Source organism: Pseudomonas asgharzadehiana, assembly GCF_019139815.1.
Classification (GTDB): domain Bacteria; phylum Pseudomonadota; class Gammaproteobacteria; order Pseudomonadales; family Pseudomonadaceae; genus Aquipseudomonas; species Aquipseudomonas asgharzadehiana.
In genome coordinates this window covers 5,668,091-5,783,433 of record NZ_CP077079.1, presented here as the reverse complement: position 1 = coordinate 5,783,433, position 115,343 = coordinate 5,668,091, and the positions used below count along the sequence as shown (strand labels likewise).

96 protein-coding genes, 7 tRNA genes and 3 rRNA genes (2 of these 106 running past the window's edge) are annotated in these 115,343 nt (G+C 59.5%); 62 read left to right on the top strand and 44 right to left on the bottom strand.

Going from position 1 to position 115,343, the window contains the following annotated elements; genetic code table 11:
• A protein-coding gene (locus tag KSS96_RS26320; RefSeq protein ID WP_017530765.1) for a response regulator crosses the window boundary here: on the top strand, nucleotides 1–172 show its final stretch. The gene continues 275 nt to the left of window position 1, outside the view; only the last 172 of its 447 coding nucleotides appear in the window; its start codon lies off the left edge, out of view; it ends in the stop codon at nucleotides 170–172.
• Between the two features lie 111 nt (nucleotides 173–283).
• Here the strand turns inward: KSS96_RS26320 and KSS96_RS26315 are convergent, their stop codons facing one another.
• Nucleotides 284–2,461 (bottom strand): malate synthase G, encoded by a 2,178-nt coding sequence (locus KSS96_RS26315; RefSeq protein WP_017530766.1) that lies wholly within the window; start codon nucleotides 2,459–2,461, stop codon nucleotides 284–286.
• Between the two features lie 267 nt (nucleotides 2,462–2,728).
• On the opposite strand from KSS96_RS26315, the gene KSS96_RS26310 reads away from it, so the two are divergent.
• Entirely contained in the window at nucleotides 2,729–3,241 is a 513-nt protein-coding gene (locus tag KSS96_RS26310) for a glycine cleavage system transcriptional repressor (RefSeq protein WP_068935657.1), read from the top strand.
• A 111-nt stretch (nucleotides 3,242–3,352) separates the two neighbouring features.
• Here the strand turns inward: KSS96_RS26310 and rarD are convergent, their stop codons facing one another.
• The 5 genes from rarD to KSS96_RS26285 all read right to left on the bottom strand — a co-directional run bounded on the left by rarD (nucleotide 3,353) and on the right by KSS96_RS26285 (nucleotide 9,034).
• The gene (gene rarD / locus KSS96_RS26305; RefSeq protein WP_017530768.1) at nucleotides 3,353–4,237 is read right to left on the bottom strand and encodes an EamA family transporter RarD; all 885 of its coding nucleotides are present in this window, start codon (nucleotides 4,235–4,237) and stop codon (nucleotides 3,353–3,355) included.
• A 117-nt stretch (nucleotides 4,238–4,354) separates the two neighbouring features.
• The gene (locus tag KSS96_RS26300) at nucleotides 4,355–5,329 is read right to left on the bottom strand and encodes a serine/threonine protein kinase (protein WP_017530769.1); all 975 of its coding nucleotides are present in this window, start codon (nucleotides 5,327–5,329) and stop codon (nucleotides 4,355–4,357) included.
• Between the two features lie 169 nt (nucleotides 5,330–5,498).
• Nucleotides 5,499–7,397 (bottom strand): PhoX family protein, encoded by a 1,899-nt coding sequence (locus KSS96_RS26295; protein ID WP_065879366.1) that lies wholly within the window; start codon nucleotides 7,395–7,397, stop codon nucleotides 5,499–5,501.
• 82 nt (nucleotides 7,398–7,479) lie between these two features.
• Complete coding sequence (locus KSS96_RS26290; RefSeq protein WP_065879367.1) at nucleotides 7,480–8,244, bottom strand: TOBE domain-containing protein; 765 nt, start codon at nucleotides 8,242–8,244, stop codon at nucleotides 7,480–7,482.
• A 52-nt stretch (nucleotides 8,245–8,296) separates the two neighbouring features.
• The gene (locus KSS96_RS26285; RefSeq protein ID WP_065879368.1) at nucleotides 8,297–9,034 is read right to left on the bottom strand and encodes a ComFC family protein; all 738 of its coding nucleotides are present in this window, start codon (nucleotides 9,032–9,034) and stop codon (nucleotides 8,297–8,299) included.
• Between the two features lie 92 nt (nucleotides 9,035–9,126).
• Between KSS96_RS26285 and bioB the strand changes: the two genes are divergently transcribed.
• From bioB to KSS96_RS26250, 7 genes are all read left to right on the top strand, one after another.
• Complete coding sequence (gene bioB / locus KSS96_RS26280; protein WP_065879369.1) at nucleotides 9,127–10,182, top strand: biotin synthase BioB; 1,056 nt, start codon at nucleotides 9,127–9,129, stop codon at nucleotides 10,180–10,182.
• A gap of 82 nt (nucleotides 10,183–10,264) precedes the next feature.
• On the top strand, nucleotides 10,265–11,434 hold the full coding sequence (gene bioF / locus KSS96_RS26275) for an 8-amino-7-oxononanoate synthase (protein WP_017530774.1): 1,170 nt from the start codon (nucleotides 10,265–10,267) through the stop codon (nucleotides 11,432–11,434).
• Nucleotides 11,427–12,158 carry an alpha/beta fold hydrolase gene (locus tag KSS96_RS26270; protein ID WP_065879370.1) on the top strand — a complete coding sequence of 244 codons (732 nt, stop codon included), beginning with the start codon at nucleotides 11,427–11,429 and terminating at the stop codon, nucleotides 12,156–12,158. Before bioF ends, KSS96_RS26270 begins: the two co-directional genes overlap by 8 nt.
• Nucleotides 12,151–12,963 carry a malonyl-ACP O-methyltransferase BioC gene (gene bioC / locus KSS96_RS26265; RefSeq protein WP_017530776.1) on the top strand — a complete coding sequence of 271 codons (813 nt, stop codon included), beginning with the start codon at nucleotides 12,151–12,153 and terminating at the stop codon, nucleotides 12,961–12,963. Before KSS96_RS26270 ends, bioC begins: the two co-directional genes overlap by 8 nt.
• Complete coding sequence (gene bioD, locus KSS96_RS26260; RefSeq protein WP_017530777.1) at nucleotides 12,960–13,640, top strand: dethiobiotin synthase; 681 nt, start codon at nucleotides 12,960–12,962, stop codon at nucleotides 13,638–13,640. Before bioC ends, bioD begins: the two co-directional genes overlap by 4 nt.
• Before the next feature lie 105 nt (nucleotides 13,641–13,745).
• Nucleotides 13,746–14,027, top strand: a complete 282-nt coding sequence (locus tag KSS96_RS26255; protein WP_017530778.1) for a hypothetical protein — start codon at nucleotides 13,746–13,748, stop codon at nucleotides 14,025–14,027.
• A 327-nt stretch (nucleotides 14,028–14,354) separates the two neighbouring features.
• Entirely contained in the window at nucleotides 14,355–16,160 is a 1,806-nt protein-coding gene (locus KSS96_RS26250; protein ID WP_017530780.1) for a phenylacyl-CoA dehydrogenase, read from the top strand.
• A gap of 82 nt (nucleotides 16,161–16,242) precedes the next feature.
• Here the strand turns inward: KSS96_RS26250 and KSS96_RS26245 are convergent, their stop codons facing one another.
• Nucleotides 16,243–17,832, bottom strand: a complete 1,590-nt coding sequence (locus KSS96_RS26245) for a hypothetical protein (protein ID WP_065879371.1) — start codon at nucleotides 17,830–17,832, stop codon at nucleotides 16,243–16,245.
• Nucleotides 17,833–18,126: 294 nt separating this feature from the next.
• On the opposite strand from KSS96_RS26245, the gene KSS96_RS26240 reads away from it, so the two are divergent.
• The 3 genes from KSS96_RS26240 to KSS96_RS26230 all read left to right on the top strand — a co-directional run bounded on the left by KSS96_RS26240 (nucleotide 18,127) and on the right by KSS96_RS26230 (nucleotide 23,177).
• A complete protein-coding gene (locus KSS96_RS26240) occupies nucleotides 18,127–19,416 on the top strand; it encodes a GGDEF domain-containing protein (RefSeq protein ID WP_217855486.1) in 1,290 nt (429 codons plus the stop codon).
• Between the two features lie 90 nt (nucleotides 19,417–19,506).
• On the top strand, nucleotides 19,507–21,279 hold the full coding sequence (locus KSS96_RS26235) for an acyl-CoA dehydrogenase C-terminal domain-containing protein (RefSeq protein ID WP_065879372.1): 1,773 nt from the start codon (nucleotides 19,507–19,509) through the stop codon (nucleotides 21,277–21,279).
• A gap of 119 nt (nucleotides 21,280–21,398) precedes the next feature.
• Nucleotides 21,399–23,177: an acyl-CoA dehydrogenase C-terminal domain-containing protein gene (locus KSS96_RS26230; protein WP_068935649.1), complete on the top strand. Its 1,779-nt coding sequence runs from the start codon at nucleotides 21,399–21,401 to the stop codon at nucleotides 23,175–23,177.
• Between the two features lie 226 nt (nucleotides 23,178–23,403).
• Here the strand turns inward: KSS96_RS26230 and KSS96_RS26225 are convergent, their stop codons facing one another.
• On the bottom strand, nucleotides 23,404–24,303 hold the full coding sequence (locus tag KSS96_RS26225) for a LysR family transcriptional regulator (RefSeq protein ID WP_217855484.1): 900 nt from the start codon (nucleotides 24,301–24,303) through the stop codon (nucleotides 23,404–23,406).
• Nucleotides 24,304–24,500: 197 nt separating this feature from the next.
• On the opposite strand from KSS96_RS26225, the gene KSS96_RS26220 reads away from it, so the two are divergent.
• Together KSS96_RS26220 and KSS96_RS26215 are read left to right on the top strand one after the other, a co-directional pair.
• Entirely contained in the window at nucleotides 24,501–25,763 is a 1,263-nt protein-coding gene (locus tag KSS96_RS26220) for an aspartate aminotransferase family protein (RefSeq protein ID WP_065879374.1), read from the top strand.
• 180 nt (nucleotides 25,764–25,943) lie between these two features.
• A complete protein-coding gene (locus KSS96_RS26215) occupies nucleotides 25,944–26,102 on the top strand; it encodes a YqaE/Pmp3 family membrane protein (RefSeq protein WP_003176503.1) in 159 nt (52 codons plus the stop codon).
• A gap of 5 nt (nucleotides 26,103–26,107) precedes the next feature.
• On the opposite strand, the gene pqqE is transcribed toward KSS96_RS26215, so the two are convergent.
• The 14 genes from pqqE to rpsU all read right to left on the bottom strand — a co-directional run bounded on the left by pqqE (nucleotide 26,108) and on the right by rpsU (nucleotide 43,781).
• The gene (gene pqqE / locus KSS96_RS26210) at nucleotides 26,108–27,238 is read right to left on the bottom strand and encodes a pyrroloquinoline quinone biosynthesis protein PqqE (protein ID WP_065879375.1); all 1,131 of its coding nucleotides are present in this window, start codon (nucleotides 27,236–27,238) and stop codon (nucleotides 26,108–26,110) included.
• Nucleotides 27,231–27,506 carry a pyrroloquinoline quinone biosynthesis peptide chaperone PqqD gene (pqqD, locus tag KSS96_RS26205; protein ID WP_068935647.1) on the bottom strand — a complete coding sequence of 92 codons (276 nt, stop codon included), beginning with the start codon at nucleotides 27,504–27,506 and terminating at the stop codon, nucleotides 27,231–27,233. Before pqqD ends, pqqE begins: the two co-directional genes overlap by 8 nt.
• Complete coding sequence (gene pqqC / locus KSS96_RS26200; RefSeq protein ID WP_017530789.1) at nucleotides 27,503–28,255, bottom strand: pyrroloquinoline-quinone synthase PqqC; 753 nt, start codon at nucleotides 28,253–28,255, stop codon at nucleotides 27,503–27,505. Before pqqC ends, pqqD begins: the two co-directional genes overlap by 4 nt.
• A gap of 11 nt (nucleotides 28,256–28,266) precedes the next feature.
• On the bottom strand, nucleotides 28,267–29,178 hold the full coding sequence (gene pqqB / locus KSS96_RS26195; RefSeq protein ID WP_135196585.1) for a pyrroloquinoline quinone biosynthesis protein PqqB: 912 nt from the start codon (nucleotides 29,176–29,178) through the stop codon (nucleotides 28,267–28,269).
• A gap of 71 nt (nucleotides 29,179–29,249) precedes the next feature.
• Nucleotides 29,250–29,324 carry a pyrroloquinoline quinone precursor peptide PqqA gene (pqqA, locus tag KSS96_RS26190; protein ID WP_003194766.1) on the bottom strand — a complete coding sequence of 25 codons (75 nt, stop codon included), beginning with the start codon at nucleotides 29,322–29,324 and terminating at the stop codon, nucleotides 29,250–29,252.
• Nucleotides 29,325–29,483: 159 nt separating this feature from the next.
• Nucleotides 29,484–31,850 (bottom strand): pyrroloquinoline quinone biosynthesis protein PqqF, encoded by a 2,367-nt coding sequence (pqqF, locus tag KSS96_RS26185; RefSeq protein ID WP_217855481.1) that lies wholly within the window; start codon nucleotides 31,848–31,850, stop codon nucleotides 29,484–29,486.
• 59 nt (nucleotides 31,851–31,909) lie between these two features.
• Complete coding sequence (locus tag KSS96_RS26180; RefSeq protein ID WP_217855479.1) at nucleotides 31,910–32,704, bottom strand: carbon-nitrogen hydrolase family protein; 795 nt, start codon at nucleotides 32,702–32,704, stop codon at nucleotides 31,910–31,912.
• Between the two features lie 11 nt (nucleotides 32,705–32,715).
• The gene (locus KSS96_RS26175) at nucleotides 32,716–34,419 is read right to left on the bottom strand and encodes a flavin monoamine oxidase family protein (protein ID WP_017530793.1); all 1,704 of its coding nucleotides are present in this window, start codon (nucleotides 34,417–34,419) and stop codon (nucleotides 32,716–32,718) included.
• A 146-nt stretch (nucleotides 34,420–34,565) separates the two neighbouring features.
• The gene (locus KSS96_RS26170) at nucleotides 34,566–35,012 is read right to left on the bottom strand and encodes an Lrp/AsnC family transcriptional regulator (RefSeq protein WP_017530794.1); all 447 of its coding nucleotides are present in this window, start codon (nucleotides 35,010–35,012) and stop codon (nucleotides 34,566–34,568) included.
• Between the two features lie 251 nt (nucleotides 35,013–35,263).
• A tRNA-Ile gene (locus KSS96_RS26165) sits at nucleotides 35,264–35,340 on the bottom strand.
• 15 nt (nucleotides 35,341–35,355) lie between these two features.
• Nucleotides 35,356–39,099 (bottom strand): EAL domain-containing protein, encoded by a 3,744-nt coding sequence (locus tag KSS96_RS26160; protein WP_065879379.1) that lies wholly within the window; start codon nucleotides 39,097–39,099, stop codon nucleotides 35,356–35,358.
• 136 nt (nucleotides 39,100–39,235) lie between these two features.
• Complete coding sequence (rpoD, locus tag KSS96_RS26155) at nucleotides 39,236–41,086, bottom strand: RNA polymerase sigma factor RpoD (protein ID WP_135196588.1); 1,851 nt, start codon at nucleotides 41,084–41,086, stop codon at nucleotides 39,236–39,238.
• 67 nt (nucleotides 41,087–41,153) lie between these two features.
• Nucleotides 41,154–43,121, bottom strand: coding sequence for a DNA primase (gene dnaG / locus KSS96_RS26150; protein WP_135196589.1), 1,968 nt, complete (start codon nucleotides 43,119–43,121; stop codon nucleotides 41,154–41,156).
• Nucleotides 43,122–43,565: 444 nt separating this feature from the next.
• Nucleotides 43,566–43,781, bottom strand: a complete 216-nt coding sequence (gene rpsU / locus KSS96_RS26145; RefSeq protein ID WP_002551877.1) for a 30S ribosomal protein S21 — start codon at nucleotides 43,779–43,781, stop codon at nucleotides 43,566–43,568.
• Between the two features lie 202 nt (nucleotides 43,782–43,983).
• On the opposite strand from rpsU, the gene tsaD reads away from it, so the two are divergent.
• A complete protein-coding gene (gene tsaD, locus KSS96_RS26140; RefSeq protein ID WP_017530798.1) occupies nucleotides 43,984–45,009 on the top strand; it encodes a tRNA (adenosine(37)-N6)-threonylcarbamoyltransferase complex transferase subunit TsaD in 1,026 nt (341 codons plus the stop codon).
• Between the two features lie 31 nt (nucleotides 45,010–45,040).
• On the opposite strand, the gene plsY is transcribed toward tsaD, so the two are convergent.
• The gene (gene plsY, locus KSS96_RS26135) at nucleotides 45,041–45,610 is read right to left on the bottom strand and encodes a glycerol-3-phosphate 1-O-acyltransferase PlsY (RefSeq protein WP_017530799.1); all 570 of its coding nucleotides are present in this window, start codon (nucleotides 45,608–45,610) and stop codon (nucleotides 45,041–45,043) included.
• A 72-nt stretch (nucleotides 45,611–45,682) separates the two neighbouring features.
• Between plsY and folB the strand changes: the two genes are divergently transcribed.
• Nucleotides 45,683–46,036: a dihydroneopterin aldolase gene (folB, locus tag KSS96_RS26130; RefSeq protein WP_017530800.1), complete on the top strand. Its 354-nt coding sequence runs from the start codon at nucleotides 45,683–45,685 to the stop codon at nucleotides 46,034–46,036.
• A complete protein-coding gene (gene folK, locus KSS96_RS26125; protein ID WP_017530801.1) occupies nucleotides 46,027–46,545 on the top strand; it encodes a 2-amino-4-hydroxy-6-hydroxymethyldihydropteridine diphosphokinase in 519 nt (172 codons plus the stop codon). The genes folB and folK overlap by 10 nt, the downstream gene beginning before the upstream one ends.
• 6 nt (nucleotides 46,546–46,551) lie before the next feature.
• Here the strand turns inward: folK and KSS96_RS26120 are convergent, their stop codons facing one another.
• From KSS96_RS26120 to KSS96_RS26070, 11 genes are all read right to left on the bottom strand, one after another.
• On the bottom strand, nucleotides 46,552–47,778 hold the full coding sequence (locus KSS96_RS26120) for a multifunctional CCA addition/repair protein (protein WP_017530802.1): 1,227 nt from the start codon (nucleotides 47,776–47,778) through the stop codon (nucleotides 46,552–46,554).
• A gap of 63 nt (nucleotides 47,779–47,841) precedes the next feature.
• Entirely contained in the window at nucleotides 47,842–49,407 is a 1,566-nt protein-coding gene (locus KSS96_RS26115) for a SpoVR family protein (protein WP_065879381.1), read from the bottom strand.
• Complete coding sequence (locus tag KSS96_RS26110) at nucleotides 49,404–50,675, bottom strand: YeaH/YhbH family protein (protein ID WP_003194735.1); 1,272 nt, start codon at nucleotides 50,673–50,675, stop codon at nucleotides 49,404–49,406. The genes KSS96_RS26115 and KSS96_RS26110 overlap by 4 nt, the downstream gene beginning before the upstream one ends.
• Nucleotides 50,676–50,788: 113 nt before the next feature.
• Nucleotides 50,789–52,711, bottom strand: a complete 1,923-nt coding sequence (locus KSS96_RS26105; protein WP_003176479.1) for a PrkA family serine protein kinase — start codon at nucleotides 52,709–52,711, stop codon at nucleotides 50,789–50,791.
• Nucleotides 52,712–52,995: 284 nt separating this feature from the next.
• Nucleotides 52,996–53,325 (bottom strand): thiosulfate sulfurtransferase GlpE, encoded by a 330-nt coding sequence (glpE, locus tag KSS96_RS26100; RefSeq protein WP_217855477.1) that lies wholly within the window; start codon nucleotides 53,323–53,325, stop codon nucleotides 52,996–52,998.
• 9 nt (nucleotides 53,326–53,334) lie between these two features.
• Complete coding sequence (locus KSS96_RS26095) at nucleotides 53,335–54,183, bottom strand: symmetrical bis(5'-nucleosyl)-tetraphosphatase (protein WP_017530805.1); 849 nt, start codon at nucleotides 54,181–54,183, stop codon at nucleotides 53,335–53,337.
• Entirely contained in the window at nucleotides 54,183–54,563 is a 381-nt protein-coding gene (gene apaG / locus KSS96_RS26090; protein WP_017530806.1) for a Co2+/Mg2+ efflux facilitator ApaG/CorD, read from the bottom strand. Before apaG ends, KSS96_RS26095 begins: the two co-directional genes overlap by 1 nt.
• A gap of 158 nt (nucleotides 54,564–54,721) precedes the next feature.
• A complete protein-coding gene (gene rsmA, locus KSS96_RS26085) occupies nucleotides 54,722–55,534 on the bottom strand; it encodes a 16S rRNA (adenine(1518)-N(6)/adenine(1519)-N(6))-dimethyltransferase RsmA (RefSeq protein WP_017530807.1) in 813 nt (270 codons plus the stop codon).
• Nucleotides 55,531–56,520, bottom strand: coding sequence for a 4-hydroxythreonine-4-phosphate dehydrogenase PdxA (pdxA, locus tag KSS96_RS26080; RefSeq protein ID WP_065879382.1), 990 nt, complete (start codon nucleotides 56,518–56,520; stop codon nucleotides 55,531–55,533). Before pdxA ends, rsmA begins: the two co-directional genes overlap by 4 nt.
• Nucleotides 56,517–57,857 carry a peptidylprolyl isomerase gene (locus KSS96_RS26075; protein ID WP_017530809.1) on the bottom strand — a complete coding sequence of 447 codons (1,341 nt, stop codon included), beginning with the start codon at nucleotides 57,855–57,857 and terminating at the stop codon, nucleotides 56,517–56,519. Before KSS96_RS26075 ends, pdxA begins: the two co-directional genes overlap by 4 nt.
• A complete protein-coding gene (locus tag KSS96_RS26070) occupies nucleotides 57,832–60,645 on the bottom strand; it encodes an LPS-assembly protein LptD (RefSeq protein WP_217855475.1) in 2,814 nt (937 codons plus the stop codon). Before KSS96_RS26070 ends, KSS96_RS26075 begins: the two co-directional genes overlap by 26 nt.
• Before the next feature lie 130 nt (nucleotides 60,646–60,775).
• On the opposite strand from KSS96_RS26070, the gene KSS96_RS26065 reads away from it, so the two are divergent.
• Genes KSS96_RS26065 through KSS96_RS26055 form a run of 3 tightly spaced genes read left to right on the top strand, consistent with a single transcriptional unit; the run spans nucleotide 60,776 to nucleotide 63,241 of the window.
• Nucleotides 60,776–61,801 carry an aminoglycoside phosphotransferase family protein gene (locus tag KSS96_RS26065; protein WP_068936427.1) on the top strand — a complete coding sequence of 342 codons (1,026 nt, stop codon included), beginning with the start codon at nucleotides 60,776–60,778 and terminating at the stop codon, nucleotides 61,799–61,801.
• On the top strand, nucleotides 61,798–62,472 hold the full coding sequence (gene murU, locus KSS96_RS26060; protein ID WP_017530812.1) for an N-acetylmuramate alpha-1-phosphate uridylyltransferase MurU: 675 nt from the start codon (nucleotides 61,798–61,800) through the stop codon (nucleotides 62,470–62,472). Before KSS96_RS26065 ends, murU begins: the two co-directional genes overlap by 4 nt.
• A gap of 1 nt (nucleotide 62,473) precedes the next feature.
• Entirely contained in the window at nucleotides 62,474–63,241 is a 768-nt protein-coding gene (locus KSS96_RS26055) for a TerB family tellurite resistance protein (RefSeq protein WP_017530813.1), read from the top strand.
• A gap of 63 nt (nucleotides 63,242–63,304) precedes the next feature.
• Here KSS96_RS26055 and KSS96_RS26050 read toward each other — a convergent pair whose 3' ends face one another.
• Nucleotides 63,305–64,276 carry an alpha/beta hydrolase family protein gene (locus KSS96_RS26050; RefSeq protein WP_116078247.1) on the bottom strand — a complete coding sequence of 324 codons (972 nt, stop codon included), beginning with the start codon at nucleotides 64,274–64,276 and terminating at the stop codon, nucleotides 63,305–63,307.
• A gap of 77 nt (nucleotides 64,277–64,353) precedes the next feature.
• Between KSS96_RS26050 and KSS96_RS26045 the strand changes: the two genes are divergently transcribed.
• The 14 genes from KSS96_RS26045 to KSS96_RS25980 all read left to right on the top strand — a co-directional run bounded on the left by KSS96_RS26045 (nucleotide 64,354) and on the right by KSS96_RS25980 (nucleotide 79,374).
• Nucleotides 64,354–66,354 (top strand): PAS domain-containing sensor histidine kinase, encoded by a 2,001-nt coding sequence (locus KSS96_RS26045; protein WP_017530815.1) that lies wholly within the window; start codon nucleotides 64,354–64,356, stop codon nucleotides 66,352–66,354.
• Nucleotides 66,355–66,366: 12 nt separating this feature from the next.
• Nucleotides 66,367–66,996: a response regulator gene (locus tag KSS96_RS26040; RefSeq protein WP_017530816.1), complete on the top strand. Its 630-nt coding sequence runs from the start codon at nucleotides 66,367–66,369 to the stop codon at nucleotides 66,994–66,996.
• A gap of 214 nt (nucleotides 66,997–67,210) precedes the next feature.
• Nucleotides 67,211–68,323 (top strand): ABC transporter ATP-binding protein, encoded by a 1,113-nt coding sequence (locus KSS96_RS26035; protein WP_017530817.1) that lies wholly within the window; start codon nucleotides 67,211–67,213, stop codon nucleotides 68,321–68,323.
• A 44-nt stretch (nucleotides 68,324–68,367) separates the two neighbouring features.
• A complete protein-coding gene (locus KSS96_RS26030; RefSeq protein ID WP_017530818.1) occupies nucleotides 68,368–69,411 on the top strand; it encodes an ABC transporter substrate-binding protein in 1,044 nt (347 codons plus the stop codon).
• Nucleotides 69,412–69,572: 161 nt separating this feature from the next.
• Nucleotides 69,573–70,820 carry an ABC transporter permease gene (locus KSS96_RS26025; protein ID WP_017530819.1) on the top strand — a complete coding sequence of 416 codons (1,248 nt, stop codon included), beginning with the start codon at nucleotides 69,573–69,575 and terminating at the stop codon, nucleotides 70,818–70,820.
• Between the two features lie 12 nt (nucleotides 70,821–70,832).
• Nucleotides 70,833–71,657, top strand: a complete 825-nt coding sequence (locus KSS96_RS26020; protein WP_003176462.1) for an ABC transporter permease — start codon at nucleotides 70,833–70,835, stop codon at nucleotides 71,655–71,657.
• A 169-nt stretch (nucleotides 71,658–71,826) separates the two neighbouring features.
• On the top strand, nucleotides 71,827–72,975 hold the full coding sequence (locus KSS96_RS26015; RefSeq protein ID WP_017530820.1) for an iron-containing alcohol dehydrogenase: 1,149 nt from the start codon (nucleotides 71,827–71,829) through the stop codon (nucleotides 72,973–72,975).
• An 85-nt stretch (nucleotides 72,976–73,060) separates the two neighbouring features.
• Nucleotides 73,061–73,735 (top strand): ribulose-phosphate 3-epimerase, encoded by a 675-nt coding sequence (rpe, locus tag KSS96_RS26010; RefSeq protein ID WP_017530821.1) that lies wholly within the window; start codon nucleotides 73,061–73,063, stop codon nucleotides 73,733–73,735.
• A complete protein-coding gene (locus KSS96_RS26005; RefSeq protein ID WP_017530822.1) occupies nucleotides 73,732–74,550 on the top strand; it encodes a phosphoglycolate phosphatase in 819 nt (272 codons plus the stop codon). The genes rpe and KSS96_RS26005 overlap by 4 nt, the downstream gene beginning before the upstream one ends.
• A gap of 70 nt (nucleotides 74,551–74,620) precedes the next feature.
• On the top strand, nucleotides 74,621–76,102 hold the full coding sequence (gene trpE, locus KSS96_RS26000; RefSeq protein ID WP_017530823.1) for an anthranilate synthase component I: 1,482 nt from the start codon (nucleotides 74,621–74,623) through the stop codon (nucleotides 76,100–76,102).
• A 10-nt stretch (nucleotides 76,103–76,112) separates the two neighbouring features.
• Nucleotides 76,113–76,706 (top strand): aminodeoxychorismate/anthranilate synthase component II, encoded by a 594-nt coding sequence (locus KSS96_RS25995; protein ID WP_065879387.1) that lies wholly within the window; start codon nucleotides 76,113–76,115, stop codon nucleotides 76,704–76,706.
• 9 nt (nucleotides 76,707–76,715) lie between these two features.
• Nucleotides 76,716–77,765 carry an anthranilate phosphoribosyltransferase gene (gene trpD / locus KSS96_RS25990; RefSeq protein WP_015886156.1) on the top strand — a complete coding sequence of 350 codons (1,050 nt, stop codon included), beginning with the start codon at nucleotides 76,716–76,718 and terminating at the stop codon, nucleotides 77,763–77,765.
• Entirely contained in the window at nucleotides 77,762–78,598 is an 837-nt protein-coding gene (trpC, locus tag KSS96_RS25985) for an indole-3-glycerol phosphate synthase TrpC (RefSeq protein ID WP_017530825.1), read from the top strand. Before trpD ends, trpC begins: the two co-directional genes overlap by 4 nt.
• Nucleotides 78,599–78,678: 80 nt before the next feature.
• Entirely contained in the window at nucleotides 78,679–79,374 is a 696-nt protein-coding gene (locus KSS96_RS25980) for a lipoate--protein ligase family protein (RefSeq protein WP_068936421.1), read from the top strand.
• On the opposite strand, the gene crp is transcribed toward KSS96_RS25980, so the two are convergent.
• The gene (gene crp, locus KSS96_RS25975; protein WP_017530827.1) at nucleotides 79,371–80,015 is read right to left on the bottom strand and encodes a cAMP-activated global transcriptional regulator CRP; all 645 of its coding nucleotides are present in this window, start codon (nucleotides 80,013–80,015) and stop codon (nucleotides 79,371–79,373) included. The genes KSS96_RS25980 and crp overlap by 4 nt on opposite strands.
• A gap of 246 nt (nucleotides 80,016–80,261) precedes the next feature.
• On the opposite strand from crp, the gene KSS96_RS25970 reads away from it, so the two are divergent.
• Complete coding sequence (locus tag KSS96_RS25970; RefSeq protein ID WP_003176451.1) at nucleotides 80,262–80,684, top strand: OsmC family protein; 423 nt, start codon at nucleotides 80,262–80,264, stop codon at nucleotides 80,682–80,684.
• A 61-nt stretch (nucleotides 80,685–80,745) separates the two neighbouring features.
• On the opposite strand, the gene coq7 is transcribed toward KSS96_RS25970, so the two are convergent.
• The 6 genes from coq7 to hemJ form a co-directional block, all read right to left on the bottom strand.
• The gene (gene coq7, locus KSS96_RS25965) at nucleotides 80,746–81,393 is read right to left on the bottom strand and encodes a 2-polyprenyl-3-methyl-6-methoxy-1,4-benzoquinone monooxygenase (RefSeq protein ID WP_017530828.1); all 648 of its coding nucleotides are present in this window, start codon (nucleotides 81,391–81,393) and stop codon (nucleotides 80,746–80,748) included.
• A gap of 116 nt (nucleotides 81,394–81,509) precedes the next feature.
• Nucleotides 81,510–81,848, bottom strand: a complete 339-nt coding sequence (locus tag KSS96_RS25960) for a histidine triad nucleotide-binding protein (protein ID WP_005792015.1) — start codon at nucleotides 81,846–81,848, stop codon at nucleotides 81,510–81,512.
• Between the two features lie 46 nt (nucleotides 81,849–81,894).
• Nucleotides 81,895–82,683 carry an SDR family NAD(P)-dependent oxidoreductase gene (locus KSS96_RS25955; protein ID WP_017530829.1) on the bottom strand — a complete coding sequence of 263 codons (789 nt, stop codon included), beginning with the start codon at nucleotides 82,681–82,683 and terminating at the stop codon, nucleotides 81,895–81,897.
• Nucleotides 82,684–82,744: 61 nt separating this feature from the next.
• Nucleotides 82,745–83,710: a DUF805 domain-containing protein gene (locus KSS96_RS25950; protein ID WP_017530830.1), complete on the bottom strand. Its 966-nt coding sequence runs from the start codon at nucleotides 83,708–83,710 to the stop codon at nucleotides 82,745–82,747.
• A 70-nt stretch (nucleotides 83,711–83,780) separates the two neighbouring features.
• On the bottom strand, nucleotides 83,781–84,743 hold the full coding sequence (locus tag KSS96_RS25945) for an NAD(P)H-dependent flavin oxidoreductase (RefSeq protein ID WP_017530831.1): 963 nt from the start codon (nucleotides 84,741–84,743) through the stop codon (nucleotides 83,781–83,783).
• A 25-nt stretch (nucleotides 84,744–84,768) separates the two neighbouring features.
• Nucleotides 84,769–85,197 carry a protoporphyrinogen oxidase HemJ gene (hemJ, locus tag KSS96_RS25940; protein ID WP_017530832.1) on the bottom strand — a complete coding sequence of 143 codons (429 nt, stop codon included), beginning with the start codon at nucleotides 85,195–85,197 and terminating at the stop codon, nucleotides 84,769–84,771.
• Nucleotides 85,198–85,332: 135 nt separating this feature from the next.
• Here hemJ and argC point away from each other — a divergent pair, with 135 nt between their 5' ends.
• Both argC and erpA read left to right on the top strand, forming a co-directional pair.
• Nucleotides 85,333–86,367: an N-acetyl-gamma-glutamyl-phosphate reductase gene (gene argC / locus KSS96_RS25935; RefSeq protein WP_065879389.1), complete on the top strand. Its 1,035-nt coding sequence runs from the start codon at nucleotides 85,333–85,335 to the stop codon at nucleotides 86,365–86,367.
• 165 nt (nucleotides 86,368–86,532) lie between these two features.
• The gene (erpA, locus tag KSS96_RS25930) at nucleotides 86,533–86,883 is read left to right on the top strand and encodes an iron-sulfur cluster insertion protein ErpA (protein ID WP_003176443.1); all 351 of its coding nucleotides are present in this window, start codon (nucleotides 86,533–86,535) and stop codon (nucleotides 86,881–86,883) included.
• 65 nt (nucleotides 86,884–86,948) lie between these two features.
• Here the strand turns inward: erpA and KSS96_RS25925 are convergent, their stop codons facing one another.
• A complete protein-coding gene (locus tag KSS96_RS25925) occupies nucleotides 86,949–88,040 on the bottom strand; it encodes an anhydro-N-acetylmuramic acid kinase (protein WP_017530834.1) in 1,092 nt (363 codons plus the stop codon).
• A 3-nt stretch (nucleotides 88,041–88,043) separates the two neighbouring features.
• Complete coding sequence (locus KSS96_RS25920; RefSeq protein ID WP_065879390.1) at nucleotides 88,044–89,462, bottom strand: peptidoglycan DD-metalloendopeptidase family protein; 1,419 nt, start codon at nucleotides 89,460–89,462, stop codon at nucleotides 88,044–88,046.
• Between the two features lie 208 nt (nucleotides 89,463–89,670).
• On the opposite strand from KSS96_RS25920, the gene tyrS reads away from it, so the two are divergent.
• The 25 genes from tyrS to tuf all read left to right on the top strand — a co-directional run.
• Nucleotides 89,671–90,870 carry a tyrosine--tRNA ligase gene (gene tyrS / locus KSS96_RS25915; RefSeq protein WP_217855473.1) on the top strand — a complete coding sequence of 400 codons (1,200 nt, stop codon included), beginning with the start codon at nucleotides 89,671–89,673 and terminating at the stop codon, nucleotides 90,868–90,870.
• A 496-nt stretch (nucleotides 90,871–91,366) separates the two neighbouring features.
• Nucleotides 91,367–92,902: ribosomal RNA gene (locus KSS96_RS25910) — 16S ribosomal RNA — on the top strand.
• Between the two features lie 82 nt (nucleotides 92,903–92,984).
• A tRNA-OTHER gene (locus KSS96_RS25905) sits at nucleotides 92,985–93,060 on the top strand.
• Nucleotides 93,061–93,089: 29 nt separating this feature from the next.
• Nucleotides 93,090–93,165, top strand: a tRNA-Ala gene (locus KSS96_RS25900).
• 234 nt (nucleotides 93,166–93,399) lie between these two features.
• Nucleotides 93,400–96,283 (top strand): 23S ribosomal RNA (locus tag KSS96_RS25895).
• Between the two features lie 157 nt (nucleotides 96,284–96,440).
• Nucleotides 96,441–96,556, top strand: a 5S ribosomal RNA gene (gene rrf / locus KSS96_RS25890).
• Together the 16S, 23S and 5S rRNA genes with 2 tRNA genes alongside form the textbook arrangement of a ribosomal RNA operon.
• Before the next feature lie 158 nt (nucleotides 96,557–96,714).
• Nucleotides 96,715–97,674: a bifunctional biotin--[acetyl-CoA-carboxylase] ligase/biotin operon repressor BirA gene (gene birA, locus KSS96_RS25885; protein ID WP_017525952.1), complete on the top strand. Its 960-nt coding sequence runs from the start codon at nucleotides 96,715–96,717 to the stop codon at nucleotides 97,672–97,674.
• On the top strand, nucleotides 97,664–98,413 hold the full coding sequence (locus KSS96_RS25880) for a pantothenate kinase (protein ID WP_017525953.1): 750 nt from the start codon (nucleotides 97,664–97,666) through the stop codon (nucleotides 98,411–98,413). Before birA ends, KSS96_RS25880 begins: the two co-directional genes overlap by 11 nt.
• A gap of 7 nt (nucleotides 98,414–98,420) precedes the next feature.
• Nucleotides 98,421–98,858 carry a hypothetical protein gene (locus tag KSS96_RS25875; RefSeq protein ID WP_217855471.1) on the top strand — a complete coding sequence of 146 codons (438 nt, stop codon included), beginning with the start codon at nucleotides 98,421–98,423 and terminating at the stop codon, nucleotides 98,856–98,858.
• Between the two features lie 142 nt (nucleotides 98,859–99,000).
• Nucleotides 99,001–99,085, top strand: a tRNA-Tyr gene (locus KSS96_RS25870).
• Between the two features lie 23 nt (nucleotides 99,086–99,108).
• Nucleotides 99,109–99,182: transfer RNA gene (locus tag KSS96_RS25865), tRNA-Gly, on the top strand.
• A 25-nt stretch (nucleotides 99,183–99,207) separates the two neighbouring features.
• Nucleotides 99,208–99,283, top strand: a tRNA-Thr gene (locus KSS96_RS25860).
• Between the two features lie 158 nt (nucleotides 99,284–99,441).
• Nucleotides 99,442–99,517 (top strand) — tRNA-Trp (locus KSS96_RS25855).
• Nucleotides 99,518–99,562: 45 nt separating this feature from the next.
• On the top strand, nucleotides 99,563–99,931 hold the full coding sequence (secE, locus tag KSS96_RS25850) for a preprotein translocase subunit SecE (RefSeq protein ID WP_016969478.1): 369 nt from the start codon (nucleotides 99,563–99,565) through the stop codon (nucleotides 99,929–99,931).
• Between the two features lie 9 nt (nucleotides 99,932–99,940).
• A complete protein-coding gene (gene nusG / locus KSS96_RS25845) occupies nucleotides 99,941–100,474 on the top strand; it encodes a transcription termination/antitermination protein NusG (RefSeq protein ID WP_003176436.1) in 534 nt (177 codons plus the stop codon).
• A 116-nt stretch (nucleotides 100,475–100,590) separates the two neighbouring features.
• Entirely contained in the window at nucleotides 100,591–101,022 is a 432-nt protein-coding gene (gene rplK / locus KSS96_RS25840; RefSeq protein ID WP_003176435.1) for a 50S ribosomal protein L11, read from the top strand.
• Entirely contained in the window at nucleotides 101,022–101,717 is a 696-nt protein-coding gene (gene rplA / locus KSS96_RS25835) for a 50S ribosomal protein L1 (RefSeq protein WP_003176434.1), read from the top strand. Before rplK ends, rplA begins: the two co-directional genes overlap by 1 nt.
• A 199-nt stretch (nucleotides 101,718–101,916) precedes the next feature.
• The gene (rplJ, locus tag KSS96_RS25830) at nucleotides 101,917–102,417 is read left to right on the top strand and encodes a 50S ribosomal protein L10 (RefSeq protein WP_010174464.1); all 501 of its coding nucleotides are present in this window, start codon (nucleotides 101,917–101,919) and stop codon (nucleotides 102,415–102,417) included.
• A gap of 78 nt (nucleotides 102,418–102,495) precedes the next feature.
• A complete protein-coding gene (gene rplL / locus KSS96_RS25825; protein WP_003176432.1) occupies nucleotides 102,496–102,861 on the top strand; it encodes a 50S ribosomal protein L7/L12 in 366 nt (121 codons plus the stop codon).
• 219 nt (nucleotides 102,862–103,080) lie between these two features.
• On the top strand, nucleotides 103,081–107,154 hold the full coding sequence (gene rpoB, locus KSS96_RS25820; protein ID WP_017525955.1) for a DNA-directed RNA polymerase subunit beta: 4,074 nt from the start codon (nucleotides 103,081–103,083) through the stop codon (nucleotides 107,152–107,154).
• Nucleotides 107,155–107,218: 64 nt separating this feature from the next.
• Entirely contained in the window at nucleotides 107,219–111,418 is a 4,200-nt protein-coding gene (gene rpoC / locus KSS96_RS25815) for a DNA-directed RNA polymerase subunit beta' (protein ID WP_017525956.1), read from the top strand.
• A gap of 216 nt (nucleotides 111,419–111,634) precedes the next feature.
• On the top strand, nucleotides 111,635–112,006 hold the full coding sequence (gene rpsL, locus KSS96_RS25810; protein ID WP_002555494.1) for a 30S ribosomal protein S12: 372 nt from the start codon (nucleotides 111,635–111,637) through the stop codon (nucleotides 112,004–112,006).
• Between the two features lie 118 nt (nucleotides 112,007–112,124).
• A complete protein-coding gene (rpsG, locus tag KSS96_RS25805; RefSeq protein ID WP_002555493.1) occupies nucleotides 112,125–112,595 on the top strand; it encodes a 30S ribosomal protein S7 in 471 nt (156 codons plus the stop codon).
• 30 nt (nucleotides 112,596–112,625) lie between these two features.
• Nucleotides 112,626–114,731: an elongation factor G gene (gene fusA, locus KSS96_RS25800; protein ID WP_017525957.1), complete on the top strand. Its 2,106-nt coding sequence runs from the start codon at nucleotides 112,626–112,628 to the stop codon at nucleotides 114,729–114,731.
• A 30-nt stretch (nucleotides 114,732–114,761) separates the two neighbouring features.
• Nucleotides 114,762–115,343, top strand: partial view of an elongation factor Tu gene (tuf, locus tag KSS96_RS25795; protein ID WP_003176426.1) — the 5' end (the start) only. It continues 612 nt past the right edge of the window; only the first 582 of its 1,194 coding nucleotides appear in the window; its start codon is at nucleotides 114,762–114,764; its stop codon lies off the right edge, out of view.

Here is a 115,343-nt window from a genome sequence, read left to right as displayed (position 1 = left end):
GGTGCGCGAATCCACCCGCGCGGCGTTGCCGATCATCATCATATCGGGGGATGCGGAAGCGCCAGACGTGATTGATGCGATGCATTTGAGTGTGGTGGACTTTTTGCTCAAGCCGATTGATAGCGTGAAGTTGGCGAAGCTGGTCAAGCGGGAGTTGGGGATGGTGTCCTGATTCTGTGGTGACTGTAAGGGCCTCATCGGGGGCTTGCTCCCGATAGGGCCAGACCAGCCACCACAGCCCCCCAAAGAAAAAGCCCTGATCTCACGATCAGGGCTTTTTCATTTACAGGCCGTTTTTAGCCTTGAACTCCCGACGCCGGCGGTGCAATACCGGCTCGGTATAGCCATTGGGCTGTTTGGTCCCTTCAATCACCAACTCCACCGCTGCCTGGAACGCGATGTTGCTGTCGAAATCCGGCGCCAGTGGGCGGTACAACGCATCCCCGGCGTTTTGACGGTCTACCACCGGTGCCATGCGCTTGAGGCTTTCCATCACCTGGGCCTCGGTGACGATGCCGTGACGCAGCCAGTTGGCGATGTGCTGGCTGGAAATTCGCAGGGTGGCGCGGTCTTCCATCAGCCCTACGTCGTTGATGTCCGGCACTTTCGAGCAGCCGACGCCCTGGTCGATCCAGCGCACCACATAGCCGAGGATGCCCTGGGCGTTGTTGTCCAGCTCGTTGCGGATTTCTTCTTCGGACCAATCGGTGTTGCTGGCCAGGGGGATGGTCAGGATGTCATCCACCGAGGCGCGCTCGCGTTTGGCCAGCTCGGCCTGGCGCGCGAACACGTCGACCTTGTGATAGTGCAACGCATGCAGCGCGGCGGCCGTCGGAGACGGTACCCACGCCGTGTTGGCGCCGGCCAATGGGTGGGCGATTTTCTGTTCGAGCATCGCCGCCATCAGGTCGGGCATCGCCCACATGCCTTTACCGATCTGTGCGCGACCTTGCAGGCCGGTGCTCAAGCCGATATCGACGTTCCAGTTTTCGTAGGCGCCGATCCATTTTTCCGCCTTCATCGCGGCCTTGCGCACCATCGCGCCGGCTTCCATGGAGGTGTGGATTTCATCGCCGGTGCGGTCGAGGAAGCCGGTGTTGATAAACACCACGCGCTCACTGGCGGCCTTGATGCAGGCCTTGAGGTTGACCGTGGTGCGGCGTTCCTCGTCCATGATGCCGACTTTGAGCGTGTTACGCGGCAGGTTCAGCACCTCTTCGATGCGGCCGAACAGCTCGTTGGTGAACGCGGCTTCTTCGGGGCCGTGCATCTTCGGCTTGACGATGTACACCGACCCGGTGCGGCTGTTCTTGCGGCTGCTGTTGCCGTTGAGGCTGTGGATCGCCGCCAGGCTGGTGAGCAGGCCGTCGAGGATACCTTCGGGCACTTCGTGGCCGTCTTTGTCGAGGATCGCGTCGATGGTCATCAGGTGGCCCACGTTGCGCACGAACAACAGCGAGCGGCCGTGCAGGGTCACGTCCTGGCCGTCCACGCCGGTGTAGACGCGGTCGGGGTTCATGGTACGGGTGAACGTCTTGCCGCCCTTGGCCACCTCTTCAGCCAGGTCGCCTTTCATCAGGCCGAGCCAGTTGCGGTAGATCACCACTTTGTCGTCGGCGTCCACGGCGGCCACGGAATCTTCGCAGTCCATGATGGTGGTCAGCGCGGCTTCCATCAGCACGTCTTTGACGCCGGCGGCGTCGGTCTGGCCGACCGGGGTGCTGGCGTCGATCTGCAGTTCGAAGTGCAGGCCATTGTGTTTGAACAGGATCGCGATCGGCTCGGCCGCGGGGCCCTGGAAGCCGATCAACTGGGCGTCATCACGCAGGCCGCTGTTGCTGCCGCCCTTGAGGCTGACGATCAACTTGCCGTCGACGATCTTGTAGCCGGTGGAGTCGACGTGGCTGCCGGCGCTGAGCGGGGCGGCTTCGTCGAGGAAGGCGCGGGCGAAGGCGATGACTTTGTCGCCGCGCACTTTGTTATAGCCCTTGCCCTTCTCGGCGCCGTCGGCTTCGCTGATGGCATCGGTGCCATACAGCGCGTCATACAGCGAGCCCCAACGCGCGTTGGAGGCGTTGAGGGCGAAGCGGGCATTCATCACCGGCACCACCAGTTGGGGGCCGGCCATGCGTGCGATTTCATCATCGACGTTTTGGGTCGAGGCGTGGAAATCCGCGGCTTCTGGCAGCAGGTATCCAATGTCTTGCAGGAAGGCTTTGTAGGCCACCGGGTCATGAGCCTGGCCGGCATGGGTCTGGTGCCAGGTATCGATCCGCGCCTGGAAATCGTCGCGTTTGGCGAGTAGGGCTTTGTTCTTCGGGGCCAGGTCGTGGATGACCTTGTCGGCACCGGCCCAGAACTGCTCGGCAGTGACGCCGGTACCGGGAATGGCTTCGTTGTTCACGAAGTCGAACAGGACTTTGGCGACCTGCAGGCCACCGACTTGAACGTGTTCAGTCATCTCTTGCCTCACTCTGCGGAGCTTATGCGCTGTTTCAGATTTTCATTATGTAGTGCTCGGTTGGGCATACTACATGATGACTTGCGGTTGTGAAAATTAGACTAAATACGTCGTTTAGCGACCCACTTTGGTCGTACGGTCACAGCGGAGAACCGGATGTTCTCAAAAAACTATTGGATTGTTCCAGATAAATATAAAAATGGTACACGATTTGTTTTCGAGGGCCGCCGGGTCCACCTTGTAGATTGAATTCCAGAGGGCTTCGCCATGGACCATCTTGTACTCACAATTATCGCCGCCGACAAACCCGGCCTGGTTGAACGCATCGCGCAGAACATCGCCGCCCACGGTGGCAATTGGCTGGAAAGCCGCATGGCCCATATGGCCGGGCAGTTTGCCGGGATCCTGCGGGTCAGCGTGCCTGCGCAGAACCGTCAGGCACTGGTGGGTGCGTTGGAAGACTTATCCACACACGGCATCCGTGTGCTGGTGGGTGAGGGCAGCACCGGGCAGGCCCTGGCGTCCAAACCGATTGTGATGACGCTGGTGGGCAATGACCGCGCGGGCATTGTGCGTGAGATCACCGCGCTATTGAGCAAGCAGGGCGTGAATCTGGAGCGCTTGAACACCGATGTGCGGCCGGCGCCGATGAGTGGTGACCCGCTGTTCAACGCCGAGGCGCTGCTGCAGGTGCCGTCGACGTTATCCCTGGATAAGTTGCAGGACTGCCTGGAAACCTTGGCCGATGACTTGATGGTAGAGCTGCGCAACGAGGAATAGTCCGCCCGCAAGGTTATGCATGGAAATCTTGCATGGGCCTGTGGATAACCTTGGGGTGGATGCCTGCAAGCCACGTTGGCTGTGGCTCGCAGAGGGTTGTGCATTATTTGATCAGCGCTTGCGTACCGTCAGCCAGGCATCCACGCTGTAGACCACCAGGCCGGCCCAGATAAAGGCAAAGGCGAGCAGCGTGCTTGGCGCCAGGTGCTCGCCGAACAGCAACACCGCTTCCAGCAACACCAGGGTGGGCGCCACGTACTGCAAAAAGCCCAGGGCCGTGTAGGGCAAATGCCGCGCGGCGGCGTTGAAGCACACCAGCGGGATCAGCGTCACGGGGCCGGCGGCCACCAGCCACCAGGCTTCGGAGGTGCTCCAAAATGCAAGCTGTGCGCTGTGGGCGCTTGGGTTGAACAGCAACCACGCAACGGCAATCGGCACCAGCATCCAGGTTTCCACGACCAGCCCCGGCAGCGCCTTGACCGGCGCCTGCTTGCGGATCAAACCGTAGAAACCAAAGGTCAGCGCCAATGCCAGCGACACCCACGGCAGGCTGCCGACCTGCCACACCTGTTGCGCCACGCCCACCGCGGCCAGCCCGACGGCTACCCATTGCAGGCGGCGCAGGCGTTCGCCGAGCAGCAACATGCCGAGCAGCACATTCACCAGCGGGTTGATGTAGTAACCCAGGCTCGCCTCCAGCATGCGCCCGGTATTGACCGACCACACATAGGTCAGCCAGTTGGCCGCAATCAGCGATCCGCTCAAGGCCAGGATTGCCAGGCGCCTGGGGTTGTCGCGCAGCTCGCGGAACCAGCCGGGGTGTTTCCATACCATCAGCAGCAAACCGCCGAACAACGCCGACCACAGCACGCGATGCACGATGATCTCGGCGGCGGGTACGCTGGCGATGGCTTTGAAGTAGAGCGGGAACAAGCCCCAGATAACGTAGGCGCTAAGGCCCAGGATGTAACCCTTGCGGGGGTTGGCGGCGTGCATTGCAGAGTCCTTGCTTAGGCAGCTAACAAGGCGCGATTGTAAGGATATTTGTCTATTGGTGGGATCTGCTTTGCTTTATGTGGGAGGGAGCAAGCCCCCTTCCACCTTAAAAAGCAGTCAGAAGAGCTTCAGCGGTTCTTCGTTAAGTGCCGAAAGCTGTTCGCGCAACGCCAGCACCTGATCCCCCCAATACCGCTCACTGCCGAACCACGGAAAGCTGTGCGGAAACGCCGGGTCGTCCCAACGCCGCGCCAGCCAGGCGCTGTAGTGCATCAGGCGCAACGCGCGCAGGGGTTCGATCAGCGCCAATTCACGCGGGTCGAAGTCATGGAATTCCTGGTAGCCGTCCATCAATTCCGACAACTGCCCCAGGCATTCCTGACGGTCGCCGGCGAGCATCATCCACAGGTCCTGGACCGCCGGGCCCATGCGGCAGTCATCCAGGTCGACGATATGGAACATCTCGTCACGGCACATCATGTTGCCGGGGTGGCAATCGCCGTGCATGCGGATGTTCTTGTGCGGCGTGGCCTTGTACACCTCTTCCACGCGCTTGAGCAGGTCACGGGCCACGGACTCGTAGGCTGGCAGCAGGCTTTTGGGAATGAAATTGCCTTCGAGCAGGGTGGTGAGGGAGTCGTGACCGAAGTTCTTCACCCCCAGCGCTTCGCGGTGTTCGAACGGGCGGGTGGAGCCCACGGCGTGCAGGCGACCGAGCAATTGCCCGAGGCGATACAACTGGTCGAGGTTGCCCGGTTCCGGCGCGCGGCCGCCACGGCGCGGGAACAGGGTAAAACGGAAACCCGCGTGTTCGAACAGGCTTGCGCCGTTGTGGATAAGGGGCGCCACCACCGGCACGTCGCATTCGGCCAGTTCAAAGGTAAAGCGGTGTTCTTCGAGGATCGCCTCGTTGGTCCAGCGCTGGGGGCGATAGAACTTGGCGATCAGCGGTTCTGAGCCTTCGATGCCCACCTGATACACGCGATTTTCGTAGCTATTAAGCGCCAGGATGCGGGCATCGCTGAGGAAACCGATGCTGTCGACAGCGTCGAGGACCAGGTCGGGAGTGAGTGTTTCAAACGGGTGGGCCATGCGAACTCCTGCGCGCAGCAGGGCGCCGCGTCCGGCCCGGTATGGTAACGCACCGGGCCAGAGATAGGTGGTGGCTGTGCGATTGCCATCGGGAGCAAGCCCCCTCCCACACTTTGATTTGTGAATACAGTTCAAATGTGGGAGGGGGCTTGCCCCCGATGAGGCCGTGTCAGGCGCCGACGACCCCGCCGTCATCCCGCCGAATCACCATCACCGACGAGCGCGGCTTGCCGTTCGGCAAATGTTCCGGCCAGGTCGAACCGCCGGTTTCACCGGGATGCTGGATCCCCACAAACAGGGTTTTCTGATCCGGCGAGAAGCTGATCCCCGTGACCTCACATGCCACCGGGCCCACCATGAAGCGGCGGATTTCGCCAGTGCCTGGGTCGGCGCAGAGCATCTGGTTATTGCCCATCCCCGCGAAGTCGCCGGCGTTGCTGTAGTCGCCATCGGTGAGGATCCACAAGCGCCCGGCCTTGTCGAAGCCCAGGCCATCGGGGCTGTTGAACATGTTTTGTGGGTTGATGTTGGACGAGCCGCCCTTGGGCTTGCCGGCATGTACCCCAGGGTTGCCAGCCACCACGAACAGGTCCCAACTGAAGTCAGCCGCGCCGTGGTCATCGGCATTGGCCTTCCAGCGCAGGATCTGGCCGTAGACGTTCTTTTCGCGTGGGTTGGGGCCGCCCACCGGCTGGCCGTCTTCGCCGCGCTTGGCGTTATTGGTCAGGGTGCAATAGACCTGGCCGTCGGTGGGGCTGACCACGATCCATTCCGGGCGGTCCATGCGCGTGGCTTTGACCACGCTGGCGGCCAGGCGCGCGTGGATCAACACTTCGGCCTGGCTGGCAAAGCCGCTGCTGGCGTCGATGCCGTTTTTGCCGTGGGTGAGTTCCACCCATTGGCCCTTGCCCTTGGGGTGGTCGACGTCGCCGTCGCCCGCGTCGAAGATCGCCACATACAAGGTGCCGTGGTCGAGCAGGTCCTTGTTGGCCTTGGGGTTCTTGTGGTTGATCTTGTCGCGGCTGACGAATTTGTAGATGAACTCACCGCGCTCATCGTCGCCCATGTACACCACGGCACGGCCGTCGCGGGTTTCGGCCAGCGCTGCGTTCTCATGTTTGAAGCGGCCCAGGGCGGTGCGTTTGGTCGGGGTGGATTGCGGGTCGAACGGGTCGATTTCCACCACCCAGCCGTGGCGGTTGAGTTCGTTGGGGTGCTTGGCCATGTCGAAGCGCGGGTCGTGCAGGTGCCAGTTGATCTCTTTGCTGGCGGCGACCACGCCGTAGCGTTTCTGCCCGGCATCGAATGCTTGCTGTGGGTTGCTGCTGCCGAAGCAGTCGGTGAAGTTCTCTTCACAGGTCAGGTACGTGCCCCATGGCGTTTTGCCGTTGGCGCAATTCTGGAAGGTGCCGAGGACTTTTTTGCCGGACTTGTCGGCGCTGGTTTTCAGCCATTCGTGGCCGGCGGCGGGACCGCTCAGGCGGATCGGCGAGTTGCCGTGGATGCGCCGGTTGTAGCGCGAGTCCTGGACGAACTGCCAGGTGTCGCCCTTGCGCCGTATTTCGATCACCGACACGCCTTCGCTGGCCTGGGCCTTGCGCACGTCTTCGGCCGACTGCGGCGCGCCACCGTGGGCATAGAGGTAGCGATAGTTGGTGTATTCGTTGTTGATCGCCATCAGCGCGCGGTTGTCGTCACCGGGGAAGGCGAACAGGCTCATGCCGTCGTTGTTGTCGCCGAACTGCTGTTCCTGGGCCTTGGCCGTGCCGTTGCCGGACGGGTCAAAGGCCGGGGCGCTCTTGTGCAGCGGCTGGCCCCAACTGATCAGCACCGAAGCGCTGTAGCCCGGCGGCAGGGTGATGGTGTCGCTGGTGGCGGCGGCGATGCTGGTGAAACCCAGCAGCGGGCTGGCGGAGGCCGCGTTTACGGCCAGGGCGCTGCGGCTGAGCAGGTTGCCGCCCAGGAACATCGCGGCACCGCAGAGTGCGCCGGCACCGATAAAACGACGGCGGGTGAGGCCGACCATCTGTTCGAGGTCGGTGGCTTGGTTCTCTTCTAACAGGCTCATCACGGGCTCCTTGAGTGCTTTTTGCAAACACCTTAAGCAGCCGTCGTGACGAAATTGTTGCAATTTGAAGGCAGTGTGCAACTTACACGGGGGTGCCGAGCAAGACCTGGCTGGGGGCGAATTGCACCTGGACCGTCTGACCTTCGGTGGTGCCCAGTGCGTTCAGCGCGTCCGGCGGCGCCAGGGCGCATAAAACCAGGCCGTTGGGCAGGGTGATGCGCACTTCGCTGGGGCCGTCCTCGGCGGTGAGAATGGCGGCGACGATGCCGCTCATACAATTGTGTCCAAGTGTTGCGGCTGCCTGCGGTGCCAGCAGTTCCAGCCAACCGGCCTTGATCAAGGCGACGACTTCCACGCCCAACTCCAGCTCCAGCCGCTGCGTGCTGTCGTGGGTGATCTGCGCCTCGAGGGTCAGCCCGCCCGTCAGTTGCAGGCGCACCAAATCGTTGCGGCCTTGGCGTTGAATCGCAACGACCTGGCCATGCAGCTGGTTACGCGCGCTGGTGCGCAGCATCAGGCGGCCGAGCAGGTTGAAGTCACTGGCCGCTTCGTCCGAACCCAGCACTTGGGCCTGCACCGCTTGCAGGCGCTGATAGAGGCGCAGTACCCGTTCACCTTCGACCGTGAGCCTGGCGCCGCCGCCGCCCTTGCCGCCGACGCTGCGTTCGACCAGCGGTTTTTGCGCCAGGTTGTTCAACTCGTCGATGGCGTCCCAGGCGGCCTTGTAACTCAAGCCAGCGCTTTTGGCGGCGCGGGTAATGGAGCCCTGCTCGGCGATATGCGCAAGCAAGGCAATGCGCTGCGGGCGGCGGACGATATGTTGGCTGAGCAGGGTGGGTAGAGACATGGGCATACGCTGTGTGGGGATGAGCGGACGTTGCGGGCGCGGGGCGGCAGAGTCAAGTGTCTGGCTTTGGCGTGCGCGCCAGGCAGTACACGTCGACCTGTCGCGCGCCGGCATGGATCAACAACCGCGCCAGGCTGTGGGCAGTGGCGCCGGTGGTGAGTACGTCGTCCACCACGGCAAAATGGCGGCCTTGCACCTGGGCGCCGGCGGCCAGGGCAAAGGCGCCGAGCAGGTTGCGTTTGCGGGTCTTGGCGTCGAGGGCTTGTTGCGCGAGGGTTTCATGGGGGCGCAGCAGCAGGTGTTCATCGCAGGGGATATTCAGGTCGGCGCTGAGCCAGCGCGCCAACATCAGCGCCTGGTTATAGCCACGTTCGCGCAGGCGTTTGCGCGCCATGGGTACCGGCAGCAGGGCGTCCGGGCGTGTGAGGGCAGTGTTGTCGAAGCGGTGTTGCACGTGTTGCCCCAATAAACGGCCGAGCATATGCCCGAGCGGCCAGCGCGCCTGGTGTTTGAAGCGGCTTATCAGACGGTCGACGGGAAAGCTGTAGGCCCAGGGGGCGATCACCTGTTTAAACGCCGGCGGTTGCTGTTGGCACTGGCCGCAGACCAGGCCGTCCATCGATAAGGGCAGGGCGCAGACTTCGCAGTGTTCCATCAGCCAGGGCAGTTCGGTCTCGCAGGCGTTGCAGACCGAGTCGGCGGTTTCAGTGGGCTCATCGCAGATCAAACAGTTCTGTTTGTTTTTTGACCAGATGTAAACCTGGTATTTGCGCTTCAGTTGACAGTGCATGGATCTTCCTTAAATATGCCGAGCATCCGTGTCGCGCCTGTGGGTATTGCCCTTCCCGCAGCGCCTGTCAAAGCATAATCAAGGAATCGCCCATGAGCGCCAGCACCACTGCCACCCTGCGTCACGATTGGTCCCTGGCCGAAGTCAAAGCACTGTTTGTGCAACCGTTCAATGACCTGTTGTTCCAGGCGCAGACCGTGCACCGCGCGCATTTCGACGCCAACCGGGTGCAGGTGTCGACGCTGCTGTCGATCAAGACCGGCGCCTGCCCGGAAGATTGCAAATATTGTCCGCAGTCGGGCCACTACAACACCGGCCTGGAAAAAGAAAAACTGATGGAAGTGCAGAAGGTCCTCGAAGAGGCTGCCCGCGCCAAAGCCATCGGTTCTACGCGCTTCTGCATGGGCGCCGCCTGGAAGCACCCGTCGGCCAAAGACATGCCCTACGTGTTGCAGATGGTCAAAGGCGTGAAGGCCATGGGCCTGGAAACCTGCATGACCCTCGGCCGTCTCGACCAGGACCAGACCGAAGCCCTGGCCCAGGCCGGCCTCGACTACTACAACCACAACCTCGATACCTCGCCGGAATTTTACGGCAGCATCATCACCACCCGTACCTACAGCGAGCGCCTGCAAACCCTGGCCTATGTGCGTAATTCGGGGATGAAGATCTGCTCGGGCGGCATCCTCGGCATGGGCGAGTCCCTCGACGACCGCGCCAACCTGCTGATCCAGTTGGCCAATCTGCCGGAGCATCCGGAGTCGGTGCCGATCAACATGCTGGTGAAGGTGGCCGGTACGCCGTTGGAAAACGCCGAGGACATCGACCCGTTCGACTTTATCCGCATGCTGGCGGTGGCGCGCATTCTGATGCCGCAATCCCATGTGCGCCTGTCGGCCGGCCGTGAAGCGATGAATGAACAGATGCAGGCGCTGGCGTTTTTCGCCGGGGCGAACTCGATCTTCTATGGCGACAAACTGCTGACCACCGCCAACCCGCAAGCCGACAAAGACATGCAACTGTTCGCGCGCCTGGGCATCCTGCCGGAAGCCCGTGAAGAGCATGCCGACGAAGTGCACCAGGCGGCGATCGAACAGGCGTTGGTGGAGCACAAGAGCAGCGAGCAGTTTTACAACGCCGCTGTTTGACCCAAATGCAATTCAAATGTGGGAGGGAGCAAGCCCCCTCCCACATGTTCTACCGCGAACATCCTGCTGAATCGAGGCCTGCATGTCTTTCGATCTCGCCGCGCGCCTCGCTGCCCGCCGTGCCGAACATCTTTACCGTCAACGTCCTCTGCTCCAGAGCCCCCAAGGCCCGCAAGTGGTGGTAGACGGGCAGCCGCTGTTGGCGTTCTGCAACAACGACTACCTGGGGCTGGCCAATCACCCGCAAGTGATCGAAGCCTGGCGCGCCGGTGCATCTCGTTGGGGCGTGGGCGGTGGCGCTTCGCACCTGGTGGTCGGGCACGCCATGCCGCACCACGAACTCGAAGAAGCCCTGGCCGACCTGACCGGTCGCCCGCGTGCCTTGCTGTTTACCACCGGTTACATGGCCAACCTGGGCGCGGTCACCGCATTGGTGGGGCAGGGCGATACGGTACTCGAAGACCGCCTTAACCATGCCTCGCTGCTGGATGCCGGCTTGCTGTCGGGTGCGCGGTTCAATCGCTACCTGCATAACGACGCGGCCAGCCTGGCCAAGCGCCTGGAAAAAGCCACCGGCAATACCCTGGTGGTCACCGACGGTGTGTTCAGCATGGATGGCGACCTGGCCGACCTGCCCGCGCTGGCGCGCGAAACCAAGGCCAAGGGCGCCTGGTTGATGGTGGATGACGCCCATGGCTTCGGCCCGCTGGGGGCCAACGGTGGTGGGATCGTCGAGCACTTTGGCTTGAGCCAGGACGATGTACCGGTATTGGTCGGCACGCTTGGCAAGGCATTCGGCACCGCCGGTGCGTTCGTGGCGGGCAGTGAAGAGCTGATCGAAAGCCTGATCCAGTTCGCCCGGCCGTACATCTACACCACCAGCCAACCGCCGGCGCTGGCCTGCGCCACACTCAAAAGCCTGGAGCTGCTGCGCACCGAGCATTGGCGGCGTGAACACCTCAACGGCCTGATTCGCCAGTTCCGCCAAGGGGCCGAGCAGCTTGGCCTGAACTTGATGGACAGCTTCACCCCGATCCAACCGATCCTGGTCGGCGACAGCGCCAGAGCCGTGCGTTTATCGCAGAGGCTGCGCGAGCGCGGCCTGATGGTCACCGCGATCCGCCCACCCACCGTGCCCGCCGGCGGTGCGCGGTTGCGCGTGACGTTGACGGCGGCCCACAGTGAAGCGCAGGTGCAGCTATTGTTGAGCGCATTGCAAGCGTGTTTGCGCCTGGAGCCTGCCCATGCGTAATCGACTGGTATTGCTGCCCGGCTGGGGCCTTGGCGTATCGCCGCTGGAACCATTGGCCGCCGCCTTGCAGGGCCTGGATGAACACCTGCACGTGCAGATCGAGCCGTTGCCTGCGCTGGGCTCCTGCGACCTGGAAGAATGGCTCGATGAACTTGACGCGACCTTGCCGGACAACACCTGGCTGGGCGGCTGGTCCCTCGGCGGCATGCTGGCCGCCGAGTTGGCGGCACGGCGCGGCGAGCGTTGCTGTGGCCTGGTGACCCTGGCGAGCAACCCGTGTTTTGTTGCCCACGAGGGCTGGCCGGATGCGATGCCCGCCGAGACGTTCGATGCGTTCCTCAGCGGTTGCCACGCTGACTCGCAAGTCACTCTCAAACGCTTTGGACTGCTGTGTGCCAAAGGCGCCGCCGACCCTCGCGGGCTCTCGCGTTTGCTGGTCAGCGGCGCCCCGCATACGGCCCCCCATGTATTGATGCCGGGTTTAGAGTTACTCGCTCAATTGGACACGCGTGAGGCCTTGCTCGCCTATCGCGGCCCGCAGTTGCACCTGTTTGCCGCTATGGACGCGTTGGTGCCCGCGCAGGCGGCCAGTGCGCTCTTGGCATTGTTGCCCGATGTAGAAATCGGCCTGATTGAACAAGCCGGTCACGCTTTTCTTCTGGAGGACCCTCACGGTGTGGCGGAGGCCATCCAGGCTTTTTTGCATGAGTGTGTTGATGACTGATCTCTCCCAACCTTCACTGCCGGGCGCCTTGCCGGACAAGCTCCGGGTGGCGGCCTCGTTCTCCCGTGCGGCAGCCAGTTACGACAGCGTCGCTCAATTGCAGCGAGCGGTGGGGCACGGCCTGCTGTCGCGTTTGCCGTCGGCGGGGGCGCCACAACGTTGGCTGGATATGGGCTGCGGCACAGGTTACTTCAGCCGTGTGTTAGCTGAACGCATGCCCGCGAGCCAAGGCGTGGCGCTGGATATTGCCGAGGGCATGCTTGCTCATGCGCGGCCTTCAGGTGGCGCGCAGCACTTCATTGCCGGTGATGCGGAACGCTTGCCGCTGAAAGCTGACAGCTTCGGGCTGCTGTTCTCCAGCCTGGCGGTGCAATGGTGTGCGAACTTCGACGCAGTGCTGAGCGAGGCCTATCGGGTGCTGCAGCCGGGCGGCGTATTGGCGTTTGCCAGTTTATGCGTGGGCACGCTGGATGAACTGCGCGAAAGCTGGCGCGCCGCCGATGGCCTGGTGCACGTCAACCGTTTCCGTACCTTCGAGGCTTACCAGCAATTGTGCGCGGCCAGCGGTTTGCGCGTGGTCAGCCTGGAGCGCCAGCCCCATGTGCTGCATTACCCCGATGTGCGCAGCCTGACCCACGAATTGAAGGCCCTGGGCGCACACAATCTGAACCCAGGCCGCCCCGGTGGGTTGACGGGCCGCGCGCGAATTGCCGCATTGGTTCAAGCGTATGAGCAGTTCCGCCAGGCCCAGGGCCTGCCGGCAACGTATCAAGTGGTGTATGCCGTACTGGAGAAACCTCTATGAGCCCCGCTTATTTCATCACCGGCACCGACACCGATGTGGGCAAGACCACCGTCGCCGCCGGCCTGTTGCACGCGGCGCGCCAAGCCGGCAGAAGCACGGCTGCGGGCAAACCGGTGGCGTCCGGCTGCGCGCTGACGCCCCACGGCCTGCGCAACGACGATGCCCTGGCGCTGCTGGCGCAGTGTTCATTGCCGCTCAGTTATGCCGAGGTCAACCCCGTGGCGTTCGAGCCTGCCATCGCACCGCATTTGGCGGCGCGCGAGGCAGGGGTTGCGCTGACGGTGCAGTCGTTGCTCAAACCCATGCAGCAGATTCTGGCGCGCCAGGCCGATTTCACCTTGATCGAAGGCGCCGGCGGCTGGCGCGTGCCGTTGGCTGATCAGGCCAACCTGTCAGACCTGGCCATGGCGCTCAAACTGCCGGTGATCCTGGTGGTGGGCGTGCGCCTGGGTTGTATCAGCCATGCCTTGCTCACCGCCGAGGCCATCGCGCGGGATGGTTTGCAGTTGGCGGGGTGGGTGGCCAATATCATTGATCCCAAGACCTCTCGTCTGGAAGAAAACCTCGCCACCCTGGCTGAGCGGTTGCCGGCGCCGTGCCTGGGGCGTGTGCCCAAGCTCAAGCACGCCGGGGCTGAAGCGGTGGCGCACCACCTGCACCTGGATCTGCTTGACTGATTTTGGCTATCGCTAAGGCACTGTGCCATTATTGTTTTTGACGGGCATTTGGCCACGATCTCTGCTTCAATCACCGCTCACGATTCTGTAAAGGCAGGCTTAGCCATGGAAATCTCTGGAAGCAGCGCGTTTTATTCGGGCCTGAATACCATTCAGTCCGGGCAGAACCGTGTGGACCAGGCCGCCGGCAAGATCGCCAGTGCCGCCACCAGTCAGCCTTCGGATGCCCAGAATGATCGCCTGCAGGCGGTCAATCGCGGCCAACCGACCAACTCCGCCAGCAATATGGTGGAACTGGCCGAAGGCAAGTTCCAGGTCGAGCTGGGCGTCAAGGTGGCCAAGGCTTCGGACGAAATGCTCGGTACATTGATCGACACTTACGCCTGATCTGCCGGCGTTTGAACCTGTGGGAGGGGGCTTGCTCCCGGTAGCGGTACATCAGTCAAAGAGATATCGACTGACACGACGCTATCGGGAGCAAGCCCCCTCCCACATTTGCCCTGTTTTATTCTGATCCCTTTCTATACATCTCTCTGATGTGGCATCCAGCCTCAGGCTTTGTTGCGCCTGGGTTGATGTGTGTCATGACAAACGGCATCTGAGCGACGCTTGACATCCCCAGGTCGTAAACGTATGTTTCAAACACCTGTTTGACCGCCACAATAAATTCCACGCGGTTGTTCATTCCAGCTACATCAGCAGAGGTTTATCGCTATGCCTGACTACAAGGCCCCCTTGCGTGATATTCGCTTCGTTCGTGACGAACTGCTCGGTTATGAAGCGCACTATCAGAGCCTGCCGGCTTGCCAGGACGCTACCCCGGACATGGTCGATGCCATCCTTGAGGAAGGCGCCAAGTTCTGTGAGCAAGTGCTGGCACCGTTGAACCGCGTGGGTGACATCGAAGGGTGCACCTGGAGTGAATCAGGCGTTAAGACCCCTACGGGCTTCAAAGAAGCCTACAAACAGTTCGTCGAAGGCGGCTGGCCGAGCCTGGCCCACGACGTGGAGCACGGTGGCCAAGGCCTGCCGGAATCCCTGGGCCTGGCCGTGAGCGAAATGGTCGGCGAAGCCAACTGGTCGTGGGGCATGTACCCAGGGCTGTCCCACGGTGCGATGAACACCATCTCCGAGCACGGCACTCCCGAGCAGCAAGAGGCTTACCTGACCAAACTGGTGTCGGGCGAATGGACCGGCACCATGTGCCTGACCGAGCCGCACTGCGGCACCGACCTGGGCATGTTGCGCACCAAGGCCGAACCTCAGGCCGATGGTTCCTACAAAGTCTCCGGTACCAAAATCTTCATTTCGGCCGGTGAACACGACATGGCCGACAACATCGTCCACATCGTACTGGCCCGCCTGCCGGATGCACCGGCCGGCACCAAAGGCATCTCGCTGTTTATCGTGCCCAAGTTCCTGCCTAACGCAGACGGTTCGATCGGCGCGCGTAACGCGGTGAGCTGCGGTTCCCTGGAGCACAAAATGGGGATCCACGGTAACGCCACCTGCGTGATGAACTTCGATGCGGCCACCGGTTACCTGATCGGCCCGGCGAACAAAGGCCTGAACTGCATGTTCACCTTTATGAACACCGCGCGCCTGGGCACTGCTTTGCAAGGCCTGGCTCACGCCGAGATCGGCTTCCAGGGCGGCCTGAAGTACGCTCGCGACCGCCTGCAAATGCGCTCCCTCACCGGCCCGAAAGCGCCGGAAAAAGCCGCTGACCCGATCATCGTTCACCCAGACGTGCGCCGCATGCTGCTGACCATGAAAGCCTTCGCCGAAGGCAACCGTGCGATGGTGTACTTCACCGCCAAGCAAGTGGACATCGTCAAGTACGGCACCGACGACGAAGCCAAGAAACAGGCCGATGGCTTGCTGGCATTCATGACCCCGATCGCCAAGGCGTTCATGACCGAAGTCGGTTTTGAATCGGCCAACCACGGCGTGCAGATCTACGGCGGCCACGGCTTTATCGCCGAGTGGGGCATGGAGCAGAACGTTCGCGACAGCCGCATCTCGATGCTGTACGAAGGCACCACCGGTATCCAGGCGCTGGACCTGCTCGGCCGTAAAGTGCTGATGACCCAGGGCGAAGCGCTCAAGGGCTTCACCAAAATCGTGCACAAGTTCTGCCAGGCCAACGAAGGCAACGAGGCTGTCAAAGAGTTCGTCGCACCGCTGGCGGCACTGAACAAAGAGTGGGGCGAGTTGACCATGAAGGTCGGCATGGCCGCGATGAAGGACCGTGAAGAAGTCGGTGCCGCTTCGGTGGATTACCTGATGTATTCCGGTTATGCCTGCCTGGCGTACTTCTGGGCCGACATGGCACGCCTGGCGGCCGAAAAACTGGCCGCCGGTACCAGCGAAGAGGCGTTCTACACCGCCAAGCTGCAGACCGCGCGGTTCTACTTCCAGCGTATCCTGCCGCGTACCCGTACCCACGTGGCCACCATGTTGTCGGGCGCCAACAACCTGATGGACATGAAAGAAGAAGACTTCGGCCTGGCTTACTAAGCGTCGGCAGGGTTTCTTCCACAGCGTAAAAGCCGCCGCTCTTTCGGGAGCGGCGGCTTTTTTATGGGCGTGCGCCCAACCCTCAAGGCGTCGGAATGAAAGGCGTCCCGTCGCAATAGACGTTTCCGGGTAAAACCCCCCTGACTCGAACGGGCACCGGCGTAGATCGAATCTGTTGATTGGCGCTATTTAGCGTTGAGTAGCTGACATACATCACACCTCTGCCGATTACCCCCATAGTCGTCGAGTAGGGCACGTCGACGATAAGGCCTCGTGTGGGCGCATCGGCGGAAAGCACCACAGAAACTGTGACTGCTGGAACGATGACGTTTGAACCATCATCCTGCCGGCTCAGCGCGCAGGTCACGGTCAACGATCTGCCGGCAATCAAGAGTGTCGAAGCGGGGATAGACACCTGAATGAAACGATTCGAATAGGTTGCGCCCAAGGGCAGCGCTGAGTTGCAGTTGAGGTTGCCGTCAGCGTTCAGGTTTTGCACCACCGGCGGCGCCAACGTCATCAGGGCTGACAGGTTGAAGGTCAGGGTTCGGACGGGGCCGTTGAAGGCAACCCCGCGGCTGGTAACTCGAAACCCAACCTGAGCCGAGGTATCCGTGTTGGCGGCGCCCGGCAGCGTGGCCAGTATTTGCCCCGTCGAGACAGTGAACGGTAGCGGCAAGGGTTGCCCTGCGTAAGTCAAGGACGCCGTTACGACGGTGCCCGCCAGGGTCACGGCCACCGTGTCGCCGATTTGCAGGCTGGCGTTGTCCAGCCATACGTCCACCCCTGGCTGGCCACTTTGGTTGATGTCCCATTGGGTCACGGTGTTGTCCGGCGCAATCGCCAGAGGTATCCGTGGCATGGCGATGTTGGAAGGCGTCACGCGTATGGCAACTGTTACCTCGAGACTCAGCGAGTCCCGGGCGCGGTTGCCGCCCTGGTCAATGAGGCGGTAGGTCAGTTGTTGTGTGCCGTTGCCTCGGGCACGAATGATCGCCGCCGGCACCGGGATCATGCGCTCAGCCGGCACGTCAGACAGGGTGACGGGTGGGGTGTAAGGCACCGCCAGATGGATGTTGGTGTTGCCGTAGTAGAACACTGCACGCACATTTTTCTTATCGTTGATCTGTTCATGCTCGGGAATCCGAAACCAGACCGGGTCATTGTTGGCCAGGTACTCATCGGTAATCAGTGGCGTCGCCAGGTTCGCCGGCAACAGTGGGCGCGGTGGTGTGATGGAGAGATAACCAAAAGGTGGCGTTTTATGGACCCGCAAGAGCGTGCTGGTGGTGGCACGCAACACATTGTCACCGTCGTCCACGGTATAGGTGAGCCAATACTCGCCCTCGTTGCCTACAAAACGACGTGGCACGACGACCTCAATATCCCCGACGGGATAGGCCGGCAATACCGTGTACGAGAACACCTGGTATTCCCCCGGTGGCGGTAACTGCGCGTACACCCTGATGCTGATTGGACGAGACACGGGAGGGCCGGGTTGCGGCAGCGCCGGAATGCGAATTCGCAAGTCTTTTGCGGCCACCGACAGGGGGACCAGGCCGTCGGCATTGGCAATTGCATCCACCACGATCAGCGGTGGCAGCCTGGAAATGGCGTGACGAATCAAGAACGCTGAGCTTGTGCGCACAAAATCGGCAATGGCGGTTTCCATGGGAACGCTCCCTTGATGTTTGAAGGACACTCCCTTGTCCCGACTGCTCGATGGGCGCTTAGTGGGTGTAGCCAGTAAACACTGCAAACCCCTCGGCGGATACTGTCAGAACTAACAGGGCGGATGGTCCGCTTATTGCCTATTTGGCGCGTGATAAAAAACCATAGCGTTGCGCTCAGGGATTGGGCAAACCGGCCGTTAAAGTAGTGGCAATTTGATACAGGGCAGACAGCTTGTGCTTAACTGTCGGCGTAACGGCATAGTGCCACTATTTTGTAGGTCGGAGTTTTACCCTTGTCACGCGTGTCGGCTGTGCGGTTCAGTCATTTTCTTCCCTCGTTGCTGCTCTTGCTGGCGGGGCTTTCGGCTGCATACGTCAAGGATCTCAACGTCTTCTTCACCTCGCTGTTCAACGTGTTGCCGACCCTGGTGTTGCTGCTCGGCGGTTCGTACTGCGCGGTATACCGGCGCCAGCGTGAGCTGTTCTTGATGATTACCGTGTACGTGGCCTACTTCCTGCTCGATACCCAGACCGATTTCTACCGTGACAACGGCCGCGTGCGCGAAGATGCGGCGGTGGTGTTTCACCTGTGTTGCCTGTTGTTGCCACTGCTGTTCAGCATTTATGCGTTGTGGCAGGAAAAAACCCACCTGTTCCGCGACTTCGTAGCGCGCGGCGCGGTGTTGCTGGCAATAGGCAGCGTAGCGTTGGCCCTTGAGCAAAGTTATCCCCAGGCGCTGTTGAACTGGCTGGCGCAGATCCGCTGGCCGGCGTTGCATGGCAACTGGATGAGCTTGATCCAGCTGTCGTACCCCATGTTCCTGATCGGCTTCCTGACGCTCGCGGCGCAATACTGGTACCAGCCGCGCCCGCTGCATGCGGCGCAATTGGTGGGGGGGCTGGGGCTGTTCTGGATGTTGCCCCAGACGTTCATCCTGCCGTTTACCCTCAATATCATGTGCAGCCAGGTGATGTTGATGATCGCTGCCGGCGTGGCCCATGAGGCCTATCAAATGGCGTTTCGCGATGAGCTGACCGGTTTGCCGGGGCGTCGTGCGCTCAACGAGCGCATGCAACGGCTGGGGCGTAACTATGTGCTGGCGATGACCGACGTCGACCACTTCAAGCGCTTCAACGACACCCATGGCCACGATGTCGGCGACCAAGTGCTGCGCCTGGTGGCGAGCAAATTGTCCCGGGTCAGCGGTGGCGGGCGTGCGTACCGCTATGGCGGTGAAGAGTTTGCCGTGGTGTTTGCCGGCAAGAGCCTGGATGAGTGCATGCCGCACTTGGAGGAAATTCGCGAGATCGTCGCCAATTACGACATCAAGCTGCGCAACTCGGATCGCCCTCAGGATGATAGCCAGGGCCGGCAACGCCGCGCGGGCAGCGGCGCGTCGAGCGTGTCGGTGACGGTCAGCATCGGCGTGGCCGAGCGCCAAGCCGAACAGCGCACCCCTGAAGAAGTGCTCAAGTCCGCCGACCAGGCGCTGTATGCCGCCAAAGGCGCGGGGCGCAACTGTGTGATCGCCGCCGGGCAAACACGGCGTGGCGCGGTGCGCATGGAGAGCGCTGCCGGTTGACTGATGGCGACGTATTCAGCGGTTCTACAGTGATTGTTCGGGGCGCTGGCCGGCAGTAGGTTGATGGCATCTGCTGCCGGAGACATGACCATGCCTGAGTACAAAGCTCCCCTGCGCGACATGCGCTTTTTGATCGACAACGTGTTTGATTTCCACGGCCACTACGCCGCGTTGGGCGCAACCGACGCCAGCCCGGACATGGTCAACGCGATCCTCGAAGAAGGCGCCAAATTTTGCGAGAACGTGCTCTCGCCGCTCAACCGCAGCGGCGATGAAGAAGGCTGCCATTTCGACAATGGCGTGGTCACTACGCCCAGGGGTTTCAAGGAAGCCTTCGCCCAGTATGTCGAGGGCGGCTGGCATGGCGTAGCGGCAGACCCGGCCTACGGCGGCCAGGGTTTGCCGCAGTCGCTGGGCCTGGTGCTCAGTGAGATGATCGGCTCCAGCAACACCTCCTGGGGCATGTACCCGGGGCTGACTCATGGCGCCATGTCGGCGATCCATGCCCACGGCACTGCCGAGCAGAAAGACATCTTCCTGGGCAAGCTCACCGCCGGCGAATGGACCGGCACCATGTGCCTGACCGAAGCCCATTGCGGCACCGACCTGGGCCTGATCAAGACCCGCGCCGTGCCCCAGGCCGATGGCAGCTATGCCGTTACCGGCAGCAAAATCTTCATCTCGGCCGGCGAGCACGACATGAGCGCCAATATCATCCATTTGGTGCTGGCCAAGCTGCCGGATGCGCCGGCCGGCACCAAGGGCATTTCGCTGTTTATCGTGCCCAAGTTCCACGCCGACTCCGGCGAGCGCAACGCGGTGAACTGTGGCGCCATCGAGCACAAGATGGGCATCAAGGCCTCAGCCACTTGCGTGCTGAACTTCGACGGGGCCAAGGGCTTTTTGATTGGCGAGGCCAACAAAGGCCTCAACTGCATGTTCACCATGATGAACCACGCGCGCCTGGGCACCGGCATGCAAGGCCTGTGCAATGGCGAAGCGAGCTTCCAGGGCGCGATAAAATACGCCAATGATCGCCTGCAAATGCGCTCGCTGACCGGCGCCAAGGCCCCGGACAAGGCTGCCGATCCGATCATCGTGCACCCCGACGTGCGACGCATGCTGCTGACCATGAAGGCCTTCAACGAGGGCAACCGCGCACTCACCTATTTCACCGCGCAGCTGCTTGATACCGCGCACCTGAGCAGCGACGCCGGCCAGCGCCAGGAAGCCGAAGACCTGTTGGCGTTCCTCACGCCGATCTGCAAAGCCTTTATGACCGACACCGGGCTGGAAGTGACCAACCATGGCATGCAGGTATTCGGCGGCCACGGCTACATCCGCGAGTGGGGCATGGAGCAACTGGCGCGCGATGCGCGTATCGCGCCGATTTATGAAGGTACCAATGGCATCCAGGCCCTCGACCTGCTGGGGCGCAAGGTGCTGGGCAGCCAGGGCAAGTTGCTGCGCGGGTTTACCAAAATCGTGCATAAGTTTTGCGCCGCGAATGCCGAGCATGCGCAGCTCAAGTCCTATGTGGCGCAGCTTAACCAACTGAACCAGCAATGGGGCGAGTTGACCAGCCAGGTCGGTATGGCCGCGATGAAGAATCCGGATGAAGTAGGCGCCGCCGCGGTGGATTACTTGATGTACAGCGGTTACATCATCCTCGCCTACCTGTGGCTGCGCATGGCGATTGCGGCGCAGGGCCACGGCGATGCCGAGTTCGCCAAGGCCAAGCTGGCCACCTGTGAGTTTTACTTCAAGCGCCTGTTGCCGCGTACCGCGACCCATCGCGCCGCGGTGGAAGCGGGCAGTGAATGCCTGATGAGTCTGTCTGCGGCGGCGTTTATGCTGGAGTGACTTAAAAATACCAGCTAGTCACAAGTGGACCCTATGTGTCTGAAAAGTTGTTCGGGTACACTCGGAGCCTGTAAAACAGATCCTATCGAATCACTTTTCACGTTCTCACGAGGTTTGCCATGGCTGATTACAAAGCGCCGCTGCGTGATATGCGCTTCGTCCTCAACGAAGTGTTTGAGGTTGCCGCTACCTGGGCCCAATTGCCGGCGTTGGCAGACACCGTTGACGCCGATACTGTCGAGGCGATTCTCGAAGAGGCCGGCAAAGTGACCGCCAAATCCATCGCGCCGCTCAGCCGCGGTGGCGATGAGCAGGGTTGCCGTTGGGACAACACCGCCGTGTTTACCCCGGACGGTTTCCCACAGGCCTACAAAACCTACGCCGAAGGCGGCTGGGTGGGCGTAGGCGGTGATCCTTCGTTTGGCGGCATGGGCATGCCCAAGGCGGTGTCGGCGCAAGTTGAAGAGATGATCAACTCGTCGAGCCTGGCGTTCGGGCTTTACCCGATGCTGACCTCCGGCGCCTGTGTGTCGATCGCTACCCACGCCAGCGAGGAACTCAAGGCGGCCTACCTGCCGAAGATGTATTCCGGCGAGTGGGCCGGCTCCATGTGCCTGACCGAGGCCCATGCCGGTACCGACCTGGGGATGATCCGCACAAAAGCCGAACCTCAGGCGGACGGTTCCTACACCGTCAGCGGGACCAAGATTTTTATCACCGGCGGCGAACACGATCTCACCGACAACATCATCCACCTGGTGCTGGCCAAGTTGCCGGACGCGCCGGCAGGTCCAAAGGGTATCTCGTTGTTCCTGGTACCGAAGTTCATGGTCAATGCCGACGGCAGCCTGGGCGCACGTAACCCGGTGAGCTGTGGCTCCATCGAGCACAAGATGGGTATCCAGGCCTCTGCGACCTGCGTGATGAACTTCGACGCAGCCGTGGGTTACCTGGTGGGCGAGCCGAACCGTGGGTTGGCGGCGATGTTCACCATGATGAACTACGAGCGTCTGGGTGTGGGTATCCAGGGCCTGGCTTCCGGCGAACGCTCTTACCAGAACGCCATTGACTATGCGCGTGACCGTCTGCAGAGCCGCTCCCCGCTGGGGGCTCAGGCGAAAGACAAAGCGGCCGACCCGATCATCGTGCACCCCGACGTGCGGCGCATGTTGCTGACCATGAAAGCTTCGAACGAAGGGGGCCGGGCGTTCTCCACCTACGTGGCGACGCAGTTGGACATCGCCAAGTTCAGCGACGACGCCGCTGCCCGCGAACGTGCGGATAACCTGGTGGCGTTGCTGACGCCGGTGGCCAAGGCGTTCCTGACCGACCTGGGCCTGGAAACCACTGTGCTCGGCCAACAAGTGTTCGGCGGTCACGGCTACATCCGTGAGTGGGGTCAGGAGCAATTGGTGCGTGATGTGCGCATCACCCAAATCTACGAAGGCACCAACGGCATCCAGGCCCTGGACTTGATGGGGCGCAAGATCGTCGGCAGCGGCGGCGCGTTCTACCGCGTGTTCGCCGATGAGATCCGTCAGTTCATCGCAGGCGCGGGCGCCGAATTGGCCGAGTTCACCCAGCCGCTGAGCGCGGCGGTCGACAACCTGGACGAACTGACGGCCTGGGTGCTGGATCGCGCCAAGGCCAATCCGAACGAAATCGGCGCGGCTTCGGTGGAGTATTTGCATGCGTTTGGCTACGTGGCATACGCCTACATGTGGGCGCGCATGGCCAAGGCTGCCGTGGGCAAAGAAGAGGAAGATGACTTCTACGCCAGCAAGCTGGGCACGGCACGGTTCTACTTTGCCCGCCTGTTGCCACGTATTCACTCGCTGATCGCGTCGGTAAAAGCCGGTAGTGAATCGCTGTTTTTGCTGGATGAAGCCCTGTTTTAAGGGCTCGGAGGGCGTGTAAGCATTCTCTTACATGACGTGCTGCTAATCGTCCTCTATCGCCACATTGGATCCACGGATAATCTACTTCACATGGACGTCGCGCAGGAAGCGCAAAGCAACAACACGGACACGTAGGATTCTGCCAGGAAGGCGGAGTGAAATGGATGTCAGGGAAACAGTCTGCAAAGCCCCGCTTCGGCGGGGTTTTCTTTTGCCCGCGAAAAAGTCAGGCGGGTGCCTGCGGCGCGTTCATCACGTCTTCCAGCAAGGTGCGCAGCAATGCCAGCGTCGCCTGTTGACGCTGCACATCGCGGCATACCAGGCCGACTTTCAACGGCACCCTCGGCTCACTCAACGGTTTCCACAGCAGCGACTGGCTGTTGTGTTCATCCTGTGAGCGCCCCGGCAGCACCGTGGCCAATCGGGTGTTGGGCAGGCTGTCGAGAATACCCACCATGGTATTGAGTTCTGCCTGCACCTGCGGCCGCCGCCCCAGGTTGGCGAGTTGCCCCTGCCAGATCTGCCTGATCTGAAACTCTTCCCCCAGCAGCAACATCGGCAACTCGGCGGCTTGTTTCAGCGAGACTTTCTTGAATTCGCGCAGGGGATGGTCGTCGGGGATGACCACCTTCAGCTCGTCTTCGTACAGCAGCACGCCGTGTAACCCCGGTTGACGTGGCGGCAGATAGCTGATGCCGATGTCCAGTGAACCGTTGAGCAACCGCCGCTCAATCTCAATACCGGTCAATTCGTAGATCTGCACCACCAGGTGCGGCTGGGCCTTGCGCACACGCTCAAGCATTTGCGGCACCAGGCTGGTGTGCACGGTTTGCAGCACGCCGATGGCCAAGGTGCTCAACGCCTGGCCCTTGAAGTTGCGCAACGCCTCGACGGCCTGCTGCATGCCGTCAATCAACGGCAACGCGTGGTTGTACAAGGTGTGGGCCGCAAGTGTCGGCAATAGCCGCTTGCTGCTGCGTTCGAACAGGCTCACATCCAGGTTCTGCTCCAACTGGCGGATCTGTTGCGACAAGGCCGGTTGGGAGATCGACAGACGTTCCGCGGCACGGCCCACATGGCCTTCTTCGTACACCGCGACGAAATAACGCAGTTGCTTGAAATCCATAAGTCTTTCTTATCGAAAAAGCAGGAAAATCGAAATGGCCGATGGCCCCCGAGATGGCTAGTCTAGCGCCTATTCGCAGGGCTTACAGGGCCGGATCGGGCAATGAACAGTGTTTGTGTTGATAGCGTTTACATAGGCAAGACAGAAAACCCACAGCGGGTGTTCGTACCAGGCTCGATTGCTATCGGGGTGGATCTGTGAATCTGTTCACTAGGCGTCGCCCCACGCCCAGCCTGGATGACTTGGTTATGGACGCAGCGGGTGACGTGACCAGTGAATCCTTGATGCCTACCGTGGCACGGCCGCCACACGTGTTTTTGCGTGGCCAGGGTTCCTGGTTGTGGGACAGCGACGACCGCGCTTACCTGGACTTCAGCCAGGGCAATGGCGCGAACAGCCTCGGCCATAGCCCGCAGGTATTGATCCGCGCCCTCGGTGAACAGACCCAAGCACTGATCAACCCCGGCATGGGCCTGCATAACCGCACCCAGCTCAATCTCGTCGAGCGTTTGTGCCACCGCACCGGCAGCGACCAGGCCTACCTGCTCAACAGCGGCGCCGAAGCCTGTGAAGCGGCGATCAAGTTGGCGCGCAAATGGGGCCAACTGCATCGCGGCGGCGCATACCGCATTATCAGCGCCAGCAACGGTTGCCATGGCCGCAGCTTCGCGACGCTGGCGGCCTCGGCGGGCGCCTTGGAAAACCGCTTCGAACCCCAATTACCCGGCTTTACCCACGTGCCATTCAACGATCTGCCGGCGCTGCATGCCGCCGTCGATGCGCAAACCGTGGCGATCATGCTTGAGCCGCTCCAGGGCGTCGGCGTCATTCCCGCCACCGAGCATTACTTGAAGGGCGTCGAGCGGCTGTGCCGTGAACTGGGGATCCTGCTGATTCTTGACGAAGTGCAAACCGGCCTTGGCCGTTGCGGGACGTTACTTGCCGAGCAGCAGTACGGCGTGCGCGCCGACATCATCACCCTCGGTAAAGGCCTGGGCGGCGGCGTGCCCTTGGCGGCACTGTTGGCACGCGGCAAGGCGTGCTGCTTTGAAGTGGGTGAGTTGGACGGCACCCATCATGGCAACGCGCTGATGGCATCGGCCGGCGCGGCGGTGCTCGACACGGTGCTGGAGCACGGCTTTCTCGAGCATGTGCGCGAGTCCGGCGTTTATCTGGGCGAAGGGCTGGCGCGCCTGGCTTACCGCTACGATCACGGCCAACTGCGCGGCCAAGGCCTGATATGGGGCTTGACGTTGTCGGAGGATTCAGCACATGCCGTGGTAAAAGCCGCGCTGCACGAAGGCCTGATCCTCACCGCGCCGCAACCCGACTGCCTGCGCTTGACCCCCGCGCTGACGGTGAGCAAAAGCAACATCGACGAAATGCTCCTGCGCCTGGCCCGCGCCTTCTCCCGCGTACGCACCGCGCAGCTGCAATGCCGCAAGGGCATCGCCGTTTAACCTGTTATTCCTGAACCGTCTCGCGGTATACGCGGCGCCTCCAGCCTGACTCTTTTGGCTGGGGGCGTTTTTTTATGCTTATTGCGGGATGGCGCAATGCCAGAACTCACTGAACCCTCACGAGCCCCCAAGGTCGATTAGCTACACGGCTCACACGAGCCGATTTTATGGAGCTGACCCATGGATTTCATTCGTATCATCATCGCTATTCTGCTGCCGCCACTGGGTGTGTTCCTGCAAGTAGGCTTCGGCGGCGCGTTCTGGCTGAATATTCTGCTGACCTTGTGCGGTTACTTCCCTGGCATCATCCATGCGGTGTACATCATCGCCAAGCGCTGAGGCCCTTAGCCTTTTGCGATGAGCCGTGAGTTGCGCTCATTGCGAAAGGCCAGTTGCTCGATGCTCAGGCTGGCGTGCTCGGCGTCTTCCCGCGCTTGCAGGATGATGCCGTGGTGTTCGGACTTGCTGCACACGGGGTCGGCATTGCTGGCGTCGCCCGTGAGCATGAAGGCCTGGCAACGGCAGCCGCCGAAGTCCTTTTCCTTTTCGTCGCATGAACGGCATGGCTCGGGCATCCAGTCGTAGCCGCGAAAGCGATTGAAGCCAAAGGAGTCGTACCAGATGTGCTGCATGCTGTGGTCGCGCACATTGGGAAACTGCACCGGCATTTGTCGGGCTCCGTGGCAGGGCAGGGCGGTGCCGTCCGGTGTGACCGTCAGAAAAATACTGCCCCAGCCGTTCATGCAGGCTTTGGGGCGCTCCTCGTAGTAATCCGGGGTCACAAAGATCAGTTTGCACGGGTGGCCTTGCGCTTCGAGCTTTGCGCGGTATTCGTTGGTGATGCGTTCGGCACGCACCAACTGTTCTTTGGTGGGCAATAAACCCACGCGATTGAGCTGCGCCCAGCCGTAGAACTGGCAGGTGGCAAGCTCGACGAAGTCCGCTTCCAGCGCGATGCACAGCTCGATGATGCGGTCGATCTTGTCGATATTGTGCCGATGGGTGACGAAGTTCAGCACCATCGGGTAGCCGTGGGCTTTCACCGCCCGGGCCATTTCCAGCTTTTGCGCGAAGGCTTTTTTCGAGCCGGCCAGCAGGTTGTTCACCTGCTCGTCGCTGGCCTGGAAGCTGATCTGGATATGGTCCAGGCCGGCCTTCTTGAAGTCGCTGATTTTCTGCTCGGTCAGGCCGATGCCGGAGGTGATCAGGTTGGTGTAGAAGCCCAGCTTGCGCGCCTCGGCGATCAACTCCGCGAGGTCCTGGCGCACCAGCGGTTCACCGCCGGAAAAACCCAACTGCGCGGCGCCCATTTCGCGGGCTTCACGAAACACCTTGATCCACTGCTCGGTGCTCAGCTCTTTGCCCTGCTCGGCGAAATCCAGCGGGTTGGAGCAGTAAGGGCACTGCAACGGGCAGCGGTAGGTCAGCTCGGCCAACAGCCACAAGGGCAGGCCGATGGCTGGCTTTTCAGGCAAGGGTAATCCAGTGCTCAGCACGGGCGACCTCCATGAATTGCTCGATGTCGTCACCGAGCTCAGACACACCAGGAAATTGTTGGTCCAGTTTGGCGATGATCGCCGCTACGTCGCGCTCGCCATCGATCAAGCCGCCGATCAACGCGGCACTGTCGTTGAGCTTGATCATGCCTTCGGGGTAGAGCAATACATGGCCTTTTTGCGCCGGCTCGTACTGGTAACGATAGCCCTGGCGCCAGGTCGGTATTTTGCTGCGATCAAAGCTCATAGGGCGATCCCTTTATGCCAGACCCGCTGCTCGGTCACGCTGTGATAGGGCGGGCGTTTGAGTTCATAGGCCATGCTCATGGCGTCGAGCATGCTCCACAGGATGTCCAGTTTGAACTGGAGAATTTCCAGCATGCGGTCCTGGCCTTCACGGGTGGTGTAGTGCTGCAGGGTGATCGCCAAGCCGTGTTCAACATCGCGACGGGCCTGGCCCAGGCGGGTGCGAAAGTACTCGTAGCCGGTCGGGTCGATCCACGGGTAATGCTGTGGCCAGCTGTCGAGGCGCGATTGGTGGATCTGCGGCGCGAACAGCTCGGTCAGCGAACTGCTGGCAGCTTCCTGCCAACTGGCGCGACGGGCAAAGTTGACGTAGGCATCCACCGCAAAACGCACGCCGGGCAGCACCAGTTCCTGGGAGCGCAGTTGGTCCGGGTCGAGACCGACGGCCTGGCCCAGGCGCAACCAGGCTTCGATGCCGCCGTCTTCTCCGGGCGCGCCGTCATGGTCGAGCAGGCGCTGGATCCATTCGCGACGGATCTCGCGGTCCGGGCAGTTGGCCAGGATCGCGGCGTCTTTCAGGGGAATGTTTACCTGATAGTAGAAGCGGTTGGCGACCCAGCCCTGGATCTGTTCGCGGCTGGCGCGGCCTTCATACATCGCCACGTGGTACGGGTGGTGAATATGGTAGAAGGCGCCCTTGGCCCGCAAGGCCGCTTCGAACTCGGCGGGCGTCAGCGGTGTGTCAGTCATTTGCGTTGCTCCTACAGTTCAATGCTCATGCCGTCGTAAGCCACTTCGACATTGCGCCGCGCCAGCTCTGCCCGCTCGGGGGAGTCTTCATCGAGGATCGGGTTGGTGTTGTTGATGTGGATAAGCACCTTGCGTTGCGCCGGTAGCTGCTCAAGCACTTCGAGCATGCCGCCGGGGCCGTTCTGCGCCAGGTGGCCCATCTCGCGCCCGGTGCGGGTGCCGACGCCCCGGCGCTGCATTTCATCGTCGTCCCACATCGTGCCGTCCACCAGCAGGCAGTCGCTGCCGGCCATGATCTCCAGCAATGGCGCGTCGACCTTGCCCAGCCCCGGGGCATAGAACAGTTTGCCGCCGGTGCGCAGGTCTTCGACGATCAGGCCGATATTGTCGCCCGGGTGCGGGTCGAAGCGGTGCGGCGAGTAGGGCGGTGCGGCGCTGCGCAGCGGTAGCGGGGTGAAACGCAGGTTCGGGCAGGCGGGGATGCTGAAGCTGGCGTCCAGCTCGATGCGGTTCCAGGCCAGGCCGCCGTTCCAGTGAGTGAGCATGGTGAACAGCGGGAAACCGGTGCTCAGGTCTTCATGGACCATGTCGGTGCACCACACCTGGTGCGGGCAGCCTTCGCGCAGGCTCAACAGGCCGGTGGTGTGGTCGATCTGGCTGTCCATCAGGATGATCGCGCCGATGCCGGTATCGCGCAGCGCACGGCCGGGTTGCATCGGCGCAAACGCTTGCAGTTGCGCGCGAATATCCGGGGAGGCGTTGCACAGCACCCAATTCACGCCGTCGTCGGAGATCGCGATGGACGACTGGGTACGCGCCTGCGCCCGCAGGCTGCCGTCACGAAAACCTGCGCAGTTCACGCAGTTGCAATTCCACTGTGGGAAACCACCGCCGGCGGCAGAACCTAGAATCTGGACAAACATGATTGCTCCATCACGCAAAGCTCAAAACAAAAACGCCCCGGGCGAACCGAGGCGTTGTATTACCCAGCGGATTAACGGCTGGCGAAGTACATGGTGACTTCGAAGCCGATGCGCAGATCAGTGTAAGCAGGTTTGGACCAAGTCATATTCTTACTCCTACGAAGGGATGGGACGTTTACTACCAAGTAATACATATAGTCCACCTCCAGCTGGAGATGTTCAGATGTTCGCCCGGGAATGTTACGCAATTCTAATCAAGTTAGCGCTGTCTTGGTGGAAAAAGCCTATTGCAGCGTAGGCAATGATCAGCCCGCTGGTTTCCACCCGTCACCGGTGTGCGAACCGTTGGCCACACAGCGCCAGCCGCCTTGGGCATCGTTCAGTTGCTGGGCGGCGAGTAAAAGCTCATCAACGCCGCAGCTTTGGATCAACGCCTGAAGGCGCGCCAGATAATCCGACGGGTGGCCCGCCAGATGCGCGTGCCATAGCCATTCAGCGGCTTGGGTCATCGACAGCACCTGAGGCGAGAACTGCTGCGCCAGTGCCAGGTTGCCCGCGTTTGCGCGGCTGCGGACCAGCGCCGGCAATTGCGTCAGAAATGTCTGAAGGTGCGCAACGATCCCCTCAAGGGGCACGCTCGGGGATTGCACGCCAAACAGCAGGCCGGTTTGCCCGTTGATCTGTCGGATACCGCTGAATACGGCGTAGCCCACTTGCAGTTCGACCCGCAGGCGTTGGTAGAACGGCCCCTGGAGAATATGACCGAGCAGGCGCCACGCGGCTTCGTCCGCCAGGGCTTGGCTGGGTGTTGGGCAAAACAGCAGTAAGGCGGCTTCGGTGGAGTCGGTTTTTACCTCATGCCACACGCGTTGGCCGCTGAGGTCTTGGTGTGTGTGCTCCAGGCTGGTGGGTTGGCCCGGCAGGCGAGCGGCGGCGGACTTGAGCGCCGCTTCGCACGCGGCGGGAAAACCCAGACCGAGGCCATGCCAGCGGGCGGTGCTCCATGCGGCGGGCTGTTCGCCGGGGGCGAAATGGCTTGCGGCGCAGCACGCCGGTAACGCCTTGAGCAGTTCGCGAATGGCCATCATGGGCGTCGGAACGAGAGGCGCCTCCTGGGGCTGATTCAGGCGCTGGGCCAAGGCTTCGAGGATGGCCGGCATCGGCTCGTGCAGCCCGATTATTTTCAGCAGCCATTCATTGCCGGCGGTTTCGAAAGACAGCTCGACGCCTGCTTGGTGAGCGCTCTCCCGCACGGCTTGCATAGTGCTTTCTAGTGCGGGCGCCGCGCATTCGAACTGCCAGCGCAGGTACAGCGCACCTTCACCGCTGCTATCCGCCAGCGCCTGGCTGAACGTCGGCGCCGCTACCTCTCGACGCCCTCGGGAACGATCCTGGGCAAAAGTACGTAAGCCTCGATGCGCGCTGGTTTGGCCGCGAATCAGGCCCGCGCGTTCTTCCTTGATCGGCGGCCGTAGGAACGGGTTGTTCGGGGGGAGTTGCCAAGGGTGCCTGGAGGGCGGCAGGTGCAGCGAATCGAGCATGGCCTTGAGCGCTGTGGCGCCCTGCTCCGAAAGGTCTTCGCTGTCGTTTCGGGCCAATGCCAGGGCGTCCTGGACCTGTGGTTGGCGAGCATTCAGCAGGGCGAACTCTTCGCGCAGTGGCGTCCAGTCGCTGTGTGCGAAAAAGCTCAGCCAATCATGTAGCAGCGCCTGAATCTGTGTCGCCGGTTCGCCTTGAGTGCTGCGCGTGATAACGATATCCAGCAGCGCTTGCCCGGCGAAGTGGTACGGCGCCGACGCCTGCACTGCGGTGGCCAGCCCGCGTGTTTTCAGCTCGGCGAGCAGGCCGCCGGGCGCCGGGGCATTGAGCCAGGTACACAAAAAATCCAGTGCTTCACGCGATGCCTCGCAGGCGATGACGTGGTGCCAATGCGGGCTGGCGCCAGGTTGGCAGCTATATGCCTGGCCCTGCATCAAGGCAGGCGGAACGGCTTGGGGATGCCAAGGCCCTGACGTCAGCTGCTCGCTGAACCGCTGTGCCAGGGCTTCGAGCTCTACCAGTGACTGCGGGCCGGCAAGGCTCAAGGTCATCTGCCCGCTCTGATAGAAATGTGCATGGAATTCGCGCAGCGCTTGCTGAAAGGTCTCCCGCTCCACCGGTAGCGTGTCGCGGTTGCCCGCGTGAAAGCCACGCAGCGGATGGTCCGCCGCCAAGCCTTCAAACACCGCCACCTGCTGTTGAGCCTTGGCATCCTGGGACCAGGCCACGAATTCCGCGTGCAGCACTTCGCGCTCGCGCAGTTGATCGTCCAACGCCAGGCGCGGATGAGTCAGCATGTCTGCCAACCGATCCAGCCCATCGGCGAAGGTCGGCACAGGCAGTTCGAAGAAAAAGTCCGTGGTGCGTTCGCGGGTGCTGGCGTTCACTTGCCCACCGTGACGTTGCACGAAGGCCATCAACCCTTCGCCCGTGGGAAAGCGCTGAGTACCGAGAAACAACAAGTGCTCAAGAAAATGCGCCAGGCCCGGCCAGGCTAACGGCACGTCATGGCTGCCGGCAGCGACCTTTAACGCTGCGGCGCAACGCTTCAAGCGCGGCGCATGTCGCAGGGAAACCCGCAGGCCATTGGCCAGGGTCAGGTGCTGGGGGTGAGGGTGGGCCGGCGCAGACATGGGCACTTCCGAAACGTAGGAGGTGGCTATGCTAACAAACCGTCGGCAAACCCGCAGGCTCAGGGCTTGGTCAGCGCGCCGTACAGGTCGGGGCGACGGTCTTGCAGGTAGTCGTTGGCGGCGCGGGCGTCGAGGATCGCTTGGTGCTCCAGCGTGCCGACAATCAAGGCTTCATCCAGGCTGGCCAGGGCGATTTGCTGGCCATTCGGCGCGGCAATGCTGCTTTGCCCGCAGTAGTGAATCTCATCTTCGTGCCCGCAATAATTGGCGTAGGCCACGTAGCATTGGTTTTCAAAGGCCCGCGCCCTCACGGTGACGTCAGCGACAAAGTCGAACGGCACCATGTTGGCGGTAGGCACCAGGATCAGCTCGGCTCCGGCCAGTGCCAGGCGCCGGGTGTTTTCCGGGAACTCCAGGTCATAGCAGATCAGCAATCCCAGGGTCCATCCGTTGAGGTTAACCAGTGGGAAGTCACCGTCGCCGGCGCTGAACATCGAGTGATCCAGGTCGCCAAACAGGTGGGTCTTGCGGTAGTTACACAGGCGCTGCCCGTGGGTGTCGATCAACTGCGCGGCGTTGTAGATCTGCCCATCCTCAGCCCGCTCCGGGTAGCCGTACAGAATGGCCAGCCCGGCGCTTTGCGCGATCTCGGCAATGGTTTGCGCAGCGTTCCCATCCTGCGCCTCGGCCAAGGCGCCGACTGCTTCAGCGCCGATGTTGTAACCGGTTAGAAACATCTCCGGCAGCACCAGCACATCGGCGCCGGTGGCCTCATGCGCCACCTTGTGCAGGCGCTCGAGGTTAGCGGCCACGTCCAGCGGTAGCGGCGGGCATTGGTACAGGGCGACACGCATGGCGTAACTCCTTAATCGGCCAGGGCGATCGGCCCGATCTCATCAAACACGTCGCCAGGCCCTGGGTTCTCGGCGTGGGTGCTGCCGCCGAAGTGAGTCATGATGCCCCACACGGCGTTCAGTGAGGTTTGTACGGCGCCCTCGACCCAGGCGGGTGTCCATGAGACGTCGTCACCGGCGATAAAAATCCCACGTTGTTCGGCGGGCATGTCTTTTTGCATAAAGTGCGCGTACATCCGCTGGTTGTAGCGATAGTGGCCGGGCAACGCGCCCTTGAAGGCCCCGAGGAAATGGGGGTCGGCCTCCCAGGATACGGTGATCGGGTCGCCGATGATGCGCGCCTTGATATCGACTTTCGGGTAGATCTTCTTCAATGCATCGAGGGCCAGCTTCACCCGTTTATCGATAGGTTGCGGCAGCATTTTCAGCGCGTCGCTCATCCACGAGTACGACAGGCAGATCACGCCCGGCTTGTCGTCCCCGTTGTCGAACAAATACGTGCCGCGGGTCAGGCGGTCGGTGAGGGTCATGCTCATCAGGTCGCGGCCGGTTTGCGGGTCTTTGTCTTTCCAGAACGGGCGATCGACCATCACGAAGGTTTTCGACGATTGCATGTAGCGCGTGCGGTCCAGGGCCATCCACATCTTTTGCGAAAACAGGGTTTCGTCGCACTCGATCTGGGTGGTCAGCAGCCAGCTCTGGCAGGTGGTGAGCACGGCGGCGTATTCGCGGGTGTCGCCATAGTTATCGGTCACCGCGAAGCGGCCACCCTCAGCGTGGGCAATCCGCTTGACCCCCGCGCGAGGCGCGCCGCTGTGCAGCGAACTGAGGCTGGTGCCGGCCGGCCAGTGGGCGCAGCGCTCCGGCACATGACGCCAGATGCCCATGGGCACTTGCGCCACGCCGCCGACCACCAGGTGCTGGTGGTCGTCGCAGTTGGTCATCACTACGCGAAAGATTTCCAGCATTGAGTTGGGGAAGTCCGAGTCCCAGCCGCCGGTGCCGAAACCCACCTGGCCGAACACTTCACGGTGATGGAACGACAGCTTGGCGAAGGCCTTGGAGGTGGCGACGAAATCATAGAAAGTGCGGTCGTCCCACAGCGGCACCAGTTTATTCCACAGTGCTTTGAGACGCGGTACGTCACGGTCGCGGATGGCTTGCTGGATATCGCCGAACTGCGAGCCGGCTTCCAGGGCATCGGCCCAGGCGTCGGCTACTTCCTGGAATAAGGTAGGCAAGTCGGCCAGTTTTTGTGCGTAGTGGGTCTGGCCTTCGAGGTCGATCACCGTGCTGCCGGAGGCCGGGGTCAACGGGTTGGGAAACGGTTTGGTGTGAAGGCCGAGCTTGTCGACATAGTGATAAAACGCTGTGGACGACACCGGGAACCGCATGCCGCCGAGCTCTGCGATGATGCCTTCGGCGCCTTCGAAGGCCTGGGAGCGCAGGCGGCCGCCCATTTTCGAGGCTTCGTATACCACGGGCTTGAGCCCCAGCTTCATCAGCTCATAGGCCGCCACCAGCCCGGCAATACCGGCGCCGACAATCGCCACCTCGGCACCATGGTGTTCGGTGGGAATGCTGCCCAGGCCGGCGGGGTGCTCGATCCAGTCATCGAACGCAAACGGGAAGTCCGGGCCGAAGATGGTGATGGGTTTTTTACCGTCTGCTGGGTGACGATTGGTCTTGCTGAGGGTACTGGACGGAATGCTCATGGCTGACCTTACTGACGACTCGGCGGGATTTGGCCCGTTGAGTATAGGAAAAGATGGCAGCCAGTTTAGGGAGCATAGCGCTCGTTAATAAGACGCAAAGTGTCGTCGGAATGGATTGTTTTCAGTCGTAGTGACGAATGAGTTGGTCAGAGTGGTTGGCCGCGATCCAATTTGTTACTGAGGATGATCGAGGTAGTGGTTTTCTCCACGCCATCGACGCCGCCGATCTGGTCGAGCAGTTGGTCCAGCTGGCCCGGCGAGTCGGTGCGCAGCCAGGCCACGTAATCAAACTCGCCGCTCACCGCGCATAACTGCTGCACCTGAGCCATGGCGCTCAGCCTGCGCAGCACTTCCTTGCCCGAACGCGGCTGCACGGTGATACCCACATAGGCCTGCAAACCGCCGTCCACCACACGTTGGCCAAGACGGACGCCGTAACCGGTGATCACCTGGGTTTTCTCCAGCCGCGCCAAGCGCGACGTCACCGTAGTGCGCGCGATGCCTAACTGCCGGGCAAGCATGGCCACGCTTTCGCGGGCGTTGATCTGCAAGGCGGCGATCAACTGGCGATCGATTTCATCCAAGACAGGCAAGGGAGGCTCCGTAACGGGGGGCAATGGGCATGCATGTTACAGGCTTGCATCGGACTTGAGGCGGGCGTTCCCGCCGCAAAGCTACGCGCATGGAGGTTTGACCTGATGGACCTCGCACCTTTGCACCTGGCCATTGCGCCACTTTTACGCTGATGTCTTCGGCATTGCGTGGTGCAAGGGCGCTCCAGTAGCGCCAGGTCGTTGCCAGCCACCCAGACACACAAAAGCCGCGCAATGCGCGGCTTTGGAGTTGGTGGGCCCACACGGACTTGAACCGTGGACCAAAGGATTATGAGTCCTCTGCTCTGACCAACTGAGCTATAGGCCCTTAACAGGTCGCGGATTATAACGATGGTTTCTCCAGTGTGCTATCCGAAAAATCCTCAAGGCTTATACGAAGGAAGGAAGCGGCGAAAAGCTCCGGTGGCAGGGGCAGGCTGACGATGTAGCCTTGCATCTGCTCACAGCCTTCGGCGGCCAGGAAGGCTTGTTGCGCGCAGTTCTCCACACCTTCGGCGATGATGGTGAATTGCATGCTGTGGCCCAGGGCGATGATGGCGCGCACGATGGCGGCGTCGTGGGGGTCGTCGGGCAGGCCGCGGACGAAGGACTGGTCGATTTTCAGGAAGTCCAGAGGCAGGCGCTTGAGGTAGCTGAGGGACGAGTAGCCGGTGCCGAAGTCATCGATCGCCAGTTGCACGCCCAGGTGTTTGAGTTGATGCAGGACCTCCAGCGCCTCCTCGGCCTGGCTCATGATGAAGTTTTCGGTGATTTCCAGTTGCAGGCAGCCGGGTTCCAGGTGGTAGTCGCGCAGTAGCTGTTCGATGCGGCCCAGCAGGCCGGGGTGGCGCAGTTGCGCGCCGGCGAGGTTGACCGACAGCGGGCCGAAATCATCGAAGCGGCCCTGCCAGGCGTGCAGTTGTCGGCAGGCATGTTCGAGTACCCAATCGCCAATTTGCAGGATCATGCCGTTCTCTTCGGCCAGGGCGATGAAGTGTTCGGGAGGAACCTCGCCAAAGGTCGGGTGATGCCAGCGGATCAAGGCTTCGGCGCCGATCAGTTCGTGGGTTTTCAGGCTCAGTTTTGGTTGGTAGTAGAGGCTCAGTTCCTCGCGCTCTATGGCTCGACGCAGTTCGTGCTCGAGTGCCACGCGCTCTTTTGCCTGGGCCGTGAGGTCGCGGGTATAGCATTCAACGCGGTTACGGCCCTTGGCCTTGGAGCGATACATGGCGGCGTCGGCGTTTTTGACCAGGGTGGCGACGTCGGTGCCGTCCTGTGGATACAGGCTGGTGCCGATGCTGGCACTGATGAAGAACTCGTGCTCGCCGGCCTGGAACGGTGGGATAAAACAGGCCAGCAGTTTATTCGCCAATTGCTCGGCATCGCTGGGGTGTTGCAGGCCGGGCAGCAGAATGATGAATTCATCGCCGCCCAGGCGAGCGACGGTGTCGATGTCGCGCAGTTGCTCCTTGAGGCGTACCGCGATGTCTTTGAGCAGCAGGTCGCCGATCGGATGGCCGAGGCTGTCGTTGATGTGTTTGAAGCGATCCAGGTCGAGAAACAGCACCGCGCCCTGTTTGCCGGTTTCTTGATGGCCGTTGAGGGCGGCCTGCAAGCGGCTTTCAAACAGTGTGCGGTTCGGCAGGCCGGTCAGCGGATCGTGATGTGCCTGGTAGTCCAGGCGCGCCTGAGCCAGCTTGAGGCTGGAGATATCGGCAAACACCGCAACGAAGTGGGTGGTCGATTGATCGTGGTTGCGCACGGCGCTGATGGTCAGCCAACTGGGGTATAGCTCGCCGTTCTTGCGACGGTTGGAAATTTCCCCCTGCCAATGGCCCTGGGCCGTCAATTGGTGCCACATCGCCGCGTAGAACGCGCTGTCATGCAGGCCCGAGGCAAGCAGCCGCGGCGTTTGGCCGAGGGCTTCGGCTTCGCTGTAACCGGTGATCTCGCTGAAGGCGCGGTTGACGGCGCTGATGTTCTGCTCGGTGTCGGTGATCAACACGCCCTCGGCGGTGCTTTCGAAAACGGTGGCGGCCTGCTGCAGTTTCTCCTGCATCAGTTGGCGTTCGGTGATGTCGCGGGCAATGGTCAGCATGCAGTCGTCATCGCCGATGGGCAGCGGCCGGCTGGACACTTCACACAGGCGGATCTGTCCATCGGCGCGACGGATATGACAGATGAAGTCGCGCACAAAACCGTCGCGATGCATCAGCTCCAGCATGTGTTTGCGCTCGTTGAGATCGACCCAGATACCCAGTTCCAAAGTGGACTGGTCCAGAGAGTTGGCTGCGGTGAAGCCGGTAATGCGGCTGAAGCCCTCGTTGACCTCGATCAGCAGCCCGTCGTGCTGGCGGCTCAGCAGCAGGCCATCGGGCGAGGCGTGGAAGGCTTTGGCAAACTTCTCTTCGGAGGTTTGCAACTGTTGCTGGGTTTCCTTGAGTTGGGTGATATCGCGAACCACTACCACGATGGCTTCGACCGTATCGAGTTGGAACGGCTCTGCGGAGATCAGCCCGGTAAAGGCCTGACCGTTGCTGCGCAGGAAAGGCATTTCCAGGTTGCGAATACTGGCGGTCTGGACCCGCTTCAGCAATTCAGGGCCGATGCCCGGAATGCCCCATATTTCCAGTTCCGTGCCGTTGCGACCGATTACCTGCGCTGCGCTGAGGCCAATTTGGTCTTCGAAGGCTTTATTGACCTCCAGCAAGCAGCCATCGGACAGCCGGGCAATGACCAGGATATCCGGGCATTGCTGGAATACTGAGGCGAACTTCTGTTCAGAAAGCCGCAGCGCTTCCTCGGTGCGCTTGGCCTCGCTGATATCGATCATCAGACCGCGCAGTACAGGTTCATGGCCGTGTTCGATCAGGCTGACGATGTCGCGCACCCACAAGCAGCGGCCATCGGCGGTGATTACCCGGTAATCGATGCTGTGGTCACGGTTGGCGCGGGTTTCACGGTAGCAATAGGCTTCGGCGCGGGTCAGGTCGGCGGGGTGAATGATGTTGCGCCAGAAGCCTGGAATCAGCCAATGGGCGCGTGGGTAGCCGAGCAGGTCCTCGGCATGGGGCGACACATAGCTGTAGGTGAAATCGGTGATGCTGGCTTCCCAGGCAATGGCCGACAAGCTCTCTACCAGGCCGCGATAGTGGTACTCGCTGCTGCGCAATTCCTGCTCGAGGGCGACGCGCCGGGAAATTTCCGAGCTGAGCCGGCGATTGATCCGAATCACGATGGCCAATACGGTGCTCAACAGCAGCACGGCGGGCAAGCCGTACATGAGCAAGTCGTTCCAGAAGGTGCGGTTATCGGTGACGCTGCCTACCCAGTGTTGCTGGATAGCGTCGGTTTCGGTCGGGCTGAGGTCGGCCAGGACTTTGTCCAGAATGCCCACCAGCATTTTGTCGTCCCTTGGCACGCCCATCGCCAATTGGTAGCGGTAGGGCGTTTCGCCACTGACGTACAAGCCGTCAAGCTTGAGTTCTCGCAGGCTCCAGACACTGGACGCCAGGTCGCTGACCACCGCGTCCACTTCGCCGGTCGCCAGGGCCTGCAGTGTGGAGCTGACATTCGGCAGCGCCACCAAGTTGAGGTCGGGGTGATGGGTGCGCAGCAACTCGTGGGGGGCGTAGTTTTCCACCACGGCAATTTTCAGCCCATACAGGTCCTTGAGATTGCGCGGCCGTGCGCCGCCTTCATGGGCAAGAATCACCATCGGGAAGTCGATATAAGGGCGAGTGAAGGCCAGGTAGTTCTGGCGTTCCGGCGTCGACATGATGCTGGGGATAAGGTCGAGACGATTGCTTCGAGCCATTTCCAGGACCGCCCCCCAATTTGGCGGCTCGACCAGCTTGATGCGCACGCCCAGGCGGTCCTGGATCAGGCGTACATAGTCCGCCGATAAGCCGTGGTAGCGGCCATCTTCATCGCGGTATTCGAACGGTGGCCATGAGGCATCTACCCCAAGGCTCAACTCCTGATGGTCCGCCAGCCAGCTACGCTCATCATCGGTAAGCGTCAACGCGCCAGCCGTTGCGGTCCAGGTCAGCAGCGACAGCAGTATCACGGTCGGCAATCTGGGCATAACGGTCTCGTTATGGCACGGGGGAATGTCACGAGTGTAGACGGGCATTTCAGGGGAGGGGTGTTGCGAGGGCGGTTAATCTATAGAAAGCAATTTATACATAGCAAAACCCCCGGCCTGGGCCGGGGGTCTGGGGTCACTCGTCGAGGAAGGAGCGCAGATGCTCGCTTCGCGTCGGGTGGCGCAACTTGCGCAACGCCTTGGCTTCGATCTGACGGATCCGCTCACGGGTCACGTCAAACTGCTTACCGACTTCCTCAAGGGTGTGGTCGGTATTCATGTCGATGCCGAAACGCATGCGCAGTACCTTGGCTTCACGGGCAGTGAGGCCGGACAGTACGTCGCGAGTCGCTTCCTTAAGGCTCTCAACAGTGGCGACATCGATTGGCGACTGCATCGTCGAGTCTTCGATGAAGTCACCCAGATGGGAGTCTTCGTCATCACCGATCGGGGTTTCCATGGAGATCGGCTCTTTAGCGATCTTCAATACCTTGCGGATTTTATCCTCAGGCATTTCCATGCGTTCGCCCAACTCTTCCGGGGTCGGTTCGCGACCCATTTCCTGCAACATCTGCCGGGAAATACGGTTGAGCTTGTTGATGGTCTCGATCATGTGCACCGGAATACGGATGGTGCGGGCCTGGTCGGCGATCGAGCGAGTGATCGCCTGACGGATCCACCAGGTGGCATAAGTCGAGAACTTGTAGCCGCGACGGTATTCGAATTTATCCACAGCCTTCATCAAGCCGATATTGCCTTCCTGGATCAGATCGAGGAATTGCAGGCCACGGTTGGTGTACTTCTTGGCAATGGAGATCACCAGACGCAAGTTCGCTTCAACCATCTCTTTCTTCGCGCGGCGGGCCTTGGCCTCACCGATCGACATGCGACGGTTGATGTCCTTGATCTCGGCAATCGTCAGACCGGTCTCGGTCTCAAGTGCAGTCAGCTTCTGCTGGCAACGGATGATGTCCGGCTGCAGGCGACCAATGGCTTCGGCGTACTTCGCCTTGCCTTTGGCCAGCGCGTCGCTCCAGCTTTCGTCAACTTCGTTGCCCGGGAACTGGCGCAGGAAGTCGGTACGCGGCATGCGCGCATCACGAACACAGAGCTGCATGATCGCGCGCTCTTGTGCACGCAGACGCTCAAGGGCGCTACGAACACGTTCAACCAGGCCTTCGAATTGCTTCGGTACCAGCTTGATCGGCATGAACAGCTCAGCCAGGGCCAACAGTTCGGCGATTGCCTGCTTGTTGGAGCGGCCGTGCTTTTTCAGCGCCTTGCGGGTGATTTCCATTTGGTCGGAAACCGCACCGAAACGCTGGGCAGCGACGATCGGGTCTGGACCGCTTTCGACTTCTTCTTCGTCGTCGCTGCTGGCTTCAGCATCGTCGTCATCGGAATCGTCGTCGGCTTTCACGGCTTTCGCATCGACAGGCGGCGGCACTTCGGCAGCCGGTGGCGCAATGCCGTCGTCCGGGTCGATATAACCGCTCAGGACGTCGGACAGGCGGCCACCTTCGGTGGTGACGCGAGTGTACTCGGAGAGAATGTGGTCAACCGTGCCAGGGAAGTGCGCGATTGCGCCCATCACTTCACGGATGCCCTCTTCGATACGCTTGGCGATTTCGATCTCGCCTTCGCGTGTCAGCAACTCGACGGTACCCATTTCACGCATATACATGCGCACAGGGTCAGTCGTGCGACCGATGTCGGTCTCCACCGCGGCCAACGCGGCAGCGGCTTCTTCAGCGGCTGCCTCGTCGGTATCGGCGTCGGCCAACATAAGGGCGTCCGCATCCGGAGCACTCTCGTGTACGGGGATCCCCATGTCATTAATCATGCGGATGATGTCTTCCACCTGCTCAGGATCTGAAATATCCTCAGGCAGGTGATCGTTGACCTCTGCGTAAGTCAGATACTTCTGCTCACGACCAAGGGTGATCAACTCTTTGATACGAGACTGCTGTTGCGCTTTTCCGGACATAACACCCTATCCACTGAAGGTCTTGGCGGGCAAAAAACAAGCCGAGGATTATACCCGAGCTATGACCTCACACGCCAGCTGAGGTCGGGTTTGATGCGGAAACATTCTGTTTTAAGAGGTCGCGCATCTGTTTTGCTATCTGAATTTGCTCTTCAGCCGATAATCCCGGCTGCCTTGCTCTCTTGATGAGGTCGTCGAGGGTCTGCGTGTGCTGACCCGCGGATAACCTAGTAATGGTGTCTAAAAACTGTTGTTCAAGGTTGTCGCCGTCAATTAGCCACTCCTTTTCCGCGAGCGCTTTCAACAAGCGGCCTTGCTCCGTGCCGTGCCAGCGAGCCATCAGCTGAATAGAGTTTAGCTTAGGATTTTTCTGCACGGCTTCGATCAGTGCGATCAGCACCTGCGCGTAGGTATTGCTCTCGTTGGCAAAATGCTCGGCACTTTCGACCTTTTCCGCCAATTGCGGGTGGTGAATGAGTGTGCGCAGGGCGATCAGCGTGGGGGCCTCTACGGCAACCGGCGTGCGCGGGGCGTAGGCCTCGTCGCGATCACCGCGCTTGCCGTTCTTGCTCCAGGGTTTCTTGTCCCATTTCTTGCCGCCGGCACCTGGCTTTTTTGGCGTCCATTCCTGCTGGGGTGCGTAGGCATCCTGCGGCTGGAAATCGGAATAGTCCGGCATGGCGTCGTAATCCATGCCTGGATCGTAGGCCGGTGGAGCATCCTGCGGCGCGCTGTGCACCAGCTGGCTGACGGCTTCGCCACTCAGGCCAGTGATTTCCAGCAAGCGCTGGCGCATCAGGGTGCGCAGGTTCGCGCCGGGCACCTTGTCGATCAGCGGCGCGGCGAGGGTGGCCATGTGTGCCTTGCCCTCGAGGGAGCGCGGGTCGGCTTCTTCGGTTAGTTGCTGGAAGAAGTAATCCGCCAGCGGCTGTGCATGTTGATTGATGCGCGCGCGGAATGCATCGGTGCCTTCGGAGCGCACCAGGGTGTCCGGGTCTTCGCCTTCGGGCAGGAACAGAAAGCGTGCGCGGCGCCCATCCTGCAGGCTCGTCAGCGTAGCTTCGAGGGCGCGCCAGGCAGCGTTGCGGCCGGCCTGGTCGCCGTCGAAACAGAACAAAACGCTCGGCACCACGCGGAACAGGCGCTTCATGTGTTCTTCGCTGGTGGCGGTGCCGAGGGTGGCTACCGCGTTGCGCAAGCCCTGTTGGGCGAGGGCGATCACATCCATATAGCCCTCAACCACAATGATTTCATCGAGGTTGCGGTTGTTCTTGCGCGCTTCGAACAGGCCGTAGAGTTCCTGGCCCTTGTGGAACACTGGGGTTTCCGGAGAGTTGAGGTACTTGGGCTTGTCGTCACCCAGCACTCGGCCACCGAACGCGATGATGCGGCCGCGGCTGTCGCGGATCGGGAACATCACACGGTCGCGGAAGCGGTCGTAGCGCTTGCCGGTCTCGGCGTTCTCCACCAGGAGGCCGGCGTCGATCATGGCTTTTTGCTGAAGCGTGTCGCTGCTCAGGTGTTTGTACAGGTTGTCCCAGCCGGGCGGGGCGAAACCGAGGCCGAAGTCGCGGGCGATTTCACCGGTAAGGCCGCGGCCCTTGAGGTAGTCGACGGCCGCCTTGCGCTGCGGATGGCTTTTGAGTGCCTGGCGATAAAAATCAGCCGCGGCGGTCAGCAGCGGGTACAACGGCGAGTCTGTGGGTTGCCGGGGTTTGTGCGGGCGTCCACTTTCTTCGCGGGGGATTTCCATGCCTGCGGCTTTTGCCAGTTCCTCGACGGCCTGGGGGAAGTCCAGGTTGTCGTGGTCCATGATGAAGCCGAGGGCATTGCCGCCCGCTCCGCAGCCGAAGCAGTAATAGAACTGCTTGTCGGGGCTTACGCTGAATGACGGGGTTTTTTCTTTATGAAACGGGCAGCAGGCGGTGTAGTTCTTGCCGGCTTTTTTCATTTGCAGGCGCGAGCTGACAACATCGACGATGTCGGTGCGGTTCAGAAGGTCGTCAATAAAGCTCTGGGGAATTAGCCCGGCCATGGCGTTCTCGTCATCACTGCGTGTAAATGAGGGCCCGTAAAAAGCTCAAGCGCACCTATCGAATGGCTCGACCATCAATCATCTGCTTGGGCTGTCTGGAAGTGTATCTGCCGAACATTTGCTGACGTTAGTTTCTATCAGTGTCCGGCGAAGAAAAGTTGCCCTGGAGTCCGGTCTCGGCCTATGGGCGGCCTCGGAAGCTCATCAATGGGCACAGCCGACACAGTTGATCGTCTGCTTGAAGAATAGGTGTGCTCGTCAGTAGCCTTGTTAGGCTCGTCAGAAGAGACGTGCACCGCTGGCAGAAAGCCAGTCCTGACGTGTGAAGCAGTTGTCTCGGTCGCGTGTGCGGCGTCGACGATGAAGCATCAAGCGATATCCGCAAATGCCAACAGCCCGGCTGAGGGCCGGGCTTGGCAGAAGCTTGCTACGAGCGTCTGTGTATTAGTACAGACGAACGGCGCGGCGCTGTTCGCGCTGAACTTTCTTAGCGTGACGCTTAACAGCGGCTGCTGCTTTACGCTTACGCTCAGAAGTTGGCTTCTCATAAAATTCGCGGCTACGAACTTCAGCCAGAACACCGGCTTTTTCGCAGGAGCGCTTGAAACGACGCAGAGCTACGTCGAAGGGTTCGTTCTCTTTTACTTTGACGGCTGGCATCCAGAGCTACCTTCTTTCATTACCGGGATCAACGTTCTCGTCGCAAAAAATTCGCGGCTGAGGTCGTCGGTTTTTAAGGGTTGCGGATGTTAACCCCTCATTGGCAGGAATGCAAAGCCTCTGATCGAAAACCGCTAGTCGGGAGGGGGAGTGGCGACTATTATGCGCGCCTTCGAATTTAGCCTCTACAAGGCGCAAACCCATGCTAGTACTGGGACTTGAAACCTCCTGCGACGAAACCGGTGTCGCACTTTACGACAGTGAACGCGGGCTTTTGGCCGATGCACTGTTCAGTCAGATCGACTTGCATCGCGCCTATGGTGGCGTGGTGCCGGAGCTGGCCAGTCGTGATCACGTCAAGCGCATGCTGCCGTTGATCCGCCAGGTGCTGGACGAGGCCGGTTGCGTGCCGACCGAGATCGATGCCATCGCCTACACCGCCGGCCCTGGATTGGTCGGAGCCCTGTTGGTTGGGGCTTCTTGCGCCCAGGCGCTGGCGTTTGCCTGGGGCATTCCAGCCTTGGGAGTACACCACATGGAGGGCCATTTACTGGCGCCCATGCTGGAAAAAACACCGCCGCAGTTCCCGTTCGTCGCTTTGTTGGTTTCGGGCGGCCATACGCAGTTGGTTCAGGTCGACGGGATCGGTCAATACACGTTGTTGGGCGAGTCTCTGGACGACGCTGCCGGCGAAGCCTTCGACAAAACCGCGAAGATGATGGGCCTCAATTATCCCGGTGGCCCGGAAATCGCGCGCCTCGCCGAAAAAGGCGTTGCCGGCCGCTTCACCTTCCCGCGCCCGATGTGCGATCGCCCTGGCCTGATGTTCAGCTTCAGCGGCCTGAAAACCTCCGCACTCAATACCTGGCAGCACAGCGTCAGCGCCGGGGACGACAGTGAGCAAGCCCGTTGCGACATCGCGCTGGCGTTCCAGCAGGCCGTGGTGGAGACTTTGACCATCAAGTGCAAGCGTGCCCTGAAACAAGCGGGTATGAAGCGCCTGGTGATCGCCGGCGGCGTCAGCGCCAATAAGGCCTTGCGTGCCTCGCTGGAAAAAATGCTCGGTGATATGAAGGGCGATGTGTTTTACGCGCGCCCGGAGTTCTGCACCGACAATGGCGCGATGATCGCCTATGCCGGATGCCAGCGCCTGCAGGCCGGGCAGCACGAAAGCCTGGCGATCAGCGTGCAGGCACGCTGGCCGATGGAGCAGTTGTCACCGTTATAGGTTCAACCTGAGCCGGGCTCATCAGGAGTATTTAAAAATGCCGTTCGCGCCCGGCAAACAGGTCGCGTAGATTGCCGCGGTGGCGCCAGACGATCAGCAGTGTCAGCACGCTCATCGGCAGCAGCGCCGCCGGTTCTTGCCAGGCCAGCAATGGCAGGGTGAGCGGTGTGGCGATCAGCGCCGCCAACGAGCTGGTGCGGGTCAGGTAGAACGTCAGCAGCCATGCGACAACGGCCAGTAACGCTGCCGGTGGGTAGATTCCCAGCAGCATGCCGGCTGCCGTGGCGACGCCTTTGCCACCGCGAAAGCGGAAGTACAGTGGAAACAGATGGCCCAGGACGGCGCACACGCCTACCCAGGCCTGCTGTTGCAGGGTAAGGCCGGCGAGGCTTGCGATCAGCACGGGCAAAAGGCCCTTGCACACGTCGCCCAGCAGCGTCAGCACAGCGAGTTTCTTGCCGGCCAGGCGCAACATGTTGGTGGCGCCGGCATTGCCGGAGCCACCCATTCGCGGGTCGGGGTTTCCCGTCAAGCGGCTGAGCACAATGGCGAAGGACAGCGAGCCGAGCAGGTAGGCGAGAATCGCCAGTGACCAAAACATGCTAACTATTCCGGGCGAGGACGCCCTGATTCTAACGGGGCATTGCGCCCTTGTCGTGCTGCGGAGAAGAGCGTGGACAGAGTGTTTATCGAAGGCCTGGAAGTCGACACCGTGATCGGGGCCTACGACTGGGAGCGTGGGATCCGTCAATGCCTGCGCCTGGACCTGAGCTTCGCCTGGGACAATCGCCCGGCCGCCGCCGGTGACGACCTGACCCTGGCGCTGGATTACGCCAGCGTATCCGCACGTATCCAGGCCTTTGCCGAGCAAACCCAATACCAATTGGTGGAAACTTTTGCCGAGCGCCTGGCCGAAGTGCTCATGAGTGAGTTCCAGATTCCCTGGCTGCACCTCAAACTGACCAAGCCCGGCGCCGTACCGGCTGCCAAGGGCGTGGGCGTGGAGATCGAGCGCGGATGTCGCTGACTCAGGTTTACCTTGGCCTCGGTAGCAATATCGAGCGCGAGGCCCATTTGTGCGCCGGCCTTGATGCGCTGGCGAACGTGCTGACCGATATGCGCTGCTCCGCGGTGTTCGAAAGCCAGCCGGTGGGCATCAAAAGTGGGCCGTTCTTCAATTTGGTGGTGTCGGCGTATACCGACCTGCCGTTGATGGAGTTGGACCGTCGTCTCAAGCTCATCGAAGCCGACAATGGTCGCTATGCGCCGGATCGCAAGGGTTTGCCGTTGGATATCGACGTGCTGCTGTACGGCGAAATGGTGGGCGATTTCGACGGTTTGGTCCTGCCCCGCGCAGAGATCCTGAAAAACGCCTTTGTGTTGTGGCCGCTGTCGATGATGGCGCCGGACCGTGTGCATCCTGGGGCAGGCAAGACCATGGCCGAGCTGTGGCGCGACGCGGACATCGACCAAGTGCTGGCGCCTGTCGCGTTTGAGTGGCAGGGCCGGCAACTGACGCCGAGTGAGTTTGTGTAGGTCTTTCTAGGAAGCAAGTTCCTTATAGGTCTGCAATGCCTTGAGCCGCTCGCGCTTCAGGGCTTCTCCGAGCGCCGGGCCTTTGAAACCTTTCTCCAGCAACGGCGCCACCGCCACCTCCCGCGCTGCCTGCGCCGCGGCGCGCAAGTAGCCCGCCTGTGGATAACTGCGCTGTTCAAAGCCCTTGCGCCCGCGGGCGTCCATTTCACAGGCCACCACAAACTCTTCAAAGCGCTGCGGCCTTCGGTACACGTCAAAACTCTGCAGCAAATCCAGCAATGTCGAGGCTTTGAGTTCCAGGGCGCGGTGGCAGTGGGTGTGATATTGGCCCACCAGCAAGGCCAGTTCCTGACAATCCTTGGGTACCTTGAAGCGTTCGTTGACCGCCTTGATCAGCTTCAGCCCGCGATGCTCATGAGCAATGTGCTGCGGCAACTTATCCACAGGCGTCAGGCCCTTGCCCAAATCGTGCAGCAGGCAGGCCCAGCGTACGGTCAGCGGTTGTTTATGAAGGGCTGCCTGTTCGAGCACGCTCAAGGTGTGTATGCCGGTGTCGATCTCCGGGTGATGTGCCTCGGGTTGCGGTACGCCGAACAGCGCATCCACTTCCGGCATCAAGGTTTTCAGGGCGTTGCAGTCGCGCAGGACCTGGATAAACACCTGGGGTTGATCTTCCATCAATGCCCGGGAAATTTCCTTCCAGCTGCGCTCTGGCGTCAGTGCCTCCAGTTCCCCGGATTCGCTGAGCTGGCGCATCAGTTCGAGGGTTTCGGGGGCCACCGTAAAGCCCAAATGTGCATAGCGCGCAGCAAAGCGCGCAACGCGCAGCACTCGCAGGGGATCTTCGGCGAACGCGGGGGAAACGTGGCGCAGAATACGTGCTTGCAGGTCGCGTTGGCCGTGATAAGGGTCGGTCAGGTTGCCCTCATCGTCTTCGGCCATCGCGTTGATGGTCAGGTCGCGACGAATCAGGTCGTCTTCGAGTGTGACATCGGGGCTGGCGTGAAACACAAAGCCGCCGTAGCCCCGACCACTTTTGCGTTCGGTGCGGGCCAGGGCGTACTCGTCGCCGTTTTTCGGGTCCAGGAACACCGGGAAATCCGCGCCTACCGGCTTGAAGCCTTTGGCAAGCATCGCTTCAGCGGTCGCGCCAACGACCACGCGGTCGACATCGGTAACCGTGATGCCCAGCAAGCGATCACGCACGGCGCCGCCGACTTTGTAGATTTTCATGAAAAAGCCTCCATTAGCGGCACAGGATAACGCCTGTGCCTGACCAATGGAGGCTTTGCTGTTTCAGAGGTGAACGACGGCCAGGTCCAGGCGGCCATAGTCGTTGTCGTTATGATCGCTGCGCGGTGGGACATGGTGGGTCTTCATGACTTGGTCGCCCTGCAGGGTTTCCAGGTGGATATCAAAGCCCCACAGGCGGTGCAGGTGCTTGAGCACCTCTTCGGTGGATTCGCCCAAGGGTTTGCGGTCGTGCTGCTGATGACGCAGGGTCAGCGAGCGGTCGCCGCGCACATCAATGCTGTAGATCTGCACGTTGGGCTCACGGTTACCCAGGTTGTACTGCGCCGCCAGGGTTTCGCGAATGGTGCGGTAGCCGGGCTCATCGTGGATGGCCGGTACCATCAGGTCGTCCTTGAGGTCGTCGTCCAGGATGCTGAACAGCTTGAGATCGCGGATCACCTGAGGTGACAGGTATTGCAGGATAAAACTCTCGTCCTTGAAGCTGCTCATGGCAAATTTGAGGGTGGACAGCCAGTCGCTGCCGGCGATTTCCGGGAACCAGCGGCGGTCCTCTTCAGTGGGGTGTTCGCACATGCGCCGTATGTCGCGGTACATCGCAAAGCCCAGGGCGTAAGGGTTGATGCCGCTGTAGTACGGGCTGTCGAAGCCCGGCTGGTACACCACGCTGGTATGGGACGTGAGGAACTCCATCATGAAGCCGTCGGTGACCAGGCCCTCGTCATACAAGTCATTCATCAAGGTGTAATGCCAGAACGTTGCCCAGCCTTCGTTCATCACCTGGGTCTGGCGCTGTGGATAAAAATACTGGGCGATTTTGCGCACGATGCGCACGATCTCCCGTTGCCACGGTTCGAGCAGCGGTGCGTGTTTTTCCAGAAAATACAGGATGTTTTCCTGTGGTTCGGCGGGGAAGCGCGCATTGTCCTTATCGCTGTTCTTGCCGGCGCGCTTGGGAATGGTGCGCCAGAGATCATTGATCTGCTTTTGCAGATGCTCTTCGCGCTCCTTCTGACGCAGGCGTTCTTCCTCGGCCGAAATCGGGTATGGGCGCTTGTAGCGGTCAACGCCGTAGTTCATCAAGGCATGGCAGGAGTCGAGCAGGTCTTCCACCGCGTCGATGCCGTGGCGCTCCTCGCACTGCATGATGTACTGCTTGGCAAATACCAGGTAATCGATGATCGAACTGGCATCTGTCCACGTGCGGAACAGGTAGTTGCCCTTGAAAAAACTGTTATGCCCATAGCAGGCGTGGGCCACTACCAGTGCCTGCATGCAGATGGTGTTTTCTTCCATCAGGTAGGCGATGCACGGGTCGGAGTTGATCACGATCTCGTACGCCAGGCCCATCTGGCCGCGACTGTAGGACTTTTCGGTGCTGAGGAAGTGTTTGCCGTAGGACCAATGGTGATAGCCCAGCGGCATGCCCACCGAGGCGTATGCGTCCATCATCTGCTCGGCAGTGATCACTTCGATCTGGTTGGGGTAAGTATCCAGGGCATAACCCGCCGCAATGCGGCTGATTTCCCGGTCATAGGCCTGGATCAGCTCAAAGGTCCATTCGGACCCGGTGGAAATGGGTTGGCGCTTAGTCTCTTTTTTGGCGGTCATGTCACTAACCTGCGCTGGAAGAGTTCACGGAAGACCGGGTAGATATCGCCGGCCGAGACCAGTTGCTGTTGGGCAAACGTATCGGCAAAAGCTTCGCCGATGCGCTCGTATTCGAACCACAGGGCTTGGTGCTCACGGGGGGTAATTTCAACGTAGGTGTAATACTGCACGAACGGCATGATCTGGTTGATCAGGATGTCGCGGCAGATCGGTGAGTCGTCATTCCAGTTGTCGCCGTCGGAGGCTTGGGCGGCGTAGATGTTCCACTCGTTGGCGGGGTAGCGTTCGGCCATGATCTCCTGCATCAGCTTCAATGCGCTGGACACAATGGTGCCGCCGGTTTCCCGCGAGTAAAAAAACTCCTCTTCGTCCACTTCCCGGGCGCTGGTGTGATGTCGGATGAACACCACGTCGATCTTGTCGTAGTTCCGCTTGAGGAACAGGTACAGCAGGATGAAAAAGCGCTTGGCGATGTCCTTGGTGGCCTGGGTCATGGAGCCGGACACGTCCATCAGACAGAACATCACCGCCTTGGAGCTGGGGTTGGGCTGTTTGACCAGCAGGTTGTATTTAAGGTCAAAGGTGTCGAGGAACGGCACACGATGAATGCGTGCGCTGAGTTTCTCTATTTCCGCTTCTATTTCCTGGATATCGCCGAAGTTGTCCGGCTCTTCACGCTTGAGGCGCGCCAGCTCTTCCTTGGCTTGCTTCAATTTGGCGCGGCTGCTGCCCGACAGGGCGATACGCCGCGCATGGGCCGAGCGCAGGGTGCGGATGATGTTGATGCGCGAGGGGTTGCCCTCGTTGCTGATGCCGGCGCGCACGGTCTTGAAGGTGTCGGTGCCGGTCAGGTTGCGTTTGACCAGGTTGGGTAATTCCAGGTCTTCGAACATGAATTCGAGGAATTCTTCTTGGGTGATCTGGAATACAAACTCATCCATGCCTTCGCCAGAGTTACCGGCCTTGCCCGGGCCTTTGCCGCCACCACCACCCTGGGGGCGCTGGATATGTTCGCCGGTAGTGAACTCCTTGTTGCCTGGGTGTACGACGGTCTGTTTTCCGCCCCGGCCATGGTGCAGCACCGGTTCGTCGATATCGCGACCGGGAATGCTGATCTGTTCGCCATGTTCCATGTCGGTGATGGAACGGCGGCTGACGGCTTCTTCAACCGCCTTTTTGATGTGGTCACGGTAACGCCGCAGGAAACGCTGACGGTTTACCGTGCTCTTGTTCTTGCCATTGAGGCGTCGGTCGATCACATAGCTCATGCGGAGCCCTCCGGGCAGCTTCACGTTACAAGCTTCCAGCCGCGAGCTGGAAGCTTAAGGACAAGCGGTCAGCTGCCAGGCCATAGGCCTGGCATTGCGCGCTTGCCGCTGCCTTATTGCGATTTGCGCACCCGCAGGTACCACTCGGAGAGCAGTCGTACCTGTTTGTCGGTGTAGCCGCGTTCGACCATTCGTGTGACGAAGTCGTTGTGTTTTTGCTGATCCTCCTTGCTGGCCTTGGCATTGAAGCTGATGACTGGCAGCAGGTCTTCGGTGTTGGAGAACATTTTCTTCTCGATGACCACCCGCAGTTTTTCGTAGCTGAGCCAGGTCGGGTTCTTACCGTTGTTATTGGCCCGGGCGCGCAGCACGAAGTTGACGATTTCGTTGCGGAAATCCTTCGGATTGCTGATGCCGGCCGGTTTCTCGATTTTTTCCAGCTCTTCGTTGAGGGCTACGCGATTGAGGATCTCGCCGGTTTCCGGGTCGCGGTATTCCTGGTCCTGGATCCAGAAGTCGGCGTACAGCACGTAGCGGTCGAAGATGTTCTGGCCATACTCGCTGTAGGACTCCAGGTAGGCGGTCTGGATTTCCTTGCCGATGAACTCGATGTAGCGCGGCGCCAGGTATTCCTTGAGGAAGCGCAGATAGCGCTCGCGGGTCTCGGCCTGGAATTGCTCCTGTTCGATCTGTTGTTCCAGCACGTAGAGCAGGTGCACCGGGTTGGCGGCAATTTCATGCGGGTCGAAGTTGAAGACCTTGGACAGGATCTTGAACGCAAAGCGCGTCGACAGCCCGTTCATGCCCTCGTCCACGCCCGCGGTGTCGCGGTATTCCTGGATCGACTTGGCCTTGGGGTCGGTGTCCTTGAGGTTTTCGCCGTCATACACGCGCATCTTGGAGTAGATGTTCGAGTTTTCGGGCTCCTTGAGGCGCGACAGCACCGTGAACTGGGCGAGCATCTTCAGGGTGTCGGGCGCGCAATGGGCCTTGGCCAGGGAGCTGTTGAACAGCAGCTTGTCGTAGATCTTGATCTCGTCGCTCACTCGCAGGCAGTACGGCACCTTGACGATGTAGATCCGGTCGATGAACGCTTCGTTGTTCTTGTTATTGCGGAAGGTGTGCCATTCCGATTCGTTGGAGTGGGCCAGCAGGATCCCGGTGAATGGAATCGCGCCCAGGCCTTCGGTGCTGTTGTAGTTGCCTTCCTGTGTCGCTGTGAGCAGTGGGTGCAGCACCTTGATCGGCGCCTTGAACATTTCCACGAACTCCATCAGGCCCTGGTTGGCCCGGCACAGCGCGCCCGAGTAGCTATAAGCGTCGGCGTCGTTCTGTGGGAATTCTTCGAGTTTGCGGATATCGACCTTACCTACCAGCGCCGAAATATCCTGGTTGTTCTCATCCCCCGGCTCGGTCTTGGCCACGCCGATCTGGTTAAGGATCGACGGGTAGAGTTTCACCACGCGGAATTGGCTGATATCACCGCCGAACTCGGCCAGGCGCTTGGTGGCCCAAGGCGACATGATGGTGTTGAGATAGCGCCGTGGGATGCCGAAGTCTTCTTCGAGGATCGCGCCATCTTCCGTGGCGTTGAACAGGCCCAGGGGCGACTCGAACACCGGCGAGCCCTTGATGGCATAGAAGGGCACTTTCTCGATCAATTGCTTGAGCTTTTCGGCCAGGGACGACTTACCGCCGCCGACGGGGCCGAGCAGGTAGAGGATTTGCTTCTTCTCTTCCAGGCCTTGGGCGGCGTGGCGGAAGTAGGAGACGATCTGGTCGATGCATTCTTCCATTCCGTGGAAGTCTTCAAAGGCCGGGTAGCGGCGGATCACCTTGTTGGAAAAGATTCGCGACAGGCGCGAATTGTTCGAGGTGTCTATCAGTTGCGGTTCGCCAATCGCCAGCAACAGGCGTTCGGCGGCGGATGCGTACGTGCTGCGGTCCTGTTTGCACAGTTCGAGATACTCTTGAAGCGTGAGTTCCTCCTGCTGTGTGGACGCGAAGCGTTGTTGGAAGTGGCTAAAGATACTCATGACGTCGTCACCTCGCTCGATACGTGGAGCCGACGCCGGATCAATCAGTCGATGCTGGCAGTCATTGACCTACGCCAATGACTGTTTTCCCCCCAGAACACCCTAAACGCTACCGATGACCCGCACGCCGGTGTACCGGCTCTCCCCTGATTCGGATGGCCTGCGCTTAAGGATAGTTCGGAATCGGGGAGGTCAAGGCGCGATACGCAATTAGTTTGGCTGCGCCGTTCGTCAGAAACGGCGCTAGCCCAAGCGTCACGCGGGGTAGCGGGGTGTGAAAAAAATTATTGCGAATCGCCGGAGGAAATTTCCGCAGGATAGGTCGCACGCCACAACTCAAAACCGCCGTCCAGGCTGTAGACGTCAGAGAAGCCCTGGCTGACGAGGTAAGCGGCTGCGCTTTGGCTGGAGTTACCGTGGTAACAGGCCACGATCAGCGGTGCATCGAGGTCGGCGGCGCGGATGAAATCGGCGATGTTGATGTTGTCCAGATGGTGGGCGCCGGTGATGTGAGCGGCCGCATAGGTCGGCTGGTCACGGATGTCGACGACCACTGCGCCTTGCTCGCGCAGGGCCTGGGCGTGTTTTGGGGGGATACGTTTGAATTCGCTCATGGCGGGCTCCTAAGGCTTGGCTGCGGCCAGCTGTGTGGAAAGGCGGGGTTCGCACCGGCAGGTGTGAAACTCGCCGGTATCGATGTTCATCAGGGTCATGGCGCCGCCCCATACGCAGCCGGTGTCCAGGGCGAACACGCCGGGCTCGTCGCACTTACCTTCCAGCGCCGCCCAGTGGCCGAAGATGATCTTCGTGTCACGGGTCTTGCGCTCCTTGTGGGCGAACCATGGCTTGTAGCCGGGCAGGGCGGTGTCGGCACCTTCTTTGCTCTTGAGGTCCAGCTTGCCGTCGGCGGTGCAGAAACGCATGCGCGTGAAGTAATTGGTGATCACCCGCAGGCGAGCCACGCCGGTGAGGTCGTTGTCCCATTTCACCGGCTCGTTGCCATACATGCCGTCGAGGAAGGCGGTATACAGGCTGTCATCGGCCAAGGCATGTTCGACTTCGGCGGCGCACTTGAGGGCTTTCTTCAGCGTCCACTGTGGCGGGATGCCGGCATGGACCAAGGCCATATTGCGGCCGTCGTCGTAGTGCATGATTTTTTGCCGGCGCAGCCAGTCGAGCAGCTCGGCACGATCAGGTGCTTCAAGGATTTCGCGCAGGGTATCGCCTTTTTTCAGGCGTTCGATGTTATTGCCGGCCGCCAGCAGGTGCAGGTCGTGGTTGCCGAGTACGCACACCAGTGCATCGCGCAGGCTATATAAGTAGCGCAGGGTTGCCAGGGACTCGGGGCCACGATTGACCAGGTCGCCCACCAACCACAGCCGATCATTCGCCGGGTCGAAGGCCACGCGCTCAAGCAGGCACTTGAGCGGCTCCAGGCAGCCTTGCAGATCGCCGACCGCGTACGTCGCCATCAGTGCAGGGCTCCCGGCACGGCAAGGCGAAAAGGCTTGATGATGGCATCGAACAGCTTTCCATCGGTGGCTTTCATTTGATACGAACCCTGCATGGTGCCGACCTTGGAGGTCATGACCGTGCCGCTGCTGTAGGTGTGGCTGGCCCCGGCGTCGATCAACGGTTGCTGGCCGACAACGCCCGCGCCGCGCACTTCCTCGACCTGGCCATCACCGTCGGTGATCACCCAGTGGCGCGACAGCAGCTTGGCCGGCACCAGCCCGTTGTTCTTCACCGTGATGGTGTAGGCAAAGGCGAAACGGTTGTGTTCAGGTTGCGATTGGTCCGCCAGGAAGCGGGTGACGACGCTGACGTCGATCTGGTAGCGAGGATCGGACATGCAAGAGGCCTTAAAAGCAAAAGCGGAGGACAGCAGATGCGGATCAGTCTAGGCCAAGAGGCGGGCACTAGGCCAGACATGCTGTCTGGTATGACGCAGTTCAAATGTGGGAGGGGCGCACCGCCCCTCCCACATCTATATCGCGTAGCCCTTACGCCTTATTCCGCGGTTGGAGCAGGCTGGATGGCGAGCTGGTCGGCCAGGCGCACGAAGGCGGCCAGGTCCAGTTGCTCGGGACGCAGGCTGCCGTCCACGCCGGCGGCTTCGATTTCAGCGTTGCTCAGCAAGGCCTTGAGCGTATTGCGCAAGGTTTTGCGGCGCTGGTTGAACGCCTCGCGCACCACGCGCTCCAGCAATTTGTGATCCTTGGCCGGGTGCGGCAGCACGGCGTGCGGCACCAGGCGTACGATGGCCGAGTCGACCTTCGGCGGCGGGTTGAACGCGCCAGGGCCTACGTTGAACAGGTGTTCGACGCGGCAGTGGTACTGAACCATGATCGACAAGCGGCCCCAATCACCACCGCCCGGGCCGGCGGCCATGCGCTCCACCACTTCCTTTTGCAACATGAAGTGCATGTCGCGGATGATCCCGGCGTTGTTCAGCAGGTGAAAAATCAGCGGCGTGGAGATGTTGTACGGCAGGTTGCCCACCACGCGCAGGCTGTTGGGCGCGGCGTTGAGGGTGTTGAAGTCGAACTTCAGCGCATCGCCCTGATGCAGATTGAAGTTGGATTTGCCGGCGAACTGCTGGTTGAGGATCGGGATCAGGTCCTTGTCCAGTTCAACCACGTCCAACTGGCCACCGCTGGCGAGCAGACCTTGGGTCAGTGCGCCCTGGCCCGGGCCGATTTCCAGCAGACGGTCTTCTGGCTTGGCATGGATTGAGCGCAGGATGCGGTCGATCACGCCGGCGTCGTGCAGGAAGTTTTGCCCGAAGCGCTTGCGCGCCCGGTGTTGGTAATGCTCGGTCATATACGGGTCTCGGCCATCTGATAGGCGGTTTCCAGGGCCACGTGCAGGCTGCCGGTATCGATCTTGCCGCTGCCCGCCAGGTCCAGGGCAGTGCCATGGTCGACGGAGGTACGGATGATCGGCAGGCCCAGTGTCACGTTGACGGCGGCGCCGAAGCCTTTGTATTTCAGCACCGGCAGCCCCTGGTCATGGTACATCGCCAGCACTGCGTCGCAGTGCTCCAGATATTTGGGGGTAAACAGAGTGTCCGCCGGCAGTGGGCCGCGCAGGTCCATGCCTTCTTGGCGCAGACGCTCCAGGGTTGGTTCAATGATGTCGATTTCTTCATGGCCCAAATGGCCGCCTTCACCGGCATGCGGGTTGAGCCCGCAGACCAGGATGCGCGGTTGGGCGATGCCGAATTTGTGTTGCAGGTCGGCATGCAGGATGCGCGTGACACGCTCCAGGCGCTCGACGGTAATGGCATCCGCAATTTCGCGCAGTGGCAAATGCGTGGTCACCAGGGCGACTCGCAGGCCACGCGTGGCGAGCATCATGACGACTTGAGCGGTGTGGGTCAGTTCGGCAAGGAATTCGGTGTGGCCGGAAAAGGCGATACCGGATTCGTTGATCACGCCCTTGTGGACGGGTGCGGTGATCATGCCGGCGAAGTCGCCGTCGAGGCAGCCTTGCCCCGCGCGAGTCAGGGTTTGCAGTACAAACGCTGCGTTGGCCTTGTCCAGTTGCCCGGCAACTACCTTGGCTTGCAGTGGGGTGTCCCACACATACAGGCTGCCGGCTGGGGCAGGCACGTCGGGCCAGTTGCCTGGCGCTGCATCCAGCAGAGTGATAGCCACACCCAGTTGCGCGGCCCGCTCAAGGAGCAGGTCGCGGCTGGTAATGGCGATCAGGGGATGTGGCTGGGCTTGCGAGGCGAGCAGCAGGCACAGGTCTGGACCTATGCCGGCCGGCTCGCCGGGTGTTACCGCGAAACGCTGTGGTTTCACGGAGTTGCCTGGCTGGCGCCTGTTTGCTCGGCGCCTGGCAGCTTGTTCTCTACGTAGGCTTCGTCACGGATCTGACGCAACCAGGTCTGCAGCTCTTCATCGTATTTGCGGTTGCGCAGTACGTTCAGTGCCTGTTGCTCGCGGGCCTGGCTGGTGTTGTCGGTGGCGCGACGGCCAAGGACTTCCAGGACATGCCAACCGTATTGAGTCTTGAACGGCTTGGACAGTACGCCTTGCGGGGTATCGGCCATCACCTGCTGGAATTCCGGCACCAGCGCTTTCGGGTCGATCCAGTTCAGGTCGCCGCCGTTGAGGGCCGAACCCGGGTCTTCCGAGAAGCTCTTGGCCAGAGTGGCGAAGTCTTCACCGCTTTGGATGCGGTCATAGATCTTCTGAGCCAGTTCCTTGGTTTGCGCTTCGGTGCGGATTTCGCTTGGTTTGACCAGGATATGACGCACATGCACTTCGTCTTTCAACGAGGTCTCGCCACCGCGACGTTCCAGCAGCTTCAGGATGATGAAACCACCAGGGGTGCGGGCCGGCTGGGTGATGCCGCCGACTTCCATGGCGCTCAGCTCGCGGTCGAACGGAGGGGGCAGTTGAGCGGCTTTACGCCAGCCCATGTCACCGCCTTCAAGGGCGTTGTCGCTGCCGGACTGGGCGATTGCCATCTGGGCGAAATCAGCACCGGCCTTCAGGCGTTCATAGATAGCCTGGGTCTTGGCGGCGGCGGCATTGAGCTGCTCGGAGTTCGCACTGTCCGGGGTCGGAATCAGGATATTGGCCAGGTGCAGTTCTTCGGAAAGCTGCATCTTGCCCAGGTCCGATGCCAGGAAATTCTTGACCTCCTGCTCGGACACCTGAACCCGCTCGGCCACACGGCGTTGGCGCACACGGCTGATGATCATCTCGCGGCGGATCTGGTCACGGGCGTCTTCATACGAAAGACCGTCGTGGGCCAGGGCCGCGCGGAACTGATCGATGCTCATGTTGTTGCGCTGGGCAATGGTGCCGACTGCCTGGTTCAGCTCTTCGTCCGAAATACGGATGCCGGAACGATCACCGATCTGCAGTTGCAGGTTTTCGACGATCAGGCGTTCCAGCACCTGTTGGTCCAGGACGCTGGTAGGCGGCACGCCACCGCCACGCTTGGCGATGGTTTGCTGAACTTCCTTGACGCGTTGGTCCAGTTGGCTCTGCATGATCACGTCGTTATCGACGATGGCCACCACTTTATCCAGCTGTTGAACCGCAGCGTGTGCCGATGCGGCCCCCAGGAACAGCGCGCCCAGTACGAGCGGGCGCAGACAATCAGAAAGCTTGGTCTTCACGTTCACGATAACCTTCAATGCCTTTGTCGAGGAAGCTCTCTACCTTGGCGCCGGTCAGGCCGCCGAGTCCTTTGAGGACGATTTGCAGGAAGAGCCCGTGGTCACCCTTTTCGTTGAGCGGGGCGATCTGGCTGTATTCGTCGTTGGAAACCCAGTAACGGTTGATGACGCGCAGTTTCCAACAGCAGTTGTCGTACTCGAAACCACCGAAGGCTTCCAGCGTACGGTTGCGAGCGTAGTCATACTGCCAGCGGGTGATCAGGTTCCACTGCGGAATGATCGGCCACATCATCGAGAAGTCGTGTTGTTGGATTTTGTAGTAATCCTTCACGTAGTTCGCGTCGCCTGGCTGGCCGTAGTCGCCACCGAACTGCCATTTGCCGGTCAGCTGGTTGTAGACGACCTGGTCGTTACGATAGCGATAACCAACGTTGATGATCTTGTTCGGGTTGTCTTCCGGCTGGTAGTGAAGCATTGCGCTGCCGGAGCGAGGGCTGTGCTCCTCGGTGTCCCAGTTGTAGTCGGCAGTGGCGCGCCAGTCGCGGTTGAAGCGGAACTCGTAGTCCAGTGCAACCGGCGATACGTCTGACTGTGCGTCGTCACGGTCGGCAGCCAGGATGCCCGGCAGTTGGACTTCACGATCCTTGAAGTACACCGCCTGGCCTACGGATACGCGTTGACGCTCGAAGCCGTTGTCTTCGATCCAGCGACTGGTCACGCCCAGGGACAGCTTGTTCTCGTCGCCGATACGGTCGGAACCGCTGAAGCGGTTGTCACGGAACAGCGATGCGTAGCTGAACGAGTACTCGCTGGTGTCGAAGACGGGAATATCCGCCTGGTCCTTGTTCGGTACGTACAGGTAGAACGCACGCGGCTCAAGGGTCTGGCGATAGTCTTTGCCGAACCAGTTGGTATTGCGATCGAAGTACAGGCCGCTGTCGACACTGGCCACCGGAACCGCGCGGTCCTGGGAGCTTTTGAAGGTGCCACCCGCGTACTGGGTACCGTTCGCCACCGCTGCAGCTTGTTCAGCAACGATCTGGTTCTTGCCGATGCTGTCCAGGTCCAGGTCGTACTTGGTGTAGACGTACTTGAGCTTCGGGGTGACGAAACCGTAGGTCCAGTTCATCGGGTATTCGACGGCCGGGGCTACGTTCAGGCGTGTACCGTTGGCGCGGGTCAGACCGCGTACAAAGGTATCCAGGCGAGGGCTTATCAAGCCATCCTGGTCTCTGAAGGTGCCGTTCTCCAGGTCGCGTTCGAAGCGGACCGCTTCGGTCTCGTAGCTGAAGTTCAAACCGCCCGGATGGTACGGCAGGGTCCCGTTGAAGGTGATCTGCGGCAGGCGGTTATACGGGGTAACCTGGGAAATCGTCGCCAACTGGTAGGCCTGAAGGTTCAGGCGTGCCTGGAAGGTGTCACCGCGATAAGCCACGGAGCCCTGCTGGTTGACGTAGTCGCGGCTCACAACGCCTTCCTGGTTGGACTTCAGGTCCTGGAAGAAGTAAGGGTCGCTGATCTGGGTGTAGTCAACCTGGGTCAGTACGCGCGAATCCAGCCCGCCCTTGTGCTGCCAATTGAGCATGTAGCGGGTTTTTTCGTAGTCGGTCTGCAGCTTGCGCTCGTCGTTGTCGTCGTTCAGGTACGCGCCGCCGAACTGGCCTTCGCTGGACTTGGTGAGGTAGCGGAACTCGCCTTCCATCATCATGCCGCGCTTGGTCATGTATTGCGGGTACAACGTGGCGTCGTAGTTCGGCGCCAGGTTGAAGTAGTACGGCGTAAGCAGGGTGAAGCCGGTTTCGCCACCGGTGCTGAAGCTCGGCGGCAGGAAGCCGGATTGACGACGATCGTCGATCGGGAAATAGATGTAAGGGGTGTACAGGATCGGGATGTTCTTGATCCGCAACGTCGCGTTGGTGGCCGTACCGAAACCGGTGGCCGGGTTCAACGTGATGTTGTTGCCGCGCAGTTGCCAGGCATTGCTGTCTGGTTCGCACGTGGTGTACGTACCGTCCTTGAGACGGATGATCGCGTTCTCGGCGCGCTTGGCGTACAGCGCGTTACCGCGGATGCGCGACTTGTGCAGCACGTATTCGGCGTTGTCGATCTGAGCGGCACCGGTGTCCAGCTGAACCTCGGCGTGGTCGCCGACGATCAAGGCACCCTTGTCGCGCAAACGCACGTTGCCGTTCAGTTCGCCGCGGCTTTCCGCCTGGTACAGGCTGGCCTCTTCAGATTCCAGCTGCATGCTGCCCTGGCGCATGACGACGTCACCGGCCAGGGTTGCGACTTGCTGTTCCTGCTCGTAACGAGAGGCCTTGGCACCGATGAAGGTGGGCGCATCGCTCTTGTCCGTCTTGTCGTTCATGCCAGGACGAGTCGGCTCGATGTACGCACCGCCGCAATAAGGACCGGTTTCGGCCAGTTGGGCCGCGGTCAACTTTTCGCGAGGCACCCAGTCCAAGTGGCTGTAGTCGGCGCTGCGCGAACGCAGGCCGCGGCCCTTGGATTCGGTGACCAGTGCGGCCTTGGGCTCGGCCGCGGCACTGCCACCAGCCTCGGCCTGCGCCGTGCTGTTGGCCGAGCTGACGGCTGCGCCGTCATGCACCGGGCGCGGTGGCAACGGGCTGGCGGCGGTTTTCGGCGCGCAATCCCAGGCACCCGAAGCAGAGACTGAGCAGTCATACTGTTCCGCGGCGACCACGAATGAGGTGGCGAAGGGTTGCAAGGCCAGCAGACTGCCGGTTACCAGCAACGGAAATTTTCTACGAAACGCGGGGGATTTCAATGCCATCTTATTAGTCCGGGCTTCCTGCGTGCCATCTGCCCGCGGTTTGGGCCGCACGCCTCTCGATGGTCTGAAAAAGATGCGTGATAATAAAGCATGCCCCGCTTGACGGCTAGCGCCGTCGGAGACCCTTGTAATGCCCGAGCAAGATCTACGTTTACAACAGCTGGAAGTCTGGCTGGATGAGCAGTTGCCGATCCTTTTCAACGCTCAGGACTGGGGCCCCGTACCCCCGGCCACATTGACCGCGGCCAGCAGCGACGCGAGTTTCAGGCGTTACTTTCGCTGGGAGGGGGGAGGCCGGACGCTGGTGGTGATGGACGCGCCGCCCCCCCAGGAAAACTGCAAACCTTTCGTCGATATCGCGTATTTACTGGCGACATCGGGCATAAATGTTCCAAAAATTTATGCGGAAGATTTGCCGCGCGGCTTTCTTTTGCTCAATGACCTGGGCACAAAAACCTATCTGGACGTGATCGACGAGCAAAACGCCGACGCATTATTCGCCGACGCCATCGACGCGCTGCTGGCGTTCCAGCGCTTGCCGATGGAGGCGCCGCTGCCCAGTTATGACGTTGCCTTGCTGCGCCGTGAACTGGAGCTCTTCCCGGAGTGGTACGTACGCCGCCATCTGGGTATCGAGTTGGATACACAACAGCAGGCTCTGTGGCAACGCGCCAGCGACCACCTGATCGAGAGCGCCCTGGCGCAGCCCAAGGTGCTGGTGCACCGCGACTACATGCCGCGCAACCTGATGATCAGCGAGCCTAACCCGGGCGTGCTGGACTTCCAGGACGCGGTCTACGGCCCGGTCACCTACGACATCACCTGCCTGTTCAAGGACGCCTTCCTCAGTTGGCCCAAGGCGCGCGTGCGTGAATGGCAGTGCGGTTATTGGGAGCGTGCGGCGGAACTGGGGATCCCGGTGCAGCCGGATTTCGAGGACTTCCTGCGTGCCAGCGACCTGATGGGTGTGCAGCGCCACCTCAAGGTCATCGGTATCTTCGCGCGCATTTGCCATCGCGACGGCAAGCCGCGCTACCTGGCTGACGTACCGCGCTTCTTTGCTTATATAGAAGCGGTGCTCGCCGATCGCCCGGAACTGAGCGAATTGGCCGAGCTGTTGACCAGCCTGCGTCAACCCGCAAAGGCCGTTGTATGAAGGCCATGATCCTGGCCGCCGGCAAAGGCGAGCGGATGCGTCCGCTCACGTTGCACACGCCCAAGCCGTTGGTGCAGGCCGGTGGCAAGCGCTTGATCGAATATCACCTGGAGGCGCTAACCAAGGCCGGTTTCACCGATATCGTGATCAACCACGCCTGGCTCGGCCAACAGATCGAAAGTTATTTGGGGGATGGCGCGCAGTTTGGCCTGCGCATCCGTTATTCCCCGGAGGGCGAGCCGCTGGAAACCGGCGGTGGGATTTTCCGGGCCTTGCCACTGCTGGGAGACGCGCCGTTCCTGGTGGTCAATGGCGATATCTGGACTGATTACGACTTTACCCGGCTCAGGCAACCGCTCCAGGGCCTGGCGCACCTGGTGATGGTCGACAACCCGGCGCATCACCCCTCAGGCGGGGATTTCTATCTCGATCAGGGTTTGCTTCATGATGCCGCGCCCGGTGCCGATAACCTGACCTTCAGTGGCATTTCAGTGCTTGACCCCAAGTTGTTCGAGGGTTGCAGCGCGGGTGCCTTCAAGCTGGCACCGCTGCTGCGGGCGGCGATGGCCAAGGGTCTGGTAACGGGGGAACACATGGCGGGACGCTGGATTGATGTCGGCACGCTGGAGCGCCTGGCGCAAGTCGAAACCCTGCTGACAGCGGGGCAGTAGCATGTTGTGGCCAGGGACGCTGATCGGCGCCGGGGCTGGCTTTGCCATTGCCAGTATTCCGGGGGCTTTGTTGGGTGCGTTGCTAGGGCAGGCGCTGGATCGCCGCCTGCAACTGCACAGTTGGGCACAGCTGCGCGAGCGCCTGGGCGGGCGTCCCGCGTTGCGTAACGACGAATTGCTGTTTGTGTTGCTGGGGCGCCTGGCCAAAAGCAACGGGCGCGTGGTGGATGGGCATATTCAGCAGGCGCGCCAGGAAATGCGCTCGCTGGACATGACCGACTCGGCCCAGCGCCGTGCAATCGCAGCCTTCAACCGTGGCAAATCCGGCTCCGACCGGGTGCGCCGCTATCTGCGCGTGCTTAAGGCCCAGCCCCACGCGGCCGAAGGCGTGCTGCGTGCGTGCTGGCGGATGGTCTGGGCGGACGGCAGGGCGGATGACGCTGAACGCGACCTGATCGACCAATGGGGTAAATGGTTGGGCTGGACACCGCAACAACTCCAGGCCCTGGCGGCGGACTACACGCCTGAACGCAAGCCGCTGGTCAATCGCAACGGCACGTATCAGGAGGCGTTGCGCTTGCTTGGCGTAACCGCCACCGCTGAACCGTCGGTAATCAAGCGCGCCTATCGCCGCCTGCTCAGTCGTCACCACCCGGACAAGGTTGCCGGCAGTGGCGCCACCCCTGCGCAAGTGCGTGAGGCCACCGAGCGCACCCGCGACCTGCACAATGCCTATGCGTTGATTCGCGAGCGGCGGGATTTTCGCTAGCCCCAGGGATAACCACAATCCCATGTGGGAGGGAGCAAGCCCACATGGATTTTGCGTTGTTCTTCAGTCCGCATCGGCCTGTGGGCTCAACCACCCACGTACTCGCCGGTACAACTGTTCTTGCTCGGCAGCGCTGTTGCCGGGCAGGGTCTTCAAGGTCACTTGCTTATAGCCATCATTCTTCAAGCGTTTGGCGGCCTGGGCCCGCGCCAGTGCGTTTTTGCGGGATTGAGCGGTGTCTTGGTAGAACACGTCAGCGGTCGGCAACTTCAGGCCGGGGGCCAGTTGTTGCACGTCCGGATGGCGGCCATTGGGCGTTTGCGCCGCGACCATCACGAACCTCTGCACCTGGGACGGTTGTTTCTCGCTCAGGTAACGCGCGGCCCACCAGGCGCCCGTGCCATGGCCGAGCAGCACCACGCTACGTGCGCTTTGGGTTTGGGCGAAGGCCACGGCGGCGTCGATGCGGTCGAAGATACGCGACGCGTCGGTCTTGTCCTGCTCATCGGCGCCCGCCACCACCGCCGGGTCGGTGCCTTCGGCCTCGGCGCTGGCGGCTTGTTCGATCGGTTTGTCGGCGGTGCTGGCTTCCTTGCTGCTGGTGTCGACCGTGGCGTTGGGCGCTTCCACGGCGCGTGGCGGCAGGGTGTCGACGCTTACGTCCGGCAGCGACAAGCTGAGGCTGCCCCAATTGGCGTCCGGCAATTTGCGCCGCAATGGGCCGATTGCTTGAGGCCAATCAGCATTTTCACCGCGCCCCGGTACGATAATCACCACGCCTTCGGGTTCGGAGCTGTTGGCGGGTTTCCACAGGGCGAGGAAGGAGTCGCTGCCGGCCTGCAACTGCTGTTGTTCCTGTTGCGGCAGGGTGCGCTCCAGCGAACTGGCCTCTTGCTGGCTGCGCTCGGGCAAGGGTTGGCGCTCGACGGGTTTTTCGGCGGGCGGCGGTGTGTCGGCGGCGTGTACAGAAAAGGCGCTGGTAAATAGCAGCGACAGGCACAATGCTGGCAGTGCCGAACGGTGGAGAAAGAGCATCGTTAATTCCCGGCCAGAAGAGATTCCAGCAGCCTAATGGGTTGGTCAGTATTTGTCAGTGATGTGAGACGTGGATCATGGGTTTTCGCTGTCTGCTGGTTATCGGCTGTTTGTGCATTGCCTTTATGGCCAACGCCGCCCCCACGCCTGCCGTCCCGCAGGCACAGCTCAACGCGCAGCAGCGCGAATGGCTGGCCGCGCACCCGGAGCTGCGGGTAGGTGTGGTGCTGCAGGCGCCTTACGCGCAATACGACCGGCGGCTGCAACGCTTGTCCGGCGCCAATGTGGAACTGATGCAATGGCTGGCCAAGGCGCTGAACATTGACCTGGTGTGGCGCAACTTTCCCAGTCAGGAGCAGTTGGAAGCCGCCGTGCGCGACGATGAAGTCGACATCGCCCCAGGCCTGCAACAGACCCCGGCCGGGTTGCGCCTGTGGTTGTTCACCGACCCCTATATGCGTGTGCCCCAACACATCGTCGGCATCCGGGAGGGCGGTGGCGCCGTTGAACTGGAAAAACTCGATGGGCAGTCTCGCGTCGCCGTGCGCATGCCCAGCGCCGTGGCCGATTATCTGCGCGGTACTTACCCAGGCCTTAACCTGCAAGGTGTGCCCATGGAGCGCCAGGCCCTGCAATTGCTGGTCAGCGAGCAGGCGCGCTACGCCATCGTCGATGAAGCGCAACTGAGTCGCTTGTCCGGCGAAGCGGAGTTCGCCGGGTTGGCGGTGGTAGGGGATATCGGCTTGCCGCAGTTGCTGCGCGTGGCCACTCGACGCGACTGGCCGCAGTTGGCCGGCATTATGGAAAGCGCGCTGCGCGCCATCCCTGCCCGAGACCTGGACCAGTTGCACAATCGTTGGCTGCAGCCCAAATACCCGCGTTTATCCGAATCCAAAGGCTTTTGGCAAAACCTCTGCCTGTTGCTGGGGCTGTTGTTGCTCGCCAGCCTGGCGGTGGTGTTCTGGCAACGCCGCCAGCAACGCGCGCTGGAACACGACCTATTGGCCGCGCGCGAAGAAAGCGCCGCGCGCGCCGCCGGTGCGCAAGCGTTGCGCCTGACGCAATTTTCTATCGACCAAAGCACCGTCGGCATCCTGTGGGTCAACTGGGACAGCCATGTGCGCTACGCCAACCGCGCCGCCGAAAGCATGCTCGGCTACGACCCCGGCGCGCTGATCGAGCGGCCGCTGGTCGATCTCGACCCCACGCTGGACATGGACCGCTGGCTCAACCTATGGAAGCGCGCGCGCGCCAGCGAAGAGGGGCCGCAGAATTTTGCCACCGATTGCCTGCGCGCCGACGGCAGCATCCTGCCGGCCAACGTGTCCTTGAGCTTCTTGCGGTTTGCCGAGGCCGAGTACCTTGTGGTTTACCTCAACGACGTCACCGAACTGCGCCGTACCCTGGCCGCGTTGCTGCAAAGCGAAGCGCAACTGCGCGAATTGTCCGCGCACCTGGAAACCGTGCGCGAAGAAGAGAAGGCGCGCATTGCCCGCGAAGTGCACGACGAACTCGGGCAGATGCTCACGGTGCTCAAGCTGGAAACGTCCATGTGCGAGCTGGCCTATGCGCAACTGGACCCCGGCCTGCACGAGCGCTTGAACAGCATGAAACGCCTGATCGCTCAGTTGTTCCAGCTAGTGCGGGACGTAGCCACCGCCCTGCGCCCGCCGATTCTCGATGCCGGGATTGCGTCTGCCATCGAGTGGCAAGCCCGCCGCTTTGAAGCGCGTACGCACATTCCCTGCCTGGTGCAGGTGCCGGATAACCTGCCGGCCCTGAGCGACGCCAAGGCCATAGGCCTGTTTCGTATCCTGCAGGAGGCGCTGACCAATGTGATGCGCCATGCCCAGGCGCATACTGTGGAGCTGACGTTGGCGATGGACGGCAGCGATTTGCGCTTGACCATCAGCGACGACGGCGTTGGCTTCGTCCAGCCTGAAGGCCGCGCGGTCTCGTTTGGCCTGGTCGGCATGCGCGAGCGGGTGCTGATCATGGGTGGGCAATTGAGCCTGCACAGTGAGTTGGGGGAGGGCACCACCCTGAGCGTGATGGTGCCGCTGGATGCCAAACAATAAGAGGAAACCCCTGTGATCCGCGTACTGGTAGCCGAAGACCACACCATTGTTCGTGAAGGCATCAAGCAACTGATCGGCCTGGCCAAAGACCTGCTGGTGGTAGGCGAGGCGAGCAATGGCGAACAGTTGCTGGAGACCTTGCGCCACGTGTCCTGCGAGGTGGTCCTGCTGGACATTTCGATGCCTGGCGTCAATGGCCTGGAGGCGATTGCGCGGATTCGCGCGTTGAGCAACCCGCCGGCGATCCTGGTGCTGTCGATGCACGACGAAGCGCAGATGGCAGCCCGCGCCTTGAAGGTGGGCGCCGCCGGCTATGCAACCAAGGACAGTGACCCGGCGTTGCTGCTCACCGCTATTCGCAAGGTGGCCGCCGGCGGGCGCTATATCGACCCGGACCTGGCCGACCGCATGGTCTTTGAAGTCGGCCTCACCGACGCCAGGCCGCTGCATGCGTTGCTGTCGGAGCGCGAGTTCTCGGTGTTCGAGCGCCTGGCCCAAGGCGCCAACGTTAACGATATCGCCCAGCAACTGGCGCTGAGCAGCAAAACCATCAGTACCCACAAAGCGCGCTTGATGCAAAAGCTCAACATCACCTCCCTGGCTGAACTGGTGAAGTACGCCATGGAACACAAACTTCTGTGACGACATGCCTGTTTGCGACGCCCCTTAAACCGTACTGAAGCCATTCCCGGCGCGTGCGGCCGTGACACTGTTCCATCCCCGCCATTGATGTAGGGCGATCCCTACCCCCAGCCTTCCATCCGGCTGATGCAAATCTCTCCTGGCCCCCGATTTCCGGGGGCTCTGGCGTGGACTACGCTTGTGCCACAGCAGTCCAAAACACAAAGGTGCGGGTATGAGCGAGGTGGATTCAAATGATGTACTGGTCAGCTTTCGTGGCGTGCAGAAAAGCTACGACGGCGAGAACCTGATCGTCAAAGACCTCAACCTGGAGATTCGCAAGGGCGAGTTCCTCACCTTGCTCGGGCCATCCGGTTCGGGCAAGACCACCAGCCTGATGATGCTCGCCGGCTTTGAAACCCCCACCGCCGGCGAAATCCAGCTGGCGGGGCGCGCCATCAACAACGTGCCGCCGCACAAGCGCGACATCGGCATGGTGTTCCAGAACTACGCGTTGTTCCCGCACATGACCGTCGCCGAGAACCTGGCGTTCCCGCTCTCGGTGCGCGGGTTGAGCAAGACCGATATCAGCGAGCGGGTCAAACGCGTGCTGAGCATGGTCCAGCTTGACGCTTTCGCCCAGCGCTACCCGGCGCAATTGTCCGGCGGCCAGCAACAGCGTGTGGCCTTGGCCCGCGCGCTGGTGTTCGAGCCACAGTTGGTGCTGATGGACGAACCCCTCGGCGCCCTCGACAAGCAACTGCGTGAACACATGCAGATGGAGATCAAGCACCTGCACCAGCGCCTCGGCGTGACGGTGGTGTATGTGACCCACGACCAGGGTGAAGCCCTGACCATGTCCGACCGCGTGGCGGTGTTTCATCAGGGCGAGATCCAACAGATCGCCCCGCCACGCACCTTGTACGAAGAGCCCAGAAACACCTTCGTGGCCAACTTCATCGGCGAGAACAATCGCCTCAACGGGCGCTTGCACAGCCACACCGGCGACCGCTGCGTGGTCGAGCTGGCGCGGGGCGAGAAGGTCGAGGCCCTGGCGATCAACGTCGGCCAGCTCGGCGGCCCGGTGACGCTGTCGGTACGCCCGGAACGCGTCAGCCTCAACGGTTCCAGCGAAAGCTGCAGCAACCGTTTTTCGGGGCGAGTGGCGGAATTCATCTACCTGGGCGACCACGTGCGCGTACGCCTGGAAGTCTGCGGCAAGGCCGATTTTTTTGTGAAACAACCGATTGCCGAGCTGGACCCGGCCCTGGCGGTCGGCGACGTGGTACCGATTGGCTGGCAAGTCGAGCACGTTCGCGCACTCGACCCACTTTTAGAGGCGAATTGATCGCCCCCATGGCTTCACCAACCCTGCACGTGGAGAGAACAACAATGTTGAAATCCCTTAAGTATTCAGCGCTCGCCCTCGGTTTGATGGGCGCGACACAGGCCATGGCCGCCGGCCCGGACCTGACGGTTGTGTCCTTTGGTGGCGCGAACAAGGCGGCACAGGTCAAGGCCTTCTATGCACCGTGGGAAAGCGCGGGCAACGGCAAGATCGTTGCCGGCGAGTACAACGGTGAGATGGCCAAGGTCAAAGCCATGGTCGACACCAAGAGCGTGTCCTGGGACCTGGTGGAAGTGGAATCGCCGGAATTGTCCCGCGGTTGCGACGAAGACATGTTCGAACCGCTCGACCCGAAACTGTTCGGCAAAGCCGAAGACTACGTAAAAGGCGCGATCCAGCCGTGCGGTGTGGGCTTCTTCGTGTGGTCGACCGTGCTGGCGTACAACGCCGACAAATTGGCCTCCGCGCCCACCAGTTGGGCGGATTTCTGGGACACCAAGAAATTCCCGGGCAAGCGCGGCCTGCGTAAAGGCGCCAAGTACACCCTGGAATTTGCGTTGATGGCCGACGGCGTAGCGCCCAAAGACGTCTACAAAGTACTGGCCGGCAAAGACGGCCAGGACCGTGCGTTCAAGAAGCTCGACGAACTCAAGCCGTCGATCCAATGGTGGGAAGCCGGCGCACAACCGCCACAGTACCTCGCCTCGGGTGACGTAGTGATGAGCTCGGCCTACAACGGCCGCATCGCTGCCGTGCAAAAAGAAAGCAACCTGAAAGTGGTGTGGAACGGCGGCATCTACGACTTCGACGCCTGGGCCATTCCTAAAGGCCTGGCCAAAGACCGCGCGGAAGCGGCGAAGAAATTCATCGCCTTCTCGGTGGCGCCGCAGCAGCAGAAGACCTATTCGGAAAACATCGCCTACGGCCCGGCCAATACCCAAGCCGTACCGTTGCTGGCCAAGGACATTCTCAAGGACATGCCGACGACGCCAGAGAACATCGCCAACCAGGTGCAGATCGATGTGAGCTTCTGGGCCGATAACGGCGAGCAGCTTGAGCAGCGCTTCAATTCCTGGGCTGCAAAGTAACCAGCAGCACCGCTGAACCCCTGTGGGAGGGGACTTGCTCCCGATGGCAGACTGTCAGGCAATACACAGGCTGACTGATCCACCGCTATCGGGAGCAAGTCGAATCGTCGCACCGCCCCTCCCACAGGGTGTGCATTCATCTTTAAGATCCGGAGTCAGCCATGGCCATCGCCGTTCCCTCGAACGAGGTCAACAGCCCCACCCTCAAGCAGCGCCTGGCGCGTGCCGAGCGGCTTAACCGCTGGAAGGCCCAGGCCTTGATTGCGCCGCTGGTGCTGTTTTTGCTGCTGGTCTTCCTGGTGCCGATCGTTGCGCTGTTGTTTAAAAGTGTCGGTAACCCGGAAGTGGTGGGCGGCTTGCCGCGTACCGTGATGGCGGTGACAGCTTGGGACGGTCGTGGCCTGCCGGGCGAGCCGGTATACCGGGCGCTGAGTGAAGACCTGGGTGAAGCGCGCAAAAACCAGACCTTGGGCGACCTGTCCAAGCGCTTGAACATGGAACTGGCCGGCTACCGCAGCCTGCTGACCAAAACCGCACGGGCGCTGCCGTTTACCGAAGCGCCGGCCTCTTATAAAGAAGCGCTGGAAACCCTCGACGAACGTTGGGGCGACCCGGCGTACTGGCAGGCGATCCGGCGCAATACCAGCAGCCTGACGCCGTATTACTTGCTGGCGGCGGTCGATCACCGTATCGACGACCTGGGCGAAATCGCCCCGGCCACGCCCGACCAGGCGATCTACCTGGACATTTTCGCCCGCACCTTCTGGATGGGCCTGGTCATCACGGTCATCTGCCTGCTGCTGGCCTACCCCCTGGCCTACCTGTTGGCCAACCTGCCGGCGCGTAAAAGCAACCTGCTGATGATCCTGGTGTTGCTGCCGTTCTGGACCTCGATCCTGGTGCGGGTCGCCGCATGGATCGTGCTGCTGCAATCCGGTGGCCTGATCAACAGCGCGCTGATGGGCATGGGCCTCATCGATAAACCCTTGGAGCTGGTGTTCAACCGCACCGGGGTCTACATCTCGATGGTGCACATCCTGCTGCCGTTCATGATTTTGCCGATCTACAGCGTGATGAAGGGCATTTCACCCACCTACATGCGTGCGGCCATTTCCCTGGGCTGCCACCCGTTCGCCAGTTTCTGGCGCGTGTACTTCCCACAGACCTACGCCGGTGTGGGCGCCGGTTGCCTGTTGGTGTTCATTCTGGCGATTGGTTACTACATCACTCCGGCGTTGCTGGGCAGCCCGAACGACCAGATGGTCAGCTACTTCGTGGCGTTCTACACCAACACCAGCATCAACTGGGGCATGGCGACGGCGTTGGGCGGCCTGCTGCTGCTGGCGACCGTGGTGCTGTACTTGATCTACAACCGGCTGGTCGGCGCCAGCCGCCTGCGCCTGAGCTAAGGAGACCTTGCGATGCTGAGCCCTTATATGTCCCCCGTGGAGCGGGTGTGGTTCTACAGCTTGCGGATTCTCTGCGGCTTGATCCTGCTGTTCCTGATATTGCCCGTGCTGGTGATCATCCCGCTGTCGTTCAACAGCGGCAGTTTCCTGGTGTACCCGCTGCAAGGCTTTTCGCTGCAGTGGTACCACGACTTCTTTGCCTCGGCCGAATGGATGCGTGCGCTGAAAAACAGCATCATCGTCGCCCCGGCGGCCACGGTGCTGGCGATGGTGTTCGGCACCCTGGCGGCGATTGGCCTGACCCGTGGGAATTTCCCCGGCAAGGCGTTGGTGATGGCCCTGGTGATATCGCCGATGGTGGTGCCGGTGGTGATCATCGGCGTGGCCAGTTACCTGTTCTTTGCGCCGTTGGGCCTGGGTAACAGCTTTTTCTCGTTGATCGTGGTGCATGCGGTGCTGGGTGTGCCGTTTGTGATCATCACCGTGTCGGCGACCTTGCAGGGTTTCAACCATAACCTGGTGCGGGCAGCGGCCAGCCTGGGGGCTTCGCCCTTGACCGCGTTTCGTCGGGTAACCCTGCCGCTGATTGCGCCGGGGGTGATCTCCGGCGCGTTGTTTGCCTTTGCCACCTCGTTCGATGAGGTGGTGGTGACGCTGTTCCTTGCCGGCCCCGAGCAAGCAACCCTGCCACGCCAGATGTTCAGCGGTATCCGCGAAAACCTCAGCCCGACGATTGCGGCGGCGGCGACCTTGCTGATTGCGTTCTCGGTGTTGCTGTTGCTGACCTTGGAGTGGTTGCGTGGCCGTAGCGAGAAGCTGCGGACAGCACAGGTCTAGAGCCCAGCACAGATCAAAATGTGGGAGGGGCGGTGCGACGATTCGACTTGCCCCCTCCCACAGGGGTTTTGTGTTGAGCCTCCAAGACCATTCAGCCGCTGAATGGCAGACAACCCCTGTGCATCAGCTACTCTTGTGCCAGCCCCATCATTGATAAGAGGCCGCGCACATGAGTACTTCCTCATTCAAGATCGCCCACAAATTGCTGACAGGCGCAGGCGCCATCGGGCAGCTGGCCGCCGAGCTTACCCGTCTGGATGTGGACAACCCGCTGATTGTCACCGATGCGGTGCTGGTCAAATCCGGCACCGTAGCCTTGGCCCTCGAACACCTGGGCGAGCGCAGCTACGAAATCTTCGACCGCGTGCTGCCCGACCCGGAAATAGCCATTGTCGAAGACTGCATGCAGGCCTACCGCGACGGCGGGCACGACGGCCTGATTGGCCTGGGGGGCGGTAGCGCCATCGACATTGCCAAAAGCGTGGCGGCCTATGCCGGTTACCACGGCGCGCTGGCGGATTTGTTCGGTATCGATCAGGTACCGCGTAAAGGCCCGCCATTGATCGCGATCCCGACCACGGCCGGCACCGGCTCGGAAGTCACCAATGTGGCGATCCTCTCCGACAAAGTCGCGCAGTTGAAAAAAGGTATCGTCAGCGATTACCTGTTGCCGGACGTGGCGCTGATCAGCCCGCAAATGACCCTGACCTGCCCGCGCAGCGTTACCGCCGCCAGCGGCGTGGATGCGCTGGTGCATGCCATTGAGTCGTACCTGTCGCTGAACGCCTCGCCGATCACCGATGCCTTGGCCATCGGTGCGATCAAGCTGATCGCCAAGGCGCTGCCCAAGGCCTACGCCAACCCGGCCCATTTGCAGGCCCGGGACGATATGGCCACCGCCAGCTTGATGGCCGGCATGGCTTTCGGTAACGCCGGGGTGGGGGCGGTGCATGCGTTGGCCTACCCGCTGGGCGGGCGTTTCAATATTGCCCACGGCGTGAGCAATGCGCTGTTGCTGCCCTACGTGATGCACTGGAACAAGCTGGCCTGTGTCGAGCGCATGCAGGACATTGCCCAGGCCATGGGCGTCAATACCAGCGGGCTGAGTGTCAATGAGGCTGCCGACCAGGCGGTGGAGGCCATGACGCGACTCTGCGCCGCCGTGGAGATCCCGGCAGGCCTGCGCAGTTTCGCAATCCCCGAGAACGCGATCCCGGCCATGGCCACTGAAGCTGCGGGGATCGAACGGTTGATGCGCAACAACCCGCGCAAGCTCAGCGTGGCGGATATCGAGAAAATCTACCGGGCCGCTTACTAGCCCGTTGAGCCAGGTCACGGTGCGCGCAGCAAAGCATGAGGTATACAATGCGCGCCATCGTGATTTAGCTCAGAAAAGGTGCGTCATGCAGCCCTTCGTTATTGCCCCATCGATTCTCTCCGCCGACTTCGCCCGCCTGGGTGAGGAAGTGGACAACGTGTTGGCCGCCGGTGCCGACTTCGTGCACTTCGATGTCATGGACAACCACTACGTGCCCAACCTGACCATCGGCCCGATGGTCTGCGCGGCGCTGCGCAAATACGGCATCACCGCGCCGATCGACGCGCACTTGATGGTCAGCCCGGTGGACCGCATCATCGGCGACTTCATCGAAGCCGGCGCCACCTACATCACCTTCCACCCGGAAGCTTCGCTGCACGTCGACCGTACCCTGCAACTGATCCGCGAAGGCGGTTGCAAGGCGGGCCTGGTGTTCAACCCGGCTACCCCGCTGGACGTGCTCAAGTACGTGATGGACAAGGTCGACATGGTGCTGCTGATGAGCGTCAACCCAGGTTTCGGTGGGCAGAAGTTCATCCCCGGCACTCTTGACAAGCTGCGTGAAGCCCGCGCGCTGATCGATGCCTCGGGCCGTGATATCCGCCTGGAAATCGACGGTGGGGTCAACGTCAACAACATCCGCGAAATCGCTGCCGCCGGTGCCGACACCTTCGTCGCCGGTTCGGCGATCTTCAATGCCCCGGACTATCAGGAAGTGATCGCCAAAATGCGCGCCGAACTGGCGCTGGCGCGTCCATGAGCGGCTTTGAGCAGCTGTTCCCCGGCAAACTGCCACGGCTGGTGATGTTCGATCTGGACGGTACCTTGATCGACTCGGTGCCGGACCTGGCGGCGGCGGTGGACCAGATGCTGCTCAAACTGGGGCGCCCGCCGGCGGGGCTGGAGTCGGTACGCGAATGGGTCGGCAACGGCGCGCCGATGCTGGTGCGCCGGGCCCTGGCCAACCACATCGAGGCCGACGGTGTCGACGAGGTGGAAGCCGAACACGCCTTGGAATTGTTCAACACGGCCTATGAAGGCGACCATGAACTGACCGTGGTTTACCCCGGCGTACGTGACACCCTCAAGTGGCTGAGCAAGCAGGGCGTGGAAATGGCCCTGATCACCAACAAGCCGGAGCGATTCGTTGCGCCGCTGTTGGACCAGATGAAGATCGGCCGTTATTTCCGCTGGATCATCGGCGGCGATACGTTGCCGCAGAAAAAGCCTGACCCGGCGGCGCTGTTTTTTGTGATGAAAATGGCCAATATCCCGGCCTCGCAGTCATTGTTTGTCGGCGATTCGCGCAGCGACGTGCAGGCGGCAAAAGCGGCGGGTGTGCAGTGCGTAGCCTTGAGCTACGGCTATAACCATGGCCGGCCGATTGCCGAGGAATCTCCGGCGTTGGTCATTGATGACCTGCGACTGCTAATCCCCGGTTGCTTGGGAGCGGGCGCTGAGATAACGTTGCCCGATACCGATCCGTCCCCTTCTGGAAATTCCATCGTGGTGGTCACTCGCAAACTCTGGATGAAAGTCATCAAGGCCCTGGCCCGCTGGCGTTGGCGCGCCTGACTGATCCTGGCCGCGCTCTGCGGCACGTTTGCCTACCTGACTGTTAGACCCTCACACCACGAGGCACCTCATGACCCGCGAAGAATTCCTGCGTTTGGCCGCTGCCGGCTATAACCGTATTCCCCTGGCCTGCGAAACCCTGGCCGACTTCGACACACCGCTGTCGATCTACCTGAAACTGGCCGACGAGCCCAATTCCTATCTGTTGGAATCGGTGCAGGGCGGCGAGAAGTGGGGGCGTTATTCGATCATCGGCCTGCCATGCCGTACGGTGATGCGGGTACACGACCATCATGTGAGCATCACTCATGACGGCGTCGAGATCGAAAGCCACGACGTGGAAGACCCACTGGCCTTCGTCGAAACCTTCAAGGCGCGTTACAACGTGCCGACCATCCCTGGCCTGCCGCGTTTCAACGGTGGCCTGGTGGGGTATTTCGGCTACGACTGCGTGCGTTATGTGGAAAAACGCCTGGGCAAATGCCCGAATCCAGACCCATTGGGCGTGCCGGATATTCTGCTGATGGTGTCCGATGCGGTGGTGGTGTTCGACAACCTCGCCGGCAAAATGCATGCGATCGTGTTGGCCGATCCGGCCCAGGCGGATGCCTTCGAACAAGGCCAGGCCAGCCTCGAAGCCCTGCTGGACAAACTGCGCCAGCCGATCACCCCGCGTCGCGGCCTGGACCTCAGCCGTCCACCAGCAGCCGACCCGGTGTTCCGTTCCAGCTTTACCCAGGATGACTACGAGCGCGCCGTCGACACGATCAAGGAATACATCCTCGCCGGCGACTGCATGCAGGTAGTGCCGTCGCAACGTATGTCCATCGACTTCAAGGCGGCGCCCATCGACCTGTACCGGGCGCTGCGCTGCTTCAACCCGACGCCGTACATGTACTTCTTCAACTTTGGCGACTTCCACGTGGTGGGCAGTTCGCCGGAAGTGTTGGTGCGCGTCGAAGACAACCTGATCACCGTGCGCCCGATTGCCGGCACTCGCCCGCGCGGTGCGACCGAAGAAGCGGACGTGGCGCTGGAAGAAGACCTGCTGAGCGACGACAAGGAAATCGCCGAGCACCTGATGCTGATCGACCTGGGCCGCAACGACACCGGGCGCGTCTCGGAAATCGGCTCGGTGAAATTGACCGAGAAGATGGTCATCGAGCGCTATTCCAACGTGATGCACATCGTGTCCAACGTCACTGGCGAGCTGAAAGCCGGCCTGACCGCGATGGACGCATTGCGCGCGATTCTGCCGGCCGGCACGTTGTCGGGCGCGCCGAAGATCCGTGCGATGGAAATCATCGACGAACTGGAGCCGGTCAAACGCGGCGTCTACGGCGGCGCGGTGGGGTATTTCGCCTGGAACGGCAACATGGACACGGCCATTGCGATCCGCACGGCAGTGATCAAGGACGGGGAACTGCATGTACAGGCCGGTGGCGGGATCGTCGCCGACTCGGTGCCGGCCCTCGAATGGGAAGAAACCCTGAACAAGCGCCGCGCAATGTTCCGCGCTGTTGCGCTGGCTGAACAGACCCCCAATTCCTGAGGTTTCCCCCATGTTGCTGATGATTGATAACTACGATTCCTTTACCTACAACGTTGTGCAGTACCTGGGCGAGCTGGGTGCCGAGGTCAAGGTGGTGCGCAACGATGAACTCACCGTGGCGCAAATCGCTGCGCTGAACCCCGAGCGCGTCGTGGTTTCGCCTGGCCCGTGCACCCCGACCGAGGCGGGTGTCTCCCTCGAAGCCATCCGGTATTTCGCCGGCAAACTGCCGATCCTGGGTGTATGCCTGGGTCACCAGTCCATCGGCCAGGCGTTTGGCGGTGATGTGGTGCGTGCGCGCCAGGTGATGCACGGCAAGACCAGCCCGGTGTTCCACAAGAGCACGGGCGTGTTTGAAGGCCTTAACCTGCCGGTCACGGTCACTCGCTACCATTCGCTGGTAGTCAAGCGTGAAACCCTGCCTGAATGCCTGGAACTGACGGCCTGGACCCAACTGGAAGACGGCTCCGTCGACGAGATCATGGGCCTGCGCCACAAGACATTGAACATCGAAGGGGTGCAGTTTCACCCCGAGTCGATCCTGACCGAGCAGGGCTACGAGCTGTTCGCCAACTTTCTCAAGCAGAGCGGCGGCACGCGCTAAGGACTTTCCATGGATATCAAGACTGCCCTGAGCCGTATCGTCGGCCATCTGGACCTGAGCACCGCTGAAATGAGCGATGTGATGCGCGAGATCATGACCGGCCAATGCACCGACGCGCAGATCGGCGCGTTTATGATGGCCATGCGCATGAAGAGCGAAAGCATCGACGAAATCGTCGGCGCCGTCTCGGTGATGCGCGAGTTGGCGGACAAGGTTGAGCTCAAGACCCTCGACGGTGTGGTCGACGTGGTCGGCACCGGCGGTGACGGTGCGAATATTTTCAACGTGTCGACGGCTTCGTCTTTTGTAGTGGCGGCGGCTGGTTGCACCGTGGCCAAGCATGGTAACCGTGCGGTGTCCGGCAAGAGCGGCAGTGCCGACCTGCTGGAGGCGGCCGGTATTTACCTGAACCTGACGCCCGTGCAAGTGGCGCGCTGTATCGACAATGTGGGCATCGGCTTCATGTTTGCCCAGTCTCATCACGGAGCGATGAAGCACGCCGCCGGCCCGCGCAAGGACCTCGGCCTGCGTACCTTGTTCAACATGCTCGGCCCGCTTACGAATCCGGCCGGTGTGAAGCACCAGGTGGTGGGCGTCTTCAGCCAGGCGCTGTGCCGGCCATTGGCCGAAGTGCTGCAACGCATGGGCAGCAAGCACGTGTTGGTGGTGCATTCCAAAGACGGCCTGGACGAATTCAGCCTGGCTGCACCGACCTTCGTGGCAGAGCTGAAGAATGACCAAATCACTGAATATTGGGTCGAGCCTGAAGACCTGGGCATGAAGAGCCAGAGCCTGCACGGTTTGGCGGTAGAAAGCCCGGCGGCATCGCTGGAATTGATTCGCGATGCATTGGGGCGGCGCAAGACCGAGAACGGCCAAAAAGCTGCGGAAATGATCGTTCTGAATGCTGGCGCGGCACTTTACGCGGCCGACCATGCCTATAGTCTTAAAGAAGGTGTCGCATTGGCCCACGATGCGCTGCATACCGGTCTGGCTCGCGAAAAACTCGAAGAGCTGGGTGCATTCACCGCTGTATTCAAGATGGAGAATGAAGGATGAGTGTGCCGACCGTTCTGGAAAAAATCCTCGCCCGAAAAGCCGAAGAAGTCGCCGAGCGCCGCGCCCGCGTAAGCCTGGCCGAGCTGGAAGGTTTGGCCAAAAATGCGGATGCACCGCGTGGTTTTGCCAATGCCTTGATCGCCCAGGCGAAAAAGAAGCAGCCGGCGGTGATCGCCGAGATCAAGAAGGCCTCGCCGAGCAAAGGCGTGATCCGCGAGCACTTTGTACCTGCAGAAATCGCGGTCAGCTATGAAAAGGGCGGCGCTACGTGCCTGTCCGTGCTGACCGATATCGATTACTTCCAGGGTTCTGATCTGTTCCTGCAACAGGCCCGCGCGGCGTGCAAGCTGCCGGTGATCCGCAAGGATTTCATGGTCGACCCGTACCAGATCGTCGAAGCGCGTGCCTTGGGCGCCGACTGCGTACTGCTGATCGTCTCCGCCCTGGATGACGTGAAGCTGGCCGAGCTGGCGGCCGTGGCCAAAAGTGTTGGCTTGGACGTGCTGGTGGAAGTGCACGATGGCGATGAGCTGGAACGTGCGCTGAAAACCCTCGACACGCCGTTGGTGGGGGTGAATAACCGCAACCTGCACACCTTTGAAGTCAGCCTGGAAAACACCCTCGACCTGCTGCCACGTATCCCGCGCGACCGTTTGGTGATCACCGAGAGTGGCATCGTCAATCGCGCCGACGTGGAACTGATGGAAATCAGCGAGGTGTATTCGTTCCTGGTGGGCGAGACGTTCATGCGCGCCGAGAACCCAGGGGCAGAGCTGCAACGCTTGTTTTTCCCGGAGCGGGGCGTGGCGGTCAGCGGTTCGACTCTGGATTGATGAAATGCGCTCAAAATGTGGGAGGGAGCAAGCCCCCTCCCACATTGGGTTTTGTGTTTATTCAGCGAGGTGGGTGTTCGATGATCCAGCCAGTGTCGATGACTGTCGAAGCAGGGCTTGCCGCTGAGCAAGCGCTACTGGCTGCCGTGTGTGCAGGTGAACAGGAATTCGGCCTGCTGTTCTGGCAACCCAGCGACCGAGCCTTGGTGATGCCGCGCCGGTTGAGCCGGCTGCCGACGTTTGAAGCTGCCAGCCGGGTCTCGGCCGACGCCGGTTGGCCCGTGCTGCTGCGCGAAACCGGTGGCGAGCCGGTGCCACAGTCGGCTGCCACGGTGAATATCGCCTTGGTCTACGCGCCACCGCGCAGCGAAGGCGATCAGGGCCGTATCGAAACCGGTTACCAGCGCTTATGCCAGCCGATCTGCGACTTGTTGATCGAATTGGGCGGCGATGCCTCGGTGGGTGAAATCGACGGCGCCTTCTGCGACGGTCGCTATAACGTCAATCTCGACGGCCGCAAAATGGTCGGCACGGCCCAGCGCTGGCGCCAAATCGGTGGCCGACCGGTGGGGTTGGTGCATGGCGCCTTGCTGCTGGATAACGATCGAGAGGCATTGATCGCAGCGGTCAACCGCTTCAACGAGGCTTGTGGCCTTGAGCAGCGTGTTCGCGCCGACAGCCATATCGCCCTGCACGAAGCGTTCCCCGCGCCGGATGCGATCAGTCGGCTGGACACCTTGTACCGTCAGATGCTGGCCAGCTTCCTGCCGGTTTAACGGGTGCCGAACACCACCATTGTCTTGCCTTTGACGTGCACCAGGTTGCGTTCCTCCAAGTCCTTGAGCACGCGGCCGACCATCTCCCGTGAACAGCCGACAATGCGCCCGATTTCCTGGCGCGTGACTTTGATCTGCATGCCATCCGGGTGGGTCATGGCGTCGGGTTGCTTGCACAGTTCCAGCAGGCAGCGGGCCACCCGGCCAGTGACGTCAAAGAACGCCAGGTCGCCGACCTTGCGCGTGGTATCTCGCAGGCGCTGGGCGATCTGGCCGCTGAGGGCGTAGAGGATGTCGGGGTCCTGCTGGGCCAGCTCGCGAAATTTGCTGTAGCTGATCTCGGCCACTTCGCACTCGACCTTGGCCCGCACCCAGGCGCTGCGTTCCTGCTCCTTGCCCGCTTGTTCAAACAACCCCAGTTCGCCGAAAAAATCTCCGGTGTTGAGGTAGGCGATGATCATCTCGCGGCCGTCTTCGTCCTCGATCAGGATGGTGACCGAGCCCTTGATAATGAAGAACAGTGTTTCGGAGCGTTCGCCGGCGCAGATGATGTTGTGCTTGGCCGGGTGACGTCGGCGCTGGCAGTGCGTCAACAGCTTGTCGAGATTCTTGATCTTGGGTATGGGAGTAAGAGCAACCATGGTTGTATCCCGAAAAGGCAGCGCGAGGTGGTTTGAGTTGTTATCTGCAGCGCTATCGGCATTGATAGGCGCTGTATAAAGGGTGGCAATACGCCATCGATTTGGCGCCAGCTTAACAGACACATTCTGTCTCGATTAGCCAATTTTCCCAGGAAGCCCTGCAATTGATCGCTTTTGTGGGAAACGCTGACGCCGGCGGGCCCTGTGCTAAGCTGGCGACCCTTTTTTAGCAGTGGAGTCTGGGCGATGAAGGCACGCATCCAATGGGCGGGCGAAGCCATGTTCCTCGGTGAATCGGGCAGCGGTCACGTAGTGGTCATGGATGGCCCGCCGGAAGCCGGTGGCCGTAACCTGGGCGTACGCCCGATGGAAATGCTCCTGCTCGGCGTAGGCGGTTGCAGCAATTTCGACGTGGTCAGCATCCTGAAGAAATCCCGTCAGGCCGTGGAAAGCTGCGAAGCTTTCCTGGAAGCCGAGCGCGCCACGGAGGATCCCAAGGTGTTCACCAAGATCCACATGCATTTCGTGGTGAAGGGCCGGGGGCTGAAAGAGGCGCAGGTCAAGCGTGCGATTGAACTGTCGGCGGAGAAGTACTGCTCGGCGTCGATCATGCTTGGCGCGGCCGGAGTGGCCATCACCCATGACTACGAGATTATCGAGCTGGGCTGATGACGCATTGGCAAAAAGAAGGGCGCTTTGATAGCGCCCTTTTTTTCAGCTGCGGTTTGGGTCAGATGCGGTAGGTGCTTTTGGTCATGACCTTGGCCAGCAGGCTCATGCCGAACCGCACGGGCGCCGGGAAGCGAAAGCCGCCGGCATCCAGCGCGCTTTCGGCGTGATGTTCTTCATCGATGCGCATCTGTTCGAGAATTGCGCGGGACTTTTCGTCTTCCGCCGGCAATTGCTCCAGGTGTTCATCCAGGTGCTTGCATACCTGATGTTCGGTCGCGGCGACAAAGCCGAGGCTGACCTTGTCGCTGATCAAGCCGGCTGCCGCGCCGATGCCGAATGACAAACCGTAAAACAGCGGGTTGAGCACGCTGGGATGGCTGCCCAGTTGGCGAATGCGTTGTTCGCACCAGGCCAGGTGATCGATTTCTTCCTCGGCTGCGTGCTCCATGGCCGCGCGCACTTGAGGCAGTTTGGCGGTCAGGGCCTGGCCCTGGTACAACGCCTGGGCACACACTTCGCCGGTATGGTTGATGCGCATCAGGCCGGCGACATGTCGGGTCTCGGTCTGGCTCATCTGCGCGTCGGGCTGCACGATGGCCGGCGACGGACGGTAGGGCTGGCCGCTGAAGGGCAGCAATGTACGCATGGCCGTGTCGGCTTGCAGCAATAGACGATCAATCGGCGAGTAGTGACGTTGGGTAGTCATGCTGACCTCCGGGAGGAATCTCGGCGGCCAGTTTACCGCAAGAGAGGGGCGCGCGTTTGCGCTGAGTCAAGGGCATGGGGTCGCAGCACGGCGCTGCGATCCGTTTGGGAGGCCTGTCAGCCCGGCGGCCAGTTCATCTGACGCTGCCCCAGCACATGCATATGAATGTGATAGACGGTCTGCCCGCCATCTTCATTGCAATTCATCACCACGCGAAAGCCTTTCTCGCAACCTTGTTCCACGGCCAGGCGTTGGGCGGTGAACAGGATGTGCCCGGCCAGTGCCTTGTCTTCTTCCGTGAGGTCATTGAGCGTGCGGATCGGCTTCTTCGGAATCACCAGAAAATGCACGGGCGCCTGAGGGGCAATATCGTGGAAGGCCAGGACTTGGTCATCCTCGTAGATGATCTTCGCAGGTATTTCTCTGTTGATGATCTTGGTGAACAGAGTATCCACAGCTGTTTCTCCATTATGAATGTGCAGGGTGAGTGTACTCAGGCGATCAGCGTGGGCAATAGGCCTTGTTGATCGCGCCGGCAATCTTGCGGGTAAGCCAGCGTGGGCTCAAGCGCGGGCTGAAGGCCAACCAGCGGTTGCGGCGACCGGGAATGATGATGGCTTTGTTTTTGTCCAATGCACGCACGGTGTACAGCGCGACTTCTTCGGGGCTCATCAACTGTTCGCTGCGGTCGAGCTTGGCGGTGTCCATTTGCGCGGTGTCGAAGAACGCGGTGCGCGTAGGGCCAGGGCAAAGGACCGAAACCTGGATGCCGCAGCTCTTCAGTTCTTCGCGCAGGCCTTCGGAGAAGTGCAGCACATAGGCCTTGCTGGCGTAGTAGCTGCTCATCCACGGGCCGGGCTGGAAGGCGGCAACCGAAGCGACATTGAGGATTTGCCCGCCGCCGTGCAGCGCCATGGTATTGCCCAGGGCGTGGCACATGCGGGTCAGGGCGAGGATGTTGACTTCGATGAGGTCTTGTTCGGTCATCCAGTCCTGGGCCAGGAACGGCCCACTGGTGCCGATACCGGCGCAATTGACCAGCAAGTCGATCTGCCGCTCGCCTTCCTCAAGCTCCAGCAGGAACCCGGACAAGCGCAGCGGCTCGCCCAGGTCGCAGGCACGAATCAGCACCTCGACGCCGAAGCGTTGAGTCAGTTCCAGTGCAATGCTTTCCAACTGATCACGCTGGCGGGCCACCAGAATCAAGCTGCGGCCGCGGCGGGCCAACGCTTCGGCCAGTGCCAGGCCGATGCCGCTGGAGGCACCGGTGATCAGAGCGTAACGGGTCATGCCTTTCTCCATCGCAACGCCCCCATCGATGATGGAGGCATCACGGATGGGGGCGTTTTCTTTACTGTTCTTCGGGGGAGTCTACAGGTTCGGCTGCTTCGTCAGCACTTTGCGCGTCTTCTTCCTCGACGATCACGCTTTGGTCGGCGTCTTCGTCGGAGGTGATGGAGCTGCTTTCGTAGCTGCTGTCCACGTTGGATTCGAGTTGGTCCAGGTAGCCGTTCATGCCCAGCGAGACCACGATGATGAGCATCAACGGAATGAACGCCAGCCACAACGAGGCAAGTACCTTCACCGCGGTGGAGTTGCGCGGAGGCGGTGCGCCGTACTGGTTGGCGCCCGCGTTACCTGGCAGCACCAGCAGCAGTAGCGGGAAAATGCTGTTTACCAGCGGCACCAGGTTGAGCAGGTATAGCCAGCCTGACCAGCCCAAGTCATGCAGGCGTTGCACACCGATCTGCACGCTCACCACAACCAGCGCAACGAACAGCGCGAAACCCAGCAGCGAGCCGAGAATGATGGCTATGGTCGGCGACGCAGTTGCGATGGCGAAGCCCACGGTGCTGATGATGCCGGCGGCCACGAGCATTGCGACGGTCAGCACCAGCGTCCATGCCAGGTACCGCAGGCGACCGATACGCCCGTTGATGGTGAAGACTTTGAGTTCGGCGTATTCCGGCAGGTTCTCACCCACGGTTGCACGCGGCGGCGCGTAGGGTGAGGCGGCGGGGCGCGAGAAATCAGCGGCGCCGGAGTCCGTCTCGTGGGTTTCGGCCAGGCTGAATGCCACGGGTTGTTCGGCTTCGATACGCGCATCGATCCCGGCGTTTTTCAACGCGGTGAGGTAGGTTTCGGCATCGGGGCGGGACAGGTCGCGTTTCAATGCAACCGGGCGGCCGGTGAAGAGTTTCTCGATATCCTCGACACTGCTTTTGAACAGTTCGGCCAGGTTCAGCTTGGCCGTGGTGCTTTCGACACCCGGGAGCAAGGCTCCATCAAACACAATCTTGAAACGGTTGTCGCTCATACGGGCATCCTTGTCATTCAATCAATGGGGGGAATGCAGGTCTGTTCAATAGACAGACCATGCGATGGGTTCAGCGTGGCCAGCGCAACTGTACCGCCTGCTCGCGTGCCTTGCGGTATTCGGCATCCAGGCGGGCGACGAGTTCATCGACGCTGGGCAAATCATTAATCTCACCGACGCCCTGGCCGGCCGACCATACGGTCTTCCAGGCCTTGGCTTCGTCGCTCAGCGGCTTGAGCTTGGAGCCGAAGTTGACTTCGCCTTTGCCTTGCAGAGAGGCGAGATCAAAACCGGCATTTTCCAGGCTCTGGCGCATAAAGCTTGCGGGCACGCCGGAGACTGCGGGAGTGTGCACGATGTCGGCGGCGCGCGCTGTGAGCAGCATCTCTTTATACGCATCTGGGGCGTGGCTTTCAGTCGTGCCGATAAAGCGTGTGCCGAAATATGCCAGGTCCGCCCCCAACAACTGCGCGGCGAGGATCTCATGGCCATGGTTGAGGCAGCCAGCCAGCAGCAGGGTTTTATCGAAGAACTGGCGAATCTCGGCAATCAGTGAGAATGGACTCCAGGTACCCGCATGCCCACCGGCGCCCGCCGCGACAGCGATCAGGCCATCGACACCCGCTTCAGCGGCCTTTTCGGCGTGGCGCCGCGTGGTGACATCGTGAAATACCAGGCCGCCATAGCTGTGCACCGCATCCACCAGTTCTTTTACTGCGCCCAGGCTGGTGATGATGATCGGCACTTTATGCTCGACGCAGATCGCCAGGTCCGCCTCCAGCCGTGGGTTGCTGTTGTGCACGATCAGGTTCACGGCGTAAGGCGCGGGGTTGTCCAACTGCGCCAGGCCCGCTTCGATTTCTTCCAGCCAGGCCTTGAAACCACTGCTTTCGCGTTGGTTGAGGGCCGGGAAACTTCCGACCACACCATTGCGGCAGCAGGCCAGGACCAGTTGTGGGTTGGAAATCAGGAACATCGGCGCGGCCACTACCGGCAGGCGCAGTCGTTGTTCAAGCAGAGCGGGCAGCGACATATGGAGGTACCCCAGGTAATTGAAATTAGAACGGTTTGACCACGACCAAAATTACGATAGCCAGCAATATCAGAACCGGCACTTCATTGAACCAGCGATAAAAGACATGGCTGCGGGTGTTTTCGCCACGGGCGAAGCGTTTTACCTGTGCGCCGCACATATGGTGATAACCGATCAGCAGCACTACCAGGGTCAGCTTGGCGTGAATCCAGCCGCCCATGCTGAAGATGCCCGGGTTGAGGGCGATCAGCCAAATGCCGAACACCAGGCTGGCAAGCATCGCCGGGCCCATGATGCCGCGGTACAACTTGCGCTCCATGACACTGAAGCGCTCCTTGCTGACGGTGTCTTCGCTTTGGGCGTGGTAGACGAACAGGCGTGGCAGGTAGAACAGCCCGGCAAACCAGCAGACGATGCTGACGATATGGAAGGCTTTGACCCATAGATAGAGCATGTTTAGTTATTCCCAGGTTCACGGTAACTGAAGATAGTAGTGGCTCATGCATCCGTACGTCACGTTGGCGGTTGTCGCAAAACGATGTGGCCCCTATTATCGACGGCTTTCCAGTGGTTCGTTGAGGGCAGGTTTATGGTCAAGGTCGGTATCGTCGGCGGCACGGGTTATACCGGTGTCGAATTGCTGCGTCTGTTGGCTCAGCATCCGCAAGCTGAGGTGGTGGTTATTACCTCCCGATCCGAGGCCGGCCTGGCAGTGGCCGATATGTACCCGAACCTGCGAGGTCACTACGATGGCCTGGCGTTCAGCGTGCCGGACATCAAGACGCTTGGCGCCTGTGACGTGGTGTTCTTTGCCACGCCCCACGGCGTTGCCCATGCGCTGGCCGGTGAGTTGCTGGCTGCCGGCACCAAGGTGATCGACCTGTCGGCGGACTTCCGTCTGCAGGACGCCGATGAATGGGCCAAGTGGTACAACCAGCCGCACGGTGCGCCGCAGCTGTTGGAAGAGGCCGTGTACGGCTTGCCGGAAGTCAATCGTGAGCAGATCAAGCAGGCACGCCTGATCGCGGTGCCGGGTTGCTATCCGACGGCGACACAATTGGGTTTCCTGCCATTGCTCGAAGCGGGGCTGGCGGATACTTCGCGGCTGATCGCAGACTGCAAGTCGGGTGTCAGCGGTGCAGGCCGGGGCGCGGCGGTGGGGTCGCTGTATTCCGAGACGTCAGAAAGCATGAAGGCCTATGCGGTAAAGGGGCATCGCCATCTGCCGGAGATTCGCCAGGGCCTGCGCCGTGCTGCGGGCAAGGAGGTGGGGCTGACCTTTGTGCCGCACCTGACACCGATGATTCGTGGCATTCATTCCACGTTGTACGCGACGGTCACCGATCGCTCGGTCGACTTGCAGGCGCTGTTTGAAAAGCGTTATGCCGACGAGCCGTTCGTCGACGTCATGCCGGCCGGCAGCCACCCGGAGACCCGCAGCGTGCGTGGCGCCAATGTATGTCGGATTGCCGTGCATCGCCCGCAGGACGGTGACCTGGTGGTGGTGCTGTCGGTGATCGATAACCTGGTCAAGGGCGCGTCGGGCCAGGCAGTGCAGAACATGAACATCCTGTTCGGCCTGGATGAAAAGCTTGGGTTGTCCCACGCTGGCATGTTGCCTTAAGTCGCTTGGCGGATGGTGCAAAAGGCCCGTTAATCGGGCCTTTTGTGTTTTTAATAGCGGCGAAGCGGATTGATATACCGTAACAATAGTTGACCGCTTTTCTAGGAGAAGCGGATAATGCCCGCCATTACGCATATGGCGGCGCTACGCCGGGAGATTATCAGCATGAGCGTTGAATCCTTCACCCCCACGGCTTTGCAATTCACCCACGGTGCTGCGCACAAGGTGAAGAGCCTGGTCGATGAAGAGGGTAATGATCGCTTGAAGCTGCGCGTATTCGTTACGGGCGGCGGTTGTTCAGGGTTTCAGTACGGTTTTACCTTCGATGAAGATGTGGCCGATGACGACACTATCGTTGAACGCGAGGGCGTGAGCCTGGTTGTAGACCCGATGAGCTTCCAGTACCTGGCGGGTGCCGAGGTGGATTATCAGGAAGGTCTGGAAGGTTCGCGTTTTGTGATCAAGAACCCTAACGCCACCACCACCTGTGGTTGCGGGTCTTCGTTCTCGATCTGATCGATGCTGCAAACAAAAACGCCGCTTGGCTTTTAAAGGCCAAGCGGCGTTTTGCTGTCTGTAGCTCAGGCTGGGTAAATTGCGCCCAGTACTCGTAACCCGCGCGCGCCGGTGACGCTGGGGCGATTGGCGGCTATGCCTTCCAGGCAGCAATGAGCCAGCCAGGCGAAGGCCATGGCTTCGACCCAGTCCGGGTCTACACCGTAGGCGGCAGTGCTGCTCACCTGGGTAGAGGGCAGCAGGGCCGCCAGGCGGTTCATCAAGGTCGTGTTATGGGCGCCGCCGCCACAGACCAGCAGGGTTTGGGTCTCGGATTGCGCCGTTTTCAGGGACTCGACGATGGTCTGGGCGGTGAGCTCCAGCAGCGTCGCCTGGACGTTCTCGGGTTGAAACGCCGGCAACTGGCCAAGGTGCTGTTGCAGCCAATGTAGGTTGAACACTTCACGACCGGTGCTTTTCGGGCCTTTGGTCAGGAAGAATGGATCGCTGAGCAGCGTGCTGAGCAACTGGGGTTCGACCTTGCCGCTGCCTGCCCATTGACCGTCGCGGTCGAAGTGCTCGCCACGTTGGCGATGTATCCAGGCATCGAGCAGGACATTGCCTGGGCCGCAGTCGAAGCCCGCTACGGGTGTATCGGTCTCGATCAGGCTGAGGTTGCTGAAACCGCCGACATTCAATACCGCCCGGTTGCCGGTGCTCTCGCCAAACAGTGCTTCATGAAACGCAGGCACCAGCGGTGCGCCCTGGCCGCCGGCGGCCACATCGCGGCTGCGGAAATCGCTGACCACGGTGATACCCGTCAGCTCGGTGAGCAACGCCGGGTTGCCGATCTGTACGGTAAAGCCCCGAGCTGGCTCGTGGCGGATGGTCTGGCCATGGCTGCCGATTGCGCGAATGGCCTGGGGCTTGAGTTTTTGCTGAATGAGCAGCGCGTTGATGCCATCGGCGGCGAGACGTACCCATCGTTGCTGGGCAATCGCCGAGCGGGCGATCTCATCCGGGCCGCTGGCGCACAAGCTCAGCAGCTCGGCGCGCAGGGTATCGGGCATTGGCGTGTAGTGAGTGGCGATCAGCTTGATCGCCGAGTCTTGTTCGATCAGGGCGATATCCAGGCCATCGAGGCTGGTCCCGGACATCACACCTATATAGAGCGGCATGGCTTAGCGCTTCGCCGAGGCCAACAGGGTGGAGCGCTCCTGGTCCATGCGCGCCATCAGTGGCTGGCTCTGTTGCATGAAGCGCGCACGCTCGGCCTTGGCGATCGGGTCGGCCATCGGCAGCTTCTGGCCCAGCGGGTCGACGTGCACGCCATTGACCTGGAACTCATAGTGCAAGTGCGGGCCAGTGGACAGGCCGGTGGTGCCGATATAGCCAATCACTTGGCCCTGTTTCACGTTGCCACCGGTCTTCACGCCTTTGGCGAAGCCTTGCATATGGCCATACAGCGTACGGTAGGTGTTGCCATGTTGGATGATTACGGTATTGCCGTAACCGCCACGACGCCCGGCCAGTAGCACCTTGCCGTCACCGGCAGCCTTGATAGGCGTGCCGCGCGGGGCGGCATAGTCGACGCCTTTGTGGGCGCGGATTTTGTTCAGAATTGGATGCTTGCGACCCATGGAGAAACGCGAGCTGATACGAGCGAAATCCACCGGGGTACGGATGAAGGCCTTGCGCATGCTATTGCCATCAGCCGTGTAATAGCTGCTGTTGCCTTGCTTGTTGGTGTAGCGCACGGCTGTGTAGGTCTTGCCGCGGTTGGTGAAGCGTGCGGAAAGAATGTTGCCGGTGCCGACGACTTTTCCGTTGGCGACTTTCTGCTCGTAGATTACGTCGAATTCATCACCCTGGCGGATGTCCTGGGCGAAGTCGATGTCGTAGCCAAACACGCTGGCCATGTCCATGGTCATGCTATGGGACAAGCCTGCGCGCGCGGCGGATTGCGACAGCGAACTATTGATTACGCCATGGACGTACGCAGAGCGCATGACGGGTTTAGTGGTGATGCGGTTGAAGGCAAAACCTTTGGCGCCCTTGGTCAGGGAGATGCTTTCGAGGTCGTTGACACTGCTGTGCAGGTTGGTCAGCTGGCCGTCCGGCGTCAGTTCGAACTCAAGTTTCTGGCCGCGTTTGAGCTGGCTGAACTGCTTGGCTTGCTTGTCGCTGGCCAGCACTTCACTAACGGTGGCAGAGGGGAGGCCTACCTTCTCGAACAGGGTAGAAAGCGTATCGCCTTTCGCCACGATCACTTCGCGGTGTTGGGCGTTTTTGGCGGCATCTGCTGCGGGCTTTGGTTGATCCTGCACGGCTTGCTGCGTGTCTTCAGGCGTGCTTTCTATCTGGGCGAACGGCGATTCGGCTGGGGTATTTGTGGCTTGTTGTGCGTCGGAGGCGTCTTGATCTTGTGTCAGTTGTTCAACTGGACTCTCCAAGTCAAGGCTCAGGGATGTTCGTTTGGCTTCTACGTCACTGGAAGGGAATACCAGGAGTGCCAGGCTGAGAAGGGCGGCGATACCACTTGCGGCGAGCAGGTGGGTCTTCGGGTAAAGCGGCGGCGCTTTAGACGGTTCAGTGGTCATAGGTAATTTGACTTTGAAGATGAAATGGAAAAGATGAATGACATGATGAAGATGAAATAACTGTATAAAATATAACCAAATCATCTGTGGCGCAAGCTCGCGAACGCTGGGCTTGCTGAACGGTGTCCGTACGCAGGGCAAAACTTGTAATTAGTCCCTGATCTTGTATGGTTGGTTCCCTTTTGAATCTGAGCCTTGCGGGTCTGTTATGAAGTCGGTTGAAGAGCAGCTAGCGCTGATAAAACGTGGTGCGGAAGAACTGTTGGTCGAGGCCGAGCTGATTGAAAAGCTCAAGCGTGGTCAACCCCTGCGCATTAAGGCTGGCTTTGATCCGACGGCGCCGGATCTGCACCTGGGTCATACCGTGCTTATTAATAAGCTGCGTCAGTTCCAGGAACTGGGGCATCAAGTCATCTTTCTGATTGGTGACTTCACGGGAATGATCGGAGATCCGAGTGGCAAGAGTGCCACGCGTCCGCCGCTGACCCGTGAGCAGGTGCTTGATAATGCCGAGACCTACAAGACTCAGGTGTTCAAAATTCTCGATCCGGCCAAGACCGAAGTTGCGTTCAACTCCACTTGGATGGATCAAATGGGGCCGGCGGACTTCATTCGCCTGACCTCCCAGTACACCGTTGCGCGAATGCTGGAGCGTGACGACTTCGACAAGCGCTACTCCACCAATCAACCAATCGCGATTCACGAGTTCCTGTACCCGTTGGTCCAAGGGTATGACTCTGTGGCGTTGCGGGCCGACGTAGAGCTTGGCGGTACCGATCAGAAGTTCAACCTGCTGATGGGGCGAGAATTGCAGCGTGCTTATGGTCAGGAAGCTCAGTGCATCCTGACCATGCCGTTACTGGAAGGGTTGGATGGCGTCAAGAAGATGTCCAAGTCTTTGGGTAACTATGTGGGGATTCAGGAGGCGCCGGGTGTGATGTACGGCAAGCTGGTCTCCATTCCCGACGCGCTGATGTGGCGTTACTTCGAGTTGCTTAGCTTCCGTTCGATGGAAGAGATCAACGCGCTGCGTGCTGATGTTGAGGCTGGCGCCAATCCGCGTGATGTGAAAATCAAGCTGGCCGAAGAGATTGTTGCGCGCTTCCACGGTGAAGAGGCTGCAGCCAATGCTCATCGCGCGGCGGGCAATCGCATGAAGGATGGGGAGTTGCCGGATGATCTGCCGGAGATTGAGCTGTCGGCTGTCGAGGCAATGCCGATTGCTGCTGTCCTTAATAAGGCAGGTTTGGTGAAGAACTCTGCCGTGGCGCGTGATCTGTTGGGTTCCGGTGGTGTGCGTATAGATGGCGAGGTGGTCGATCGCACCTTTATATACGGGCTTGGCGCGACCCACGTTTGCCAGGCTGGGAAGAAGGCATTTGCGCGTATTACGCTAAAATCCGAATAAGTCCTGAATTAGAGGTTGACGGCGAATTATATCTGTCTATAATTCGCCCCACTTCCGGTGCAGTCGAAACGGAAAACTCCTTGGTAAACAATGAGTTACGCAGTTTTCGGCAGCAAGTTGCTTCAGTTCATCGAAGCCAAAAGGAAGTTGAAAAAGAGGTGTTGACAGCAGCGTGTAACGCTGTAGAATTCGCCTCCCGCTGACGAGAGATCGGAAGCGCAAGTGGTTGAAGTTGTTGAAGAAATCTTCGAAAGCTTCTGAAAATAACCGCTTGACAGCAAATGAGGCTGCTGTAGAATGCGCGCCTCGGTTGAGACGAAAGCTCTTAACCAACCGCTCTTTAACAACTGAATCAAGCAATTCGTGTGGGTGCTTGTGGAGTCAGACTGATAGTCAACAAGATTATCAGCATCACAAGTTGCTCCGCGAGAAATCAAAGATGTAACCAACGATTGCTGAGCCAAGTTTAGGGTTTCTTAAAAACCCAAAGATGTTTGAACTGAAGAGTTTGATCATGGCTCAGATTGAACGCTGGCGGCAGGCCTAACACATGCAAGTCGAGCGGTAGAGAGAAGCTTGCTTCTCTTGAGAGCGGCGGACGGGTGAGTAATGCCTAGGAATCTGCCTGGTAGTGGGGGATAACGTTCGGAAACGGACGCTAATACCGCATACGTCCTACGGGAGAAAGCAGGGGACCTTCGGGCCTTGCGCTATCAGATGAGCCTAGGTCGGATTAGCTAGTTGGTGAGGTAATGGCTCACCAAGGCGACGATCCGTAACTGGTCTGAGAGGATGATCAGTCACACTGGAACTGAGACACGGTCCAGACTCCTACGGGAGGCAGCAGTGGGGAATATTGGACAATGGGCGAAAGCCTGATCCAGCCATGCCGCGTGTGTGAAGAAGGTCTTCGGATTGTAAAGCACTTTAAGTTGGGAGGAAGGGCAGTTACCTAATACGTGATTGTTTTGACGTTACCGACAGAATAAGCACCGGCTAACTCTGTGCCAGCAGCCGCGGTAATACAGAGGGTGCAAGCGTTAATCGGAATTACTGGGCGTAAAGCGCGCGTAGGTGGTTTGTTAAGTTGGATGTGAAATCCCCGGGCTCAACCTGGGAACTGCATTCAAAACTGACTGACTAGAGTGTGGTAGAGGGTGGTGGAATTTCCTGTGTAGCGGTGAAATGCGTAGATATAGGAAGGAACACCAGTGGCGAAGGCGACCACCTGGACCAACACTGACACTGAGGTGCGAAAGCGTGGGGAGCAAACAGGATTAGATACCCTGGTAGTCCACGCCGTAAACGATGTCAACTAGCCGTTGGGAGCCTTGAGCTCTTAGTGGCGCAGCTAACGCATTAAGTTGACCGCCTGGGGAGTACGGCCGCAAGGTTAAAACTCAAATGAATTGACGGGGGCCCGCACAAGCGGTGGAGCATGTGGTTTAATTCGAAGCAACGCGAAGAACCTTACCAGGCCTTGACATCCAATGAACTTTCTAGAGATAGATTGGTGCCTTCGGGAACATTGAGACAGGTGCTGCATGGCTGTCGTCAGCTCGTGTCGTGAGATGTTGGGTTAAGTCCCGTAACGAGCGCAACCCTTGTCCTTAGTTACCAGCACGTCATGGTGGGCACTCTAAGGAGACTGCCGGTGACAAACCGGAGGAAGGTGGGGATGACGTCAAGTCATCATGGCCCTTACGGCCTGGGCTACACACGTGCTACAATGGTCGGTACAGAGGGTTGCCAAGCCGCGAGGTGGAGCTAATCCCATAAAACCGATCGTAGTCCGGATCGCAGTCTGCAACTCGACTGCGTGAAGTCGGAATCGCTAGTAATCGCGAATCAGAATGTCGCGGTGAATACGTTCCGGGCCTTGTACACACCGCCCGTCACACCATGGGAGTGGGTTGCACCAGAAGTAGCTAGTCTAACCTTCGGGAGGACGGTTACCACGGTGTGATTCATGACTGGGGTGAAGTCGTAACAAGGTAGCCGTAGGGGAACCTGCGGCTGGATCACCTCCTTAATCGACGACATCAGCTGCTCCATAAGTTCCCACACGAATTGCTTGATTCATTGAAGAAGACGATAAGAAGCAGCCCGAAATTGGGTCTGTAGCTCAGTTGGTTAGAGCGCACCCTGATAAGGGTGAGGTCGGCAGTTCGAATCTGCCCAGACCCACCAATTTTTGTGGGAAACGCCTGTAGAAATATGGGGCCATAGCTCAGCTGGGAGAGCGCCTGCCTTGCACGCAGGAGGTCAACGGTTCGATCCCGTTTGGCTCCACCACTACTGCTTCTGACGTATGAAAGCTTAGAAATGAGCATTCCATCCTAGCGATGGTGAATGTTGATTTCTAGTCTTTGATTAGATCGTTCTTTAAAAATTTGGGTATGTGATAGAAAGATAGACTGAACGTTACTTTCACTGGTAACGGATCAGGCTAAGGTAAAATTTGTGAGTGATTACAGATTTTCGGCGAATGTCGTCTTCACAGTATAACCAGATTGCTTGGGGTTATATGGTCAAGTGAAGAAGCGCATACGGTGGATGCCTTGGCAGTCAGAGGCGATGAAAGACGTGGTAGCCTGCGAAAAGCTTCGGGGAGTCGGCAAACAGACTTTGATCCGGAGATGTCTGAATGGGGGAACCCAGCCATCATAAGATGGTTATCTTGTACTGAATACATAGGTGCAAGAGGCGAACCAGGGGAACTGAAACATCTAAGTACCCTGAGGAAAAGAAATCAACCGAGATTCCCTTAGTAGTGGCGAGCGAACGGGGACTAGCCCTTAAGTGGCTTTGAGATTAGCGGAACGCTCTGGAAAGTGCGGCCATAGTGGGTGATAGCCCTGTACGCGAAAATCTTAGTCATGAAATCGAGTAGGACGGAGCACGAGAAACTTTGTCTGAATATGGGGGACCATCCTCCAAGGCTAAATACTACTGACTGACCGATAGTGAACTAGTACCGTGAGGGAAAGGCGAAAAGAACCCCGGAGAGGGGAGTGAAATAGATCCTGAAACCGTATGCGTACAAGCAGTGGGAGCCCACTTTGTTGGGTGACTGCGTACCTTTTGTATAATGGGTCAGCGACTTATTTTCAGTGGCGAGCTTAACCGAATAGGGAGGCGTAGCGAAAGCGAGTCTTAATAGGGCGTCTAGTCGCTGGGAATAGACCCGAAACCGGGCGATCTATCCATGGGCAGGTTGAAGGTTGGGTAACACTAACTGGAGGACCGAACCGACTACCGTTGAAAAGTTAGCGGATGACCTGTGGATCGGAGTGAAAGGCTAATCAAGCTCGGAGATAGCTGGTTCTCCTCGAAAGCTATTTAGGTAGCGCCTCATGTATCACTGTAGGGGGTAGAGCACTGTTTCGGCTAGGGGTCATCCCGACTTACCAAACCGATGCAAACTCCGAATACCTACAAGTGCCGAGCATGGGAGACACACGGCGGGTGCTAACGTCCGTCGTGAAAAGGGAAACAACCCAGACCGTCAGCTAAGGTCCCAAAGTTATGGTTAAGTGGGAAACGATGTGGGAAGGCTTAGACAGCTAGGAGGTTGGCTTAGAAGCAGCCACCCTTTAAAGAAAGCGTAATAGCTCACTAGTCGAGTCGGCCTGCGCGGAAGATGTAACGGGGCTCAAACCATACACCGAAGCTACGGGTATCACGTAAGTGATGCGGTAGAGGAGCGTTCTGTAAGCCTGTGAAGGTGAGTTGAGAAGCTTGCTGGAGGTATCAGAAGTGCGAATGCTGACATGAGTAACGACATGGGTGTGAAAAACACCCACGCCGAAAGACCAAGGTTTCCTGCGCAACGTTAATCGACGCAGGGTTAGTCGGTCCCTAAGGCGAGGCTGAAAAGCGTAGTCGATGGAAAACAGGTTAATATTCCTGTACTTCTGGTTATTGCGATGGAGGGACGGAGAAGGCTAGGCCAGCTTGGCGTTGGTTGTCCAAGTTTAAGGTGGTAGGCTGGAATCTTAGGTAAATCCGGGATTCTAAGGCCGAGAGCTGATGACGAGCTAACTTTTAGTTAGCGAAGTGGTTGATGCCATGCTTCCAAGAAAAGCTTCTAAGCTTCAGGTAACCAGGAACCGTACCCCAAACCGACACAGGTGGTTGGGTAGAGAATACCAAGGCGCTTGAGAGAACTCGGGTGAAGGAACTAGGCAAAATGGCACCGTAACTTCGGGAGAAGGTGCGCCGGTGAGGGTGAAGGACTTGCTCCGTAAGCCCATGCCGGTCGAAGATACCAGGCCGCTGCGACTGTTTATTAAAAACACAGCACTCTGCAAACACGAAAGTGGACGTATAGGGTGTGACGCCTGCCCGGTGCCGGAAGGTTAATTGATGGGGTTAGCTAACGCGAAGCTCTTGATCGAAGCCCCGGTAAACGGCGGCCGTAACTATAACGGTCCTAAGGTAGCGAAATTCCTTGTCGGGTAAGTTCCGACCTGCACGAATGGCGTAACGATGGCGGCGCTGTCTCCACCCGAGACTCAGTGAAATTGAAATCGCTGTGAAGATGCAGTGTATCCGCGGCTAGACGGAAAGACCCCGTGAACCTTTACTATAGCTTTGCACTGGACTTTGAATTTGCTTGTGTAGGATAGGTGGGAGGCTTTGAAGCGTGGACGCCAGTCTGCGTGGAGCCAACCTTGAAATACCACCCTGGCAACTTTGAGGTTCTAACTCAGGTCCGTTATCCGGATCGAGGACAGTGTATGGTGGGTAGTTTGACTGGGGCGGTCTCCTCCTAAAGAGTAACGGAGGAGTACGAAGGTGCGCTCAGACCGGTCGGAAATCGGTCGTAGAGTATAAAGGCAAAAGCGCGCTTGACTGCGAGACAGACACGTCGAGCAGGTACGAAAGTAGGTCTTAGTGATCCGGTGGTTCTGTATGGAAGGGCCATCGCTCAACGGATAAAAGGTACTCCGGGGATAACAGGCTGATACCGCCCAAGAGTTCATATCGACGGCGGTGTTTGGCACCTCGATGTCGGCTCATCACATCCTGGGGCTGAAGCCGGTCCCAAGGGTATGGCTGTTCGCCATTTAAAGTGGTACGCGAGCTGGGTTTAGAACGTCGTGAGACAGTTCGGTCCCTATCTGCCGTGGACGTTTGAGATTTGAGAGGGGCTGCTCCTAGTACGAGAGGACCGGAGTGGACGAACCTCTGGTGTTCCGGTTGTCACGCCAGTGGCATTGCCGGGTAGCTATGTTCGGAATAGATAACCGCTGAAAGCATCTAAGCGGGAAACTAGCCTCAAGATGAGATCTCACTGGAACCTAGTTCCCTGAAGGGCCGTCGAAGACTACGACGTTGATAGGTTGGGTGTGTAAGCGCTGTGAGGCGTTGAGCTAACCAATACTAATTGCCCGTGAGGCTTGACCATATAACACCCAAGCAATTTGACTACTCGAAAGAGCATCAGATTGCGGTGTGTGAAGACGAAACGAACCGAAAGTTTGTAACTCACAAAACACCGACTGCTGTCACATACCCAATTTGCTGAAGCGAGGCCATCTGGTCACGAGTCAGTACCCGAATTTCTTGACGACCATAGAGCATTGGAACCACCTGATCCCATCCCGAACTCAGCAGTGAAACGATGCATCGCCGATGGTAGTGTGGGGTTTCCCCATGTGAGAGTAGGTCATCGTCAAGATTAAATTCCAAAACCCCATTTGCGAAAGCAGATGGGGTTTTGTTTTGGGCGCTCGAAAAGTGCGAAGAGGCTCATCGCGGCTTGGCGATGTGCGGCCTTTCTATGCAATGCCTGCTCGCATGGCTATCATGCGTGCCTCATTGTGAGGCGATACTTGCATGCTTACGCTGTTAGAACTTCTGAAAGATGGCCGATTCCACTCCGGTGAGGCGCTGGGTGCGGCCTTGGGCGTTAGCCGCAGTGCTGTGTGGAAGCAGCTCCAGCTTCTTGAGGTCGAATTGAATCTACCTATTCATAAGGTGCGTGGTAAGGGGTATCAGTTGGCATCGCCGCTGGTATTTCTGAGTGCGCAAGAAATAGCGCTAAGTGCCCCGTCGTTAGCTTGGCCTATTCATATTTACGATTCCATTGATTCCACTAATGCAGAGGCGTTGCGCCTAGTAAGCACCTCGCACGCAACACCCTTCTTGGTGCTAGCCGAGCAGCAAATGGCCGGGAGGGGGAGGCGCGGCAGAAAATGGATCAGTCCATTCGCCCAAAATATCTATTACAGCCTTGCACTGCGCATTGAGGATGGCCTTCGCCAATTGGAGGGGCTAAGTCTTGTTGTAGGTTTGGCGGTGATTCAAGCCCTGCGTGAGTCGGGCGTGCAGGGGGCGGTTCTGAAATGGCCGAACGACGTGTTGGTAGGGCAGAAGAAAATTGCCGGGATATTGCTGGAGTTGGTGGGGGATCCTGCTGACATCTGCCACGTTGTCCTCGGTATCGGAATTAATGTGAATATGCAAAAGGCTGATGAGGTTGATCAGCAATGGACTTCTGTGCGGCTTGAAACGGGTTCTGCTGCCAATCGTAACTCTCTGGTAGGGCGGGTCGGCCTGCAGCTCCAGAGCTATCTTGATCGACACAAGGCAGCTGGTTTTTCCGCCCTCCAGGAGGAGTGGGAGCAAAATCATGGCTGGCAGGGCCGGTCGGTGTCGCTCATAGCAGGTGTTAACCGTGTGGATGGCGTGGTGCTCGGTGTTGATCATCAAGGTGCGTTGCGCCTAAGTGTTAATGGCGTTGAGAAAACGTACAGCGGTGGGGAGTTAAGCCTGAGGTTGCGTGATGATTCTTGAGCTCGACTGTGGGAATAGCTTTATCAAGTGGCGTGTACTGGAGGCGGGCAGTGTAAGTGTCGTCGCTGAAGGTGTTGTCGGTTCGAATATCGCTTTGATCGAGAGTCTTCTGGCCGCCCCGGCCTTATTACTGACGCGGTGCCGGTTGGTGAGCGTTCGTGCTCTGGAAGAGACCAACAAGCTGATCGAGGCTTTGGTCGAGGCTTTTGATGTCACCGTTTGCTGCGCAACGTCTGCAGTTGAAATGGCGGGCGTGCGAAATGGTTATGAGGATTTCGAGCGGCTTGGTCTTGATCGCTGGTTGGCGATCCTTGGCGGGTACAAATTGGCATCAGGTGCTTGTCTGGTGCTGGATTTCGGTACTGCGGCGACCGCGGATTTCGTTACTGCGGACGGCGAGCATTTGGGGGGCTTTATTTGCCCTGGTATGCCTCTTATGCGCAACCAGTTGCGAACGCATACCCGCAAGATACGCTACGACGACGCTGCGGCTGGGCGGGCTCTTGAGCGAGTGTTGCCGGGGCGCACAACTGCCGAGGCGGTTGAGCGAGGCTGTATGCTAATGCTGAGAGGGTTTGTGCTAACCCAAGTCGAGCTTGCCAGGAGTTACTGGGGGGATGACTTCATGGTGTTTCTGACCGGTGGAGACGCTGACCTGGTCTCCGATGCCGTTCCGCAGGCGCGGCTCGTTCCTGATCTGGTATTTGTTGGTCTGGCAATGGCGTGTCCTTTGTCTTGAGGTGTTTATGCGTTGGCTGTTCTTGCTTCTACTGATTCTCAACGTTTTCTACTACATATGGCATCAGCAGGAGGCGCCATTGCGCGCCAAGGACGTAACCCCCCTGAGCCTTTATCGAGGTTCCCAGCAGGATATTCGCCTGCTAAGTGAGTCTTCTGAGGCGATGACTCGGCGGGATCGGGCGAAAGCGTCCGATACGTGCCTGTACATTGGTGGATTCGCCGATCAGCGTCAGGCGCAAACTGTCGAACTGCGTCTCACTAGCCTGGATATAAAGGTCAAGGTCCAGTTCTTGAGTGCGCCTGACGTTTCTGGGTACTGGCTTCGAGTGGCTCCTGAAAGCAGGCGCTTGGCCGACGATCTGTCCTTTGAAAACCTTGCCAAGGAATTCAATGAGTTAAAACATAAAATAATGCTGTGCGAAGGCATTGCAACTGCCGATTAGTTTGCATAGAATGGCGCCCGCTTCGCAGTGAAGACCTTTAAGGTCTGCATGGTGAGGCGAGTGTCAATGCAGCTAACCTCATAATTTAAATGAGAAAATGCTTGACAGAAGGTCGGCGTGATGTAAAATGCCGGCTCGCTTAGGAGGGGTTCCCGAGCGGCCAAAGGGATCAGACTGTAAATCTGACGTCTACGACTTCGAAGGTTCGAATCCTTCCCCCTCCACCATTTTAGCGTGAGCTGCAAGCTCCGCGGGTATAGTTTAGTGGTAGAACCTCAGCCTTCCAAGCTGATGATGCGGGTTCGATTCCCGCTACCCGCTCCAAGTTTGCAGGTTGTGCAAGTGTTTTGCTCTTGTAGCTCAGTTGGTAGAGCACACCCTTGGTAAGGGTGAGGTCAGCGGTTCAAATCCGCTCAAGAGCTCCATATGACAAGGCAGATATGAAAATATCTGCCTTTGTTTTAACAGCTGTACCGGCTTGATGGTGTCGCGCCCAGTGTTCTTGGGTGATTTCAAGTGTGTTGGTGGCGGTTGTTGTAAAGTCTTTTTCAGGCCTGCATAATGGTCGGCCTGATTTTGTTTTAGGTCAGTAGCTCAATTGGCAGAGCGACGGTCTCCAAAACCGTAGGTTGGGGGTTCGATTCCCTCCTGACCTGCCAGATTCACGTGGTGTGTCTGGCTTTCTTTTCACAGGATCTTCATAGATGACTCCTAAGGCTGAAGCTCAAAGCTCTCGTTTCGATCTGGTCAAGTGGCTCGCTGTAGTTGTCTTGGTGGTCGTAGGCGTTGTTGGCAATCAGTACTATTCTGCTTCGCCGATCCTGTACCGTGTGCTCGCTTTGCTTGCCCTTGCTGCTGTGGCTGCCTTTGTGGGCCTGCAGACTGCTAAGGGGAAATCTTTCGCGGTCCTGGTGAAGGAAGCTCGCACCGAGATCCGTAAAGTCGTTTGGCCGACTCGCCAAGAAACCACGCAGACCACGTTGATCGTTGTGGCTGTTGTTCTGGTTATGGCGTTGCTGTTGTGGGGGCTTGATTCCCTGCTCGGCTGGCTTGTTTCCTTGATTGTTGGCTAAGGGTGTCCCGTGGCTAAGCGTTGGTACGTTGTGCATGCTTACTCGGGTTACGAGAAGCATGTCATGCGCTCGTTGCTAGAGCGCGTAAAGCTGGCAGGCATGGAAGATGGCTTCGGCGAAATTCTGGTTCCCACTGAAGAAGTGGTTGAAATGCGGAATGGCCAGAAGCGCAAGAGTGAGCGCAAGTTCTTCCCTGGCTATGTGTTGGTACAGATGGACATGAACGAAGGTACTTGGCACTTGGTCAAGGATACCCCTCGTGTCATGGGCTTCATCGGTGGTACTGCCGATAAGCCTGCTCCTATCACCGACAAAGAGGCGGAAGCAATTCTGCGTCGTGTTGCTGATGGTAGCGACAAGCCTAAGCCGAAGACGCTTTTCGAGCCGGGTGAGGTTGTTCGTGTCACAGATGGTCCGTTCGCAGATTTCAACGGTACTGTCGAAGAAGTTAACTACGAGAAGAGCCGGATCCAAGTGGCAGTGCTCATTTTCGGTCGCTCTACTCCGGTAGAGTTGGAGTTCAGTCAGGTCGAAAAGGTCTAGCTGAGCAAGCATCCCAACCCCGCAGCTTAGGCTGTGGGGTTTTGTCGTCACTGGGATAAACGCGCAAGTAACCGGGGAGCCTTTCGAGGCGCTTGAACCCGTAATTGGAGTGCCTCATGGCCAAGAAAATTACCGCTTACATCAAGCTGCAAGTGAAGGCCGCTCAGGCCAACCCTAGCCCACCCGTCGGTCCAGCTCTGGGTCAGCACGGCGTGAACATCATGGAATTCTGCAAGGCCTTCAACGCCCGTACTCAGGGGCTTGAGCCAGGTCTGCCGACTCCAGTGATCATCACTGTATACAGCGACCGTAGCTTCACTTTCGAAACCAAGTCGACCCCGGCTTCGGTTCTGTTGAAGAAAGCTGCTGGTCTGACTAGCGGCTCCGCTCGTCCTAACACCGTTAAGGTTGGCACCGTGACTCGTGCTCAGCTGGAAGAAATCGCGAAAACCAAAAACGCGGATCTGACTGCAGCTGATATGGATGCAGCCGTGCGTACCATCGCCGGTTCTGCTCGTAGCATGGGCCTTAACGTGGAGGGTGTGTAATGGCTAAGCTGACCAAGCGCCAAAAGGCTATCGCCGGCAAAATCGAAGCGGGCAAGTCCTACAACTTTGTAGACGCTGCTGCTCTGCTGACCGAGCTGTCGACTGTCAAGTTCAGCGAGTCTGTTGACGTTGCTGTGAACCTGGGTGTTGACCCACGTAAATCCGACCAGGTCGTTCGTAGCGCTACTGTGCTGCCACACGGTACTGGTAAGACTGTACGTGTTGCTGTCTTCACCCAAGGCCCTGCAGCTGAAGCTGCTCTGGCTGCCGGCGCTGATCGCGTGGGTATGGACGACCTGGCTGCCGAAATGAAAGGCGGCGACCTGAACTATGACGTCGTTATTGCTTCCCCGGATGCAATGCGTGTTGTAGGTCAGTTGGGTCAGATCCTGGGTCCACGTGGCCTGATGCCTAACCCTAAAGTCGGCACTGTAACGCCAGACGTAGCTACCGCGGTTAAAAACGCCAAGGCTGGTCAGGTTCGTTATCGCACCGACAAAAACGGCATCATTCACACTTCCGTTGGCAAAGTCGGCTTCGATGCCGTCAAGCTGAAGGAAAACGTTGAAGCCCTGATCGCTGATCTGAAGCGTATCAAGCCTGCTTCCTCGAAAGGTATCTACGTCAAGCGCGTTACCCTGAGCACCACTATGGGCCCAGGTCTGGTCATCGACCAAGGCTCGCTGGACGTATAAGACACAAATTGGCGCAAGCGATTGCGCCGATTGGAAAAATTGGGGTCCCTGCCTGGCGGGGGCTATCCAAGACCGTAGGCGACGAAAGTCTTAAACCACAAGCCTACGCAGATGGTGCTCCCGGTTCCTTACCGAATCAGACACCAAAACGACATCCGGCTTCGGCCAGATGAAACGGTAACAAGCAGGAGTTAAACCCGTGGCAATTAATCTCGAAGACAAGAAGGCCATCGTCGCTGAAGTCAACGAGGCTGCCAAAGCTGCTCTGTCCGCTGTCGTGGCTGATGCCCGTGGTGTGACAGTAGGCGCTATGACCGGACTCCGTAAAGAGGCTCGTGAAGCTGGCGTATACGTACGTGTTGTACGTAACACCCTGCTCAAGCGCGCTGTTGCTGACACTGAATACAGTGTCCTCAACGACGTGTTCACTGGCCCGACTCTGATCGCGTTTTCCAAGGAACATCCAGGTGCTGCTGCCCGTTTGTTCAAGGAATTTGCCAAGAGTCAGGATAAGTTCGAGATCAAGGCAGCTGCGTTCGAGGGCAAGTTCCTCGCAGCTAACCAAATCGACGTACTGGCAACACTGCCGACCCGTAACGAAGCTATTTCTCAGCTGATGAGCGTGATTCAAGGCGCTACCAGCAAGTTGGCTCGTACTCTGGCCGCAGTTCGCGAGCAAAAAGAAGCTGCCGCAGCCTAAGGCTGAGCGACTTCTCTCGCGTATTTTTGTTTATTTCGATGGCCGCGTAGGCCGTCCCCCAATTCAGGAAATACAGCAATGTCTATCTCCCAAGACGATATCCTCAACGCCGTAGCTGAAATGTCGGTTCTGCAGGTTGTTGAGCTGATCAAAGCTTTCGAAGAAAAATTCGGCGTTTCCGCTGCCGCTGCTTCCGCTGGTCCAGCTGTTGCTGCTGTCGCTGCTGAAGAGCAAACCGAATTCAACGTCATGCTGCTGGAAGCTGGCGAGAAGAAAGTAAACGTGATCAAGGCAGTACGTGAGCTGACCGGTCTGGGCCTGAAAGAAGCCAAGGCTGTAGTTGACGGCGCTCCTGCCCAGGTTCTGGAAGCAGTGTCGAAAGACGCCGCTGACAAAGCCAAAGCTACTCTGGAAGAAGCAGGCGCTAAAGTCGAGCTGAAGTAAGCATCGACCTTGCGTCTCCAGCCCACGCGTTAAGCTGAAGGCTGATGGCTGGTGGCACTTGCCACCGGCCTTTTTCCGTTCTTGGTTGTCGACTCGGTCGCTACCATTAACGCGCTGTAGCCACCCGATGCGGTGGTGCAAACCATGGGGTTTGCGAGATTTTCTGGCTGCTCCCGTCGGAGGGGCCAAACAAGCAGGTGACCAAGCTGGGGAACGCTGATGGCTTACTCATATACTGAGAAAAAACGTATCCGCAAGGACTTTAGCAAGTTGCCGGACGTCATGGATGTCCCGTACCTTCTGGCTATCCAGCTGGATTCGTATCGTGAATTCTTGCAGGCGGGAGCGACCAAAGATCAGTTCCGCGACGTGGGCCTGCATGCGGCCTTCAAATCCGTTTTCCCGATCATCAGCTACTCCGGCAATGCTGCGCTGGAGTACGTCGGTTATCGCCTGGGCGAACCGGCATTTGATGTCAAAGAATGCGTATTGCGCGGTGTTACGTACGCCGTACCTTTGCGGGTAAAAGTCCGTTTGATCATTTTCGACAAAGAATCGTCGAACAAAGCGATCAAGGACATCAAAGAGCAAGAAGTCTACATGGGCGAAATCCCATTGATGACTGAGAACGGTACCTTCGTTATCAATGGTACCGAACGTGTGATCGTTTCCCAGCTGCACCGTTCGCCGGGCGTGTTCTTCGACCACGACCGCGGCAAGACGCACAGCTCCGGTAAGCTCCTGTACTCCGCGCGGATCATTCCGTACCGCGGTTCGTGGTTGGACTTCGAGTTCGATCCGAAAGACTGCGTGTTCGTGCGTATCGACCGTCGTCGCAAGCTGCCGGCCTCGGTACTGCTGCGCGCGCTCGGCTATACCACTGAGCAAGTGCTGGATGCTTTCTACACCACCAACGTATTCAGCCTGAAGGATGAAACCCTCAGCCTGGAACTGATTGCATCGCGTCTGCGTGGTGAAATTGCCGTTCTGGACATCCAGGATGAAAAAGGCAAGGTCATTGTTGAGGCGGGCCGCCGTATTACTGCGCGCCACATCAACCAGATCGAAAAAGCCGGTATCAAGTCGCTGGACGTGCCTCTGGACTACGTCCTGGGTCGCACGACCGCCAAGGTCATCGTTCATCCGGCTACAGGCGAAATCCTGGCTGAGTGCAACACCGAGCTGAACACCGAGATCCTGGCGAAGATCGCCAAGGCCCAGGTTGTTCGCATCGAGACCCTGTACACCAACGATATCGACTGCGGTCCGTTCATCTCCGACACACTGAAGATCGACTCCACCAGCAACCAATTGGAAGCGCTGGTCGAGATCTATCGCATGATGCGTCCTGGTGAGCCGCCAACCAAAGACGCTGCCGAGACCCTGTTCAATAACCTGTTCTTCAGCCCTGAGCGCTACGACCTGTCTGCGGTCGGCCGGATGAAGTTCAACCGTCGTATCGGTCGCACCGAGATCGAAGGTTCGGGCGTGTTGTGCAAGGAAGACATCGTTGCGGTCCTGAAGACCCTGGTCGACATCCGTAACGGTAAAGGCATCGTCGATGACATCGACCACTTGGGTAACCGTCGTGTTCGCTGCGTAGGCGAGATGGCTGAAAACCAGTTCCGCGTTGGCCTGGTACGTGTTGAGCGTGCGGTCAAAGAGCGTCTGTCGATGGCTGAAAGCGAAGGCCTGATGCCGCAAGACCTGATCAACGCCAAGCCAGTGGCTGCGGCGGTGAAAGAGTTCTTCGGTTCCAGCCAGCTTTCCCAGTTCATGGACCAGAACAACCCGCTCTCCGAGATCACCCACAAGCGCCGCGTATCCGCACTGGGCCCGGGCGGTCTGACGCGTGAGCGTGCAGGCTTTGAAGTTCGTGACGTACACCCGACGCACTACGGTCGTGTTTGCCCGATCGAAACGCCGGAAGGTCCGAACATTGGTCTGATCAACTCCTTGGCCGCTTATGCGCGCACCAACCAGTACGGCTTCCTTGAGAGCCCGTACCGCGTGGTGAAAGACGCTCTGGTCACCGACGAGATCGTTTTCCTGTCCGCCATCGAAGAAGCTGATCACGTGATCGCTCAGGCTTCGGCCACGATGAACGACAAGAAAGTCCTGATCGACGAGCTGGTAGCTGTTCGTCACTTGAACGAGTTCACCGTCAAGGCGCCGGAAGACGTCACCTTGATGGACGTATCGCCCAAGCAGGTAGTTTCTGTTGCGGCGTCGCTGATCCCGTTCCTGGAGCACGATGACGCCAACCGTGCGTTGATGGGTTCCAACATGCAGCGTCAAGCTGTACCGACCCTGCGCGCTGACAAGCCGCTGGTAGGTACCGGCATGGAGCGTAACGTAGCCCGTGACTCCGGCGTTTGCGTCGTGGCTCGTCGTGGCGGCGTGATCGACTCCGTTGATGCAAGCCGTATCGTGGTTCGTGTTGCGGATGATGAAGTTGAAACTGGCGAAGCCGGTGTCGACATCTACAACCTCACCAAATACACCCGCTCGAACCAGAACACCTGCATCAACCAGCGTCCGCTGGTGAGCAAGGGTGATCGCGTCCAGCGTAGCGACATCATGGCCGACGGCCCGTCCACCGATATGGGTGAGCTGGCACTGGGTCAGAACATGCGCATCGCGTTCATGGCATGGAACGGCTTCAACTTCGAAGACTCCATCTGCCTGTCCGAGCGTGTCGTTCAAGAAGACCGCTTCACCACGATCCACATTCAGGAACTGACCTGTGTGGCACGTGACACCAAGCTTGGGCCTGAGGAAATCACTGCAGACATCCCGAACGTGGGTGAAGCTGCACTGAACAAGCTGGATGAAGCCGGTATCGTTTATGTAGGTGCTGAAGTTGGCGCTGGCGACATCCTGGTCGGTAAGGTCACTCCGAAAGGCGAGACCCAACTGACTCCGGAAGAGAAGCTGCTGCGTGCCATCTTCGGTGAAAAAGCCAGCGACGTTAAAGACACTTCCCTGCGTGTACCTACCGGTACCAAGGGTACTGTCATCGACGTACAGGTCTTCACTCGTGACGGCGTTGAGCGTGATGCTCGCGCACTGTCCATCGAGAAGACTCAGCTCGACGAGATCCGTAAGGACCTGAACGAAGAGTTCCGTATCGTTGAAGGCGCGACCTTCGAACGTCTGCGCTCCGCTCTGGTAGGCCACAAGGCCGAAGGCGGCGCAGGTCTGAAGAAAGGTCAAGACATCACCGACGAAATCCTCGACGGTCTTGAACACGGCCAGTGGTTCAAACTGCGCATGGCTGAAGATGCTCTTAACGAGCAGCTCGAGAAGGCCCAGGCTTACATCGTTGATCGTCGCCGTCTGCTGGACGACAAGTTCGAAGACAAGAAGCGCAAACTGCAGCAGGGCGATGACCTGGCTCCAGGCGTGCTGAAAATCGTCAAGGTTTACCTGGCAATCCGTCGCCGCATTCAGCCGGGCGACAAGATGGCCGGTCGTCACGGTAACAAAGGTGTGGTCTCCGTGATCATGCCGGTTGAAGACATGCCGCACGATGCCAATGGCACCCCGGTCGATGTGGTCCTCAACCCGTTGGGCGTACCTTCGCGTATGAACGTTGGTCAGATCCTTGAAACCCACCTGGGCCTCGCGGCCAAAGGTCTGGGCGAAAAGATCAACCGCATGATCGAAGAGCAGCGCAAGGTCGCAGACCTGCGCAAGTTCCTGCACGAGATCTACAACGAGATCGGCGGTCGCAACGAAGAGCTGGACACCTTCTCCGATCAGGAAATCCTGGATCTGGCGAAGAACCTGCGCGGCGGCGTTCCAATGGCTACCCCGGTATTCGACGGTGCCAAGGAAAGCGAAATCAAGGCCATGCTGAAGCTGGCAGACCTGCCGGAAAGCGGCCAGATGCAGCTGTTCGACGGCCGCACCGGCAACAAGTTCGAGCGCCCGGTTACTGTTGGCTACATGTACATGCTGAAGCTGAACCACTTGGTAGACGACAAGATGCACGCTCGTTCTACCGGTTCGTACAGCCTGGTTACCCAGCAGCCGCTGGGTGGTAAGGCTCAGTTCGGTGGTCAGCGTTTCGGGGAGATGGAGGTCTGGGCACTGGAAGCATACGGTGCTGCATACACTCTGCAAGAAATGCTCACAGTGAAGTCGGACGATGTGAACGGTCGTACCAAGATGTACAAAAACATCGTGGACGGCGATCACCGTATGGAGCCGGGCATGCCCGAGTCCTTCAACGTGTTGATCAAAGAAATTCGTTCCCTCGGCATCGATATCGATCTGGAAACCGAATAACACGTGACGCGAATCGAGAGCGAGGCAGTGATGCCCGCTCTCTGCTCCGCCAGGAGGAAAGGCCTTGAAAGACCTACTGAATTTGCTGAAAAACCAGGGTCAAGTCGAAGAGTTCGACGCCATCCGTATTGGGTTGGCATCGCCTGAGATGATCCGTTCGTGGTCGTTCGGTGAAGTTAAAAAGCCGGAAACGATCAACTACCGTACGTTCAAACCTGAACGTGACGGCCTGTTCTGCGCCAAGATCTTTGGCCCGGTAAAGGATTACGAGTGCCTGTGCGGTAAGTACAAGCGCTTGAAGCATCGTGGTGTGATCTGCGAGAAGTGCGGCGTTGAAGTCGCATTGGCCAAGGTTCGTCGTGAGCGCATGGCGCACATCGAACTGGCTTCGCCAGTTGCCCACATCTGGTTCCTGAAATCGCTGCCGTCCCGTATCGGCCTGCTGATGGACATGACCCTGCGTGATATCGAGCGCGTTCTCTACTTCGAGAGCTACGTCGTTATCGATCCAGGCATGACCACCCTTGAAAAAGGTCAGTTGCTGAACGATGAGCAGTATTTTGAGGCGCTGGAAGAGTTCGGTGACGATTTCGATGCCCGCATGGGTGCCGAAGCTGTCCGTGAACTGCTGCACGCTATCGACCTGGAGCACGAGATTGGCCGTCTGCGCGAAGAAATTCCGCAAACCAACTCCGAAACCAAGATCAAGAAACTGTCCAAGCGTCTGAAGTTGATGGAAGCCTTCCAGGGTTCCGGCAACCTGCCAGAGTGGATGGTGCTGACCGTTCTGCCGGTTCTGCCGCCAGACCTGCGTCCGCTGGTGCCGTTGGACGGTGGTCGTTTCGCGACGTCCGACCTCAACGACCTGTACCGCCGCGTGATCAACCGTAACAACCGCTTGAAGCGCCTGCTCGATCTGTCCGCTCCGGACATCATCGTGCGCAACGAAAAGCGTATGTTGCAAGAAGCGGTCGATGCCCTGCTCGACAACGGTCGTCGTGGCCGCGCTATCACCGGTTCCAACAAGCGTCCTCTGAAATCCCTGGCTGACATGATCAAGGGTAAGCAAGGTCGTTTCCGTCAGAACCTGCTCGGTAAGCGTGTTGACTACTCCGGTCGTTCGGTAATTACCGTAGGCCCGACCCTGCGTCTGCACCAGTGCGGTCTGCCTAAGAAGATGGCACTCGAGCTGTTCAAGCCGTTCATCTTCGGCAAGCTGGAAATGCGCGGTCTCGCGACCACTATCAAAGCGGCCAAGAAAATGGTCGAGCGCGAACTGCCAGAGGTTTGGGACGTTCTCGCTGAAGTAATCCGCGAACACCCGGTCCTCCTCAACCGTGCACCGACCCTTCACCGTCTGGGTATCCAGGCGTTTGAACCGGTTCTGATCGAAGGTAAGGCTATCCAGCTGCACCCTCTGGTCTGCGCCGCGTACAACGCCGACTTCGACGGCGACCAAATGGCCGTGCACGTACCGCTGACACTGGAAGCCCAGTTGGAAGCGCGTGCGTTGATGATGTCGACCAACAACATTCTGTCGCCAGCCAACGGTGAGCCAATCATCGTTCCGTCGCAGGACGTTGTATTGGGTCTGTACTACATGACCCGCGAAGCGATCAACGCCAAAGGCGAAGGTCGAGTATTCGCTGACCTGCAGGAAGTTGACCGTGTGTTCCGTGCCGGCGAAGCCGCACTGCACGCCAAGGTCAAAGTTCGGATCAACGAAACCGTCAACGACCGTGACGGCGGCAGCGTGAGCAACACCCGTATCGTCGACACTACTGTCGGCCGTGCGCTGTTGTACCAAGTTGTGCCAAAAGGTCTGTCGTACGACGTCGTCAACTTGCCGATGAAGAAAAAGGCGATCTCCAAGCTGATCAACCAGTGCTACCGCGTGGTTGGTTTGAAAGAGACCGTGATCTTCGCTGACCAGTTGATGTACACCGGTTTTGCTTACTCGACTATTTCCGGCGTTTCCATCGGCGTTAACGACTTCGTTATCCCGGATGAAAAAGCTCGCATCATCGCGGCTGCTACCGATGAAGTGAAAGAGATCGAAAGCCAGTACGCCTCGGGCCTGGTAACACAGGGCGAGAAGTACAACAAAGTGATCGACCTTTGGTCCAAGGCCAACGACGAAGTCTCCAAGGCGATGATGGCCAACCTCTCGAAAGAGAAGGTTATCGACCGTCACGGCGACGAAGTTGACCAGGAATCCTTCAACTCGATGTACATGATGGCCGACTCGGGCGCACGGGGTTCTGCTGCGCAGATCCGTCAGCTCGCCGGTATGCGTGGCCTGATGGCCAAGCCGGACGGTTCCATCATCGAGACGCCGATTACCGCGAACTTCCGTGAAGGTTTGAGCGTACTCCAATACTTCATCTCGACTCACGGTGCTCGTAAAGGTCTGGCGGATACCGCGTTGAAAACCGCTAACTCCGGTTACCTGACTCGTCGTCTGGTAGACGTTGCACAAGACTTGGTAGTAACCGAGATCGATTGTGGTACCGAGCACGGCCTGCTGATGACTCCGCACATTGAAGGCGGTGACGTTGTAGAGCCGCTGGGTGAGCGCGTATTGGGTCGTGTTATTGCCCGTGACGTATTCAAGCCAGGTACCGAGGAAGTTATCGTTCCTGCCGGCACTCTGGTCGACGAGAAGTGGGTCGAGTTCATCGAGCTCAACAGCATCGACGAAGTGATCGTTCGCTCGCCGATCAGCTGTGAAACCCGCTACGGCATCTGCGCCAAGTGCTACGGCCGTGATTTGGCTCGTGGTCACCAGGTGAACATCGGTGAAGCGGTCGGCGTTATTGCCGCACAGTCCATCGGTGAGCCGGGTACCCAGCTGACCATGCGTACGTTCCACATCGGTGGTGCGGCAAGCCGGACCTCCGCAGCCGACAGCGTTCAGGTGAAGAATGGCGGTACCGTCCGTCTGCACAACCTGAAGCACGTTGAGCGAGTGGATGGCCACTTGGTTGCTGTTTCCCGTTCGGGTGAGCTGGCCATCGCTGATGACTACGGTCGTGAGCGTGAGCGCTACAAGCTGCCGTACGGTGCTGTGATTTCGGTTAAAGAAGGTGACAAGGTCGACGCTGGCGCAATCGTGGCCAAGTGGGATCCGCACACTCACCCAATCGTTACCGAAATGAAAGGTACCGTGACCTACGTGGGCATGGAAGAAGGCATCACGATCAAGCGTCAGACTGACGAATTGACCGGTATGACCAACATTGAAGTACTCGACGCCAAAGATCGTCCAGCTGCCGGTAAAGACATTCGTCCTGCCGTGAAGATGGTCGATGACAACGGCAAGGATCTGTTGCTGCCAGGCACTGACGTAATCGCTCAGTACTTCCTGCCAGCCAACGCCCTGGTCGGTGTAGCGGACGGTGCGAAGATCGCGATCGGTGACGTTATCGCGCGTATCCCGCAAGAAACTTCGAAGACCCGTGACATCACCGGTGGTCTGCCGCGTGTTGCCGACTTGTTCGAAGCTCGTCGTCCGAAAGAAGCGTCGATTCTGGCTGAAGTCAGCGGCACCATCGCGTTTGGTAAAGAGACTAAAGGCAAGCGCCGTCTGGTCATTACCCCGAACGACGGTAGCGATCCGTATGAAGAGCTGATTCCGAAGTGGCGTCACCTGAACGTGTTCGAAGGCGAACAGGTAAACCGCGGCGAAGTTATCTCCGACGGCCCAAGCGATCCACACGACATTCTGCGTCTGCTGGGTGTGAGTGCGCTGGCCAAGTACATCGTTAACGAGATCCAGGACGTTTACCGTCTGCAAGGCGTGAAGATCAACGACAAGCACATCGAGACCATTCTGCGTCAGATGCTGCGTAAAGTTGAAATCGCTGAATCCGGCGATTCCAGTTTCATCAAGGGCGACCAGATGGAACTGACTCACGTACTGGTAGAAAACGAGCGCCTGGCGAACGAAGAGAAATTTGTCTCCAAGTTCACTCGCGTGCTGCTGGGTATCACCAAGGCGTCGTTGTCCACTGAGTCGTTCATCTCGGCGGCCTCCTTCCAGGAGACCACTCGCGTACTGACCGAAGCAGCGGTAACCGGCAAGCGCGATTACCTGCGCGGCCTGAAAGAAAACGTGGTTGTGGGTCGTCTGATCCCAGCCGGTACCGGTTTGGCTTACCACAGCGAGCGTAAGCGCCGCCGTGATGCGGACAAGCCGCTGCGCGTGAGCGCCAGTGAAGTGGAAGCTGCACTGACCGAAGCGCTGAACTCAAGCGGTAACTGAGTTCTGCGATAGATGAGTCTGGGCCCTGGCAGCCCCATTCGTCGGATCGAGGCATTTTTGCCCCGATTCGACGAGAGGGGAGGTCGGGGCCTTGCCTTGACTGGGGGCAAGATCCTCTTTAGACTCTTGTACCCCTAAATTTGGCGGGAATTCGTTCCTGCCATTTTGCTTTTCTTGCAAGACAATAGCGTCGCAAGACAACAGTGGAGCTAGTAGATGGCAACTATCAACCAGCTGGTACGTCAGCCGCGTAAGCGTATCGTCGAGAAATCCGACGTGCCTGCGCTGCAGAACTGCCCGCAACGTCGTGGCGTATGCACTCGTGTGTATACCACCACGCCGAAAAAACCTAACTCGGCACTGCGTAAAGTATGCCGTGTGCGCCTGACCAACGGTTTCGAGGTTTCCTCGTACATCGGTGGTGAAGGTCACAACCTGCAAGAGCACAGCGTGGTACTGATCCGCGGCGGTCGTGTAAAAGACTTGCCAGGTGTTCGTTACCACACCGTACGCGGTTCCTTGGATACTTCCGGCGTTAAAGGTCGTAACCAGGGTCGTTCGAAGTACGGTACCAAGAAGCCTAAGTAGTAGCGGCTTTTTGTAAAACTGAATCATCTTATTTTCTGAGTCGATAAGAGTAAGGTCGGAGGCGTCCCGCAAGGGCACCGATTCCGAACGAACCTGAAGACCGTTTGAGGGCTTATCCATGCCAAGAAGACGCGTAGCAGCCAAGCGCGAAGTGCTTGACGATCCAAAATACGGAAGCCAAATCCTGGCCAAGTTCATGAACCACGTGATGGAAAGCGGCAAGAAAGCCGTTGCCGAGCGTATCGTTTATGGCGCGCTGGAAAAGGTTAAAGAACGCAAGAACAGCGACCCCCTGGAAATCTTCGAGAAAGCTCTCGACGCCATCGCTCCGCTGGTCGAAGTGAAGTCGCGCCGTGTAGGCGGTGCTACTTACCAGGTTCCGGTTGAAGTTCGTCCGTCCCGTCGTAACGCTCTGGCAATGCGCTGGTTGGTAGACTTCGCCCGTAAGCGCGGCGAGAAGTCTATGGCTCTGCGTTTGGCTGGCGAACTGTTGGACGCTGCTGAAGGTAAAGGTGCTGCTGTTAAGAAGCGTGAAGACGTGCACCGTATGGCTGAAGCTAACAAAGCTTTCTCGCACTACCGCTTCTAATCTTAGCTTCACTAATTTTGCGAGGGCTTTATGGCTCGTACTACTCCGATTAGCCGCTACCGTAACATCGGTATCGTTGCTCACGTGGATGCTGGTAAAACCACCACCACTGAGCGCGTACTGTTTTACACCGGCAAAAGTCACAAAATGGGCGAGGTGCATGACGGCGCCGCGACCACAGACTGGATGGTTCAGGAGCAGGAGCGTGGTATTACCATTACTTCTGCTGCTATTACCGCCTTCTGGAAAGGTTCCGAGAAGCAGTACAAAGACGAGCATCGCTTCAACGTAATCGATACCCCGGGCCACGTAGACTTCACCATTGAAGTTGAACGTTCTCTGCGCGTACTCGACGGCGCTGTCGTTGTGTTCTGCGGTACCTCGGGTGTTGAGCCTCAGTCGGAAACCGTATGGCGTCAAGCCAACAAATACGGCGTTCCACGTCTTGTTTACGTAAACAAGATGGACCGTGCTGGTGCCAACTTCCTGCGCGTGATCGGTCAGATCAAGCAGCGTCTGGGTCACACTCCGGTGCCAATCCAATTGGCGATCGGTTCCGAAGACAACTTCCAGGGTCAGATCGATCTGATCAACATGGAAGCTGTTTACTGGAACGACTCCGACAAAGGTATGGTTCCTGTTCGTAAGCCTATCCCTGCAGAGTTGCAGGAGCTGGCTGACGAGTGGCGTAACAACATGGTTGAGGCTGCTGCCGAAGCCAGCGAAGAGCTGATGAACAAGTACCTCGAAGGTGAAGAACTCACCAACGTGGAAATCAAGGCCGCTCTGCGTCAGCGTACTATTGCTGGCGAAATCGTCCTGGCTGTTTGCGGTTCTTCCTTCAAGAACAAGGGCGTTCCCCTGGTTCTCGACGCCGTTATCGACTACTTGCCTGCTCCAACCGACATTCCTGCTATCAAGGGTTCCAACCCTGATAACGAGGAAGAAGAGATGGAGCGTCACGCCGATGATAGCGAGCCGTTCTCGGCTCTGGCGTTCAAGATCGCTACCGACCCATTCGTGGGTACTTTGACCTTCGTCCGCGTTTACTCGGGCGTGTTGGCCTCCGGCGACGGCGTGATCAACTCGGTTAAAGGCAAGAAAGAGCGTGTGGGTCGTATGGTGCAAATGCACGCAAACGCCCGCGAAGAGATCAAGGAAGTACGCGCTGGTGACATCGCGGCCCTGATCGGCATGAAGGACGTCACCACTGGTGAGACTTTGTGCGACGCTGCCAAGCCAATCATCCTGGTTCGCATGGACTTCCCGGAGCCGGTTATTTCGGTTGCCGTAGAGCCTAAGACCAAGGATGACCAGGAAAAAATGGGTATCGCTCTGGGCAAGCTTGCTCAGGAAGATCCATCTTTCCGTGTCAAGACTGATGAAGAGACTGGTCAAACGATCATCTCCGGCATGGGCGAGCTGCACCTGGACATCCTGGTTGACCGGATGCGCCGTGAGTTCAACGTCGAAGCCAACATCGGTAAGCCTCAGGTTTCCTATCGTGAGCGCATCACGAAGAACTGTGAAATCGAAGGCAAGTTCGTTCGTCAGTCCGGCGGTCGTGGTCAGTTCGGTCACTGCTGGATCCGTTTTGCTCCTGCTGACGAAGGTCAGGAAGGTCTGCAATTCGTGAACGAAGTAGTGGGTGGTGTTGTTCCTAAGGAATACATCCCTGCTATCCAGAAGGGTATCGAAGAGCAGATGAAGAACGGTGTTGTTGCCGGCTATCCGCTGATCGGCCTGAAAGCAACCGTTTTTGACGGTTCTTACCACGACGTCGACTCCAACGAGATGGCGTTCAAGGTGGCTGCTTCCATGGCAACCAAGCAACTGGCCCAGAAGGGCGGTGGTGAGTTGCTTGAGCCAATCATGGCGGTAGAAGTTGTTACACCTGAAGACTATATGGGTGATGTCATGGGCGACCTTAACCGTCGTCGCGGCATGATCTTGGGTATGGAAGACACGGTTTCCGGCAAAGTGATTCGCGCCGAGGTTCCGTTGGGTGAGATGTTCGGTTATGCGACCGACGTTCGCTCCATGTCCCAGGGGCGCGCAAGCTACTCTATGGAATTCAAAAAATACAACACAGCTCCGGCGCACATCGCTGAAACTGTATCCAAAAAACAAGGCTGATTCAGTCCTTTAGGCAAGGAGTTAATTGTCGTGGCTAAAGAAAAATTTGATCGTTCCCTACCGCACGTCAACGTTGGCACCATCGGTCACGTTGACCACGGTAAAACCACTCTGACTGCTGCTCTGACTCGCGTTTGCTCCGAAGTATTCGGTTCTGCAATCGTTGATTTCGATAAAATCGACAGCGCACCAGAAGAAAAAGCTCGTGGTATCACCATCAACACCGCGCACGTTGAATACAACTCGCTGATCCGTCACTACGCTCACGTTGACTGCCCAGGTCACGCTGACTATGTGAAGAACATGATCACCGGTGCTGCCCAGATGGACGGCGCGATCCTGGTTTGCTCGGCCGCTGATGGTCCGATGCCACAAACCCGTGAGCACATCCTGCTGTCCCGTCAGGTAGGTGTTCCGTACATCGTGGTTTACCTGAACAAGGCTGACCTGGTAGACGACGCTGAGCTGCTGGAACTGGTTGAGATGGAAGTGCGCGATCTGCTGAGCACTTACGACTTCCCAGGCGACGACACTCCGATCATCATCGGTTCTGCTCGTATGGCTCTGGAAGGCAAAGATGACAACGAAATGGGCACCACGTCCGTTCGTAAA

Bases quoted from the DNA above. Each gene is read 5' to 3' on its own strand.
- KSS96_RS26115 (WP_065879381.1), bottom strand. From the start codon at position 49,407: ATGACCGCCAAAAAAGAGACTAAGCGCCAACCCATTTCCACCGGGTCC.
- KSS96_RS26230 (WP_068935649.1), top strand. From the start codon at position 21,399: ATGGCTGATTACAAAGCGCCGCTGCGTGATATGCGCTTCGTCCTCAAC.
- KSS96_RS26105 (WP_003176479.1), bottom strand. From the start codon at position 52,711: ATGAGTATCTTTAGCCACTTCCAACAACGCTTCGCGTCCACACAGCAG.
- rpoB (WP_017525955.1), top strand. From the start codon at position 103,081: ATGGCTTACTCATATACTGAGAAAAAACGTATCCGCAAGGACTTTAGC.
- bioF (WP_017530774.1), top strand. From the start codon at position 10,265: ATGTCTTTCGATCTCGCCGCGCGCCTCGCTGCCCGCCGTGCCGAACAT.
- KSS96_RS26110 (WP_003194735.1), bottom strand. From the start codon at position 50,675: ATGAGCTATGTGATCGACCGACGCCTCAATGGCAAGAACAAGAGCACG.
- rarD (WP_017530768.1), bottom strand. From the start codon at position 4,237: ATGCACGCCGCCAACCCCCGCAAGGGTTACATCCTGGGCCTTAGCGCC.
- plsY (WP_017530799.1), bottom strand. From the start codon at position 45,610: ATGTTTTGGTCACTGGCGATTCTCGCCTACCTGCTCGGCTCGCTGTCC.
- KSS96_RS25955 (WP_017530829.1), bottom strand. From the start codon at position 82,683: ATGACCCGTTACGCTCTGATCACCGGTGCCTCCAGCGGCATCGGCCTG.
- KSS96_RS26235 (WP_065879372.1), top strand. From the start codon at position 19,507: ATGCCTGAGTACAAAGCTCCCCTGCGCGACATGCGCTTTTTGATCGAC.
- KSS96_RS26295 (WP_065879366.1), bottom strand. From the start codon at position 7,397: ATGAGCCTGTTAGAAGAGAACCAAGCCACCGACCTCGAACAGATGGTC.
- rplA (WP_003176434.1), top strand. From the start codon at position 101,022: ATGGCTAAGCTGACCAAGCGCCAAAAGGCTATCGCCGGCAAAATCGAA.
- KSS96_RS26270 (WP_065879370.1), top strand. From the start codon at position 11,427: ATGCGTAATCGACTGGTATTGCTGCCCGGCTGGGGCCTTGGCGTATCG.
- folK (WP_017530801.1), top strand. From the start codon at position 46,027: ATGTCGCTGACTCAGGTTTACCTTGGCCTCGGTAGCAATATCGAGCGC.
- KSS96_RS26290 (WP_065879367.1), bottom strand. From the start codon at position 8,244: ATGTCTCTACCCACCCTGCTCAGCCAACATATCGTCCGCCGCCCGCAG.
- fusA (WP_017525957.1), top strand. From the start codon at position 112,626: ATGGCTCGTACTACTCCGATTAGCCGCTACCGTAACATCGGTATCGTT.
- KSS96_RS26045 (WP_017530815.1), top strand. From the start codon at position 64,354: ATGGGTTTTCGCTGTCTGCTGGTTATCGGCTGTTTGTGCATTGCCTTT.
- KSS96_RS25880 (WP_017525953.1), top strand. From the start codon at position 97,664: ATGATTCTTGAGCTCGACTGTGGGAATAGCTTTATCAAGTGGCGTGTA.
- KSS96_RS26225 (WP_217855484.1), bottom strand. From the start codon at position 24,303: ATGGATTTCAAGCAACTGCGTTATTTCGTCGCGGTGTACGAAGAAGGC.
- trpD (WP_015886156.1), top strand. From the start codon at position 76,716: ATGGATATCAAGACTGCCCTGAGCCGTATCGTCGGCCATCTGGACCTG.
- KSS96_RS25925 (WP_017530834.1), bottom strand. From the start codon at position 88,040: ATGCCGCTCTATATAGGTGTGATGTCCGGGACCAGCCTCGATGGCCTG.
- bioD (WP_017530777.1), top strand. From the start codon at position 12,960: ATGAGCCCCGCTTATTTCATCACCGGCACCGACACCGATGTGGGCAAG.
- rpsU (WP_002551877.1), bottom strand. From the start codon at position 43,781: ATGCCAGCCGTCAAAGTAAAAGAGAACGAACCCTTCGACGTAGCTCTG.
- KSS96_RS26300 (WP_017530769.1), bottom strand. From the start codon at position 5,329: ATGGCCCACCCGTTTGAAACACTCACTCCCGACCTGGTCCTCGACGCT.
- tsaD (WP_017530798.1), top strand. From the start codon at position 43,984: ATGCTAGTACTGGGACTTGAAACCTCCTGCGACGAAACCGGTGTCGCA.
- KSS96_RS26175 (WP_017530793.1), bottom strand. From the start codon at position 34,419: ATGAGCATTCCGTCCAGTACCCTCAGCAAGACCAATCGTCACCCAGCA.
- KSS96_RS26310 (WP_068935657.1), top strand. From the start codon at position 2,729: ATGGACCATCTTGTACTCACAATTATCGCCGCCGACAAACCCGGCCTG.
- KSS96_RS26255 (WP_017530778.1), top strand. From the start codon at position 13,746: ATGGAAATCTCTGGAAGCAGCGCGTTTTATTCGGGCCTGAATACCATT.
- bioB (WP_065879369.1), top strand. From the start codon at position 9,127: ATGAGCGCCAGCACCACTGCCACCCTGCGTCACGATTGGTCCCTGGCC.
- KSS96_RS26015 (WP_017530820.1), top strand. From the start codon at position 71,827: ATGAGTACTTCCTCATTCAAGATCGCCCACAAATTGCTGACAGGCGCA.
- rpsG (WP_002555493.1), top strand. From the start codon at position 112,125: ATGCCAAGAAGACGCGTAGCAGCCAAGCGCGAAGTGCTTGACGATCCA.
- KSS96_RS25920 (WP_065879390.1), bottom strand. From the start codon at position 89,462: ATGACCACTGAACCGTCTAAAGCGCCGCCGCTTTACCCGAAGACCCAC.
- KSS96_RS26055 (WP_017530813.1), top strand. From the start codon at position 62,474: ATGTTGTGGCCAGGGACGCTGATCGGCGCCGGGGCTGGCTTTGCCATT.
- secE (WP_016969478.1), top strand. From the start codon at position 99,563: ATGACTCCTAAGGCTGAAGCTCAAAGCTCTCGTTTCGATCTGGTCAAG.
- bioC (WP_017530776.1), top strand. From the start codon at position 12,151: ATGACTGATCTCTCCCAACCTTCACTGCCGGGCGCCTTGCCGGACAAG.
- KSS96_RS26020 (WP_003176462.1), top strand. From the start codon at position 70,833: ATGCTGAGCCCTTATATGTCCCCCGTGGAGCGGGTGTGGTTCTACAGC.
- dnaG (WP_135196589.1), bottom strand. From the start codon at position 43,121: ATGGCCGGGCTAATTCCCCAGAGCTTTATTGACGACCTTCTGAACCGC.
- murU (WP_017530812.1), top strand. From the start codon at position 61,798: ATGAAGGCCATGATCCTGGCCGCCGGCAAAGGCGAGCGGATGCGTCCG.
- rpoD (WP_135196588.1), bottom strand. From the start codon at position 41,086: ATGTCCGGAAAAGCGCAACAGCAGTCTCGTATCAAAGAGTTGATCACC.
- argC (WP_065879389.1), top strand. From the start codon at position 85,333: ATGGTCAAGGTCGGTATCGTCGGCGGCACGGGTTATACCGGTGTCGAA.
- pqqC (WP_017530789.1), bottom strand. From the start codon at position 28,255: ATGACTGACACACCGCTGACGCCCGCCGAGTTCGAAGCGGCCTTGCGG.
- KSS96_RS26245 (WP_065879371.1), bottom strand. From the start codon at position 17,832: ATGGAAACCGCCATTGCCGATTTTGTGCGCACAAGCTCAGCGTTCTTG.
- KSS96_RS25995 (WP_065879387.1), top strand. From the start codon at position 76,113: ATGTTGCTGATGATTGATAACTACGATTCCTTTACCTACAACGTTGTG.
- KSS96_RS26025 (WP_017530819.1), top strand. From the start codon at position 69,573: ATGGCCATCGCCGTTCCCTCGAACGAGGTCAACAGCCCCACCCTCAAG.
- KSS96_RS26095 (WP_017530805.1), bottom strand. From the start codon at position 54,183: ATGGCGACGTACGCGGTCGGCGATCTGCAAGGCTGCCTGGAGCCGCTC.
- KSS96_RS26050 (WP_116078247.1), bottom strand. From the start codon at position 64,276: ATGCTCTTTCTCCACCGTTCGGCACTGCCAGCATTGTGCCTGTCGCTG.
- KSS96_RS26250 (WP_017530780.1), top strand. From the start codon at position 14,355: ATGCCTGACTACAAGGCCCCCTTGCGTGATATTCGCTTCGTTCGTGAC.
- tyrS (WP_217855473.1), top strand. From the start codon at position 89,671: ATGAAGTCGGTTGAAGAGCAGCTAGCGCTGATAAAACGTGGTGCGGAA.
- glpE (WP_217855477.1), bottom strand. From the start codon at position 53,325: ATGAGCGAATTCAAACGTATCCCCCCAAAACACGCCCAGGCCCTGCGC.
- crp (WP_017530827.1), bottom strand. From the start codon at position 80,015: ATGGTTGCTCTTACTCCCATACCCAAGATCAAGAATCTCGACAAGCTG.
- KSS96_RS25950 (WP_017530830.1), bottom strand. From the start codon at position 83,710: ATGAGCGACAACCGTTTCAAGATTGTGTTTGATGGAGCCTTGCTCCCG.
- KSS96_RS25970 (WP_003176451.1), top strand. From the start codon at position 80,262: ATGAAGGCACGCATCCAATGGGCGGGCGAAGCCATGTTCCTCGGTGAA.
- KSS96_RS25980 (WP_068936421.1), top strand. From the start codon at position 78,679: ATGATCCAGCCAGTGTCGATGACTGTCGAAGCAGGGCTTGCCGCTGAG.
- KSS96_RS26005 (WP_017530822.1), top strand. From the start codon at position 73,732: ATGAGCGGCTTTGAGCAGCTGTTCCCCGGCAAACTGCCACGGCTGGTG.
- KSS96_RS25945 (WP_017530831.1), bottom strand. From the start codon at position 84,743: ATGTCGCTGCCCGCTCTGCTTGAACAACGACTGCGCCTGCCGGTAGTG.
- rpe (WP_017530821.1), top strand. From the start codon at position 73,061: ATGCAGCCCTTCGTTATTGCCCCATCGATTCTCTCCGCCGACTTCGCC.
- rplL (WP_003176432.1), top strand. From the start codon at position 102,496: ATGTCTATCTCCCAAGACGATATCCTCAACGCCGTAGCTGAAATGTCG.
- KSS96_RS26120 (WP_017530802.1), bottom strand. From the start codon at position 47,778: ATGAAAATCTACAAAGTCGGCGGCGCCGTGCGTGATCGCTTGCTGGGC.
- KSS96_RS26215 (WP_003176503.1), top strand. From the start codon at position 25,944: ATGGATTTCATTCGTATCATCATCGCTATTCTGCTGCCGCCACTGGGT.
- coq7 (WP_017530828.1), bottom strand. From the start codon at position 81,393: ATGACTACCCAACGTCACTACTCGCCGATTGATCGTCTATTGCTGCAA.
- KSS96_RS26035 (WP_017530817.1), top strand. From the start codon at position 67,211: ATGAGCGAGGTGGATTCAAATGATGTACTGGTCAGCTTTCGTGGCGTG.
- pqqB (WP_135196585.1), bottom strand. From the start codon at position 29,178: ATGTTTGTCCAGATTCTAGGTTCTGCCGCCGGCGGTGGTTTCCCACAG.
- hemJ (WP_017530832.1), bottom strand. From the start codon at position 85,197: ATGCTCTATCTATGGGTCAAAGCCTTCCATATCGTCAGCATCGTCTGC.
- KSS96_RS26030 (WP_017530818.1), top strand. From the start codon at position 68,368: ATGTTGAAATCCCTTAAGTATTCAGCGCTCGCCCTCGGTTTGATGGGC.
- KSS96_RS26070 (WP_217855475.1), bottom strand. From the start codon at position 60,645: ATGGCATTGAAATCCCCCGCGTTTCGTAGAAAATTTCCGTTGCTGGTA.
- KSS96_RS26160 (WP_065879379.1), bottom strand. From the start codon at position 39,099: ATGCCCAGATTGCCGACCGTGATACTGCTGTCGCTGCTGACCTGGACC.
- erpA (WP_003176443.1), top strand. From the start codon at position 86,533: ATGAGCGTTGAATCCTTCACCCCCACGGCTTTGCAATTCACCCACGGT.
- apaG (WP_017530806.1), bottom strand. From the start codon at position 54,563: ATGTCCGATCCTCGCTACCAGATCGACGTCAGCGTCGTCACCCGCTTC.
- birA (WP_017525952.1), top strand. From the start codon at position 96,715: ATGCTTACGCTGTTAGAACTTCTGAAAGATGGCCGATTCCACTCCGGT.
- KSS96_RS26180 (WP_217855479.1), bottom strand. From the start codon at position 32,704: ATGCGTGTCGCCCTGTACCAATGCCCGCCGCTACCGCTGGACGTGGCC.
- KSS96_RS26065 (WP_068936427.1), top strand. From the start codon at position 60,776: ATGCCCGAGCAAGATCTACGTTTACAACAGCTGGAAGTCTGGCTGGAT.
- pqqF (WP_217855481.1), bottom strand. From the start codon at position 31,850: ATGTCTGCGCCGGCCCACCCTCACCCCCAGCACCTGACCCTGGCCAAT.
- rsmA (WP_017530807.1), bottom strand. From the start codon at position 55,534: ATGACCGAGCATTACCAACACCGGGCGCGCAAGCGCTTCGGGCAAAAC.
- trpC (WP_017530825.1), top strand. From the start codon at position 77,762: ATGAGTGTGCCGACCGTTCTGGAAAAAATCCTCGCCCGAAAAGCCGAA.
- trpE (WP_017530823.1), top strand. From the start codon at position 74,621: ATGACCCGCGAAGAATTCCTGCGTTTGGCCGCTGCCGGCTATAACCGT.
- pqqD (WP_068935647.1), bottom strand. From the start codon at position 27,506: ATGAGCTTTGATCGCAGCAAAATACCGACCTGGCGCCAGGGCTATCGT.
- KSS96_RS26285 (WP_065879368.1), bottom strand. From the start codon at position 9,034: ATGCACTGTCAACTGAAGCGCAAATACCAGGTTTACATCTGGTCAAAA.
- rpsL (WP_002555494.1), top strand. From the start codon at position 111,635: ATGGCAACTATCAACCAGCTGGTACGTCAGCCGCGTAAGCGTATCGTC.
- rplK (WP_003176435.1), top strand. From the start codon at position 100,591: ATGGCCAAGAAAATTACCGCTTACATCAAGCTGCAAGTGAAGGCCGCT.
- KSS96_RS26315 (WP_017530766.1), bottom strand. From the start codon at position 2,461: ATGACTGAACACGTTCAAGTCGGTGGCCTGCAGGTCGCCAAAGTCCTG.
- KSS96_RS25875 (WP_217855471.1), top strand. From the start codon at position 98,421: ATGCGTTGGCTGTTCTTGCTTCTACTGATTCTCAACGTTTTCTACTAC.